Annotated in this window: 111 protein-coding genes (2 of these 111 only partly in view); 43 read left to right on the top strand and 68 right to left on the bottom strand. The window is 67.2% G+C overall.

Going from position 1 to position 114,435, the window contains the following annotated elements:
• The 3 genes from mtrB to AC3WTE_RS17980 form a co-directional block, all read right to left on the bottom strand.
• Positions 1–948 carry the 5' portion of an MtrAB system histidine kinase MtrB gene (gene mtrB / locus AC3WTE_RS17990; protein WP_459366266.1) on the bottom strand. 705 nt of this gene lie to the left of the window's left edge, so the window shows 948 of its 1,653 coding nt (coding positions 1–948); its start codon is at positions 946–948; its stop codon lies beyond the left edge, outside the window.
• Between the two features lie 43 nt (positions 949–991).
• Positions 992–1,678: a two-component system response regulator MtrA gene (gene mtrA / locus AC3WTE_RS17985; protein WP_020102929.1), complete on the bottom strand. Its 687-nt coding sequence runs from the start codon at positions 1,676–1,678 to the stop codon at positions 992–994.
• Positions 1,679–1,765: 87 nt separating this feature from the next.
• The gene (locus AC3WTE_RS17980; protein WP_492439551.1) at positions 1,766–2,395 is read right to left on the bottom strand and encodes a dTMP kinase; all 630 of its coding nucleotides are present in this window, start codon (positions 2,393–2,395) and stop codon (positions 1,766–1,768) included.
• 98 nt (positions 2,396–2,493) lie between these two features.
• On the opposite strand from AC3WTE_RS17980, the gene dctA reads away from it, so the two are divergent.
• Positions 2,494–3,852: a C4-dicarboxylate transporter DctA gene (dctA, locus tag AC3WTE_RS17975; protein WP_492439549.1), complete on the top strand. Its 1,359-nt coding sequence runs from the start codon at positions 2,494–2,496 to the stop codon at positions 3,850–3,852.
• Between the two features lie 197 nt (positions 3,853–4,049).
• Here dctA and AC3WTE_RS17970 read toward each other — a convergent pair whose 3' ends face one another.
• On the bottom strand, positions 4,050–5,849 hold the full coding sequence (locus AC3WTE_RS17970; protein WP_492439548.1) for an HNH endonuclease signature motif containing protein: 1,800 nt from the start codon (positions 5,847–5,849) through the stop codon (positions 4,050–4,052).
• A gap of 352 nt (positions 5,850–6,201) precedes the next feature.
• Here AC3WTE_RS17970 and AC3WTE_RS17965 point away from each other — a divergent pair, with 352 nt between their 5' ends.
• Positions 6,202–6,501: a hypothetical protein gene (locus tag AC3WTE_RS17965; protein ID WP_492439546.1), complete on the top strand. Its 300-nt coding sequence runs from the start codon at positions 6,202–6,204 to the stop codon at positions 6,499–6,501.
• 18 nt (positions 6,502–6,519) lie between these two features.
• Here AC3WTE_RS17965 and AC3WTE_RS17960 read toward each other — a convergent pair whose 3' ends face one another.
• The 12 genes from AC3WTE_RS17960 to AC3WTE_RS17905 all read right to left on the bottom strand — a co-directional run bounded on the left by AC3WTE_RS17960 (position 6,520) and on the right by AC3WTE_RS17905 (position 18,352).
• Positions 6,520–8,340 carry a CocE/NonD family hydrolase gene (locus AC3WTE_RS17960; protein WP_492439593.1) on the bottom strand — a complete coding sequence of 607 codons (1,821 nt, stop codon included), beginning with the start codon at positions 8,338–8,340 and terminating at the stop codon, positions 6,520–6,522.
• Positions 8,341–8,397: 57 nt separating this feature from the next.
• Positions 8,398–8,919, bottom strand: a complete 522-nt coding sequence (locus tag AC3WTE_RS17955) for a hypothetical protein (protein WP_492439545.1) — start codon at positions 8,917–8,919, stop codon at positions 8,398–8,400.
• Between the two features lie 275 nt (positions 8,920–9,194).
• The gene (ahcY, locus tag AC3WTE_RS17950) at positions 9,195–10,655 is read right to left on the bottom strand and encodes an adenosylhomocysteinase (RefSeq protein ID WP_492439543.1); all 1,461 of its coding nucleotides are present in this window, start codon (positions 10,653–10,655) and stop codon (positions 9,195–9,197) included.
• 99 nt (positions 10,656–10,754) lie between these two features.
• The gene (gene alkX / locus AC3WTE_RS17945) at positions 10,755–11,375 is read right to left on the bottom strand and encodes a TetR family transcriptional regulator AlkX (RefSeq protein ID WP_492439592.1); all 621 of its coding nucleotides are present in this window, start codon (positions 11,373–11,375) and stop codon (positions 10,755–10,757) included.
• Between the two features lie 32 nt (positions 11,376–11,407).
• Entirely contained in the window at positions 11,408–11,593 is a 186-nt protein-coding gene (locus tag AC3WTE_RS17940; RefSeq protein WP_061004460.1) for a rubredoxin, read from the bottom strand.
• The gene (locus AC3WTE_RS17935; protein WP_492439541.1) at positions 11,590–11,793 is read right to left on the bottom strand and encodes a rubredoxin; all 204 of its coding nucleotides are present in this window, start codon (positions 11,791–11,793) and stop codon (positions 11,590–11,592) included. The genes AC3WTE_RS17940 and AC3WTE_RS17935 overlap by 4 nt, the downstream gene beginning before the upstream one ends.
• Before the next feature lie 2 nt (positions 11,794–11,795).
• Positions 11,796–13,055 (bottom strand): alkane 1-monooxygenase, encoded by a 1,260-nt coding sequence (locus AC3WTE_RS17930; protein ID WP_492439540.1) that lies wholly within the window; start codon positions 13,053–13,055, stop codon positions 11,796–11,798.
• 116 nt (positions 13,056–13,171) lie between these two features.
• On the bottom strand, positions 13,172–14,083 hold the full coding sequence (locus AC3WTE_RS17925; protein WP_492439538.1) for a cation diffusion facilitator family transporter: 912 nt from the start codon (positions 14,081–14,083) through the stop codon (positions 13,172–13,174).
• A gap of 21 nt (positions 14,084–14,104) precedes the next feature.
• On the bottom strand, positions 14,105–15,331 hold the full coding sequence (gene manA / locus AC3WTE_RS17920; protein ID WP_492439537.1) for a mannose-6-phosphate isomerase, class I: 1,227 nt from the start codon (positions 15,329–15,331) through the stop codon (positions 14,105–14,107).
• A 5-nt stretch (positions 15,332–15,336) separates the two neighbouring features.
• Entirely contained in the window at positions 15,337–16,428 is a 1,092-nt protein-coding gene (locus AC3WTE_RS17915; RefSeq protein WP_492439535.1) for a TobH protein, read from the bottom strand.
• Positions 16,425–17,804 (bottom strand): phosphomannomutase/phosphoglucomutase, encoded by a 1,380-nt coding sequence (locus tag AC3WTE_RS17910; RefSeq protein WP_492439533.1) that lies wholly within the window; start codon positions 17,802–17,804, stop codon positions 16,425–16,427. The genes AC3WTE_RS17915 and AC3WTE_RS17910 overlap by 4 nt, the downstream gene beginning before the upstream one ends.
• A 116-nt stretch (positions 17,805–17,920) precedes the next feature.
• Complete coding sequence (locus AC3WTE_RS17905; RefSeq protein WP_492439532.1) at positions 17,921–18,352, bottom strand: DUF3499 domain-containing protein; 432 nt, start codon at positions 18,350–18,352, stop codon at positions 17,921–17,923.
• Between the two features lie 119 nt (positions 18,353–18,471).
• Here AC3WTE_RS17905 and AC3WTE_RS17900 point away from each other — a divergent pair, with 119 nt between their 5' ends.
• On the top strand, positions 18,472–18,894 hold the full coding sequence (locus AC3WTE_RS17900) for a metallopeptidase family protein (RefSeq protein WP_492439590.1): 423 nt from the start codon (positions 18,472–18,474) through the stop codon (positions 18,892–18,894).
• A 21-nt stretch (positions 18,895–18,915) separates the two neighbouring features.
• Here AC3WTE_RS17900 and AC3WTE_RS17895 read toward each other — a convergent pair whose 3' ends face one another.
• A complete protein-coding gene (locus AC3WTE_RS17895) occupies positions 18,916–19,137 on the bottom strand; it encodes a WhiB family transcriptional regulator (protein ID WP_459370443.1) in 222 nt (73 codons plus the stop codon).
• A 579-nt stretch (positions 19,138–19,716) separates the two neighbouring features.
• Between AC3WTE_RS17895 and cofD the strand changes: the two genes are divergently transcribed.
• From cofD to AC3WTE_RS17880, 3 genes are read left to right on the top strand one after another with little or no spacing between them, the layout of a single operon-like run.
• Positions 19,717–20,718 (top strand): 2-phospho-L-lactate transferase, encoded by a 1,002-nt coding sequence (cofD, locus tag AC3WTE_RS17890; protein WP_492439530.1) that lies wholly within the window; start codon positions 19,717–19,719, stop codon positions 20,716–20,718.
• Entirely contained in the window at positions 20,715–22,064 is a 1,350-nt protein-coding gene (locus AC3WTE_RS17885) for a coenzyme F420-0:L-glutamate ligase (protein WP_492439528.1), read from the top strand. Before cofD ends, AC3WTE_RS17885 begins: the two co-directional genes overlap by 4 nt.
• The gene (locus AC3WTE_RS17880; protein WP_492439526.1) at positions 22,061–22,606 is read left to right on the top strand and encodes an NUDIX hydrolase; all 546 of its coding nucleotides are present in this window, start codon (positions 22,061–22,063) and stop codon (positions 22,604–22,606) included. Before AC3WTE_RS17885 ends, AC3WTE_RS17880 begins: the two co-directional genes overlap by 4 nt.
• Here AC3WTE_RS17880 and manB read toward each other — a convergent pair.
• Complete coding sequence (manB, locus tag AC3WTE_RS17875; RefSeq protein ID WP_459370444.1) at positions 22,588–23,664, bottom strand: mannose-1-phosphate guanylyltransferase; 1,077 nt, start codon at positions 23,662–23,664, stop codon at positions 22,588–22,590. The two genes, AC3WTE_RS17880 and manB, sit on opposite strands and share 19 nt — an antisense overlap.
• Before the next feature lie 71 nt (positions 23,665–23,735).
• Positions 23,736–24,608, bottom strand: a complete 873-nt coding sequence (locus AC3WTE_RS17870) for a glycosyltransferase family 2 protein (protein ID WP_492439588.1) — start codon at positions 24,606–24,608, stop codon at positions 23,736–23,738.
• A 207-nt stretch (positions 24,609–24,815) separates the two neighbouring features.
• Between AC3WTE_RS17870 and AC3WTE_RS17865 the strand changes: the two genes are divergently transcribed.
• Entirely contained in the window at positions 24,816–26,252 is a 1,437-nt protein-coding gene (locus AC3WTE_RS17865; protein WP_492439586.1) for an LCP family protein, read from the top strand.
• A gap of 1 nt (position 26,253) precedes the next feature.
• Positions 26,254–26,970 carry a TIGR03089 family protein gene (locus tag AC3WTE_RS17860; protein WP_492439524.1) on the top strand — a complete coding sequence of 239 codons (717 nt, stop codon included), beginning with the start codon at positions 26,254–26,256 and terminating at the stop codon, positions 26,968–26,970.
• A 9-nt stretch (positions 26,971–26,979) separates the two neighbouring features.
• Here AC3WTE_RS17860 and AC3WTE_RS17855 read toward each other — a convergent pair whose 3' ends face one another.
• Genes AC3WTE_RS17855 through AC3WTE_RS17840 form a run of 4 tightly spaced genes read right to left on the bottom strand, consistent with a single transcriptional unit; the run spans position 26,980 to position 30,755 of the window.
• The gene (locus AC3WTE_RS17855; RefSeq protein ID WP_492439523.1) at positions 26,980–28,140 is read right to left on the bottom strand and encodes an acyl-CoA dehydrogenase; all 1,161 of its coding nucleotides are present in this window, start codon (positions 28,138–28,140) and stop codon (positions 26,980–26,982) included.
• 56 nt (positions 28,141–28,196) lie between these two features.
• Positions 28,197–29,021 (bottom strand): class I SAM-dependent methyltransferase, encoded by an 825-nt coding sequence (locus AC3WTE_RS17850; RefSeq protein ID WP_492439521.1) that lies wholly within the window; start codon positions 29,019–29,021, stop codon positions 28,197–28,199.
• Positions 29,022–29,032: 11 nt separating this feature from the next.
• A complete protein-coding gene (gene purE, locus AC3WTE_RS17845; protein ID WP_492439519.1) occupies positions 29,033–29,557 on the bottom strand; it encodes a 5-(carboxyamino)imidazole ribonucleotide mutase in 525 nt (174 codons plus the stop codon).
• Entirely contained in the window at positions 29,550–30,755 is a 1,206-nt protein-coding gene (locus tag AC3WTE_RS17840; protein WP_492439584.1) for a 5-(carboxyamino)imidazole ribonucleotide synthase, read from the bottom strand. The genes purE and AC3WTE_RS17840 overlap by 8 nt, the downstream gene beginning before the upstream one ends.
• Positions 30,756–30,896: 141 nt before the next feature.
• Here AC3WTE_RS17840 and AC3WTE_RS17835 point away from each other — a divergent pair, with 141 nt between their 5' ends.
• Complete coding sequence (locus tag AC3WTE_RS17835; RefSeq protein WP_459366288.1) at positions 30,897–31,511, top strand: GtrA family protein; 615 nt, start codon at positions 30,897–30,899, stop codon at positions 31,509–31,511.
• Here the strand turns inward: AC3WTE_RS17835 and AC3WTE_RS17830 are convergent.
• From AC3WTE_RS17830 to AC3WTE_RS17775, 12 genes are all read right to left on the bottom strand, one after another.
• Positions 31,466–31,984 carry a PH domain-containing protein gene (locus AC3WTE_RS17830; protein ID WP_459366289.1) on the bottom strand — a complete coding sequence of 173 codons (519 nt, stop codon included), beginning with the start codon at positions 31,982–31,984 and terminating at the stop codon, positions 31,466–31,468. The genes AC3WTE_RS17835 and AC3WTE_RS17830 overlap by 46 nt on opposite strands.
• Before the next feature lie 20 nt (positions 31,985–32,004).
• Entirely contained in the window at positions 32,005–32,805 is an 801-nt protein-coding gene (locus AC3WTE_RS17825; protein ID WP_492439517.1) for a biotin--[acetyl-CoA-carboxylase] ligase, read from the bottom strand.
• A complete protein-coding gene (locus AC3WTE_RS17820; protein WP_492439515.1) occupies positions 32,795–34,024 on the bottom strand; it encodes a lipase family protein in 1,230 nt (409 codons plus the stop codon). Before AC3WTE_RS17820 ends, AC3WTE_RS17825 begins: the two co-directional genes overlap by 11 nt.
• A 36-nt stretch (positions 34,025–34,060) precedes the next feature.
• Entirely contained in the window at positions 34,061–35,578 is a 1,518-nt protein-coding gene (locus AC3WTE_RS17815; protein WP_492439513.1) for a sugar transferase, read from the bottom strand.
• A 119-nt stretch (positions 35,579–35,697) separates the two neighbouring features.
• Positions 35,698–36,228, bottom strand: coding sequence for a YdcF family protein (locus tag AC3WTE_RS17810; RefSeq protein WP_492439511.1), 531 nt, complete (start codon positions 36,226–36,228; stop codon positions 35,698–35,700).
• A 31-nt stretch (positions 36,229–36,259) separates the two neighbouring features.
• Entirely contained in the window at positions 36,260–37,156 is an 897-nt protein-coding gene (locus tag AC3WTE_RS17805; RefSeq protein WP_492439509.1) for a sialate O-acetylesterase, read from the bottom strand.
• The gene (locus AC3WTE_RS17800; RefSeq protein ID WP_492439507.1) at positions 37,128–38,384 is read right to left on the bottom strand and encodes a lipase family protein; all 1,257 of its coding nucleotides are present in this window, start codon (positions 38,382–38,384) and stop codon (positions 37,128–37,130) included. The genes AC3WTE_RS17805 and AC3WTE_RS17800 overlap by 29 nt, the downstream gene beginning before the upstream one ends.
• A complete protein-coding gene (locus tag AC3WTE_RS17795; RefSeq protein ID WP_492439506.1) occupies positions 38,385–39,614 on the bottom strand; it encodes an acyltransferase family protein in 1,230 nt (409 codons plus the stop codon). It abuts the gene before it with no gap.
• On the bottom strand, positions 39,611–40,873 hold the full coding sequence (locus AC3WTE_RS17790) for an alpha/beta hydrolase (RefSeq protein WP_492439504.1): 1,263 nt from the start codon (positions 40,871–40,873) through the stop codon (positions 39,611–39,613). The genes AC3WTE_RS17795 and AC3WTE_RS17790 overlap by 4 nt, the downstream gene beginning before the upstream one ends.
• A complete protein-coding gene (locus tag AC3WTE_RS17785; RefSeq protein WP_492439502.1) occupies positions 40,870–41,538 on the bottom strand; it encodes a YveK family protein in 669 nt (222 codons plus the stop codon). Before AC3WTE_RS17785 ends, AC3WTE_RS17790 begins: the two co-directional genes overlap by 4 nt.
• Positions 41,535–42,818, bottom strand: a complete 1,284-nt coding sequence (locus AC3WTE_RS17780; RefSeq protein ID WP_492439500.1) for a lipase family protein — start codon at positions 42,816–42,818, stop codon at positions 41,535–41,537. The genes AC3WTE_RS17785 and AC3WTE_RS17780 overlap by 4 nt, the downstream gene beginning before the upstream one ends.
• Positions 42,818–44,314 carry a tyrosine-protein kinase domain-containing protein gene (locus AC3WTE_RS17775; RefSeq protein WP_492439499.1) on the bottom strand — a complete coding sequence of 499 codons (1,497 nt, stop codon included), beginning with the start codon at positions 44,312–44,314 and terminating at the stop codon, positions 42,818–42,820. The genes AC3WTE_RS17780 and AC3WTE_RS17775 overlap by 1 nt, the downstream gene beginning before the upstream one ends.
• 132 nt (positions 44,315–44,446) lie before the next feature.
• Here AC3WTE_RS17775 and AC3WTE_RS17770 point away from each other — a divergent pair, with 132 nt between their 5' ends.
• Both AC3WTE_RS17770 and AC3WTE_RS17765 read left to right on the top strand, forming a co-directional pair.
• Positions 44,447–45,865 carry an O-antigen ligase family protein gene (locus tag AC3WTE_RS17770; RefSeq protein ID WP_492439497.1) on the top strand — a complete coding sequence of 473 codons (1,419 nt, stop codon included), beginning with the start codon at positions 44,447–44,449 and terminating at the stop codon, positions 45,863–45,865.
• 51 nt (positions 45,866–45,916) lie between these two features.
• Positions 45,917–47,458 carry a cellulase family glycosylhydrolase gene (locus AC3WTE_RS17765; RefSeq protein WP_492439495.1) on the top strand — a complete coding sequence of 514 codons (1,542 nt, stop codon included), beginning with the start codon at positions 45,917–45,919 and terminating at the stop codon, positions 47,456–47,458.
• Here AC3WTE_RS17765 and AC3WTE_RS17760 read toward each other — a convergent pair.
• The 6 genes from AC3WTE_RS17760 to AC3WTE_RS17735 are packed head-to-tail and all read right to left on the bottom strand — an operon-like array spanning position 47,449 to position 53,956.
• Entirely contained in the window at positions 47,449–48,591 is a 1,143-nt protein-coding gene (locus tag AC3WTE_RS17760; protein ID WP_492439493.1) for a glycosyltransferase, read from the bottom strand. The genes AC3WTE_RS17765 and AC3WTE_RS17760 overlap by 10 nt on opposite strands.
• On the bottom strand, positions 48,588–49,772 hold the full coding sequence (locus AC3WTE_RS17755; RefSeq protein ID WP_492439491.1) for a polysaccharide biosynthesis protein: 1,185 nt from the start codon (positions 49,770–49,772) through the stop codon (positions 48,588–48,590). The genes AC3WTE_RS17760 and AC3WTE_RS17755 overlap by 4 nt, the downstream gene beginning before the upstream one ends.
• A gap of 31 nt (positions 49,773–49,803) precedes the next feature.
• The gene (locus AC3WTE_RS17750) at positions 49,804–50,931 is read right to left on the bottom strand and encodes a glycosyltransferase (RefSeq protein ID WP_492439489.1); all 1,128 of its coding nucleotides are present in this window, start codon (positions 50,929–50,931) and stop codon (positions 49,804–49,806) included.
• Positions 50,931–51,608, bottom strand: coding sequence for an acyltransferase (locus AC3WTE_RS17745; protein WP_170212426.1), 678 nt, complete (start codon positions 51,606–51,608; stop codon positions 50,931–50,933). The genes AC3WTE_RS17750 and AC3WTE_RS17745 overlap by 1 nt, the downstream gene beginning before the upstream one ends.
• 54 nt (positions 51,609–51,662) lie before the next feature.
• Positions 51,663–52,808 (bottom strand): glycosyltransferase family 4 protein, encoded by a 1,146-nt coding sequence (locus AC3WTE_RS17740; protein ID WP_492439487.1) that lies wholly within the window; start codon positions 52,806–52,808, stop codon positions 51,663–51,665.
• A complete protein-coding gene (locus AC3WTE_RS17735) occupies positions 52,808–53,956 on the bottom strand; it encodes a glycosyltransferase (protein ID WP_492439485.1) in 1,149 nt (382 codons plus the stop codon). The genes AC3WTE_RS17740 and AC3WTE_RS17735 overlap by 1 nt, the downstream gene beginning before the upstream one ends.
• Before the next feature lie 442 nt (positions 53,957–54,398).
• Here AC3WTE_RS17735 and AC3WTE_RS17730 point away from each other — a divergent pair, with 442 nt between their 5' ends.
• The 10 genes from AC3WTE_RS17730 to AC3WTE_RS17685 all read left to right on the top strand — a co-directional run bounded on the left by AC3WTE_RS17730 (position 54,399) and on the right by AC3WTE_RS17685 (position 63,494).
• Positions 54,399–55,127 carry a class I SAM-dependent methyltransferase gene (locus AC3WTE_RS17730; protein WP_492439483.1) on the top strand — a complete coding sequence of 243 codons (729 nt, stop codon included), beginning with the start codon at positions 54,399–54,401 and terminating at the stop codon, positions 55,125–55,127.
• 59 nt (positions 55,128–55,186) lie between these two features.
• The gene (locus tag AC3WTE_RS17725) at positions 55,187–56,815 is read left to right on the top strand and encodes an acyl-CoA carboxylase subunit beta (protein WP_492439481.1); all 1,629 of its coding nucleotides are present in this window, start codon (positions 55,187–55,189) and stop codon (positions 56,813–56,815) included.
• Positions 56,812–57,093, top strand: a complete 282-nt coding sequence (locus tag AC3WTE_RS17720; protein WP_492439480.1) for an acyl-CoA carboxylase subunit epsilon — start codon at positions 56,812–56,814, stop codon at positions 57,091–57,093. Before AC3WTE_RS17725 ends, AC3WTE_RS17720 begins: the two co-directional genes overlap by 4 nt.
• The gene (locus AC3WTE_RS17715; protein WP_492439478.1) at positions 57,090–57,743 is read left to right on the top strand and encodes a Maf family protein; all 654 of its coding nucleotides are present in this window, start codon (positions 57,090–57,092) and stop codon (positions 57,741–57,743) included. The genes AC3WTE_RS17720 and AC3WTE_RS17715 overlap by 4 nt, the downstream gene beginning before the upstream one ends.
• 78 nt (positions 57,744–57,821) lie before the next feature.
• On the top strand, positions 57,822–59,135 hold the full coding sequence (locus AC3WTE_RS17710) for an NAD(P)/FAD-dependent oxidoreductase (RefSeq protein ID WP_492439476.1): 1,314 nt from the start codon (positions 57,822–57,824) through the stop codon (positions 59,133–59,135).
• Entirely contained in the window at positions 59,132–59,854 is a 723-nt protein-coding gene (locus AC3WTE_RS17705) for a DUF1365 domain-containing protein (RefSeq protein WP_492439474.1), read from the top strand. The genes AC3WTE_RS17710 and AC3WTE_RS17705 overlap by 4 nt, the downstream gene beginning before the upstream one ends.
• A complete protein-coding gene (locus AC3WTE_RS17700) occupies positions 59,851–61,140 on the top strand; it encodes a class I SAM-dependent methyltransferase (RefSeq protein WP_492439472.1) in 1,290 nt (429 codons plus the stop codon). Before AC3WTE_RS17705 ends, AC3WTE_RS17700 begins: the two co-directional genes overlap by 4 nt.
• Positions 61,141–61,211: 71 nt before the next feature.
• A complete protein-coding gene (gene sigK, locus AC3WTE_RS17695) occupies positions 61,212–61,775 on the top strand; it encodes an ECF RNA polymerase sigma factor SigK (RefSeq protein ID WP_492439470.1) in 564 nt (187 codons plus the stop codon).
• Positions 61,768–62,514, top strand: coding sequence for an anti-sigma factor (locus AC3WTE_RS17690; RefSeq protein ID WP_492439468.1), 747 nt, complete (start codon positions 61,768–61,770; stop codon positions 62,512–62,514). The genes sigK and AC3WTE_RS17690 overlap by 8 nt, the downstream gene beginning before the upstream one ends.
• A gap of 5 nt (positions 62,515–62,519) precedes the next feature.
• Positions 62,520–63,494, top strand: a complete 975-nt coding sequence (locus AC3WTE_RS17685; RefSeq protein WP_492439467.1) for an SDR family NAD(P)-dependent oxidoreductase — start codon at positions 62,520–62,522, stop codon at positions 63,492–63,494.
• Here AC3WTE_RS17685 and AC3WTE_RS17680 read toward each other — a convergent pair.
• The 5 genes from AC3WTE_RS17680 to AC3WTE_RS17660 all read right to left on the bottom strand — a co-directional run bounded on the left by AC3WTE_RS17680 (position 63,483) and on the right by AC3WTE_RS17660 (position 68,460).
• A complete protein-coding gene (locus AC3WTE_RS17680) occupies positions 63,483–63,914 on the bottom strand; it encodes an SRPBCC family protein (RefSeq protein ID WP_492439465.1) in 432 nt (143 codons plus the stop codon). The genes AC3WTE_RS17685 and AC3WTE_RS17680 overlap by 12 nt on opposite strands.
• The gene (locus AC3WTE_RS17675) at positions 63,911–65,269 is read right to left on the bottom strand and encodes a TIGR01777 family oxidoreductase (protein WP_492439463.1); all 1,359 of its coding nucleotides are present in this window, start codon (positions 65,267–65,269) and stop codon (positions 63,911–63,913) included. The genes AC3WTE_RS17680 and AC3WTE_RS17675 overlap by 4 nt, the downstream gene beginning before the upstream one ends.
• Before the next feature lie 97 nt (positions 65,270–65,366).
• Positions 65,367–66,125, bottom strand: coding sequence for a DUF4333 domain-containing protein (locus AC3WTE_RS17670; protein WP_492439461.1), 759 nt, complete (start codon positions 66,123–66,125; stop codon positions 65,367–65,369).
• 18 nt (positions 66,126–66,143) lie between these two features.
• Positions 66,144–67,124, bottom strand: a complete 981-nt coding sequence (locus AC3WTE_RS17665; protein ID WP_492439460.1) for an NAD-dependent epimerase/dehydratase family protein — start codon at positions 67,122–67,124, stop codon at positions 66,144–66,146.
• Positions 67,117–68,460, bottom strand: a complete 1,344-nt coding sequence (locus AC3WTE_RS17660; protein WP_492439458.1) for a nucleotide sugar dehydrogenase — start codon at positions 68,458–68,460, stop codon at positions 67,117–67,119. The genes AC3WTE_RS17665 and AC3WTE_RS17660 overlap by 8 nt, the downstream gene beginning before the upstream one ends.
• 123 nt (positions 68,461–68,583) lie before the next feature.
• Between AC3WTE_RS17660 and AC3WTE_RS17655 the strand changes: the two genes are divergently transcribed.
• Entirely contained in the window at positions 68,584–69,486 is a 903-nt protein-coding gene (locus tag AC3WTE_RS17655; RefSeq protein WP_492439456.1) for a sulfurtransferase, read from the top strand.
• A complete protein-coding gene (locus tag AC3WTE_RS17650) occupies positions 69,483–69,923 on the top strand; it encodes a SufE family protein (protein ID WP_492439454.1) in 441 nt (146 codons plus the stop codon). Before AC3WTE_RS17655 ends, AC3WTE_RS17650 begins: the two co-directional genes overlap by 4 nt.
• A gap of 54 nt (positions 69,924–69,977) precedes the next feature.
• Here the strand turns inward: AC3WTE_RS17650 and AC3WTE_RS17645 are convergent, their stop codons facing one another.
• Positions 69,978–70,664, bottom strand: a complete 687-nt coding sequence (locus tag AC3WTE_RS17645) for an acyltransferase (RefSeq protein WP_492439452.1) — start codon at positions 70,662–70,664, stop codon at positions 69,978–69,980.
• A gap of 225 nt (positions 70,665–70,889) precedes the next feature.
• Between AC3WTE_RS17645 and AC3WTE_RS17640 the strand changes: the two genes are divergently transcribed.
• Positions 70,890–72,686 (top strand): acetyl/propionyl/methylcrotonyl-CoA carboxylase subunit alpha, encoded by a 1,797-nt coding sequence (locus tag AC3WTE_RS17640; protein ID WP_492439450.1) that lies wholly within the window; start codon positions 70,890–70,892, stop codon positions 72,684–72,686.
• Positions 72,687–72,764: 78 nt separating this feature from the next.
• Positions 72,765–73,082 (top strand): hypothetical protein, encoded by a 318-nt coding sequence (locus tag AC3WTE_RS17635; RefSeq protein ID WP_492439448.1) that lies wholly within the window; start codon positions 72,765–72,767, stop codon positions 73,080–73,082.
• 75 nt (positions 73,083–73,157) lie between these two features.
• Here AC3WTE_RS17635 and AC3WTE_RS17630 read toward each other — a convergent pair whose 3' ends face one another.
• Positions 73,158–73,520, bottom strand: a complete 363-nt coding sequence (locus AC3WTE_RS17630) for a hypothetical protein (protein ID WP_492439447.1) — start codon at positions 73,518–73,520, stop codon at positions 73,158–73,160.
• Positions 73,501–73,974, bottom strand: coding sequence for a hypothetical protein (locus AC3WTE_RS17625; protein WP_492439445.1), 474 nt, complete (start codon positions 73,972–73,974; stop codon positions 73,501–73,503). The genes AC3WTE_RS17630 and AC3WTE_RS17625 overlap by 20 nt, the downstream gene beginning before the upstream one ends.
• Positions 73,975–74,209: 235 nt before the next feature.
• Between AC3WTE_RS17625 and AC3WTE_RS17620 the strand changes: the two genes are divergently transcribed.
• On the top strand, positions 74,210–74,755 hold the full coding sequence (locus AC3WTE_RS17620) for a restriction endonuclease (RefSeq protein WP_492439443.1): 546 nt from the start codon (positions 74,210–74,212) through the stop codon (positions 74,753–74,755).
• Here the strand turns inward: AC3WTE_RS17620 and lat are convergent.
• Both lat and AC3WTE_RS17610 read right to left on the bottom strand, forming a co-directional pair.
• Positions 74,741–76,099 (bottom strand): L-lysine 6-transaminase, encoded by a 1,359-nt coding sequence (lat, locus tag AC3WTE_RS17615; RefSeq protein WP_492439441.1) that lies wholly within the window; start codon positions 76,097–76,099, stop codon positions 74,741–74,743. The genes AC3WTE_RS17620 and lat overlap by 15 nt on opposite strands.
• Before the next feature lie 49 nt (positions 76,100–76,148).
• On the bottom strand, positions 76,149–76,604 hold the full coding sequence (locus tag AC3WTE_RS17610) for an Lrp/AsnC family transcriptional regulator (RefSeq protein ID WP_492439439.1): 456 nt from the start codon (positions 76,602–76,604) through the stop codon (positions 76,149–76,151).
• Positions 76,605–76,667: 63 nt separating this feature from the next.
• On the opposite strand from AC3WTE_RS17610, the gene hglS reads away from it, so the two are divergent.
• The 5 genes from hglS to AC3WTE_RS17585 all read left to right on the top strand — a co-directional run bounded on the left by hglS (position 76,668) and on the right by AC3WTE_RS17585 (position 85,543).
• Complete coding sequence (gene hglS / locus AC3WTE_RS17605; RefSeq protein ID WP_492439437.1) at positions 76,668–77,867, top strand: 2-oxoadipate dioxygenase/decarboxylase; 1,200 nt, start codon at positions 76,668–76,670, stop codon at positions 77,865–77,867.
• Positions 77,864–79,405, top strand: a complete 1,542-nt coding sequence (amaB, locus tag AC3WTE_RS17600) for an L-piperidine-6-carboxylate dehydrogenase (protein WP_492439435.1) — start codon at positions 77,864–77,866, stop codon at positions 79,403–79,405. The genes hglS and amaB overlap by 4 nt, the downstream gene beginning before the upstream one ends.
• A gap of 26 nt (positions 79,406–79,431) precedes the next feature.
• Positions 79,432–80,226, top strand: a complete 795-nt coding sequence (locus AC3WTE_RS17595) for an SDR family oxidoreductase (protein ID WP_492439434.1) — start codon at positions 79,432–79,434, stop codon at positions 80,224–80,226.
• A 232-nt stretch (positions 80,227–80,458) separates the two neighbouring features.
• Positions 80,459–84,961 (top strand): ATP-dependent helicase, encoded by a 4,503-nt coding sequence (locus AC3WTE_RS17590; RefSeq protein WP_492439432.1) that lies wholly within the window; start codon positions 80,459–80,461, stop codon positions 84,959–84,961.
• A gap of 33 nt (positions 84,962–84,994) precedes the next feature.
• Positions 84,995–85,543, top strand: a complete 549-nt coding sequence (locus tag AC3WTE_RS17585; RefSeq protein WP_492439431.1) for a hypothetical protein — start codon at positions 84,995–84,997, stop codon at positions 85,541–85,543.
• A 31-nt stretch (positions 85,544–85,574) separates the two neighbouring features.
• On the opposite strand, the gene AC3WTE_RS17580 is transcribed toward AC3WTE_RS17585, so the two are convergent.
• On the bottom strand, positions 85,575–86,519 hold the full coding sequence (locus AC3WTE_RS17580; protein ID WP_492439429.1) for a MerR family transcriptional regulator: 945 nt from the start codon (positions 86,517–86,519) through the stop codon (positions 85,575–85,577).
• A gap of 75 nt (positions 86,520–86,594) precedes the next feature.
• Here AC3WTE_RS17580 and AC3WTE_RS17575 point away from each other — a divergent pair, with 75 nt between their 5' ends.
• The gene (locus AC3WTE_RS17575; RefSeq protein WP_492439427.1) at positions 86,595–87,566 is read left to right on the top strand and encodes an NAD(P)H-dependent flavin oxidoreductase; all 972 of its coding nucleotides are present in this window, start codon (positions 86,595–86,597) and stop codon (positions 87,564–87,566) included.
• Positions 87,566–88,366 carry an endonuclease VIII Nei2 gene (gene nei2, locus AC3WTE_RS17570; RefSeq protein ID WP_492439426.1) on the top strand — a complete coding sequence of 267 codons (801 nt, stop codon included), beginning with the start codon at positions 87,566–87,568 and terminating at the stop codon, positions 88,364–88,366. The genes AC3WTE_RS17575 and nei2 overlap by 1 nt, the downstream gene beginning before the upstream one ends.
• On the opposite strand, the gene AC3WTE_RS17565 is transcribed toward nei2, so the two are convergent.
• On the bottom strand, positions 88,268–89,413 hold the full coding sequence (locus tag AC3WTE_RS17565) for a fatty acid desaturase family protein (RefSeq protein ID WP_492439424.1): 1,146 nt from the start codon (positions 89,411–89,413) through the stop codon (positions 88,268–88,270). The genes nei2 and AC3WTE_RS17565 overlap by 99 nt on opposite strands.
• Positions 89,414–89,450: 37 nt before the next feature.
• A complete protein-coding gene (locus tag AC3WTE_RS17560; protein WP_492439422.1) occupies positions 89,451–90,503 on the bottom strand; it encodes a ferredoxin reductase in 1,053 nt (350 codons plus the stop codon).
• Positions 90,504–90,648: 145 nt separating this feature from the next.
• On the opposite strand from AC3WTE_RS17560, the gene AC3WTE_RS17555 reads away from it, so the two are divergent.
• Entirely contained in the window at positions 90,649–91,329 is a 681-nt protein-coding gene (locus tag AC3WTE_RS17555) for a TetR family transcriptional regulator (protein ID WP_459366342.1), read from the top strand.
• 95 nt (positions 91,330–91,424) lie between these two features.
• Positions 91,425–92,969, top strand: coding sequence for an RNA polymerase sigma factor (locus AC3WTE_RS17550; protein ID WP_492439421.1), 1,545 nt, complete (start codon positions 91,425–91,427; stop codon positions 92,967–92,969).
• A gap of 67 nt (positions 92,970–93,036) precedes the next feature.
• Here AC3WTE_RS17550 and AC3WTE_RS17545 read toward each other — a convergent pair whose 3' ends face one another.
• Complete coding sequence (locus AC3WTE_RS17545) at positions 93,037–93,390, bottom strand: hypothetical protein (RefSeq protein WP_492439419.1); 354 nt, start codon at positions 93,388–93,390, stop codon at positions 93,037–93,039.
• A 253-nt stretch (positions 93,391–93,643) separates the two neighbouring features.
• Between AC3WTE_RS17545 and AC3WTE_RS17540 the strand changes: the two genes are divergently transcribed.
• Positions 93,644–94,009, top strand: a complete 366-nt coding sequence (locus AC3WTE_RS17540) for a hypothetical protein (protein ID WP_492439417.1) — start codon at positions 93,644–93,646, stop codon at positions 94,007–94,009.
• Between the two features lie 103 nt (positions 94,010–94,112).
• On the opposite strand, the gene AC3WTE_RS17535 is transcribed toward AC3WTE_RS17540, so the two are convergent.
• The 3 genes from AC3WTE_RS17535 to AC3WTE_RS17525 are packed head-to-tail and all read right to left on the bottom strand — an operon-like array spanning position 94,113 to position 97,908.
• Positions 94,113–94,559 carry a hypothetical protein gene (locus AC3WTE_RS17535; RefSeq protein ID WP_492439415.1) on the bottom strand — a complete coding sequence of 149 codons (447 nt, stop codon included), beginning with the start codon at positions 94,557–94,559 and terminating at the stop codon, positions 94,113–94,115.
• Positions 94,556–97,465 (bottom strand): MMPL/RND family transporter, encoded by a 2,910-nt coding sequence (locus AC3WTE_RS17530; RefSeq protein ID WP_492439413.1) that lies wholly within the window; start codon positions 97,463–97,465, stop codon positions 94,556–94,558. Before AC3WTE_RS17530 ends, AC3WTE_RS17535 begins: the two co-directional genes overlap by 4 nt.
• A complete protein-coding gene (locus AC3WTE_RS17525; protein ID WP_492439412.1) occupies positions 97,462–97,908 on the bottom strand; it encodes an MmpS family transport accessory protein in 447 nt (148 codons plus the stop codon). The genes AC3WTE_RS17530 and AC3WTE_RS17525 overlap by 4 nt, the downstream gene beginning before the upstream one ends.
• A 141-nt stretch (positions 97,909–98,049) precedes the next feature.
• Here AC3WTE_RS17525 and AC3WTE_RS17520 point away from each other — a divergent pair, with 141 nt between their 5' ends.
• Positions 98,050–98,661, top strand: coding sequence for a TetR/AcrR family transcriptional regulator (locus AC3WTE_RS17520; RefSeq protein ID WP_492439411.1), 612 nt, complete (start codon positions 98,050–98,052; stop codon positions 98,659–98,661).
• Between the two features lie 6 nt (positions 98,662–98,667).
• Here the strand turns inward: AC3WTE_RS17520 and AC3WTE_RS17515 are convergent, their stop codons facing one another.
• Complete coding sequence (locus AC3WTE_RS17515) at positions 98,668–99,813, bottom strand: GTP-binding protein (RefSeq protein WP_492439409.1); 1,146 nt, start codon at positions 99,811–99,813, stop codon at positions 98,668–98,670.
• 123 nt (positions 99,814–99,936) lie between these two features.
• Between AC3WTE_RS17515 and AC3WTE_RS17510 the strand changes: the two genes are divergently transcribed.
• The gene (locus AC3WTE_RS17510; protein WP_492439408.1) at positions 99,937–100,482 is read left to right on the top strand and encodes a YceI family protein; all 546 of its coding nucleotides are present in this window, start codon (positions 99,937–99,939) and stop codon (positions 100,480–100,482) included.
• Between the two features lie 32 nt (positions 100,483–100,514).
• Here AC3WTE_RS17510 and AC3WTE_RS17505 read toward each other — a convergent pair whose 3' ends face one another.
• Together AC3WTE_RS17505 and AC3WTE_RS17500 are read right to left on the bottom strand one after the other, a co-directional pair.
• A complete protein-coding gene (locus AC3WTE_RS17505; protein ID WP_492439406.1) occupies positions 100,515–101,153 on the bottom strand; it encodes an HD domain-containing protein in 639 nt (212 codons plus the stop codon).
• Positions 101,154–101,276: 123 nt separating this feature from the next.
• A complete protein-coding gene (locus AC3WTE_RS17500; RefSeq protein WP_043397744.1) occupies positions 101,277–101,543 on the bottom strand; it encodes a UBP-type zinc finger domain-containing protein in 267 nt (88 codons plus the stop codon).
• A 135-nt stretch (positions 101,544–101,678) separates the two neighbouring features.
• Here AC3WTE_RS17500 and AC3WTE_RS17495 point away from each other — a divergent pair, with 135 nt between their 5' ends.
• Positions 101,679–102,860 carry an NAD(P)/FAD-dependent oxidoreductase gene (locus AC3WTE_RS17495; protein ID WP_492439404.1) on the top strand — a complete coding sequence of 394 codons (1,182 nt, stop codon included), beginning with the start codon at positions 101,679–101,681 and terminating at the stop codon, positions 102,858–102,860.
• Between the two features lie 12 nt (positions 102,861–102,872).
• Here the strand turns inward: AC3WTE_RS17495 and AC3WTE_RS17490 are convergent, their stop codons facing one another.
• The 4 genes from AC3WTE_RS17490 to AC3WTE_RS17475 form a co-directional block, all read right to left on the bottom strand.
• The gene (locus tag AC3WTE_RS17490) at positions 102,873–103,643 is read right to left on the bottom strand and encodes an SDR family NAD(P)-dependent oxidoreductase (protein WP_492439402.1); all 771 of its coding nucleotides are present in this window, start codon (positions 103,641–103,643) and stop codon (positions 102,873–102,875) included.
• A gap of 74 nt (positions 103,644–103,717) precedes the next feature.
• The gene (locus AC3WTE_RS17485) at positions 103,718–104,581 is read right to left on the bottom strand and encodes a pseudouridine synthase (RefSeq protein ID WP_492439400.1); all 864 of its coding nucleotides are present in this window, start codon (positions 104,579–104,581) and stop codon (positions 103,718–103,720) included.
• A complete protein-coding gene (locus AC3WTE_RS17480) occupies positions 104,578–106,335 on the bottom strand; it encodes a glycerol-3-phosphate dehydrogenase/oxidase (RefSeq protein ID WP_492439398.1) in 1,758 nt (585 codons plus the stop codon). The genes AC3WTE_RS17485 and AC3WTE_RS17480 overlap by 4 nt, the downstream gene beginning before the upstream one ends.
• 72 nt (positions 106,336–106,407) lie before the next feature.
• Positions 106,408–107,823 carry an NAD(P)H-quinone dehydrogenase gene (locus tag AC3WTE_RS17475; RefSeq protein ID WP_492439396.1) on the bottom strand — a complete coding sequence of 472 codons (1,416 nt, stop codon included), beginning with the start codon at positions 107,821–107,823 and terminating at the stop codon, positions 106,408–106,410.
• Between the two features lie 60 nt (positions 107,824–107,883).
• Between AC3WTE_RS17475 and AC3WTE_RS17470 the strand changes: the two genes are divergently transcribed.
• Positions 107,884–108,351: a gamma-glutamylcyclotransferase family protein gene (locus tag AC3WTE_RS17470; RefSeq protein ID WP_459366356.1), complete on the top strand. Its 468-nt coding sequence runs from the start codon at positions 107,884–107,886 to the stop codon at positions 108,349–108,351.
• 181 nt (positions 108,352–108,532) lie between these two features.
• Complete coding sequence (locus AC3WTE_RS17465; RefSeq protein WP_492439394.1) at positions 108,533–109,420, top strand: type IV toxin-antitoxin system AbiEi family antitoxin; 888 nt, start codon at positions 108,533–108,535, stop codon at positions 109,418–109,420.
• A 58-nt stretch (positions 109,421–109,478) separates the two neighbouring features.
• On the opposite strand, the gene AC3WTE_RS17460 is transcribed toward AC3WTE_RS17465, so the two are convergent.
• Positions 109,479–110,648 carry a M20 family metallopeptidase gene (locus tag AC3WTE_RS17460; protein WP_492439393.1) on the bottom strand — a complete coding sequence of 390 codons (1,170 nt, stop codon included), beginning with the start codon at positions 110,646–110,648 and terminating at the stop codon, positions 109,479–109,481.
• Positions 110,645–111,856, bottom strand: coding sequence for a M20 family metallopeptidase (locus AC3WTE_RS17455; protein WP_492439582.1), 1,212 nt, complete (start codon positions 111,854–111,856; stop codon positions 110,645–110,647). The genes AC3WTE_RS17460 and AC3WTE_RS17455 overlap by 4 nt, the downstream gene beginning before the upstream one ends.
• A gap of 86 nt (positions 111,857–111,942) precedes the next feature.
• Between AC3WTE_RS17455 and AC3WTE_RS17450 the strand changes: the two genes are divergently transcribed.
• Both AC3WTE_RS17450 and AC3WTE_RS17445 read left to right on the top strand, forming a co-directional pair.
• The gene (locus AC3WTE_RS17450; RefSeq protein ID WP_492439391.1) at positions 111,943–112,749 is read left to right on the top strand and encodes a purine-nucleoside phosphorylase; all 807 of its coding nucleotides are present in this window, start codon (positions 111,943–111,945) and stop codon (positions 112,747–112,749) included.
• Between the two features lie 52 nt (positions 112,750–112,801).
• Entirely contained in the window at positions 112,802–114,262 is a 1,461-nt protein-coding gene (locus AC3WTE_RS17445; RefSeq protein WP_492439580.1) for a phospho-sugar mutase, read from the top strand.
• A gap of 132 nt (positions 114,263–114,394) precedes the next feature.
• On the opposite strand, the gene upp is transcribed toward AC3WTE_RS17445, so the two are convergent.
• On the bottom strand, positions 114,395–114,435 hold the 3' end of the coding sequence (gene upp, locus AC3WTE_RS17440) for a uracil phosphoribosyltransferase (protein ID WP_492439390.1). It continues 583 nt past the right edge of the window; 41 of the gene's 624 nt are visible here — the last part of the coding sequence; its start codon lies beyond the right edge, outside the window; it ends in the stop codon at positions 114,395–114,397.

The raw sequence follows: 114,435 nt of genomic DNA, 5'->3' as shown, positions 1-114,435 counted from the left end.
CGCGGCCATCCGCACCGTGGTGAGCGGCGTCCGCAGTTCGTGGCTGACGTCCGAGGTGAAGCGGCGCTGCAGGTTTCCGAACTCTTCGAGCTGGGTGATCTGTTTGTGCAGGCTTTCGGCCATGTCGTTGAACGACACCGCCAGGCGCGCCATGTCATCCTCGCCGCGTACGGGCATGCGCTCGGTGAGGTGGCCCTCGGCGAACCGCTCGGCGATGCGCGACGCCGAGCGCACCGGCAAGACGATCTGCCGGGCCACCAGCAGCGCGATGGCCGCGAGCAGACCCAGCAGCACGATGCCACCGGTGGCCATGGTGCCACGGACCAGCGCGATGGTGCTCTCTTCGTTGCTCAGCGGAAAGATCAGGTAGAGCTCGAGATTGGTGACCTGCGACGACGTCGGGCTGCCGACGATCAACGCCGGACCGGAGAAGCCGTCGGTGTGGACGGTGGCGTACTGGTAACTGACCTGGCCGGCCTTGACGAAGTCGCGCAGCGAGTTCGGGATCTCCCCCACCGGCCCGGCCGACGTGGCTGCGCGCGGACCGTCGCCGGGGACCACGAGCACGGCGTCGAACGCGCCGGCCAGGCGTGAGCCCGAATCGACCTTGCGGTCGATGAGGGTGTTGCGCGCCAACTGCAGGCTGCTGTTCAGCGAGCGCGTCTCCTCGCCACCGACGATGCCGCTCACGGTGGTGCGGGCGTGCTCGATCTCCTCGGTACCGGCGCGGACCTTGGCTTCCAGGATGCGGTCGGTGATCTGACTGGTCAGCACGAAACCCAGCACCAGGATGACGGCGAGCGACAACCCCAGCGTCAGGGACACCACACGCAGTTGCAGCGAGCGGCGCCAGGCGTAACCGACCACCCGGCCGACGGCACCCAACCCGCGCACGAAAGCGCCCGAGCCGAAACCGCCACGGATACGGCGTCGGGATCCCCAGATCACCGGCGCCCTGCGGTCACGGGCTCGGGCTCGACGAGCCGTCCGATCACGGCGGTCCGGCCTTGTATCCCACTCCTCGAACGGTCAGCACCACCTGCGGGTTCTCCGGGTCCTTCTCGACCTTGGCCCGCAGCCGCTGCACGTGGACGTTCACCAGGCGGGTGTCGGCCGGGTGCCGGTAACCCCACACCTGTTCGAGCAGCACATCACGAGTAAAGACCTGACGCGGCTTCCGGGCGAGTGCGACAAGCAGGTCGAACTCCAGCGGCGTCAGCGATATCTGCTCACCCTGACGGGTCACCTTGTGGGCCGGCACGTCGATGTCGACGTCGGCGATGGACAGCATCTCTGCCGGCTCATCGTCGTTGCGGCGCAACCGCGCCCGCACCCGCGCCACCAGCTCCTTCGGCTTGAACGGCTTCATGACGTAGTCGTCGGCGCCGGACTCCAGGCCCAGGACCACGTCGACCGTGTCAGTCTTGGCGGTCAGCATGACGATCGGCACGCCCGAGTCGGCGCGCAGCACACGGCACACGTCGATGCCGTTCATCCCAGGCAGCATGAGGTCCAACAGCACCAGATCGGGGCGCAGCTCACGGACCGCAGTCAGCGCCTGGCTGCCGTCACCGATGACGGCGGTGTCGAAGCCTTCGCCCCGCAGCACGATGGTGAGCATCTCGGCCAGAGATGGGTCGTCGTCGACGACCAGAATGCGTTGCCTCATGGCGTCCATGGTGTCACCAGATCGCGATAAAGCCGTGATCTCCGATGGGTGTTTTGCCACTTGCCTGACAACTCGCCGGTAAACGACCCGACCGGATCAGCCCAGCAGCGTCGTGGCCAACTCCCCCGGGTCCACGTCCGGAGCGACCAAAGCCCAACGGCCGACCCAATTTTCAGCCGCCAGCGCGGTGTAAACCGCAGCTGTGCGGTCTTGCAGACCCCCGTCGCGCTCGTAGGCGTCCCGAGTCCGGGCGGCGTCCTGAGCTTCCCGGCGCGCCGCCCTTTCCGCGGCGAGGCCGGTCGGCACGTTCAGATAGAGCTGCCAGTCCGGCACCGGCAACGCCAACCGCTCGAACTCCAGCTGCCGCACCCAGGCCACGACGTCGCCGTCCGCGTCCTGATGCAGCCGCGCCGCGCTGTACGCGGCGTTGGAAGCGACGTACCGATCCAGGATCACAACATCATGCGCGTCGTTCATCGCTGCGATCTCAGCCTTGGCGCCCGCGCGGTCGAGCGCGAACAGCATCGCCATGGCATACACCGAGTCGGCGAGATCCCCGTGGCGGCCGTGCAGCGCCTCGGCAGCGATGTCCGCCTCGACCGAACGGCCGTACCGCGGGAACGCCACAGAGGTCACCGACTTGCCGCGGGCCTCGAACTGCGCCCGCAACCCTTGGGTCAGAGTGTTCTTTCCTGCACCGTCCACGCCTTCGATTGCGATCAGCACGTGGCGAGACTAATTGCTCAATCCGATATATCTGTTGCGCGACCTCGCAGAAACATCGCAGAAATCGTGCGGTGACGGCGGATCAGTACTTTCGCGCGATGGCGACCAAGATCGAACCACCCAAAAGCGAGATGATCCGACTCGCCACCAAGGCACCTTGGTACACGTCGCTCTTCGTGCAACTGCTCGTCGCGATCATCGCCGGGATCTTGGTCGGCTGGTTGCAGCCGAAAGTCGGCGCCGACCTCAAGCCGTTCGCCGACGGCTTCATAAAGCTGATCAAAATGCTGATCGCGCCGATCATCTTCTGCACCGTCGTGCTGGGAATCGCGCACGTCGGTGATCTCAAATCAGTCGGCCGAATCGGCGTGAAAGCGTTGATCTACTTCGAGGTGGTGACCACCTTCGCGCTGCTCTTCGGTCTGGTGATCGGCAACGTCGTCAAACCCGGGGCAGGTTTCCATGTCGACGCCGCCACCCTGGCGACCGGGGCCGACGCAATCGCGAAGAAGACGCAGAACAAGGAATTGCCGCACACCGCCGATTTTCTGCTGAACATCATCCCGGAGTCGGTGTTCAAGGCGTTCACCGAGAACAATCTGCTCCAGGTGCTGTTCTTCGCCGTCTTGTTCGGGCTGGCGTTGGCAAAGTTCGGCGAGAAGGGCCCGCCCGTCGTCCTCGAAATCGTCGACCATCTGAGCCACCTGTTCTTCACCGTCATCGGCTGGGTGATGCGACTTGCGCCGATCGGCGCATTCGGGGCAATGGCCTACATCATCGGCCAGTACGGCATCGGCTCCCTGGGGAGTTTCGCCAAGCTGATCGGCGCTTGCTATCTCGCCGCCGTCCTCTTCATCTTGGTCCTCGGGGTCGTTGCAAAGGTCTTCGCCGGGGTCAACCTGTACAGATTCTTGGTCTACATCAAGGATGAGTTGTTCCTTGCCCTGGGCACCGCTTCCACCGAGGTCGTGTTGCCGCGGATCATGTCCAAGCTGACCAATGCCGGTTGTTCACGCACCACGACAGGTCTGGTGGTGCCGACCGGCTACTCGTTCAATCTCGACGGAGCGACTCTCTACCTCTCGATCTGTGTGCTGTTCCTGGCCCAGGCATTGGGCGTGAACCTGAGCGTTGGTGAGCAGATCACCGCGGTGCTGGTGCTGATGCTGACATCGAAGGGCATGGCCGGAGTTCCCGGCTCGTCATTCCTCGCCCTGTCAGCGACCGTCGCCGCCATCGGCCACGGGTCCATCCCGGTCGCCGCGGTAGCGCTACTCCTGGGCGCCGACCGCATCATGGACTCGATGCGCGTCACGGTGAACCTCCTGGGCAACTGCGTCGCGACGTTCGTGGTGGCCGCTTGGGAGGGACAGCTCGACAAAGACCGTCTGCGCAAGGTCCTCGACGGCCAAGAAGTTCCCCCGCTCGACGACCCTGACCCCATGCAGGCCACCTGATCGATATACAGCTCAGGATCTGTCCGCCGACTTGTCCGCGTGGGCAGGTTTGAGTTCGGCTACGGCGTAGCGACCAAATGCGCGGGCACCCATCTGAATATCGGGCGTGGAATTCGGCTGACAAAGGATCCCCGTCGGCATTCCCATACCTGAATACCCCTGAAAGTCTTGCTTTTTCAGGGGTATTCATGCGCCACTCACAGTGGTGGTGGGATGTCACTGTCCGCGGGCGGGTGTTCGGTCGTCTCCTGCGATTGCTGTTGTTCTTCGGCCTGGCGGGCGGCTTCGCGCTCTTCGCGTTCTTTACGTTGGCGGGCGGCGGCTTCTTGCGCGGCCGCTATCTCTCGCAGCTCGGCTTCGTTGAGGGCGCGTTCGTAGGCGATCTGCTCCGCCACGTTCTGGGCGCGCGTGCGGCGCCGGACGGGCATCATGACGCCCCGGCCGGGCGCCGGTGTGGTGTCCAGATCGGTGTCGTCCGGTGGCGGGCCGTCCGGTAGCGGTGTGTCGGTCACCTTGTGCGGGAACAGGATTCGACTTCCAGGCACGCTGATATACGTGTGGCCGGTGGGCGCCGTCCACACAATTGCCCCGTCAGCTTGTTGTCGGTCCTGCCAGCCGCCGGGGCCGCCGTAAAAAGTTTTCAGTAAGTGGTGCTTGCGGCACTTGGGGCTCAGGTTGCCCGGATGCGTCGGCCCCGCCGGCCAGGGGATGGTGTGGTCGATGTCGCTGGTGGTGGCGGGATGATCGCAGCCGGGGAACATGCACGCCATGGCCCGCATGCGGACGAATTCGTCCATCGCGGCCGACGGCCGGTACCGCGGCACCCTACCCAGATCGGTGGCCGAAGCGACGGTGCGGACCTTGGCGCCGCGAGCCACCAGGTCAGCCAGCATCGTTGGCGGCACCACACCGCCGCCGAGGATATAGCCGACCGGGGTGCGCACCGGAGCAGGAGGCCGCGCAGGTGACGTAACTGGCTCGGGCGCGGTGTTGCTCAACGGTGCGGACGCCGGGGCCGCAGTGTGCGTGGTCGTGGCGGCCGGCACTGGCATGGGCGCCATCTCGGGCACGACCTGATCCACCAGCTCAGGCTGGGGTGCAGGTTCCGGCATCGGCTCAGGCGCCGGTGCGGTCAGGGGCGCGGCCAGATCCCCGCCGAGCAGCGGATCAGCCACCGGCGCCGGCAACGCATCGGTGAGCACGTGAATCACCACCGCGGTGGCCCGGGCGTCAGGGCCGGCGGCCGGGCAGTCTGGGGCACCGCATTGGCAGGCCAACCGGTCGCCCCGGGCCGCCAGCACCCCCAGCGCATCGGCGCGGCGCTGGGCGAACGTGCGCGGATCGCCCGCGCACACTTGCCGGGCCATCTCGGTCAGCACCCGATCCAACAGCTCGGCATCGGTGGCCAACAGCGCACCCCAAATGGACGCCACCCCGGTCTCATCATCAGGCTTGCCCACCCCGACCCCACGGCGCCGGGCTGCCGAGCGGACCTTCAGCACCGCGGCCGGATCGAACTTCTGCACCCAGCCGTCGATCTTCTTCTCAATCTTCTTGCGCGACAACCCCACCCACTCACACAACGCCCCCGCCAACGCGGCATCAATGACCGCCAGGGTGTTGGGGTCCTCCACCAGACGGGTGCGCCAACAGATCGTGCCCACCGTCCGCGCCGACACCCCACCGTCGGCGAACACCGCCGCCACCTTCGGCAACCGGAACCGCAACGCGACAGCCATCGACAACTGCCCCGACGCTTCACGCTTCCCGATCCCCAGCGCCGCACCAACCTCGGCGACCGCGGCATCCCACCCATCGCAGGCCCACCACTGCCGGCCACCTTGGTCATCGACACGCAACATCGCCAGATCTGCGATGGCCCGGAATTTCCCGCACTCAGCGATGTTCGACACCCGCGCGTAGTGGACCATAGAGTCGACCACAGAGACGTCGTGCACGAGAACCCCCGTGCCATCAACGCCCACATGCTCGAACATGTGTTCGAGTCTACTCCGATCTACTGCTTCATACTGCTTCAAACTTTCTGGCAGGCACAGATTGTGAATGAATCGTGCTCTGTGGATAAATCAGAATCCCAGCCAGAAGAGGTTTCGCGATGGTGCGGTCACGACGAACGAAAATCCCACCAAGCCCTCGCCGACCGCACTCCCAAACAGGCCTACCTAAACTCGCGGAACCCACAAATCCTGCCAATTTCTTGACGCAAGACACCGAGATCCGACACCTGTCACGAAAACGCCCGACACATCGATAAACCGTTCAGGACACAATCGAACGCTTACCACCGCTCCTACGTGTCATTGGGTATAGGACCGGAAGGACCCTGAGATGCGTACTGCATTGATGACTCTCATAGCTCTCACCGCAACTGGTGCCATCCTGTCCCCCGCCGCGCCGGCGGCAGCAGAGCCTGCGATCGTCACGATCGGCCGGTTGGAGGCCGAGGGATTCCATGTCAACGTCGACCGGGTGGGCGCCGCGCCGATGGATCGGTGTGTGGTTACCAGCATCCGTAACCCGCAGGAGGAGACGAGGCTCATTCGCGTTGACAACGGCCACGGCCGCGACGTCGTTGTCCCCATCGTGGTGCGGCGGACCATCACGGTGTCACTGGATTGCACCAAATAGCCGAGAAAATAACGGCTTTCAGTTCGCGATCACCGGCAACGTGATCGATGACGGATGCGCCGGATCGTGCAGGATGGTCTGCGTCGCCACGACAGTCGCGGCGTCGCGGCCGAACGGCGCCCCGGTGTTCGGGTTGGGTGCAAACTGCGGGTAGTCGCTGCTGGAGATCTCGAGCCGCACCCGGTCCCCCGCACTGAGTTGGTAACTGGTGGGCCAGATTTGGATGTGGTACTGGTACGGCTGCCCGGGCACGATCGGCGTGGGCGCCGACAGCGAATCCCGGAACGACGCCCGCACAATCCCGTTGTTGAGGTTGACGGCGGTGCCGTCGGGCTTGACGACCACCAGCTTTGCCGTGAAATCGGTATCCACGGCCGAGGATTGGGCCCACAGCGTCACGGTGGACGGCCCGGTGATCTCGGCGTCTTGGGCCACCGGATCGCCCGTGTAGACCAGCACATCGGAACGCTGCTCCACCGGCGTCTGGTCATAGGGACCCTGTGGACCGGACTTCGCACCGCAACAGGAATGCCCGCCCACACTCGGTGCCGGATTCAGCGGGTCATAGGTGTAGGTGTCGGGAGGCTGCGCCGCCGGCAACACCGGCAACAGCTTGCCGCCGCGGTCTGCGATGCCCCCGGCCCCGGACAGGTAGTAGTTGATCCATTGCGTCTGCGGCAGGGGCCAATTGGTGGCGGTCTTCCAGGTGTTGGCACCCATGGCGAAGTAGTCGACGCGCGGCTTGCCCGCCACACCGTTGTCGACGCCCTTCAAGAAGTGGTCGAACCAAGCCAGCATCAGCTCATTGATGGGGCTGTTACCTACCGCCCCAATGTCTTTGAGCATCGGCGCGGGCTCGGAATCGGGACGCCCCCACGCGACGTGATCCCAGGGCCCGATCACCAAACGTTGGTTCGCACGCGCAAAGTCGTTGCCGCCGTGAGCCACCATCCCGGCGAAGTTCTCTACGCCGCCGGCCAGGAAGGCGTCGTACCAACCCTCGAAGTGCAGCACCGGAATTCGTACCGCCGGATACCGATCACGGATGCTGAGCTGCTGCCAGAAGGCGTCGCGCGTGTTGTGCCGGACCCAGTCGAAGTACCACGGCGCCACCGCCGGATTGTGGGGCTGCATCGGCGGAAGGTCCTGCTGCGGGCGGAAATTCAACCACCGCGTCGGATCGGCTGCCGCGTCCCGCAACAGCCGCTGCGCTTCGGCATCCCGACGGTTCTCGGCGGCACTGAGCGCGATCGACTCGATGGCCCACGGCTGTACGAATGCCAGGCGGAACTCGCCGCCCTCGTAGGTCCAACCGTCGTAGTAGTCGGACGCCGTATTGGCCGGCGCGATCGTGACCAGATGCGGCGGGGCCGTCACCGCTGCAAGCCATTGCGTCGCACCGACATACGACGATCCGTACATGGCGACCTTGCCGTTCGCCCCCGGCAGACCGGCGGCCCACTCGACGGTGTCGTAACCGTCGGCCATGTCGTTGGTGAACTCACTGAACACCCCGCCGGAACTCCCCTGGCCCCGAACATCCTGCACCACAACGAGATAACAATGCGAAGCGAACCAGTCGGGTGGCTGGTACCGGTCGGGCGACGTCTGCGCCCCGGACTTGCCGTACTGAGTGCGCATCAGCAGCACCGGCACGGGGTCGGAGGTGCGCGGGCGATAGACATCAGCGCGCAGCACGACACCGTCGCGCATGGACGCGCCGACATCGCGTTCGGTATCGACGGCGCACGAGCCCCGACCCGCTGCAGCAGGAAATGGAGAGCCGGGCGGGCGGTCCGCACCGCAGGCAGCCAGCAGGGCCAGCACCACCGTGAACACCGTCAGGCGGATCAGCGCACGCACGCTCCCACGCTAGTACCTCGCCGAACCTGGCGGTTACGGCAGGACGCGTCCACCTGACGTCGTCGTCAGCACCAGGATGTTGTGGTCTCGGTCGAGGAACGCCTGGGTGGACATGGTTGGGCTGGAGAACAGCTTGTTCAGCTCAGGACCAGCCAGGTATGGACCGTCCGGCAACTCCGATTGCAGGACCTTCTGCACCGTCGGTTGCCGGTCGGTGGCGACCGGGTGGTACTCCGCCAACAGCCGAGAGGTCTCGGCAGGCGACAGTTTGATCACCGCGTCGATCCAGTTCACCTTGCCGGCCTGGCTGGGATCGCCGCTGTTGTTCCAGCTGACCCACACCGCTTCGTCGGGCTTGCGCAATTGCGGGAACCGCCAGATCAATTGCTGCATATCGTGCCGAACCATCTGAGGCGGAATTGGCGGGCTCTTCACCGTCTGCGAAGCAGTGCCGAAGACGTCCAGGCTGCCGAGGTTGATGCTGTCACAGCCGGTCGACGCCGCCCCGACCACAGCCAGCAACGCAATGACTGTTCCCCATCGGTTCTTCCGCATGGCCGACATCCGTTCACGAGGGTGCCCTGGTATGCAGAAATTCTACCGCTGATATCCGAATCGCCAGCGGATCTTTCAGCAAACACGAAAAATGTGCCGTGCGACCCGCAATTTCGATCTAGCCCATTAGGCAGGCTCCAACCGTTGCCATCAGCTAATTCACCCAGATGTGCCGGTTCGAACGTCCCACGGCCCTGCACGAACAAGCAAAAACCCCCGATTCCCGAGGGAAAAGGGGGTTTTCGCGTGTGCTCGCGCGAGAAGCGCAAACGGACTCAGTAGCGGTAGTGCTCCGGCTTGTACGGGCCGTCGACGTCGACGCCGATGTACTCGGCCTGTTCCTTGCTGAGCTTGGTCAGCGTGCCGCCGAGAGCCTCGACGTGGATGCGCGCGACCTTCTCGTCGAGGTGCTTGGCAAGGCGGTAGACCTCGTTGTCGTACTCGTCGTTCTTGGTCCACAGCTCGATCTGAGCGATGACCTGGTTGGAGAACGAGTTCGACATCACGAACGACGGGTGGCCGGTGGCGTTGCCCAGGTTGAGCAGACGGCCCTCGGACAGCACGATGATCGACTTGCCGGTGTCGCCGAAGGTCCACAGATCCACCTGCGGCTTGATGTTCAGCTTGGTGGCGCCCGACTTCTCCAGGGCAGCCATGTCGATCTCGTTGTCGAAGTGGCCGATGTTGCCCAGGATGGCCTTGTCCTTCATGGCCTTCATGTGCTCGAGCAGGATGATGTCCTTGTTGCCCGTCGAGGTGACGACGATGTCGGCGTTGCCGATTGCCTCCTCAACGGTCACGACGTCGAACCCGTCCATCAGCGCCTGCAGCGCGTTGATCGGGTCGATCTCGGTGACCTGCACGCGGGCGCCCTGGCCGGCGAGCGACTCGGCGCAGCCCTTGCCGACGTCGCCGTAACCACAGATCAGCACCTTCTTGCCACCGATCAGCACATCGGTGCCGCGGTTGATGCCGTCGATCAGCGAATGGCGGGTGCCGTACTTGTTGTCGAACTTGCTCTTGGTGACCGAGTCGTTGACATTGATGGCCGGGAACGCCAGTTCACCGGCAGCGGCGAACTGGTACAGGCGCAGCACGCCCGTGGTGGTCTCCTCGGTGACACCCTTGACCGACTCCGCGATCTTGGTCCACTTGGTCTTGTCGTTCTCGAAGCCGCTGCGAACCAGCTCCAGGAAAACCTTCCATTCGGCCGAGTCGTCTTCCTCGGCCGGAGGCACGACGCCCGCCTTCTCCCACTGCGCGCCGCGCAGCACGAGCATGGTGGCGTCGCCACCGTCATCGAGGATCATGTTGCAGGGCTCGCCGTCCCAGGTGAGCATCTGCTCGGCGGCCCACCAGTACTCCTCCAGCGTCTCGCCCTTCCAGGCGAAGACGGGGGTGCCCTTGGGCTCCTCGACGGTGCCGTGCGGGCCGACGACGACGGCCGCGGCCGCGTGGTCCTGGGTGGAGAAGATGTTGCACGACGCCCAGCGCACTTCAGCGCCCAGAGCGGTCAGCGTCTCGATCAACACCGCGGTCTGCACGGTCATGTGCAGCGAGCCGGAGATGCGCGCACCCTTGAGCGGCTGGACATCGTGGTACTCACGGCGCAGCGCCATCAGGCCGGGCATCTCGTGCTCGGCGAGGCGAATCTCCTTGCGGCCGAACTCGGCCTCGGACAGGTCGGCAACCTTGTAGTCGATGCCGTTACGGACGTCTGCCTTCAATTCCGTCATGGATTAGAGCCCCATTCATTCGTTCCACTGAAGTGACCCCATGGCCTGCGGGCTCGCGGGACAGGCGCCAAGAAATCTTCTCGAATGGCGCGCTGACGGCTACGGGGTGTCTCTACTACCGTAACGGTCCGCGAACGGCGTCATGAGCCGGGCCAGGTCAGCGGCCACATCGTGGTCCGCTTCCGGCGGCATTGACACGTAACTGATCGCCAGCCGGACGATCGCGCGAGCCAGCACCCCGGCATCTTCGTCGGAAATCTGCACCCAACTGCCGCAGAAAGCCTCGGTAAGGCGCTGCGAGCAGTGCGAGATGATCGGCGCGCTGTCGGTGGTGATGATCTGCAGCAGGTCCGGCTTTGCGACACCGGTCAGCAACGAGATGACCAGCGGGTCGGACGCCGATTCGGTGAAGAACGTCCGGAAGCCCTGCAGGAACGCCGCATGAATGTCACCGACGTTGGCATAGATGGCGTGCTCGACGGCGTCGACCAGGCGGTCGGCGAGGCGCATCGCGTAGCCCTCGGCCAGCCCCTGCCGTGAACCGAATTCGTTGTAGATGGTCTGCCGGCTGATCCCGGCAGCGCGGGCGACATCCGACAGCGTGATCGACGACCAGTCCTTGGCCAGCAACAGCTCTCGCATGCCGTCCAGGATCGAGTGCCGCAGCAGGACCCGCGAGGCCTCGGCGTACGGCACCCGAGGTGCCGCGGGGCGCGGCACCTCGGGTCCGTCCGGTACTGCGGCCGCAGCGGTCACGACGCCACGACCTCCACCATTTCGAAGTCGGCCTTGGCGGCGCCGCAGTCCGGGCAGCTCCAGTCCTCGGGGATGTCGGCCCAGCGGGTGCCCGGGGCGATGCCGTCTTCCGGCCAGCCCTTCTCTTCGTCGTACTCGAAGCCGCACTGCAGGCAGACGAACTTCTTGAACGGCTCGCTCATGAACTCACTCCTACTCCGTCATTTCCCGTCGCTTCGCTCGCCCTGGCCTCGAAATCGACCTTCTCGAGGACGGCGCAGTCCGGGCAGCACCAGTCGTCGGGGATATCGTCCCACGCCGTGCCGGCCGGAAATCCTTCGCGCGGTGCCCCTTTGGCCTCGTCATAGACATAACTACAGCCCGGGCAGACGTACGCGCTCATACTCAAGCCACCTGCTCTGCGCGCGAGCGCTCATCGCCGACACCTGCTCCGTACTTGGCCATCACCTTGTCGCGCACCCGCGGGTGGACGTTGACCCTGGTCATGTCGCCGTCGTAGTGCTCGATGACCCGGTGGTCCATCATCCGGCGCCACAGCGGCGGGATGTAGGTCAGACCGATCAGGGTGGCGTAGCCGCTGGGCAGGTTCGGCGCGCCGTCGATGCTGCGCAGGGTCTGGTAGCGCCGCGTCGGGTTGGCGTGGTGGTCACTGTGGCGCTGCAGGTGATAGAGGAACAGGTTGGTGACGATGTGGTCGGAGTTCCAGCTGTGCACCGGGGCGCAGCGCTCGTAGCGGCCACTCTCGGTCTTCTGCCGCAGCAGACCGTAGTGCTCCAGGTAGTTCACCGACTCGAGCAGGCTGAATCCGTAGATGCCCTGGATGAGGACGAACGGGATGAGCGCCGGGCCGAACACCGCGATCAGGATGCCGAAGAACACCAGCGACATGAGCCACGCGTTGAGGACGTCGTTCTTGAGGTAGGTGCGGGGATCCCACGGGCTGCATCCGAGGCGACGGATGCGCTGGGCTTCGAGCTCGAGGGAGGATTTCAGGGCGCCCCACACCGTGCGCGGCAGGAACTCCCAGAAGTTCTCACCGAAGCGGGCCGAGGCGGGGTCCTCCGGGGTGGCGACGCGGACGTGGTGGCCGCGGTTGTGCTCGATGTAGAAGTGGCCGTAGAACGTCTGCGCCAGCGTGATCTTGGCCAGCCAGCGCTCCAGATTCTCCTTCTTGTGCCCCATCTCGTGCGCGGTGTTGATACCGACACCACCCAGCACGCCGACCGACAGCGCGACGCCGAGCTTGGCCCACCAGGCCAGCCCGCCCTCGAAGCCGAGCCAGCTCAGGTCCTTGGCGGTGAACAGGTACGCACCGAGGATGACGCTGGCGTACTGGAAGGGGATGTAGGCGTACGTGCAGTAGCGGTAGTACTTGTCATTCGCCAACTGCTCCATCATCTCGTCGGGCGGGTTCTCCCCGTCGGGCCCGAACTTCAGATCGAGGATCGGCAGCAGCACGTAGAGCAGACCGGGACCGATCCACAACGGCACCTGCGCCGCCGCGTGCCAACCTGCCTGGTTCAGCGCCCAGATCAGCGGGAGCATCACGAACAGCGCCGTGGGCGCGATCAGGCCCATGAGCCATAGATGACGCTTGCGATCCCGCCACTGCGGGGCGTTGACGTCGGATACCTCGACTGACACGGGTCCACCTCCATTGGTTCGCCGACTAGTTGCGACCTTGACTATAGACCGCAATTTGTCGCCGGTCTAGACACCAGAGGCAATTTTGTAAAACGGCTTGTGGCAGCCGTCACCGGTCAGCCGCGGTAGAGGTCGGGCTCGATGTAGATGATGCGGGCGTTCGGCACGGCGGCCCGGATCGCGAACTCGGCGGCATCGATCGTCGCGGCGACGGTCGCCAGGTCGGTCTTCGGGGCCAGCGCGATCTTCACGCCGACGAGCATCTCCTCCGGCCCCAGGTACTGGGTGCGCAGATGGATGACGCGGTCGACGTGCGCCGTCTGCTCCAGTGCGGCGCGGATGGCGCCGGTCTCGTCGACGGTCGCGCCCTCCCCGATCAGCAGGCTCTTCATCTCGACCATCAGGACCACCGCGATGACACCGAGCAGCACACCGATGGCCGCGGTACCGATGCCGTCCCACACCGGGTCACCCGTCAGCATCGACAGGCCGACGCCGCCCAGGGCCAGCACCAGACCGATCAGAGCGCCGCTGTCCTCCAGCAGTACCACCGGCAGCTCCGGGTTACGCGAGGTCCGGATGAACCGCCACCAGCTGCCGGCTCCCTTGAGCGGACGCGATTCCTTCAGCGCGGTGTAGAAGCTGTAGCCCTCGAGGCCGACGGCCACGACCAGGATCGCGACGGCGACGACGGGTGACGACAGCGGCTCGGGGTGGGTGATCTTGTGATAGCCCTCGTACAGCGCGAACATCGCGCCCAGGCTGAACAGGACCAGCGCGACGACGAACGAATAGAAGTAGCGGCTACGGCCGTAGCCGAAGGGATGCAGATGGTCGGCGTCCTTGCGCGCCTGCCGCTGCCCCCACAGCAGCAATCCCTGGTTGGACGTGTCCGCCAGCGAGTGCACCGACTCCGCGAGCATCGACGAACTGCCCGTGACCAGAAAGCCGACGAACTTCGCCGCCGCGATCCCGGCATTGGCCAACAGCGCCGCGACGATCGCGCGCGCACTCCCCGAGGCCGACATGACCTGCCCTTTCGTAGATTTCTAGATCCCGACCGTCGCGCGGAACACCGTCGACGGTTCGTCGGCCACCAGCCGCACGGGCCCTTCCCCGGCTGCGATCCAGGCGGCGGCGCCCTTGTTCAGGGTCAGCTCGCCGCCCGCGGAATGCACCTGCACCCGGCCCTGCGTGCCCAGCAGAATCTGCGGGCCGGCATGCCCGTTGGGTACCTCGACCTCGCCGCCCAATCGATCGCCGTCGATCCGCAGGATCGAGACCGCGAATTCCGAAGCGGGGGTGTCGAAAACTTCCTCGACGCCACCATCGGTCGGCCGCGGATGGACCGGCCGTCCGTCCGTCGGGGTGAAATCGAGCACCCGGAGCAGTTCGGGCACGTCCACGTGCTTGGGCGTCAGACCACCGCGTAACACGTTGTCGGAGTTCGCCATCACCTCGAACCCCAGGCCGTGCAGATAGGCGTGCAGGTTGCCTGCCGGCATGTAGATGCCCTCCCCGGCGACCAGGCTGATGCGGTTCAGGAGTATGGCCGCCAGCACCCCGGCATCACCCGGGTAGCGCTCGCCGAGTTCCAGTACGGTCTTGACCTCGGTCGCGAATTCGGTTGCCCCGGAGCGGATGTAGTTCACCGCACCGTCGAGCGTGGCAGGCACCAGCACGTCCAGATCAGGCTGCGGCAACGTGATCCAGGTGGTGAACACGGCCCGCAGCCCGGCCGCGTCCGACTGGCCGGCCAGCAGGTTGATGTACGGATCGAGATCGGACACCGCCAGCGCCCTCATCAATTCGACGGTGCGCACCACGGGCCGGAAGCCGGCGAGCGCCTCGAACGGGCCGAGGGCCACGATCAACTCGGGCTTGTGGCTGCGGTCCCGGTAATTGCGGTTGCGCGCATTGACGGCAATGCCTTGGCGCTCTTCACGGTTGAAGCCCTCGGCGGCCTGCTCGGCACTCGGGTGCGCCTGCAGCGACAACGGTTCGTCGGCGGCCAGCACCTTCGCCAGGAACGGCAGCACCTCACCGAACCGGGCGCGGACCTCGGGCCCCAACTCACCGTCGGGATCGGCCCGGATGACCTCGAGCAGCGACGCCTCCCCCTGGGGCGTCTCCACTTGCGCCGGGTCGCCGGGGTGCGCACCCAGCCACAGTTCGGCCTCGGGATGCGCTGTCGGACTGGGCCTTCCGGCGAAATCGGCCAGGGCGGTACGCGACCCCCAGGCATAGTTCCTGACGGCGCCTCGTAACAGATGCACTTTGTCTAACCTCGAACCAGTTTCAGGTACACGGCCGTCATCTCCAGCCGTACCGCCAGCATCGCGATCTGTTGTTCCAAACGGCTACCCGGTACCTGCAGCCCCGCATCCGGCACGTCGTCCGCGCTGAGCACGTCGACGTCACCACCGAGGGCGTCCATCCGGGCGATCACGCCGGGGCGCTCCTCATCGGCACACAGCACCACGGTGCGAACCCGGGCCGGCACGGGCCCGTCGATCTCGGGGTCGTGGAAAAGTGCGTCTTCGTAAGACATTTCGACGGTCTGCCGGCCGAGTCCACCGTGCAAGGCCACCAGGGCGTCGGCCCCACCGGTCGCAGTCACGAGTTGATGCGCCACGCGCAGCAGCACCGTCGCAGCGTGGCGGACCAGAGCCAGCATGGCCGCGCCCTCACCGGCGAGCACCACCTGCCGGCCCGATATCCGCTCGGCGAGGTTCTTGGCCGGGTTGGTGAAAAGCTCGCGGGCCGCGCTGTTGCGCAGGGCCTCGGCGTCCAGCTCGTCGGCGAGGGCGTCCAGGTCGATGCGCAGTGCCGGGTCGACGACCATCATCGTGGCGAGCCCCGCGGCCAGGTAGCGGGTGAGACCGAAGTCGTCGGGCACCCCCAGCCGCGGTGGCAGCACCACCGCGCGGCCGGCCGCGGCATCCCGCAACGGACCAACGTCCGGCGCCACCACGATCACCCGCGCACCGCGGCGTACCCCGGTTGCGACCGCGGTCACCAGCGCCGGGTCGGCCGGGTCGTCACCGGCCACCACCACGACATCCAGCGCGCCGATCCACGGCGGCACGTCCGGGGTGACCACGAGCGGGATCGCCGACGTCGCCCCCAGCGCCGCGGCAAGCACGGTGCCCGCCGCACCGGACGCTCCAGATGCGCCGCGCCCGCACACCCAGGTGACGGTGCGCGGACGTTGATCGGAACGCAGCTCGTCGAGTTCGCCTTCAGTGAGCGCCGCGGCGACCGCGCGGGTCTGTGCGCCGGCCATCGACGCCGCCCGCAGCAGGCCGTCGCGGTCGGCGGCGATCAGACCGTCGACGTCGTCGAGGTCCAGGGTCGCCGGGGCGGCACTCATGGGGTCGACGCCCTGATCTGCGCCGCAATGTGTTCGACGATCTGGTCGACTTCCTCGCGGGTACGCGATTCGACGTTGAGCCGCAACAACGGCTCGGTGTTGGAGGTGCGCAGATTGAACCAGCGCCCGCCACCGAGGTCGACGGTCACGCCGTCGAGTTCGTCGGTCGAGGCGATCTCGCTGCCGTACGACGCGATGACCGCCTGCACGCACGCCGGGGCGTCGGCGACGGTGAAGTTGATCTCGCCCGACGCCTCGTACCGCTGGTACTTGGCCATCAGCTCAGACAGCGGGCGATCCTGCTCCCCGAGTGCGGCCAGCACGTGCAGCGCGGCGAGCATGCCGGAGTCGGCACCCCAGAAATCGCGGAAGTAGTAGTGCGCCGAATGCTCACCGCCGAAGATCGCGTTGGTTTCGGCCATCAGCGCCTTGATGTACGAGTGGCCGACGCGCGAGCGCACCGCCTTGCCGCCGCGCTCGGCGATCAGCTCGGGCACCGCGCGCGAGGTGATCAGGTTGTGGATGACGGTCGCGCCGGACTCACGGGCCAGCTCGCGATCGGCGACCAGCGCCGTCACGGCCGAGGGCGATATCGGCTCACCCTTCTCGTCGACCACGAAGCAGCGGTCGGCGTCGCCGTCGAAGGCCAGGCCGATGTCCGCACCGTTCGCGACGACATGCTTCTGCAGATCCACCAAGTTGGCCGGATCCAGCGGGTTGGCCTCGTGGTTGGGGAACGTGCCGTCCAGCTCGAAGTACAACGGCAGCAAGGTGATCGACTCGACCGAGCCCAGCACGGCCGGGGTGGTGTGCCCGCCCATACCGTTTCCGGCGTCGACCGAGACCCGCAGCGGGCGCAGCGCCGACACGTCGACCAGCGAACGCAGGAAGGCGCCGTATTCGTCGAGCACGTCGCGCTCCTCGACCGTGCCGGTGGCGCCGTCATACCCGGGCACGCCGTCCGTGACCTCGCTGGCGACGGTGGCTAGCCCTGTTTCTTTGCCGACGGGCTTCGCACCGGCGCGGCACAACTTGATGCCGTTGTAGGCGGCCGGGTTGTGGCTCGCCGTGAACATGGCGCCCGGGCAATCCAGCAGACCCGAGGCGAAGTAGAGCTGATCGGTGGACGCCAGCCCGATCCGGACCACGTCCAGACCCTGCGCGGTGACCCCGCCCGCGAACGCCGTGGCCAATGACGGTGAGCTGGGCCGCATGTCGTAACCGATCGCCACGCGGGTGGCGCCCTCAGCGCGCATCAACCGGGCAAATGCCCCGCCGACGTCGGCGACGAACGACTCGTCGATCTCCTCGCCGACCAGCCCGCGTACGTCATATGCCTTGATGACGCGCTGTACAGAAGCAGCAGGCCGAGACATAGCCCTCCCGATCTCATCGTTCGCAGACCACTGCATGCCGGGCCTGTTGGAGTCAGCCTATCGGCTGGCTCTTCTGCCCGGGGACGGTCGGTGGGGTTCCGGCAGGAGTTGTGTCGCTAACCCTCAGGTGGGTCGGGCAACACCCGCAGATGCCCGCGCCGACGCCCGTTCTGCTGCGTGCGTGGGACCGGCGGTGCCATGACCGCGCCGCCGTGGGCTCCGGCGTGGCCGCCGGGCAACGGATCGGTGAATCCTGTTGGGATGCCTCCGCGAGACGGCGAATCGCGGCCTTCGCGCACGGCGTCGGCGAGTGCGACGAGGTCGTCGTCGTCAGAGGGCGTGGGCAGCGGACCGGCGTGGCGGACCAGCTCCCACCCCCGGGGCGCGGTGATGCGGCTGGCGTGCGATACGCACAGGTCCCACGAATGCGGCTCCGACGCGGTGGCCAACGGACCTACGACTGCCGTGGAATCCGAGTAGACAAACGTCAGCGTCGCCACGGCGTAGTGCGGGCAACCTGGCCGGCAGCAGCGACGGGGAACATTCACTCGGCGAGATTATCGCGCCGCCGACGCGCCCACCGCCGGACACGCGCGTCACGGGCACGTCGATCTCCAACCGTTACTATCGGCCGATGGCCCACTCGCGTGTGCGCCGCCGTCGCGGCATGCGCGGCCCGCTCCTCCCCCCGACCGTTCCCGGATGGCGCAGTCGCGCCGAGCGATTCGACATGGCGGTGCTGGAGGCCTACGAACCGATCGAACGCCGCTGGAGCAATCGGGTGTCCGGACTCGATGTCGCGGTCGACGAGATCCCACGGATCTCTCCCAAGGATCCGGATGCGATCCAGTGGCCGCCCGAAGTGATCGCCGACGGGCCGGTGGCGCTGGCGCGGCTCATCCCGGCCGGGGTGGATGTTCGGGGTAATTCGACGCGGGCGCGAATTCTTTTGTTCCGCAAGCCCATTGAGCGGCGGGCGAAGGACTCCGTTGACCTCGCCGACCTGCTGCACGAAATTCTGGTGGCGCAGGTAGCCACCTATCTCGGCGTTGAGCCGTCGGTTATCGACCCGACCATCCTGGACGACTAGGCCGGATCCGACGGCGGTGCGTCAGATGACGCCGCGCTTGATCCGCCGGCGCTCACGCTCCGACAGACCGCCCCAGATGCCGAAGCGCTCGTCGTGCGCCAAGGCGTACTCGAGGCACGCGTCGCGCACCTCGCAGCCCAGGCAGATGCGCTTGGCTTCCCGGGTCGAGCCACCCTTCTCGGGGAAGAACGCCTCGGGGTCGGTTTGCGCGCACAGGGCACGCTCCTGCCACTGGTCTTCCATGAGCTCGGGCTCGGTGTCGATGTGCTCGGGCACCAGACTCAGCTGCGGCCGTCCGGCGACGACTTGCTGGACAGGCCCGGTGTTCGTGTGCGGTGCGGTCCCAATAGAGCCGAGCATCCGCCCGTCGAATGGAACGACATGATCGAAATCTGCGTGTTCGTAAGACATTTGCCGCCTCCTCCCCTGCTTTACGTAGTTCTCATATACGGAGTCCAACTACTTGCCCTGCGTGCCGTGAGTGGCGACCAATATTCGAACAAACGGTCGAAACTCGGTCTGCTGCACCGGAACCGGTAAACAAACCGGGAATGACACTGGTGTGATTACACACGGGTTAGCTGCCACGGTCAAGCGGATGAAGCGCATTTCCTACCATCCTGTGACCTGATTACGGCGCGTCGTTACCGCGGCGTGTCGCGATAGTGACCAATAACACGCTGTTACACAACACAGTTGGCCACATTGGTTGCAGATACGCCTGTTACTCAAGTGAATCCTGAGGTTTAAAGTTTGCTGCGCGCCAAATTGTCTTCCGGGCGCGTCATTTCACCCGGGCGCCATCGCCTAGGGTGAGTCGACGTGAAGGTGACGGTTCTGGTCGGTGGCGTCGGCGGCGCCCGTTTTCTGCTCGGCGTCCAGAAGCTGCTGGGGTTGGGGCAATTCGCCGACCCCGGCATGAACTCCTCGACCGCCTCCCCCCATGAACTCACCGCGATCGTCAACGTCGGTGACGACGCCTGGATGTACGGCGTCCGCATCTGCCCCGACCTGGACACCTGCATGTACACCCTCGGCGGTGGCATCGATCCCGCGCGCGGCTGGGGCCACCGCGACGAGACCTGGCACGCCAAGGAAGAGCTGGCCGCGTACGGCGTGCAGCCGGACTGGTTCGGACTCGGCGACCGCGACCTGGCCACCCACCTGGTGCGCAGCCAGATGCTGCGGGCCGGTTATCCGCTGTCCCAGGTGACCGAGGCGTTGTGCGACCGCTGGCAGCCCGGGGCGCGGCTGCTGCCCGCCAGCGACGACCGCAGTGAAACGCACGTGGTCGTAACCGATCCCGAATCCGGCAATCAGCGCGCCATCCACTTCCAGGAATGGTGGGTTCGCTACCGCGCGCAGATCCCCACCCACAGCTTCGCGTTCATCGGCACCGAGAAGGCAAAAGCCGCACCGGGAGTCGCCGACGCCATCGCGGGCGCCGACGTGGTGTTGCTGGCGCCCTCCAATCCCGTCGTCAGCATCGGCGCGATCCTCGCCGTGCCGGGTCTGCGCAGCGCGCTGCGGTCCACCCCGGCGCCGGTGATCGGATACTCCCCGATCGTCGCCGGAAAGCCGTTGCGCGGGATGGCCGATGACTGCCTCAAGGTGATCGGTGTCGACAGCACCTCGGAAGCCGTGGGCGCGCACTACGGCGCTCGCAGCGGGACCGGCATCCTGGACGGCTGGCTGATCGACGCCGGGGACCACGCCGAGATCGAGGGCGTCAACGTCGAAGCCGTGCCGCTACTGATGACCGACCCCGCCGCCACGGCCGAGATGGTCCGCGCGGGACTGCAACTAGCCGGGATCTCGTTGTGACAGAGCATGGGGCCGCGGCCGCCATCGAAATCCTTCCGGTGCCGGGGCTTCCCGAGTTCCGTCCCGGTGACGACGTGGCCGCCGCCATCGCCACCGCCGCCCCCTGGCTGCGTGACGACGACGTGCTCGTGGTCACCAGCAAGGTGCTCTCCAAATCCGAGGGCCGGATCGTCGCGGCGCCGACCGACCCCGACGAACGGGACGCGCTGCGGCGCAGGCTGATCGATGACGAGGCCGTGCGTGTGTTGGCCCGCAAGGGCCGCACCCTGATCACCGAGAACGCCATCGGATTGGTCCAGGCCGCCGCGGGTGTGGACGGATCCAATGTCAGCACAACCGAATTGGCCCTGCTGCCGGTCGATCCCGACGGCAGCGCGGCCCGGTTGCGCGCCGGCCTGGCCGAGCGGCTCGGTGTGCGCGTCGCCGTCGTCATCACCGACACCATGGGCCGGGCCTGGCGCAACGGGCAGATCGATGCCGCCATCGGCGCGGCCGGCCTGGCTGTACTGCACGGGTATTCGGGGGTCCAGGACACCCACGGCAATGAACTGCTGGTGACCGAGGTCGCCATCGCCGACGAGATCGCGGCCGCCGCCGATCTGGTCAAGGGCAAGCTGACCGGCATCCCGGTCGCCGTGGTGCGTGGCCTGTCACCGCGCGACGACGGTTCGAACGGCCGGACCCTGGTGCGCGCCGGCCAGGAGGACCTGTTCTGGCTGGGCACCGAGGAAGCACTGGCATTGGGCCGCAGGCAGGCTCAGCTGATGCGCCGTTCGGTGCGTACCTTCAGCGCCGAGCCGGTGGCACCGGAACTCATCGAGGAATCCGTCGCCGAGGCCCTCACGGCGCCCGCGCCACACCACACGCGCCCGGTCCGCTTCGTCTGGGTGCAGAACCACGACACGCGAATCCGGTTGCTGGACCGCATGAAAGACAAGTGGCGCACCGACCTCACCTCCGATGGGCGTGCGGCCGACTCCGTCGACCGGCGTGTCGGCCGCGGTCAAATCCTCTACGACGCACCGGAACTCGTCATCCCGTTCCTGGTGCCCGACGGCGCGCACAGCTATCCGGACGTGGCCCGCACCGACGCCGAGCACACCATGTTCACCGTCGCGGTGGGCGCGGCGGTCCAGGGGCTACTGGTGGCCCTGGCGGCCCGCGATGTCGGAAGCTGCTGGATCGGTTCGACGATCTTCGCCGCCGACATCGTGCGCGCCGAGCTCGACCTGCCGGGCGACTGGGAACCGTTGGGCGCCATCGCCATCGGCCACCACCTCGAGACCGGCGAACCACGTCAGCCGCGACAGCCGGTGGCGACGGACGAACTACTGATCCGCCGATGAGCGACTCCCTGCATGCCTCGGTGGTCGAGACGCTACGAAACTGGCCGGCGCCCGACGCCGATCAGGACAGCCTGCGGCACGCCGTCGCGGCATTCGTCGCAGCCCGCCCCGACGCCTGCCGGCGCGCGTGCGAGCCCGGGCACATCACCGCGTCGGCGCTCGTGCTCGACCACACCCGGACCAGGGCCCTGCTCACCCTGCACCCGCGCTTGGGCCGCTGGGTGCAACTCGGCGGCCACTGCGAAGACGTCGACACCGACATCCGGGCCGCCGCGCTGCGCGAGGCCACCGAGGAATCCGGCATCACCGGACTGTGGATCGCGCAGGCGCCTGCCGCGCTGCACGTCCACGCCCTGACATGCTCACTGGGCGTGCCGACCCGGCACCTCGACGTGCAATATCTGGCTGTCGCGCCGGAGCACGCCGAAATCCATTGCAGCGACGAATCCCTGGATCTGCGATGGTGGCCGCTGGACGCCCTGCCGGGCCCGGACCCCGGTCTGGAACGGCTCGCGCGGGCCGCTCAGACGTCCGTCGAGTAACGAATTCCGCCGTCCGGGATGGTGACACCCGGCCACACCCGTGCGCCGCGCAGCAGCTCGCAGCGGGCGCCGATGTTGGCACCGTCGCCGATCACGCCGTCGCGGATCAGCGCCCGCGGGCCGATCCGGGCGCCGAACCCCACGATGGACCGCTCGATCACCGACCCGGCCTCGATCTTCACGCCGTCGAAGATCACCGCGCCGTCCAGCCGGGCACCGGCACCGATCTCGGCGCCGCGGCCCACCACGGTCCCGCCGATCAACAGTGCGCCGGGTGCCACCGCGGCGCCCTCGTGCACCAGGCTCTCGCCGCGGTGCCCGTCGAGCACCGGCGACGGCGCGATACCGCGCACCAGATCCGCTGAGCCGCGGACGAAGTCGTCGGGGGTACCCATGTCGCGCCAGTAGGTGGCATCGACGTAGCCGCACACCTTGAAGCCGTCGGAGAGCAGCTTCGGGAACACCTCGCGTTCGACCGACACCTCACGGCCGGTGGGGATCTCGTCGATCACCGCACGCTGGAACAGGTAGCAGCCCGCGTTGATCTGATCGGTCGGCGGGTCCTGGGTCTTCTCCAGGAACGCCGTCACCACACCCTCGGAATCGGTTGGCACACAACCGAACGCCCGCGGGTCACTCACCCGCACCAGATGCAGCGTGACATCGGCCTGCCGCTCGAGGTGGCTGGCCAGCATCGCGCCGAGGTCCAGACCCGATAGCACGTCGCCGTTGAACACCATGGCAGTCGGGTGGCGCAGCTTGGGCGCCACGTTGGCGATACCGCCACCGGTGCCCCGGGCCTCGTCCTCCACGACGTATTCGATCTCCAGGCCCAGCTTGGAACCGTCGCCGAATTCCTGCTCGAACACCTCGGCCTTGTACGAGGTGCCCAGCACCACATGGCGGATGCCCGCGGCCGCGATCCTGGCAAGCAGGTGCGCCAGGAACGGCACACCCGCGGTCGGGAGCATCGGCTTCGGCGCCGAAAGGGTCAGCGGCCGCAGCCGCGTGCCCTGCCCACCCACCAGGATGACCGCGTCGACGTCAACCGGATTCACCGCGGCCGCATTCAGCTCGGGATCACTCAACTCGCGTCCTTTCAGGATGACTCAACGTCGTCGCAGGTAGCCTAGTTTGCCCGACGGCGCTTACGCCTGGAATTGCCCACCACCGCGCGCTCACGCGCGGTCAGGGCCGACTTGATGGTCCACCGCAGCGGGGCCTGCCACCAGTGTGGATGCCGGTCCGCGAGGAATGTGTAGGTACTGCGGTGGTGCGCGGCCAGATTCCGGGCCGGGTCGCGCCCGGTGGAATGCCCCTTGTCGTGCAGGATTTCGGCGGCCGGCACGTACACGTTCTGCCAGCCCGCGCGCCCCAGCCGGTCACCGAGGTCGACGTCCTCCATGTACATGAAGTAGTTTTCGTCGAACCCGCCGATCTGCCGGAACGCCTTGGTGCGCAACAACAAACACGAACCGGACAACCAACCGACCGCGCGTTCGCTGGGCTCCAGCCGGTCTTGGCGGTAGGCCGCCGTCCACGGGTTGGACTTCCAGAACGGGCCCACCACCGCGTGCATGCCGCCGCGGATCAGGCTCGGCTGATGCCGCGCCGACGGATAGACCGAACCGTCGGGGTCGCGGATCAGCGGCCCCACCGAACCCGCGGCCGGCCAGCGCGCCGCACCGGCGAACAGCTCGTCGATACTGTGCGGCCCCCATTGCACGTCCGGGTTGACCACCACGAAGAACTCCTGGTCGACGACGCTGTCCGGCGTGTCGAGGTAGGCCGCCACCGCGCGGTTGACCGCGGTGCCGTAGCCGAGGTTGCCGCCCGTGCGGAACAACTCGACGTCGGCATATCGCTCCAGGGCCGCCTCGGGCGCGCCGTCGGTCGATCCGTTGTCGGCCATCACCACCAGCAGCCGGCGCTCGGTGGCGTGCGCCAATGTCTTCAGGAAACGGTCCAGATGCGGGCCAGGTGAATAGGTCACCGTCACCACGAGCAGCGGGCGGTCCGGCACAGGTGATCTGTCGGACTGCGTCCTCGGCGGTCCGGAAGGCTGCTCGATCACGGGCTAGAGGTTAGCGGGCCGACGGCCGTAGCCGCACCAGGGTGTGACCCGCCGAACCCCGGGCTACCGGCCTCAGCAACCGCTCGCCAGTAGCCTGTCCTGGTGCCAGGTCGACTGTTCCGCATCCTCGCCGTCATGACGACGGTGCTCGTGGTGGTGGGCACCGGCATGGCCTGGAGCAGCCTGCGTTCGCTGGAATCCGGCATCAACCGCATCAGCACCGCGGCCCTCGGCGGCGGTGGCGACGACGGTGCCGTCGACATCCTCCTGGTGGGCATGGACAGCCGCACCGATGCGCACGGAAACCCCTTGTCAGAGGAGGAACTCGCCACGCTGCGGGCCGGCGACGACGTGTCCACCAACACCGACACCATCATCCTGGTACGCATCCCCAACAACGGGCGCTCGGCCACCGCCATCTCCATCCCGCGCGACTCCTACGTGCAGGCGCCGGGGCTGGGCAAGACCAAGATCAACGGCGTCTTCGGTCAGGTGAAGCTCGAGAAGATGAAGGAACTCGTCGAGCAGCAGGGCCAGGATGCCGCCACCGCGGAACCCAAAGCCGTCGAGGCCGGACGCGAGGCACTGATCAAAACCGTGGCAAAACTCACAGGCGTCACGGTCGATCACTACGCCGAAGTCGGGTTGCTGGGATTCGCCTTGATCACCGACGCCCTCGGCGGTGTCAACGTGTGTCTCAAGAACGCCGTCGACGAACCGTTGTCGGGAGCCAACTTCCCGGCCGGCTGGCAGAAGCTGGGCGGCGCGCAGGCACTCAGCTTCGTGCGCCAGCGCCACGATCTGCCCCGCGGCGACCTGGACCGGGTGACGCGCCAGCAGGTGTTCATGGCGTCGCTGGCGCACGACATCATCTCCGGGCAGACCCTGTCCAGCCCCAGCACCCTGAGCCGGCTGCGGCAGGCCGTACAGCGGTCCGTGGTGCTGTCCGACGGTTGGGACATCATGGATTTCGTCCAGCAGATGCAGAAGCTCGCGGGCGGCAACGTCGCGTTCGCCACCATCCCGGTGCTGGCCGAGGACGGCTGGAGCGACGACGGCACCCAGAGCGTCGTGCGGGTCGACCCCGACCAGGTGCAGCAGTGGGTGGCCGGCCTGCTCCAGGACCAGGCCGACGGCAAGACCGAGAAGCTGGCCTACACACCGGGCAACACCACCGTCGACGTGGTCAACGACAGTGACATCAACGGACTGGCCGCCGCGGTGTCGGAGGTCCTCACCGGAAAGGGCTTCGTCGCAGGCAAAGTCGGCAACAACGAGGCCGACCACGTGACCTCGAGCCAAATCCAGGCCGCGAAGGCGGACGACCTCGGGGCGCGCGCCATTGCCGAGCAACTGGGCAATCTGCCGGTCGTGGAGAACGCCTCGGTGCCCAGCGGCGCGGTGCGCGTGGTGCTTTCGCACGACTACGCCGGCCCCGGCTCCGGCCTGGAGGGCGGAAGCCACACCGTGACTCAATCCGCTTCCGACACCACCGATTCCGGCTCCGGCACCCCGGTGGCGCCGTCCCCCATCATCACTGCGGGGGCGTCCGATCCGAAGTGCGTCGACTGACGTGACCAACCTCTCCGGCGCACTCCTCGACCCGCTGCTGCGCGCCGACCCCGCCGGGCCGCGTATCACGTACTACGACGACGCCACCGGCGAACGCATCGAGGTGTCGGCGGTGACGCTGGGCAACTGGGCCGCCAAGACCGCCAACCTGCTGCGTGACGAACTCGGTGCCGGCCCGGGCAGCCGGGTCGCGGTGCTGCTGCCCGCGCACTGGCAGACCGCGGGCGTGTTGTTCGGCATCTGGTACATCGGCGCGGAAGTGGTTATCGGACAACCACTTCCGACGGAATGTGACGTGGCGCTGTGCACCGCCGACCTGATTGACGCGGCCGACGAGACCGGGGCCGCCGAAGTTGTGGTGCTGTCCCTCGACCCGTTCGGCAAGCCCGTCCCCGACCTGCCGATCGGCGTCACCGACTACGCGACATCCGTGCGCGTGCACGGCGACCAGATCGTGCCCGAACGCACGTCCGGTCCGGCGCTGGCCGGCCGTTCCGTCGACGACGTCCTCGCCGAGGCCCGCAGCAGGGCCGCGGCAAAGGGATTCACCGCCGACACCCGCCTCCTGTCGACGGCCCCGTGGGGTACCGCCGACGAACTCGTGGCCAATCTGCTGGCGGTGTTCGCCGGCGGCGCGTCCCTGGTGCAGGTGGCCCACCCCGACGCGGGCGCCCTGGATCGGCGCCGCGCGACGGAGAAGGTCACTGCCGACCTGTAGCGCCTGACGTCAGCGCAGCAGGGCGCGGGACATCACGACCCGCTGAATCTGGTTGGTGCCCTCGTAGATCTGGGTGATCTTCGCGTCGCGCATCATGCGCTCCACCGGAAAGTCGACGGTGTAGCCGGCGCCACCGAACAGCTGCACGGCGTTGGTGGTCACCTCCATGGCCACGTCCGAGGCGAAACACTTCGACGCCGCGGAGATGAAGCCCAGGTTGCCCTCACCACGCTCGGCGCGGGCCGCGGCGCTGTAGACCATCAGCCGGGCCGCTTCGGTCTTCATCGCCATGTCCGCGATCATGAACTCGACACCCTGGAACTGGCTGATCGACTTGCCGAACTGCTTGCGGTCCTTGGTGTAGGCGATCGCGGCGTCCAGCGCGCCCTGCGCCACCCCGACAGCCTGCGCCCCGATGGTCGGACGGGTGTGATCCAGCGTGGCCAGTGCGGTCTTGAAGCCGGTGCCGGGCTCACCGATCATGCGGTCACCGGGGATGCGGCAGTTCTCGAAGTACAGCTCGACGGTCGGGCTGCCCTTGATGCCGAGCTTGCGCTCCTTCGGGCCGATGGTGAAGCCCTCATCGTCGAGGTGGACCATGAACGCCGAAATGCCGTTGGCGCCCTTGTCGGGGTCGGTCACCGCCATCACGGTGTACCAGGTCGACGCGCCGCCGTTGGTGATCCACGCCTTGGCGCCGTTGAGGATCCAGTCGTCGCCGTCGGCCTTGGCACGGGTGCGCATGGCGGCGGCGTCGCTGCCGGCCTCGCGCTCGGACAGCGCGTACGACGCGAGCTTGCCGTCGACCAGGTCCGGCAGCACCTTGCGCTTGAGGTCGTCGGATCCGCTCAGGATCAGGCCCATGGTGCCGAGCTTGTTGACCGCGGGGATCAGCGATGCCGAGACGTCGACGCGGGCCACTTCTTCGATGACGATGCACGCCGCGACCGAATCCGCGCCCTGGCCGCCGAACTGCTCGGGCACGTGGACGGCGTTGAAGCCCGACGCGGTCAGCGCGTCACTGGCCTCCTGGGGGAACCGGGCCTGCTCGTCGACCTCGGCGGCGTACGGAGCAATCTCCTTCTCCGCCAGAGCCCGGATCGCGGCCCGCAGCTCCTGATGCTCTTCCGGCAGCTGAAACAGATCGAATGACGGGTTACCGATAGACATTGACGGCTCCTTGCCTGCCCATTTGGCGAGATGCGGGTTGCTACTCGCCGGTAACTTTACCGCCCCTGACCCGACACCTTCTGCAGACCACGGACCAGCTCGCGGTAAGTGCGGTGATAGACGGTGCGCAGCGTCTCACTGCGGCGCAGGACGTCAACGGCCGTCACCGGACCGAGCAGCAGCACCGGATGCCCGGCGAAAACCGAGGTGGTGTGCTGGATCCGAGCCGAACGGTGCGCTGCCGACTCCAGTTCGGCCTGGTAGTAGTCGCAGTACTCCGGCTGGGTGAAGAACACCTTGTTGAACCCGATCGCGAACGGGGCCAGGCCGGCTCCGTCATCGAGATACTTGAGCGTGCCCACCGCGACGCCGGGCCAGAACTCGTTGAAGACGTCGTCGGCGATGACGATGCCGCCGTCGGCCAGCGTGGCCTCGGCCAGCTGCATGTCGCTGTAGACGATCTCCTCGGTGTGCCCACCGTCGACGCTGAAGAACCGGATGGGCCCACCCGCCTCCTCCAGCAGCACCTCGGGTGCCAGCTTGGTGGAGTCGCCCTGGTGGATCACCACGCCGTCCATCGACGACCACACGTCGACGTTGCTGGTGAACTTCGCCAGGTCACCGGCACCGGAGCCGTCGATGTTGAGGTCCTGGTCGCCGAAAATGTCGATGGCAACCGACTTTTCGTCATCCCGCTGCAACAGGTTCAGACCGATGAACAGCTTGCCGTGGTGCACGCCGATCTCGGCGACGGCGCCACCGACGGACCTGGCCCGCTGGGCCTCATCCAGGGCACCGGCGACCAGGAGCACCTCCGGCTCCATGAATCCCGTGACGAACTTGTGGCCGACGCTGCGGTACCGCGCGAATGAAGATTTCATCGATGGTGAGCTTACTTGCCCAGCAACCGATTCCGTAGCGCCTCGTCCTTGACGAGCACCATCTGCTCCAGGTCCTCCTGGAAGCGCTGCATCCGGGCACGCAAACCGGCATCGGCCGACCCCAGGATGCGTACCGCCAGCAGGCCCGCATTGCGCGCGCCACCGATCGACACCGTGGCCACCGGGACGCCGGCGGGCATCTGCACGATCGACAGCAACGAGTCCATGCCGTCGAGGCGGGCCAACGGCACCGGTACGCCGATCACCGGCAGCGGGGTGGCCGACGCGACCATCCCGGGCAGGTGCGCCGCGCCACCGGCGCCGGCGATGATCACCTCGACGCCCCGGTCCGCGGCGGTCTTGGCGTAGTCGAGCATGCGCTGCGGGGTGCGGTGCGCCGACACCACGCCGACCTCGAACGGCACCTCGAACTCGGCAAGCGCGGTGGCCGCATCCTCCATCACCGACCAGTCGCTGTCGCTGCCCATGATCAGGCCGACCCGCGGGCCGGCCTTATGGCCTGCGTGCTCACTCATGTGCACTCCATCCGTCCGTCCACTCGCCATGCGACAACCAATGCGCGGCCCGCGTGGCCCGCTCGCGTACCTCCGCCACGTACGCCTCGTCGTCGAGCGAGCCACCCGGCGCGCCGACGATGTTGACGTGGCCGATCTTGCGGCCGGGCCGCTCCCCCTTGCCGTACAGGTGCACCCGGGCCTCAGGCAGCCGGCCGAACAGGTGATGCAACCGCTCGTCCATGCTCATCTGCGGCTGGGTCGGCGCGCCCAGCACGTTGGCCATCACCGTCACCGGCGCCAGCGGCGTGGTCGAGCCCAGCGGATAGTCCAGCACCGCCCGCAGATGCTGCTCGAACTGGCTGGTCGTCGCGCCGTCCATGGTCCAGTGCCCGGAGTTGTGCGGCCGCATGGCCAGCTCGTTCACCAGGAGCGCACCGTCGACCGTCTCGAAGAGCTCGACCGCAAGCACTCCGACGACACCGAGTTCGTCCGCGATCCGCAGGGCCAGCTGTTCGGCCGACGTGGCGACCTCCGGGTCCAGCTGCGGTGCCGGCGCGATCACCTCGACGCAGATGCCGTCCTCCTGCACGGTGTGCACCACCGGCCACGCCGCGCCCTGCCCGAACGGCGAACGCGCCACCAGCGCGGCCAGCTCGCGGCGCATGGCGACCTTCTCCTCGACCAGCACGGCGACCCCGCCCGCCAGATAGCCCTCGGCGGCGGCGCGGGCCTGTGCGACGTCATCGGTCAAGGTGACGCCCTTGCCGTCATAGCCGCCGCGGCTTGCCTTCACGACGAGGCCGACGCCGGCCCCAGAGCCGATTTCGCCGGCGAGCTCGTCGATGGCATCGAGATCGGTGACCGTCGCCACCTCCCGGTAGCGCGGCACCGGCGCGCCGATTTCGGCCAGTCGCCGGCGCATCACCAATTTGTCCTGCGCGTGCACCAGTGCCGATGGCGGCGGGGCCACATTGACCCCGTCCGCGACGAGGGTCTGCAGCAGTTCCGTGGGCACGTGCTCATGGTCGAACGTCAGCACCGTCGCTCCGGCCGCCACCCGGCGCAGCGCATCGAGGTCGGTGTGCGAACCCAGCACCACCGCCGGGCTCACCTGGGCTGCGGGCTCGTCGGCCGCGACAGCCAGCACCCGCAGGGTCTGGCCGAGCGCGATGGCCGCCTGGTGGGTCATGCGGGCCAACTGGCCGCCACCGATCATTGCCACGACGGGGGGTTGCGTCACGGCGCCTAGTTTGTCACGCACCGAAGGTGTCCCCCGAATCTGCCTACGCCGGCTAGCTACCAGCCACTACCTGCACGGGTACGCGAAATGCACCGACTATCCGTAAACTTGCCGTTTATGTCGTTCACCGAGGCCACCATCGCCCGGCTACCGCGAGTGATTCGGCCGTTTGCCGAACGGCATCACGAGCTCATCAAGTTCGCCATTGTCGGCGCCACGACGTTCGTCATCGACTCGGGGATCTTCTACACGCTCAAGCTCACCGTGCTCGAGCCCAAGCCGGTGACGGCCAAGATCATCTCCGGCATCGTCGCGGTGATCGCGTCGTACGTGCTGAACCGCGAATGGAGTTTCCAGAACCGCGGCGGCCGCGAACGCCATCACGAGGCCCTGCTGTTCTTCGCGGTCAGTGGTGTGGGCGTGCTGCTGAGCATGGCGCCGCTGTGGGTGTCCAGCTACGTGCTGCAGCTGCGGGTGCCCAACGTGTCGCTGACCGTCGAGAACATCGCGGACTTCGTGTCGGCGTATGTCATCGGCAACTTGCTGCAGATGGCGTTCCGGTTCTGGGCGTTCCGCCGCTGGGTGTTCCCCGACGAGATGGCGCAGCACGCGCCCGACATGACGCTCGAGGCGACCATGACCATCGGCGGTTTCGCCGAGGCTTACGACGAGCTCACGGACGACCCTCAGCTGGACGACTCCTCCGACCCCAGGGTGTCGAAGACTTCGTGATACAGCAGCGAGTGGACCTGTTCCACGCGCGGAATGTCATGGAATTCCAGCGGATCCTGGGATGCCGACTCGATGATCAGGGTGCCGGTGCGCAGTATCCGGTCGAGGATCTGGTGCCGGAACTCCACACTGTTGATGCGGGCCAACGGAATATCGATGCCCGACCGCGTCAGCACCCCGCGCCGGAACATCACCCGGCGGTCGGTGATCACGAAATGCGTTGAGCGCCAATTCAAGAACGGCCACACGGTGAGCCACCCGACCACCACCAGCCAGATCACCCCGAGCACCGCGAAGATGATGTTCTTGGCGTTCGCGTCCCAATTGGTGTGATTGACCACCGCCGCGACGAAGGCGGCCAGCGCCGTCCCGGCCAGCAGCACCAGCACCGGCCCGATCAGTCGTTTCCAGTGCGGGTGCCGATGCAGCACAACATGTTCGTCGGCGGCCAGCACGTTGTCCGGGTAACCCATACCCAGACTCTAAGCGGTGCTCAGCTTGTGGCGGGACGCAAATGCACGACGTCACCGGCCGAGACCGCGACGACGCCGTCGGCCGAATCGATCAGCAGTGCACCGCCCGCGTCGATATCGGTCGCCTGCCCGACCACCTCGCGCCCACCGGGCAACTCGGCCCGCACCGACCGCCCCAGGGTGGAGCTGTGCTTGCGGTAGACGGCCAGCAACTCGACGTTTCCGCCTGCTCGCCACTCGGCGATCCTGGCGTGCAGACGGTTCAACAGCACCGCTGCCAGCCGCTGCCGATCCGGTTGTGCCACACCGACGCTCAGCAGAGAGACGGCCGCCGGGTCGGGCAATTCGTCAGCCGCCAGCGACACGTTCAGCCCGATACCGACGACGATGACGGGCGACGCGCCGGAGCCCGCGACCTCCGAGAGGATGCCGGCCAGTTTGCCGGTGCCCACCTGAACGTCGTTGGGCCATTTGAGCACGGCATGCACGCCGGTCACCTCGGCGACCGCCTCGACGACGGCCAGCCCCGCCGCCAGCGACAGCAAGCCCCAGGTTCCGCTCGGCACATCGGTGGTGTCCACGCCGACCGACACCAGAATCTGCGACCGCGGCACCGCCGACCAGCTGCGGCCCTGCCGTCCCCGGCCCTCGGTCTGGTCCTCGGTGAACAGCGCCACGCCCGCGACGTTCTCGCCGGAGTGCGCCCGCGCCACCAGGTCGGCGTTGGTGGAACCGGTTTCGGCCACCACCTCGACCCGCCAGCTGCCGCCGGCTTCTGCCTGGATCGCCGCGGCGTCCAGCGGCAGCAGGTCAGCAGTCATTGGTTACCTTCTTCCCGGCGAACCGATCCGCCATCCAGTCGAGCATCTCCTGCGCCGCGGGCGGGTTGTGTCCACCCTTGGGGTCGAACTCTGTCGTCACGGTGCCACCGAGCGAGCAAGCCCGCCCGATCGCCGCCCTGGTCCACACGGCGTCGATGAACGGGTCCTGACCGCCGTACCAGACGTACAACGGCGCAGACAGCCGCCGTTGCGGAATAGCCCACGCCTGCAATAGATTCTGCAGCCGGTCGGCGGCGCCGGGCGAGGCCGGAAGGAAGTCGCGCGGGCCGAGTTGCCCGGCAGCGACGGCACGCTTGTAGGCCCCGCCGGCACTGCAGTCGGTCAGCACATTCCAGTAACGGGCGGCACCACCGTGCCGGTAGTCGTCGCGGTTCAGGTCGCTGTGCAACCGGGCCAGCGATTCGATCAGCGCCTGCAGCACCGGCCGCTGCTCACTGGTCAACGTGCCCGTCCGCGATTTGGCGACCAGGCCGCTGACATCGGCGGCGGGCGACACGGCGACGGCGCCGACCAACTTGAGCTCGGGGGCGTAGGGCTCGGCCTGTTCGTTGGCCGCCCATGCCGCGGCGCCACCCTGGGAGTCGCCGAACGCCGCCCACGTCGTCGAGAGGTCGCTGAACACATGCCGCGCCGCGCGGACCGCGTCGATCAGGTTGAGGCCGGCGGTGCGGGCGTCGGAGTACGGGTGAATGCCCTTGACGCCCAACCCCTGGTAGTCGGGCAACGCGACGGCATACCCGAGATTGGTCACGACTTTCGCGATGGGCAACAGGTTCATCAGAGTCGGTGACAGCGACGGTCCGCAGTTGTTGTCGATACCGAGGGTGCCGTGGCCGAGGCCGACCACCGGCCAGCCGCCCTTGGGTGCCTGCCCCAGCGGGGTCAGCACCGACCCGGAGACGACGGTCTGCGCTCCGGTGTCACCCGAAGTGGAGTGGTACACCACGCGGGCGGCGCGAATCCCTTGGCCGTCGAAGGTGCTGGTCACCCCCGGCATGGTGGTCGCCGACAGCAGGGTGCCCGGGCCCGAGCCGGTGAGGTCGGCAGCACCGATGGGCTCGGGAGCACCTGACAGCGGGATGAACATGTCCAGGACCTTCGAGGTCCCGATGAGCGCCAGCGGTCGCAGGTATCTCGCGGCAGTGACGCCACTGAGGACCAGGACGGCCACCACTATCCACGGCAGGGCTTTACGCATCAAAGGGCATTATTCACCGACGGTCGCCCGCGCGGTTCAGTAGGCGCCAGAACCGCCGATGATGGTGCGGAAGGTCTTGGCCGCGATCAGCAGATCGTTGGTGATGGACCAGTTCTCGACGTACGACAGGTCGAGCCGCACCGAGTCCTCCCACGACAGGTCGGCCCGGCCGCTCACCTGCCAGAGCCCGGTGATCCCGGGCAGCACCAGCAGCCGACGGCGAACCTGCTCGTTGTACGTGTCGAACTCGCGGCGCAGCGGCGGCCGTGGGCCGACCACACTCATGTCGCGACGCAGCACGTTGAAGAACTGCGGCAGTTCATCGATGCTGTAGCGCCGCAGGTACTTTCCGACCAGCGTGACGCGTGGGTCCTCGTGGATTTTGAACAGCACGCCGCTGCCGCTCTCGTTGAGGTCCAGGCTGATCAGCTCGTCGACCATGCGGTCCGCGCCCTGCACCATGGTGCGGAACTTCGTCATCTGGAAAGGCTTGCCGTCCAGGCCGATCCGCTCGGAACGGTAGAACACCGGACCACGGCTGGTGAGCTTGATGGCGATGGCCGACAGCACCATCACCGGCGCCGTCACCGTGAGCGCGAACAGCGCGACGAAGACATCGAAGGCACGCTTCTGCAGCTTCTTGGTCCCGCTGTACTGCGGACGCTCGACGTGGATCAGCGGCAGGCCGGCCACCGGACGCATGGTGAGCCGGGGGCCGGCGACGTCCATGACGCTCGGGGACACGACCATGTCGATACCCAGCTTGTCGAGCTCCCAGGACAGCTCGCGCACGCCTTCGGGGCCGAGATGATCGGTCGTGGTCAGCGCCACGGCGTCGAAGGAGGCGGTGGCGATGGCATCGGAGACCTGGGACTCGTTGCCGAGCACCGGCAGCTCGCCGACCCCGGCCACGTCGAAGGTGCCACCTTCGTTGCGGCCGGTGAGGCAGACGCCGGCGACGGAGTAGCCGTACCACCATTCGCGGTGCAGGGACTGCACCAGATTCCGCACGGCACGCGGGTCGCCGACCGCCAGCACCTTGGCGACGCACTTGTTGCGTCGACGCAGCCGGGCGAGCACCCGGCGGCAGATGGTCCGGGCGACGACGAGGCCGACGAGTCCGAGTGGCAGCGCGACGGCCAGGTAGCCGCGGGCGTAGTCAGGGCGGAAGATCATCAGTGCGACGGCGATGATGCCGACGGTGGCCAGCGTTGCGGAGAACACCCGCCGGTACTCCTCCACGCCGGCGCCGACGATGCGCGGCGACCGGGTGCGGTACGCGGCCAGCATCGCCAGCCAGATGACGGCGACGAACAGCGACAGCACCGAGTAGTACGAGAAGACGTGGAGGTACGTCGAAGTGAATTCCAGGGACGCATCCGGTGTCCCGAGTTTGACGAACTGGGCACTTGCCAGGGCCAACACGACCACGAGCAGATCGAATGCGATCAGGCACCAGCGGTAGCGCGTCTGCCAGGCCCGGTCAGCTAAAGGCGCGACCGCGCGTACGGGAGGCGCGGGGGAAGCCTCTGGAACGAAGAGCTCTTCTGCCACCGACACTGCCGCTTACCCCTCCCGATTTGCTGGCTTTTTGAGATAGTCCCCGCTCAGCGGACTGCGACTACTATCTCATCGTTTGCTCGAAAATACCACCGATCGGAAAAATAGGCAGCTCAAGCGCAGTGGCCCTGGAGGGCGGCCTTTGCAAACCCGGCAAACTGATAGAAGAACGTCAGTTCCCACCCGATCGGCGAGAAGTCATAGTCTCGGGGCAGGGCCACGGCAACCACCGAACCAGGGCTGGTGGAATAGCACTGGCGGAAGACCAACCGCGCGCGCGGCAGGTGATACCGCCAGCTGACCACGATGATCCGGTGCCAGGCGCGGCCTTCGGAGAGCCGGCGCATCATCATGGCCTCGCCGCGGGTCGTCAGGAGCTCCGGCTTCCGGCAGATCACCTCGATGTCCGGCGCCGGCGCGCAGGCGCTCTTCATCTGCGGATCGCCGGGCACGTACGGATCGGACAGCACGACGGTGCGCGCCCAGCCCTGCCGGGCCAGGTTCAGCGCGTACTGTTCGCGGCCGTCATGTTCGCCGGCCAGGACGATGATCGCGTCGGCCCGCTGCAGTGGATCGGATTTGGCGTTGGCGAACAACGCCACGCCGGCCAGCCCGACATCGACGAGCACCACGATCGTGACCACAGCGATGACACGACGAATGACTCGGCCGAGTTCAGCGCGCGGCATATTCCGCCAGTTGTCCGCGACACATCTCGCGGTACTGCTGCCACATGCGGCGACCCAACTCGCGCTGGCCGGTGGCGCTGTAATGCCGATCATCCGGGCTGTTGTACGAATCGCGCGGTCCCGGCACGAACGTGCTCAGCGGCCAGCGGTTCGGGGTGTCGGCGTGCACGGCGTCGATGGCCGCGTAGGGCTTGCCGCTGCGCTCCATCTCCTCGGGCACCATCTGCCCGAGGACGAACGGCAGGCCGGCGCCGTACCGCGCGCGCATGTCCGCGATCAGCGAGTCGAGCTTGGCCTGGTATTGCGCGCCGGAGATCAGCGGCACGTCGGTCTCCCCCTGGTGCCACAGGACGGTGGCGATCTCACTACCCGGAAAACGTGCCAGCGCCGCATCGATGGCCGCCACGGCCCGGCGGTACAGGTTCACCCGGGTCTTGCGGTCGGCCGGATCCCAGGTGTGCCCGTTCTTCGGGGTGAAGGAGGTGTCGCCCCGGGCGCCGGGAATCAGCAGCACCGGGCGCCCGGTCGCCTCGGCGAGTTGCTTGGCGAAAGTCGGGCCGAAACCGACGTATTTGCACGGTATTTCGTGCAGCAGTGGCTGCGTCGCCAGCACCGCCGAGCCTTTGGACGGCCCGCACATCGCCCACTGGTGCACCAGCGGATGTGGCCGGTCCAAACCGTCGGGCTCGACGGGCAGCCCCATGCCGAATGCGTTGGACTGTCCGAGGATGGGCAGGATCAGGTACGGCCGCTCCGGGGCCTCGACGGGTGTGCCGCGGGGCGCGATGAGGCGCTTCACGATGCACTTCGCCTCGATCAGCAACTGCTGATGAATCGGGCTGTCGCCGTCGGGATTACGTGGTCCCCTGCGCAGGACAGTCATTGACCGCCTCGCCTCCCCTGAATCGTTCTGCCAGCCACCGCAATTGACCCGGACCGTCGATATCGGCGTGCCCACCGTCCGGCTGGAAATTCCAGACCACCGTACCGCCCAGCGAACACGCGCGCGCGATGGCGGCCTTGGTCCACTCCGGGTCCAGGAAGGTGTCCTTGCCGCCGTAGACCACCGACATGGGGGCCGACAACGGCTGCTGCGGCAGTGCCCAGGCCTGCAGGTAGCGACGCAACCGGTCGGCTGCCGCCGCATCCACCGGCGCGAGGTCGCCGGGCCCGATCGCATCGATGGCGGTGGCGCGGTAGGCGACGTCAGGCCCCGAGCACGCCGACAGCACCTTCCAATACCTGGCCGCCGCGCCCCGGCGGTAGTCGTCGCGGTTCAGATCCGGATGCAGCCGGGCCAGCGATTCGATGATGGCCTGGAATGCCGCTTCCTGGTCCTTGGTCATGGTCCCGGCTTTGCCCTGATCGAAGATGCCGGCCTTGTCGACGATGCCCGCCACATCAGCCGACGGCACGCTGGCCGCCGCGCCGATCAGGTCGAGTTCGGGAGCATATGTCCTGGCCTGTTCATCGGCGGCCCACGCCGCGCCGCCGCCTTGCGAGCCGCCGAACACGGCCCAGCGGTTCGAGATGTCGCGGAAGGTGTGGCGCAGGGCCCGCACGGAGTCGATGACGTTGCGGCCCGCGGTGCGGCTGTCGGTGTAGGGGTGGACGCCGGGGGCACCCAGTCCCTGGTAGTCGGCGAGCGCGACCGCGAAGCCGAGGTGGACGAAGCCCTGTACCAGCGCGACGTTGCCCAGGAGATTCACCGACAGCGACGGCGCGCAAGGCTGGTCGATGCCGGTGGTGCCGTGGGCCAGCGCGATCACCGGCCACCCACCGTCGGGCGCCTGGCCCATGGGAGTGAACACCGATCCCGACACGACCGTCGGTGCGTCGGTGTCACCGGAGGTGGATCGGTAGACCACCCGGGCGGCCTGCAGATCCTTGCCCTCCACCGAGTTGGTCAGGGCGGGCATGGTCATCGCGCTGATCAGGCTGCCCGGGCCGGAGGCCGTGAGGTCTGCGGTCCTGATCGGCACCGGGTCGCCGATCCCACCGTGCCGCAGTTTGTCCAGCGCCCAGCTACCGACCTGCCACATCACCGGCAGCGACGCCGCAATCAGGAGCAGTGCGGCAACCGCGGCACCCCACTGGATCGCACGGCGCATTCAGGACCACCTGGTGCGGTACCGCTTGGCGAACTTCATGACGGGATCTTCCACTGCGTAGTACGTGACGGCCGACACCACCAGTGTCACCGCCAGGACCAGCGCCACGTTGCGCAGCATGCCGGGCAGGTTGTCACCGGCCATCAGGCCCCAGCGGCCGAGCAGCAGCATGAGCGGGAAGTGCCAGAGGTAGGCCGACAGCGAGACCTTGCCGACGAACCGGAACGGCGCGGTGTCCAGCAGCTCGGCCAGCCCGGACCGCTCGCCGCGGAACAGCGGCGCCACGATCACCAGGATGCCCAGCGCGCACAGCAGCGCCAGGGCCGAGGTGGCGTACGGGTTGGCCAGGGCGATCAGACCGAGCATCACCACGCCCACCGGGAACATCGCCAGGAAGCTGTAGAGCCGTACGCGGCGGCTGAGCTTGTCGCGAATCATGTTGTGCTCCATGGCCACGACCAGGACCGCGGCGGCCATGCCGAACGCGAACGTGTCCGAGTTGGTCAGGAACGTCTTGGTGTAGACCGCGACCCAGTTGGCGCCCCAGTTGATCTGTGTCGGGTCGGTCAGGTGCAACGCCGAGATCATCCAGGGCACGAAGGCCCGGCCGATGAATCCGAGCGCGATCAGCAGCGCCGGTCCGAGCGAGACGATCAGCCACGGCCGCATCTTGGCGCGCCGGCCGAGGGCGAACAACAGCATGCCCAGCAGCGGGATCGACAGGTAGAAGGCGTACTCCAGCGTCAGCGACCACGACGGGTTCAGACCCGTCTGGAAGTACTTCGGGATGTAGGACTGCGTCAGGGTCAGGTTGGCGATCAGCTGCCAGGGGTCGGTGATCATGCCGGTGCCGTCCTCGGTGCGGGTCGGCTGCAGCGACGCGTTCTGCACGTAGACGATCTGGAGCAGGTAATTGCAGAGCAGGAAGATCACCAGGTAGCCGGGCAGGATCCGGGCGATGCGGTGGACGGCGAAATTCGCGGTGCTCGGCAGCTCACGCTGCTCGATCAGGTTGCGCACGTAGGGCAGGAACAGCAGGAACCCACTGAGTGCGTAGAAGAAGATCAGCGACAACCCCACCAGGTTGGTCTTCCAGTGGGCGGCGGTGTGTGGCGAGTAGTGACCGGTGACGTGCATGACGGCGACGCCCAGGCACGACAGTCCGCGGGCGCCGTCCAGCCCGATGATGCGGGCCCGGGTGCGGACCGGTGCCGAGGTCGGCGCGTTCACTGTCCTGCTCCCTGCGTGGATACCGTGGATAGGAAAGACGGACAACTGTTCGGCGCGGGGACGCCGTCGAAGCGGTCCTTGATCCAGTCGTAGGACGAGGCCACATCGATGTCGGCGTGCCCCTTGGCCGGCTGGAACATGATGTCGATGACGTCACCCAGGCGGCACGCGGCGGCGAGCGCCTTGTTCGTCCAGTCCGGCGGCAGCAGCGTGTCCTGCCCTCCGTACATCACCAGCATCGGCGCGGACGTCGGCTCCTTGGGCAGGCTCCGCTTCGCCAGCAGTCCCTGCAGGGTCGCTTCCGCCTCCGGGCTCGCGGGCCGCAGATCGTCGGGCGTGATCTTGTCGATTGCCGCGGCCCGGGCTGCGGCATCTTCGCTGCGGCAGGAGCCGAGGACGCCCCAGTGCTCGGCGACCGCACCGCGGCGATAGTCCTGCAGGTTCAGCGACGGGTTCTCGGCCGCGAGGGAGGCGAGAATAAGTTGCAGGATGGCGCCCTGCTCTTTCGACAGGCTGCCGGCCGCGGCTCCGGAGGCCAGTCCGGTGAGATCGGTGGCCGGCGACAAGCTGACGGCTCCGACGAGGTTCAGTCCGGTGCCGTAGTGGGCGGCGAGTTCGTTTGCGGCCCAGGCGGCTTGACCGCCCTGGGACACCCCGACGGCCAGCCAGCGGTCCGACGACTCCGGCACCAGCTTGTGCGCCGCGCGCGCGGCGTCGATGACGTTGTAGCCCACCGTCGTGGCGTCGGCGTACGGATGGCCCGCGGTGCCCGGGCCGAGCCCCTGGTAGTCCGGCAGGCTCACCAGGTAGCCGGCTTTGACCAGTGTGGTGATCGGCGGGGACAGTCCGGCCAGCGTCGACGAACCGGACGGCCCGCACTCGCTCTGCAGGCCGGACGTCGCGTGGCCGAAGACGACAACCGGCCACCCACCCGGCGGCGCCGTGCCGTTCGGCACGAACACCGAACCCGACACCTCGGTGTGCTCACCGGTGATCCCGGAGGTCGACGTGTACTCGATGCGGGCCGCGAGCGACACCACCGATTTCAGCCGCAGATCCAGCGTGGGGAACGTGGACGCCGACACCAGCGCGCCGGGCACCTGGCCGGCACCCGTGGTGTCGGGTTTGAGGTCGATTCCCGGGACCGTGCCGGGCGCAGCTTTTTTCGGTGCGGAAGCGCTCTGGCAGGCCGGCGCGGTCAGGCACACCGCGACGAGTAGGCCGGCCGATACCGCGCGCCGCAGCCGCCGCGAACTCATCCCGGTGTCCCGGCACTCGCGTCACCGACCACCCGCTCGAGGTGCCCGCGACTCTGCACCCGGTCGAGGATGAGCGCCCGCGCGATCACCGCGATGACGCACAGCGCGAAACCCAGCACCGCCCCGGTCATCACGAAGGACGACAACCCGCCGACCCGCTGCGCCGGACTGGCGTCGTCGATGACGACGAGCGTCGCGCTGGTACCCGCGACCAGGGCCAGCCGGTTGCCCACCGCGACCAGGTCGGTGGCGACCTCGTGCGCGATCTGGTTGGTCTGGTCGGCGTCACCGCCGGTGACCGTGATGTTCAACATCGCGGTCGCACTGGGCAGGATGACGATCCGGGCGGCGAGTTCCTTGTCGGAATCGATCAGGCCCAGCTTCTGGATGACCGGCGCGGTGATCTGTGAGCTGGTGGCCAACTGCCGGTAGGTCTCCATCAAGCCGAGCATGTTGGCGTCGCCGTAATAGGCGTCCAGCGGCGACGCGCTGCCCTCGGTCCTGACAAACACCGACGCGGTCGACTGGTACTCGGGCTTCGCGTCGTCCCAGCCCACCCAGCCCACCAGCGCGCTGACGATGGTGGTGACGAGCACCAGCACCCAGCTGTTCTTCACGAACAGGAAGTAGTCCCGCACCCGCGGCACACCGGTCGGGGTGATCACGTCGCGCCCACGCAGACGTCGGAGACGCGCTCACCGTCGAACCGCGCCTGCAGCCAGGCCAGCGCGTTCTGCATCGTCTGGTCGTTGATCTGGCCGGTGTCCCCCACGCCGCGCATCATCACGATCTGTTGGCCGCGGGCGCAGGCGGCCCCGGCGGCCGCCAGTACGCCGGCCGGCGGATTCACCGTGTCGGCCGTGCCGAACGCCACCAGCACCGGCGGATCATTCGGCCCCGCCGCCGGGCTGGGCAATGCGACAGCCCCGAGGCGGCGCTTCAGGTCCGCCGCGGCGGCTGCGTCCTTGGCCTGGAAATCGTTGGGAGTCAACTGATTCAGTGCCAGTTGAGCGGCCGCGACATCGCGCGGGGCGCAGTCGACCAACAGGTCCCACTGGTCCTTGAGCTTCGCCGAACGGTGCGCGTCGAGGTCGAAGTCGGGCTGCATGGTCTGCAGGCTCTGCAGCATCCGAATCTGCAGCCGGTACTGGTCGGCGGTCGCCAGCGCGGCCGTGCGGTCCGGGTCGGCGAGCGGCGCCAGATCGGCGATCGGGTTGACCGCCACCGCGCCGACCATGTTCATGCCGGCGCCGTACGCCCCATTGCGTTCTGCCGCGGCCCACGCGGCCAGGCCGCCTTCACCGGCCCCCAGCGCGCCCCAGGTGGTGCTGGTGGACGGTACGGCGCGATGGATCGCGCGCGCGGCATCGATGATGCTGTTCCCCAGGCTGGCGGTATCCAGGATGGAGTGCTGCCGGGTAGCCGAACCCGGGTCGATGCCCAGCCCCTGGTAGTCCGACAGGGCGATGGCGAAGCCGCGCCGCAGATAGACCGCCATACCTGTGGAATAGCCCCAGAACTGCGGGGCGAGGGTCGGCGCGCACTTGGGCAGCAGCCCGGTGGTGTCGTGCCCGAAGGAGATGATCGGCCAGCCACCCTTCGGCGCCGGGCCCGGGGGCACCGCGATCAGTGCACTGACCTGGATCGGCCGGCCGTCCACGCCGCTGGTCGAGCGGTAGACGATGCGCGCCGCGGTAGCACCTGCCTCGTCGAAGCTCCGGTCACCCTTGACGGGCTTCAACTCGACCAGGGAACCCGGGCCGTCATCGGTGAGATCGGGCGCGGGGAGCGCCTCGGCACCCGGGAACATCGGGGTGAGGTCCCGGGTGGGACGGACGTCGTCACCCGGACGCGGCGGCACCGGAGCCGACTGGCCGCACGCAGCGACGGTGACCAGCACCGCAGCCAGTGCCAGTATCGTGCGCCGCAACTCAACCTGACGCATCACGGCTTCTGATGCGCCGCCGTTGTGGCCTCGGACGGGTCTTCGGCCTGGGGCGCCGACTCAGGCGCCGCCTTGCCTGCCGACCTCTTGCCGCCGCCGGCCTTTGTCCCCGCGGACTTGGCGCCGTCGGACCCGCCGATGTGGATCTTGAACTCGCCCGGTTCATCGGTGGCGACCGAGCCGATCAGCACCGCGTTGGCAGACTTCAGGGTCTGCACAGCGCGCGTGAGGGCGCTGCTGGTGGTGTGGCGGATGCGGCCGACCAACAACGCACCGTCCGAAAGCGCGGCCGCGACGGCACCGTCGTTGTACTTGGCCAGGGGCGGCGTATCCACGACGACGTAGTCGAACTGGCCGGACAGTTCGGCGAACAGGCTCTCGGTGTGGTCGCCCGCCCACAGCTCGCCCGGACGCGTGGTGGCCGGACCTGCGGGCAACACCGCGATCCGATGCTGACCGACGGAAACCTCGGAAATCAAACTTTCGGCGAGGGTGTTCTCGCCGACCAGCACGGTGCTCAGGCCGCGATCGGCCGCCCCCTGGCGGGCCGCCGGCGTCAGGTCCAAGCGCTGCGCCACCGCCGGGTTGCGCAGGTCACCGTCCACGAGCACGACGCGCTTGCCGGTCTCGGCGAGGACGGCGGCCAGATCGACGGCAACCGTCGTGCGGCCGTCGGACGGCGACGGGCTGGCCACGGCGATCACCCGAGCGGGCTCATCACGGTTTGCCGGCACGGTGAACCGCAAATTGTTCCGAAGCTCACGCAAAGCCTCCGCGTAGGCACTCTCGGCGGCCAGGTCGACAACCGGAGCCTTGCTCCGCGCGGAGTCCGAGGGCAACGCACCCATGAGCAGCGAACCGCTGGCGTCGGCCACCCGTTCCCGGCCGCGCACGCGACGGTCGATGATGCCGAGCACGAGCGCCACCAGCAGACCGAGGACGGTGCCACCGGCGATGCCCATGCCGACCCGGGTGATCATCGAGTACCCGAGGGGCTTGGTCGGATAGCCGGCCTCGTCCACCACGATGGCACCGGCAGCGGGGCTGCCGCCCCGGCGGGACGTCTCGAGTTCACCGACGAGTCCGGCGAGCTGATCGGCAACCGCACTGGCGTAGGTCTGGGCCTGGCCGGGGTCCTTGTCCGTCACCGAGACCTGCAGCAACACGGTCTTCGGCAGCGGGACGGCGGTGACCCTGGCGCGCAGTTCGCCCGCTGAGATGTTCGCCTTCAACTGATCCACCGCGCGGGCGGCGACCTGCTCGCTCATGGCGAGGGTGGCGTAGGAGTTCACGCGGTCCTGCGAGAACAGGTTGTTCTGGTAGGCCTCGGTGACCGATGTGCCGTTCTGGGTCGCGACGAACAACGTCGCGCTGGACTGGTACTCGCGATCACCGAATTCCCACCACGACCAGCCTGCGACACCTCCGACAACCGCCAGCGCCACGATTGCCCACCAGTACCGGCCGAATATCCGCAGGTACTCTTTGATCTCCAAGGTCGTGCCCCTTATTTCAGCAATGCGACGGCTCACAGATTAACGGCTGGGAACCGGACCGACCATTCAGACGCGCCACGGGTCCGGGCAACCTGCTTGAGCTTAGCTGGTCGAGCTGAGAACATAGTCGGCATGAACGCCCGTTTGGGTCAACTCGGCAATCTTAAATCATCGGCCGGGATTCTGGCCGTGATCGTGGGCTTGGTCTGGTTGGCGACGTCTTTCGGCCAGGCCGCCCTGTTGGGCATTGTCGCTATTGCCGCACTGGTTGCGGGCATCTATATCGGATTACGGCATCCGCTGTGGTTCTTGTACGGATTGGCGGTCGTCACCGGCGCACTGCCATTCGGATATTTCCCGGGCGTTCACGTCCCCTTATATCTGCCGTTCGCATTCGGTGCGGTGGTTGCGTTGTTCGTGCATCCGCGACTGGCACGCCCGATTCACCCATTGGAATGGTCGATTATCGCGCTGGTGGTCACCTCCATCGCGTCGGTCGCGGTAACCGGAGTGGGCATGGGCGACGTCATCCAGATCGTCCGGTGGTCCGTCGTCACCCTGGTCGCGATCGCCCTGAGCAGCTTGTCGGGTGAACATCTGGAGAAGTTCGGCCGCATATTCGTCTACGCGACGCTGGCCAATGCCATATTCGGCTTGTACATCGTGGCGTTCGACCCGAACCAGACGTCCTTCAAATATCTGCGGGTCTTCGGTTATGCGGCGGAATACACCGCCACGCGCTTCGCATTCGCCGAGGGCGGTGCCGAAAGATCCATGCGGCTCGGCGGCACTTCGGTGGACCCCAACGCCGAAGGCATTGCGCTGGTGGTGTCCATCGCCGTCGGTTTGGTCGTGCTGGCGGGCTGGCAACGCATCGTCGTGACCGGCATCTTCCTCGTCGCGCTGCTGCTCACCCTGAGCCGGGCCGGCATGTTCAGCATTGTCGCCGGTGCACTGCTGGTGCTGGCCTTCCACAACATGCGGTCGAGGGACCGCGGTTTGGCCATCGCCGCGATGGTGGCCGCCGTCGGAGCCGCGGCGGCGATACCGGAAGTGCGGACCAGATTCGCGCACTCGTTCAGCAGTGACGACGTCGGTTCCACTTCCCGAATTGATGCCATCCGGGAATTCCCCGACACCATGGCCGGATACTGGCTCTTCGGAAAAGGGTGGAACCGACTCGAATTCCGGGACGGAAACTACGCGTTCGTGCTGAACCATGTGTCGAACGCACCATTGCTGACGATTTACCGTGGCGGCATTTTCCCCGGTCTGGCGTTCTTTGCGATCATGCTGATCGGTTGCATCATGAGCTACCGGGCGATTCGCTCCAATTCATTCGCCTGGGCCGGGTATGGCGGTATCTACATCGGATTCTGTGTGGTTGCCCTCCAACTCGACCACCCGGTGGTCGGCATCCCGCCTGCCACCCTCAAATTCTCCATTTTGCTGGCATTCCTCATTCATATAGACCGACGACGCCGCGATCAGGTGACACTGCGACACGCCCAAGCAGATTCACAGCAAACGCCCTTGGCTACTGCACACTGAGTGCGCGTTTGCGCACCGCAGCGCACTTGATCGGCGAAGGGCGGTGGCGTGATGCCCGGCAAGCGTCGGATGCGATCTGCGCGCCGCTTCTCCAGCGTGGCGTCGGCGATCGCCGGCAGCATGGTCTGTGCCTTCATCGCCCTCACCGGCATTCCCGGGGACGCCCCGAAACGGTTGGGTGTGGCCGAGCGCGCCAATGTCGTCACGCTGCCGACCACCATCGGTTTCGCCGACTCCGACATCTACGGCATGTCGCCGGACGACGTGAACCGGACCTTGGCGTTGATGGCCAACAACCGGGTGAACACCATCCGGTTGATGATCCCGTGGGCCGGGGTCGAGCCGATCCTCGGCCAGCTCGACTGGAGCCTGGTCGACAAGACGGTGAATGCCGCCGCCGCCATGAACATGTCGATCATCGCGTTCGTCAACGCCACCCCGCCCTGGGCCATGTCGCAAGGCGGCCTACCGCTGAGCAGCCGGCCTTCCAACCCGGACTTTTACGGTGCGTTCATGGCGAAGGTGGCCACCCGCTACAAAGGCAAGATCTCCGCATACGAGATCTGGAATGAACCGAACGCGGTGTTCTTCTACAGCCCCGCACCGGATCCCGCCGGTTACACCGATCTGCTGAAGGCGGCCTACCCGCGCATCAAGGGCGTCGACCCGGACGCGACGGTGATCGGCGGGGTCGTCGGCGCCGTGGTGGACTTCGGCTCGTGGTCGATCAACCCGGTGCGGTTCATCGCCGGCATGTACGCCGCGGGCGCCAAGGGGAACTTCGACGCGCTGTCGTTCCACCCGTACAACTACAACCTGAAGTTCTCCGACGGCATGCTGATCGCGAATTCGCCTGTCCTGCAACTGCTTCAGATGCGGCAGGTGATGATCGACAATGGCGACGAGGAGAAGCGCATCTGGGCTACCGAGTATGGCGAGCCCACCTCGGTGGTCAACGAAACCACCCAGGCCGCATACCTGCGGGACATCTACACCAAGTGGCAGGAGATGCCGTACACCGGCCCGCTGATGGTCTACACCACGCGCGACCGGCAGACCGGAAGCAACCAGGCGGACGCCACCGTCGGGCTCTACCGCAGCGACTGGACCCCGAAGCCCGCGGCGGCCGACCTGGCGGCGACCATCGCCGCCGGGGTGCCGAAATCACCGGAATTCCAGCGCTTCTCCCAGATCACCGATCCCGCACACGGTTCGGTCCTGAGCCCGGTGTTCAGGGCCACCAAGACGGTATGGGCGCAGGTGCGCACGATCAACACCATCTACGAGATGCCGAGCGGCTATGTGTCATCGCCGCGTCCGGTGGCCGACATCGCGATGCAGCGCAATTCCGTGCCCGCGAGCGTATTCGCCAATGGCTACCAAGACTTTTCCGGCGGTCAGCAGTTCCGGGTGTGGTGGTCGCCCGAGACCGGTGCCCACTGGGCCTCGAGCGCCTTCGCGCAGGCGTGGAAACCGCAACTGGGGCTGGCCACCAGCGACGAGCACTACGTCAACGGCAGCAACCGCGTCGATTTCCAGCACGGTTACATGGTCTGGGCGCCGTGGGTCGGCGTGAAGGTCTACTACACCTGACTCTCGCCGCGCAGCAGGTCGGCCACCGCCCGGTGCGGCAACCGGTCCTGCCACCGCTGACGGTTGATCTCGTACAGCTGATTCCCGAGGTCGACCGCGGCCGCCACATCGGTGAGCAGGCGGCGGCACTCGGCGATGAACGCGGCGTCGTCATCCAGCGGGCGCAATCCGAAGATCGCCCCGAGGGATCCGATGGCGGCGGTGGTCGCCACCGCGGGCAGCCCGATCCGGATGGTGTCGAGCAGTTTGACCCGGACTCCCCCGCCGGTGCTGATGGGAGCGACCAGGGCCCGGCAGGTGCCGAGGAACGCTCCGAGGTCGTCGACGAATCCCAGGTCCCGGACCCCGTCGGGGTACGCCGGGTCAGCCGCACCGGGCTTCTTGGCCCCAATGATGCAGAGTTCGGCACCGGCGATCCCGGCCGTGATCCGCGGCCACAGTTCGAGGGCGCGCAGGAACCCCTCCTGGTTGGGCGGCCAGTCGCGGGTGCCCATGAACACCAGCCGCGGCGGTGAGGCCGCGACGTCGACCTGCGTGCCGGGCGGCATGGTGATGTCCATGAACCGGGCATCGCGGACCCCGTTGGCGCGGTAGTACTCGGCTTCCTCGGCGTCGTAGGTACTGACGCCATCGGCGGCCCGCGCGACGCGTAGCTCGTCGCGGATCAGCCGTGGTTCCTCCATGCGCCCGAGCGCTCCGCGCGAGGCGCGCCACACCAGCGACTCACTCACGTTGGTGTTGACGACGAGCCGCTTTTTTCCGAAATGCTTGCTGCGGAAGAAGGATTCGGCCATGTAGCTGTGTTCGGCGACGAACACGTCGGCGTCACTGCGGTCGATGGCACGCACCAGCTCATCGGTGTCGAACCGGACGTGCACCAGGCTGCGACGCCGCCGCGCCGAATCGATGAGCAGGCGGTGCGGGCGCACGGCCGGCTTGCGCACCCGCTCCAGCGGTAGGCCACCGGGGATCAGGTCGGCGGTGACGGCGCCGGGCTCGGGCGACAGTGCGATGGCCGACACCTCGAAGGAGTCTGCGGCCAACTGCATGAGCATGCGGGCCAGCGCGACGTCGCCGGTGTGTTCCAGCACTGGGTCTTTCGACAGGATGAACGCGGTCTTCGGGGTGGTCATGATTCCTGGGGCTGGTCGGACGACTCGGTGTCGGACGTCGCGGGTTCGGCCGGCTTTACTTCACGCGGCCGGTACACCGCCCACGTGAACCCGGCCAGCATGATCGCGTCGGCGACGGTGGCGGCCATCGCGGCACCGACCGCGCCCAGCGGCGTCAACGTCGCGAGCGCCGCGACCATGCCGAGCTTCACCGGAACCAGTCCGACCGCGATGGTGAGCCGGAAGACGTCGCGGCGCTGGGTGTACAGGACCACCTGCAACACGAAGATGCAGATGCGCAGCGCGGCGAAGCCACCCATGATCATCATGGTCGTCGCCAGCTGGGCGGGCGCCCCGAAGGCGAACAGGCAGCCACCGATGATCAGCAGCAGTGAGCCGCCGAGCGCCGCCATGCGCAGGATGTTGCGCAGCGGTGGACCCGCGGACAGATCACCACCGCTCTCGCGCAGGGGCTCGTGGTAGGTCATGCCGAACGATTGCCCGGCAGCGGCGACCGCCGCCGCCACGACCCACGCCAGCTGGTAGTAGCCGGCGGCCTTGGTGTCCACCAGGGTGCCGAGCAGCAGCACGTCGCCGCCGAGATACAGGGTGGTGCCGAGCATTTCGCCGGTGAGCGCCGCGATCAACCGTGGCGGGCCGGGCTGTGCGGGCCGGTGGCCGATGGCCAGCTTGGCCCCGACCAGCAGTGCCAGCACATAGGGCGTGCAGTACAGCAGTGACGCGTGGATCAGCGTCGGGTGCGCCGACGTGTACAGGTACACCGCGCCGACGCCGGCACTGGTGAACTGCCGGGCGGTGTCGAGCCGATACACCTTGTCCGGGTGGCCATCTCGCGCAGACCGGCTCTTCACCACGTTCATGGCGATCTCGCCGCCGGCCACCATCAGGCCGAAGCCGATGACGTAGTTGACGTCGAACGTCGCCGCGCCGGCGGTGACCAGGCAGAGCGCGACGAGGTAGCGCATGGTGCGCTCGCGCAGGAAGTGCTCCTCGGATTCCCGGATGGCCCGCACCGCGAAGGCGTTGTCGACGGTGTTGCCGACGATGCCGTTGAGCACCGTTGCCATGGCGTACAGCCCGTACTCGGAGACGCCGAGGCGCTGGACGAGGATCAGCGTCCACAGGAGGCCGACCCCGCGACCGCCGTAGATCCAGATCAGGGAGATGAGCGTCTTCGCCACATTGCGAGTGGGCGCTTCGGGTGCAGTCAGGTCACACGCTCACAGCTGATCGGGACAACATGTCGGTCCACACCCGGCCGAATGCCTCGGCCGTGCGCGGCCCGGAGCAGGCCTCGCGGTACGCCTCGACGTGCCGGCCGAACTCGGCCAGCCGCTGGTCGTCGTCGACGAGGGAGACGATGGCCTTGGCCAACGAGGCCGCCACCTGGTCGGCGTTCTTGTCACCGATGCGGACCACGAGGGCGCCGGCGCGCTCGTCCAGTTCGGCCAATGCGCCGTAGTCGGTGCACACCACCGGCGTCCGGTACGCCATCGAGTGGGCCACCGAGCCGGACGCGGGGTAGGTCTCGGCGTAGAAATGCCGCTTGCCGTACGGAATCACCACGGCCCGCACCGAATCGAAGAACGCATCCTCGGCTGCCCCGTCGACCGGGCCGACGATCTCGACCCCTGGGCCGCCCGTCAGCGCCTCGGTCCCCCGGCCCGCCACCCGGATCACGACGTCGTCGGGCAGCGCCCGGCGAATCCGGGCGATCTGCTCGAAACCCTTGCCGCGATACACGTGTCCGAAGAATCCGACCGCCTTCGGCCGCTCGATCAGCGGACGCAGTTGCGGCCGCTCGGAGACGATGTGCGGCACGTAGGCGACGTTGGTGTCGGGATAGGTGGCTTTGATGGAGTCCGCGCCGACCTGGCTCAGCGCGACCATGGTCCGGTCGCCGTTGACGACGCCCTCGATCATCCTCGACACCGGACGCAACGGGTAGTGCAACCCGTGCATCACCAGCCGATGTCGTGCCACGAACCGCGTCCGCGCCGGCCACCAAATACCCTGCGGCGGATCATGAACCGTCGCCGCCACCGGCACCCCGCGCAACCCCGCGATGGACCAGAACGCCGAAACCGCGCCCGCCGCCAACTCCGCATGCACCAACACCCGGCCCGGCGGGCCGGCGGCAACCAGCTCGGCCACCGCCCGACGATGCTCCCGCACCTGGGCGACCGTCTCGGCGCCCGGGCCCAGGGTGCGACGTTGCACGACCTCACCGAACAGGGGCTGTACGGCCTTGGCAAAGTTTTCCGCGTAGTCGCCAACCGCCGTCTGGCCTTCGGCCGGCCCGATGTAGACCAACCGGTACTCGCGCAGATCGACCGGCATCAGCAGAACAAGGGCCGGTATTTTGCGCTGTAGCCCAATGCATCCGGATTTCTCTTGGCGAACACCTTGGCGGGATTGCCGCCGACGACATCGAGCGGGGCCACGTCTTTGACCACCAGCGCCTGCGCGGCGACCACGGCGCCGCGGCCGATGAGAGCCGGCAGCACCATCGCCCGGCTGGCGATCCAGACGTAGTCCTCGACGACCGTCGGGATCGGGATGGGCAGGAAGTCGGGGTGGTTGATGTCGTGGCCACCGCCGAGCAGGTGCACATCGCTGGCGATGGTGACGTTGTCGCCGATCCACAGGCCGGCCCGCGCGTCGAGCAGGCAGCGGAAGCCGATGGTCGTGCCGTTGCCGATGGTCAGGAACTCGATGTCCAGGATCGTGGTGCCGCGCATGATGGTCGACCACTCACCGATGGTGGCGCCGAACAGCCGCAGGAAGCCCTGGCGGATGGTGTGCGACGGGATGTGCGTGATGAACATGTTGAACAGCAGCTCACCAATGCGGTTGCGCGCCTTCCGGCGAACACCCATCTTCTGCATCTTGTAATAGGTGACGCGGCCGTCTTCGCCGAGCTCCCATTCCGGCTCCGGCGGCAATTTCAATGTCGGTGCGGCCGCCTTCTTGCGTGCCACGTCTTCCGGGTCTGCCGTTGCCGGCTCGCCAATCACGTTGTTCGCTCCCGTCGTCCCGGATTCCGAGTTAACCACAGTGTTTCGGCCCCGTCAGCGCAGCCGGCCCTGGCGCGTCAGCATCTCGGACCACTTTGCCGCGTAGGCAGCGGCGACGTTCTCCGGAGAGCGTTCCTGACGCGTCCGGTCGGCGTTCGCCTCGAGTTCCTTGAGCCGGGCCTCGTCGCCCAGCAGTGCTTTGATGGCCGCGGAGAATCCGGCGGGCAACGCCGTCGGGTCGTCGGTGTCCATGGGGACGACGACCGCGCCGGTCTCGGTGCCGAATTCGGCGAGCGAGCCGTAGTCCGTACACACCACCGGTGTGCGGTAGGCCATGGCATGCGCCGCGACCGACGACGCGGGATAGGTCTCGGCGTAGAAATGCCGCTTGCCGTACGGAATCACCACGGCCCGCACCGAATCGAAGAACGCATCCTCGGCCGCTCCGTCGACCGCGCCGACGATCTCCACGCCCGGACCGCCCGGCAACGCCTCGGTCCCCCGGCCCGCCACGCGAATCACGATGTCGTCGGGCAACTCCCGGCGAATGCGCGCGATCTGTTCAAAACCCTTGCCGCGATATACATGTCCGAAGAAACCGACCGCCTTCGGCCGCTCGATCACGGGGCGGATCCTCGGCCGCTCACAGACGAGATAGGGGGCGTACGCCACATCCGTGTTGGGATACGTGTCGCGGATGGACTGCGCGCCGATCTGGCTCAGCGCGAACAGCGTCCGATCGCCGTTGACCATGCCCTCGAGCATCCGCGACACCGGACGCAACGGATAGTGCAAGCCGTGCATCACCAGCTTGTGCCGTGCCACGAACCGCGTGCGCCCCGGCCACCAGATGCCCTGCGGCGGATCATGAACCGTCGCGGTCACCGGTACCCCACGCAACCCCGCGATGGACCAGAACGCCGACACCGCGCCCGCCGCCAACTCCGCATGCACCAACACCCGGCCCGGCGGGCCGGCGGCAACCAGCTCGGCCACCGCCCGGCGATGCCGCAGGACCTCCAGCGCGCTGTCCGAACCCGGGCCCAACGTGCGATGCTCGACCAACTCGCCGACGTGCGGCCGCAGCGCGCGGGTCAGGTTCTCGGCATAGTCGCCCACCGCGGTCTCGTGGTCCGCCGGACCGACGTACACCAGGCGGTAGTCCTTCAGCGTGGTACCCGGGGTCGCTTCTGGCGCCATCAGTACCCGGCCAGCTTGTCGACCGCTTCATGCAGTCGAGCGCTGAATGCGTCCTCGGTGAACTGGGAGACGTGGTGCTTGATCTTCTCCTGGTCCCATGCCGTCGACTCGAATCGGTCCAGCGCTTCGCGCACCGAATCCGGTTGCGGTTCATCGAAGTACAGGCCGGTGGTGCCCTCGTCGATGGTGTCGAGGAAGCCGCCGAAGCGCAACGCGACACTCGGCCGGCCCCACACGCCCGCCTCGATCGGGGTCAGGCCGTAGTCCTCGAAACTCGACGACATCAGCGCGCGGCAGTTCTTGTAGAGCCAGGCCATCTGACCGTCGGTGAGGTTGTGGAGCATGGTCACGTTGTCGGTCTTCATCGACCGCAGGCGCTCGGCCTCGGGTCCGTTGCCGACGACCACCAGTTGCCGGTCACTCCCCGCGAACGCCCGCACGATGACGTCGACGTTCTTGTACGGCAGCAGCCGGCACACGACCAGGTAGAAGCTGCCGTCGGGATCGCTGAGGTCGACCTTGTCCTCGAGCTCGTCGACGGGTTCGACCGCGTACGACCGCGACATCGCCACGGGGGCGAACATGACCTCGGCGTCGATGTCGTAGGCCTTCTTGACGTAGCCGCTGATCATCGTCGAGATCGCGAGGTACTTGTCGGCCGCGAGGGCCTGCCGGCGGTCCCAGTCCAGCAAGCGCTTCTTGGTGAGCTTGAGGCCGAGGCGCTTGATCGGGTTCGCGTGGTCCCCGAGGTAGGCCTCGGTCTGGTACAGCCAGCGCGCCGGGTTGTAGCAGTAGATGAGTTTCTTGCCGTTCGTCCGGAAACCGTGTGACCACCCACTGCAGCTGGCCAGCACGATGTCGGCGTCGACGTACATCGACTCGGCGACCCGTGGGTAGATCGGAAGCGCGGCCCGGTGATACTTGCGGGCCAGGCCGACCTTGTTCAGCGCGGAAACCCGGATGTCGAGGTCGGCAAACTCCGGATAAGTCAGCTCAGGGTCGTAGAGCATGGTGTAGAGCGGGGCGTCCGGGAACGCCTTGGTCATGGAAAGGACAACTTTTTCCGCGCCGCCGAACTGGGTCAGATAGTCGTGGGCGATGGCCACCTTGGGCCCGTCCGTTCCGTCGTACTTGCGCGTCGAATGCACTGTTGAATATCCCCTTGCGCCGATCTGTTGATCGTCTCGCGGTCGTGAAGTCAGCTGCCCGCAAATAACGGGCACGCATATCGAACCGCAAACTTACGCAATTGACAAGCTAAATGCATCGCGCCTGCGCAGGACCTACTGCCGTCGGTACGCACGCGGCGCCGCAGCTAAGCGCGATCCGATACCATGGGTCCGCCTTTGTCGACCGGCGCTCCGCCGGTACAACCTGGGCCGCGCGGCTTCGACCAGGCATTACCCCTGACGCACCGAACGCAGCGGCGCGGCCGCACTCAGGGCGTGCTCAGCAAATGCCACCGACTGAACGGTGTTCAACACGAGTTACGGGCGGGACCTGCGCGCGAAGTGTATATTGGCCTACCAGCAAACTGCTGACGCAGGACGCGCGAGTCGCGGGGGCGGAAAATCTATGAACGGTGCGCAGATGACCGGTACACACGTGGACGTCGACTACACGGACCTGGACACCCTGTGGCAGGGCTACGACGAGTCCGTCCGCTCGTTGGCCGAGCGCGAAGGCGTCAAGGCCGTCGCCGAGCTCGGTGGTGGCGCCAACCCGATCATCGGCAGCGACGACTGGGGCTTCGCCGACGAGCGCGTCGTCATCGACATCTCGGCCACCGAACTGGCCAAGGCCAACAGCCGCGTGCACACCCGCGTCGCCGATCTCTGCAAACCGATCGACGACGAACTGAACGCGTACGACCTGGTGTTCTCCAAGATGCTCTGCGAGCACCTGCCCGACGCCCGCACGTTCCACGAGAATTGCTTCAAACTCCTTCGCCCAGGCGGACTTTCGGTGCATTTCTTCCCGACGCTGTTCGCGTTCCCGTTCGTGGTGAACCTGCTCATCCCCGAGCAGGCGGCGCGCACCGTGATCAGCAAGCTGCAGCCCGGGCGGTTGCAGAACCCGCACCACGAGAAGTTCCCGGCCTACTACCGCTGGACCACCGGCCCCACCCGGAAGGCCATCAAGCGTTACGAAAGCGTGGGTTTCCAGGTCGAATCCTGGTCCGGCGCCTATGGCCACGGGTACTACCGCGTGCTGCCACCGCTCGACGCACTCGAACGCGCCAAGAGCCGCTTCCTTATCAAGCACCCGGTCCCGGCACTCACCAGTTTCGCGGCAGTCGTCCTGCGCAAACCGGCGTGACCCGCCGAGTGAGCACCCCACCTTCACAACTTTCTTAGAGAACCGTTAACATCGTCGCCATGACGAGCGTGACCGAGCCACCGGTGGACAAGGCGATCGACATCCACACCACCGCGGGCAAGCTGGAAGACCTGCGTAGGCGGACCGAAGAGACCCTGCACCCCGTCGGCGAGGCCGCCGTGGAGAAAGTCCACCAGAAGGGCAAGCTCACCGCCCGCGAGCGCATCCTGGCGCTGCTGGACGAGGGTTCGTTCGTCGAACTCGACGCGCTGGCCAAGCACCGCAGCACCAACTTCGGCCTGGGTGACAAGCACCCGCTCGGCGACGGTGTGGTGACCGGCTACGGCACCATCGACGGCCGCGAGGTCTGCATCTTCAGCCAGGACGCCACCGTGTTCGGCGGCAGCCTCGGCGAGGTCTATGGCGAAAAGATCGTCAAGGTCCAGGAGCTGGCCATCAAGACCGGCCGCCCGCTGATCGGCATCAACGACGGCGCCGGCGCCCGCATCCAGGAGGGCGTGGTCTCGCTCGGCCTGTACAGCCGCATCTTCCGCAACAACATCCTGGCTTCGGGTGTCATCCCGCAGATTTCGCTCATCATGGGTGCGGCCGCCGGTGGCCACGTGTACTCCCCCGCGCTCACCGACTTCATCGTCATGGTCGACCAGACCAGCCAGATGTTCATCACCGGCCCGGACGTCATCAAGACCGTCACCGGCGAAGAGGTCACCATGGAGGAGCTGGGCGGCGCCCACACCCATGAGGCCAAGTCCGGCACCGTGCACTACGTCGCCTCCGGCGAGCAGGACGCCCTGGACTACGTCCGCGATCTGCTGAGCTACCTGCCCCCGAACAACTACGCCGAGCCGCCGCGCTTCCCCGCGCCGCCGCACCCGGGCGCCATCGAGGACAACCTCACCGACGAGGACCTCGAGCTCGACACGCTGATCCCGGATTCGCCGAACCAGCCCTACGACATGCACGAGGTCATCTCGCGCATCCTCGACGACGACGAGTTCCTCGAGATCCAGCAGGGCTACGCGCAGAACATCGTCATCGGCTTCGGCCGCATCGACGGCCGTCCCGTCGGCGTCGTGGCCAACCAGCCGACGCAGTTCGCCGGCTGCCTGGACATCAACGCCTCGGAGAAGGCCGCGCGGTTCATCCGTACCTGCGACGCCTTCAACATCCCGATCATCATGCTGGTGGACGTCCCGGGCTTCCTGCCGGGCACCGAGCAGGAGTACAACGGCATCATCCGCCGCGGCGCCAAGCTGCTGTACGCCTACGGTGAGGCCACCGTCGCCAAGATCACCGTCATCACCCGTAAGGCCTACGGCGGCGCGTACTGCGTCATGGGCTCCAAGGACATGGGTTGCGACGTCAACCTGGCCTGGCCGACGGCCCAGATCGCCGTCATGGGTGCCTCCGGCGCCGTCGGGTTCGTCTACCGCTCCGAGCTCAAGGCCGCCGCAGCCAGCGGCGAGGATGTCGACGCCCTGCGCCTGCAGCTGCAGCAGGAGTACGAGGACACGTTGGTGAACCCGTACGTCGCGGCCGAGCGCGGCTACGTCGACGCGGTCATCCCGCCGTCGCACACCCGCGGCTACATCGCCAACTCGCTGCGTCTGCTGGAGCGCAAGATCGTGCAGACGCCGCCGAAGAAGCACGGGAACATCCCCCTGTGAGCGGGGCGAACGATTCGGCTGTGGTGAGCGCCGACAACATGTCCGAAACCCAAGCGGTGGAACCGCCAGTCGCGCCGCTGTTCGAGGTAGTCAAGGGCAACCCGTCCGACGAGGAGCTCGCGGCTCTGGTGACGGTGCTGGCCAGCGCCTCCGGCAGCGGTGCCGGCCCCGACAGCGGCGACCGCAACGACTGGGGCCACCCGGTCTCCAAGCTGCGGTACGCGTACACCAGCTGGCAGCTGGTGACGTTGGTGGAGCGTACTTTCATCCGTCGATGAGGCTCGTCCTCGGCTCGGCGTCGTCGGGCCGGCTCAGCGTGCTGCGCAAGGCCGGGGTCGAACCGGTCGTGCTGGTATCCGATGTCGACGAGGACGCGATCATCGCGTCTCTCGGCGACGCCGGCCCCGGTGACGTCGTGCAGGCCCTGGCGACCGCCAAGGCGCAGCGGGTCGCCGAAGCACTCGATGCGAACCTGTCGGCGGACTGTGTGGTGATCGGCTGTGACTCGATGCTCGAGTTCGACGGCCGGCTGACCGGCAAGCCAGGCTCCCCCGATGCCGCCCGGCGGCAATGGCATTCGATGGCCGGCCGCAGCGCCGTCCTGCACACCGGCCACTGCGTGTTGCGCCTGGGCGACGGCGGCGTCACCGCCGCGGTCACCGAGCTCGGTTCCACCACAGTGCATTTCGGCGAGCCCAGCCCGACAGACCTGGACGCCTACCTCGCTACCGGCGAACCCCTGTGGGTAGCCGGCGCGTTCACTCTCGACGGCCTGGGCAGCTGGTTCATCGACGGCATCGATGGTGACCCGTCCAACGTGATCGGGCTGAGCCTGCCGCTGCTGCGCCGGATGCTGGCCCAGCTCGGAGTGTCCGTCGCCGAGCTGTGGGCCGCGAACCGGCCCACACCCGGCGCTGCCACGCGCTGATCGATTTTTCGCCGAATCCACCCATCCGCACGACCGACCGCGCCGAACTCCTGGTGATCAACCAGGAAGGACGGCACGGTGCGGCGAATCGCAGTGGTCGGAAGCGGCATATCGGGGCTCACCGCAGCCTGGGTGCTCGCGCGCGACACGGAAGTCACCCTGTTCGAGGCGCAACCGCGATGCGGTGGGCACGCCCACACACATGAGCTGGCGGCCCGTCGCGGCAGCACCGACGTCGTCGGCGTCGACTCCGGCTTCATCGTGCACAACGACCGGACGTATCCCACCTTGCTCCGGCTGTTCGCCGAACTCGGTGTCCGCACGCAGGAATCCGACATGTCGATGTCGGTCTGCTGCGAAGGGTGCGGTCTGGAGTACGCCGGCGCGAAAGGACTGGCCGGCCTCTTCGCCACGCCGGGTTCCGTGCTGTCCCCGCGTTATCTGCGGCTGCTCGCCGAGGTGACGCGCTTTCACCGGCTCGCTCGCGCCGAACTCGCGCGCGGCGTGGCGGAGAGTCAAACCCTCGGCGAATTCCTCACCACGGCAAGGTTTTCCGACTACTTCGTCACGCACTTCATGGTGCCGTTGGTCGCCGCGGTTTGGTCGTGTCCCCCGGATGTCGCACTCGACTATCCGGTCGGTTACCTGCTGGCGTTCCTCGACCACCACGGGATGTTGACGGTCTTCGGTTCACCGACCTGGCGGACGGTGACGGGGGGCTCTGCGCGGTACGTCGAAGCGATCACCGCGCGGTTGCCGTCGGTACGCCTCGGGGTGCCGGTGCGCAGCGTCACCCGAACCACGGACGGGGTGACGGTCCGTGACGACGCGGACCGGGTCGAGCAGTTCGATGCGGCAGTCATCGCGACCCATCCGAATCAGGCCCTTTCGATCCTGGACCAGCCGACGGCCGACGAGATCGAGGTACTCGGCGCACTGCGGTACTCGATCAACCACACTGTGCTGCACAGCGATACGTCACTGCTGCCGCGGCGTCATGGCGCCCGTGCGTCGTGGAACTATCGGATGCCGTCCTGCGCCGTCCAGGCGGACGAGGTCCTGGTGAGTTATGACCTCAACCGGCTACAGCGACTCGACGGGAGCACCGATCGGCAGTTCGTTGTGACGCTGGGCGGCGCAGGCCGGGTCGACCCGAGCCGGGTCATCGCCACCATGCTCTATGACCACCCTCAGTACTCGCCCGAGTTCCGCGCGGCGCAACAGCGCCTGCACACGCTCGGTGATCACCGCCTGGCGTTCGCCGGCGCATATCACGGATGGGGTTTCCACGAGGACGGCGCCGTGTCCGGTGTAGCCGCGGCGGAACGACTCGGCGGCAGTTGGAGCGGTGCGGTGCCGCCATTGGCCCACCCGGCGGGGCATGTGGCATGAGCCCACCACAGATCGTGCGAACCACCATCCACCACGTCCGGACGGTTCCGGTGCGGCACGCGTTCACCTATCGCAGCTACAGCTGGCTGGTCGACCTCGACGACGTGCCCCGGCTGCCCCGCCTGCTGCGGCCGTTGGCCGGGTTTCACGCCGCCGACCATCTCGGCAATCCGCGCCGCACGCTGCGCGAGAACGTCGGCTCCTATCTCGACGAACACGGCATCGACCTCGGCGGCGGCCGCATCCGAATGTTGGCCAATGCCAGAGTCTTCGGCTTCGTGTTCAATCCGCTGACCCTCTATTGGTGCCACGACGCCGGCGGCGCGCTGGTCTGTGTCATCGCCGAGGTACACAACACCTACGGTGGGCGGCACCGCTACCTGCTGCGCGCCGATCGTCGCGGCGAGGTGACGGTGCCGAAGGAGTTCTACGTTTCCCCCTTCAACCCGGTCGGTGGCCGATACGTCCTGCGTGTTCCCGAACCGACGCGGGACCGGCTCGGCGTGGCGGTCACCCTGCTCGACGCGTCCGGTGGGGTCGTGCTGACCGCCACCTGGGCCGGGTCGATCCACCCGGCGCGCCCCGCAACCGTCCTGACCACCGCACTGGCAGCGCCGCTGGCGCCGTTGCTGGTCTCAGCACGCATCCGCTGGCAAGGCGTGCGCCTGTGGGCGCGCGGACTGCCACTGCACCCCCGCCCCCAGGAGGCCGCTCTATGACGAATCAACTGCACGACGGTGCCGCGTACGATCCGTTCCTGCCGGCCCGGTGGACCGATATCGCCCACGTGCCAAGCGGTTTGCGCACCAGGCTGGGCACACCCATTACCCGGGCGCTGTTCCGGGCCGCCGTACGGGACCTACCGGTGCGGGTGGAATACCCGGATGGCACCGTGCAGGGGGCCGCCGGTGCGGCCGACCCGGCCGCACCGCGAATGTTGTTGCACCGACCCGATGATTTCTTCGGCCGGATCGCGCACAGTGGTCTGATCGGCTTCGGCGAGGCATACATGGTGGGTGACTGGTCCGCACCAGAACTCACCGCCGTACTCACCGCGCTGGCGTCCCGCATCGACACCGTCGTGCCGGCCATGTTCCAGGGACTGCGCTCTGTTCTGCTGCCGAAGACCCCGCGCAACCACCGCGGGGCGCACGCGGACACCCGCGCGAACATCGCGCATCACTACGACCTGTCCAACGAGTTCTTCAGCATGTTCCTCGACCCCACGATGACCTACTCGTGCGCGCTGTTCGACACGCTCGACCCGCCACCGGCCTGGCGTGACCTCGCGGCCGCCCAGCACCGCAAGATCGACCGGCTGCTGGATGCCACCGGCGTCGGCTTCGGCACGCGCCTGCTCGAAATCGGTACCGGCTGGGGCGAATTGGCGATCCGCGCCGCGCAGCGCGGCGCGCACGTACACACCGTCACCCTGTCGCGCGAGCAGCAGCTGCTGGCCCGGGAGCGCATCGCCGCGGCTGGGCTGTCGGACCGGATCACCGTCGAGCTGTGCGATTACCGCGACATCACCGGCCGATACGACGCGATCATCTCCGTCGAGATGATCGAGGCCGTCGGGTATCGCTACCTACCCGCCTATCTGCAAACGCTCGACCGTCTCCTCGATGTCGACGGACGGGTCGGCCTGCAGCTGATCACCATGCCGCACAAGCGCATGCTGGCTTCCCGCGACACCTACACCTGGGTGCACAAATACATCTTCCCGGGCGGGTTCCTCCCTTCGGTCAAGCTCATCGAACGCTCGGTCGCAGCGCACACCACACTGCACATCACCGACCGCCATTCGTTCGGACCGCATTACGCCCACACCCTGAGACTGTGGCTGCAGCGATTCACCGCGAACAGCGCGGGCGCTGACGCACTGGGCTTCGACCGCATCTTCCGCCGGATGTGGCGCTTCTACCTCGCCTACTCCGAGGCCGGCTTCGCCTCGGGCTACCTGGACCTGCACCAGCTCGTCCTGCAGCCGAAGGCCCGATCTTGAGCAGGCCGTCCGGATCCGACGGGTTGCGTCAGATGGACCCGATTCCCGCGCAGCCATGCGACGATTCCCGGATGAGGGGGGAGCCGGACCGCGCAGCGCTCCTGACGGCGATCGCCGATGGCGACCGCGCGGCCTTCGCTGAGTTCTACGACCTGACGTCGGCACGGGTGTTCGGGCTGGCCTATCGCGTCGTGCGTAACAAGACCCTGGCCGAGGACGTGGTGCAGGAGGTGTTCCTCCAGGTGTGGTCCTCGGCGGCGCGGCAATACGACCCGGCGCTGGCCAGTCCGATCGGCTGGCTGATGACCTTGACGCATCGCCGCAGCATCGATCGGGTCCGCTCCGAGCAGTCGGCCGCCGACCGCAACCATGCCTACGGTGCCTCGAGCCTGGGCCGCGAACACGACACCGTCGCCGACGAGGTGGGGCAGCGACTCGACGAACAAGAGGTCACCGACTGCCTCGGTGGCTTGACCGCTGTTCAGCGGGAAGCCATCGGCCTGGCGTACTACAGCGGCCACACCTACCGGGAGGTCGCCGAGCACCTCGACGTCACGCTCCCCACCATCAAGGCCCGTATCCGGGACGGCCTGATCCGCCTGAAGAACTGCTTGGGGGTGGGCACCGATGCCTGACAGCTATACCGAGGACGAACAGCAATTGCTCGATCTGGCGTATGTATATGCGCTCGACGCGGTGTCCGAAGCCGAACGCTCGGACATCGCCGGCCGCCTGGGCGTCGCCGCGCCGCACACCGCGCACGCGTTCGCGCGGATCGTCGGCGACACCCAGGAGACCATGGCGTTGCTCACCGCGGGTGACGCCATGACGCCGCCGACCGAACTGCGCGCGCGCATCCTGCAGGCCATCGGCATCCAGTCGCCGGAGCGCGGTTCAGATGAACTGGCGCTCAGGCGCAGCCGGCGACGCCGGATGATCGTCCGGATCGCGGGGGCCGCCGCGGCGGTCTGCGCGATCGTCATCGGCTCGACCGTGGTCGTCGAGCGCTTCACGAATCAGCCGGCGCAGCCCACGGTCTCGCAGGTGCTGGCCAACCCCGACACCCGGACCTTCTCCGCGGACGTCGCCGGCGGCACCATCACCCTCAGCGCGTCCCAACAGGCGAACGCCGTAGTGGTGGCCATGGCGAATGTGCCGGCGCCACCGGCAGGTCACGTTTACCAGATGTGGTTCATCCCGGCGTCGGGAGCACCGCGGTCCGCCGGCACCATGAGCGCGGACACCATGCCACCGCCCGGCGGCGAGGTGGTGCCGGCCCTGAACTCGGCCGCCAAGGTGGCCGTGACGGTCGAGCCGGGATCCGGATCCGCCCAGCCGACCAGCACGCCCGTCGTGGTCGTCTCCCTGACCTGACGATGATGATCGACGACTTCTTCGACGAACTCCTCGACCGCACCGTGGTACTCGGGTATTCCCGCCTGGGTCTGGCTGTGCGGCAACGGTTGTGGCGGACGCCCGCGCTGCCGGCCGGCGCGCTCGCCGGCCGGACGGTGATGGTCACCGGGGCGAATTCGGGTATCGGCAAGGCCATTGCCACCGAACTGGCGGCGCTCGGCGCGACCGTGCTGATGACGGTGCGTGACCGCGCCCGCGGCGAGGCCGCCCGGCACCATGTGCTCACCGTCGCGCCGGCCGCCGACGTCTCGGTCGAGGTGTGCGACGTGTCGAACCTGGCCGCGGTCCGGTCGTTCGCCGCGGACCTGCTGGCCCGGCGCCCGCGGCTGGACGCCGTCATCCACAACGCCGGCGTCATGCCCGAGCACCGTACGGAAAGCGCTGAAGGGCACGAGCTTTCGCTGGCCACGCACGTCCTGGGGCCGGTCTTGCTGACCGAGCTCCTGCTGCCGGCGCTGACCGCCGCGTCGCACCCTCGGGTCGTTCTGATGTCCTCCGGCGGCATGTACACCCAGGCGCTTCCGGTCGATGACATCGAATACCGGCACGGGCACTACCGCGGTGCCACGGCCTACGCGCGCAGCAAGCGCATCCAGGTCGCGTTGACCCCGGTGCTGGCGCAGCGCTGGCCCGCTCTGATGGTGGCCGCCATGCATCCCGGCTGGGCCGACACCCCCGGCGTCGCTCAGTCGCTGCCCGGGTTCCGTCGCGTGACGCGTCCGATCCTGCGGACATCCGAGCAGGCCGCCGACACCGCGGTCTGGCTGACTGCGACGGAGCCGCCGCCGAAGTCAGGACAGTTCTGGCACGACCGCCGGATCCGTCCCACGCACTATCTGCCCACCGCCCATGACGACGACGCCGACGTCCAGCGGGTGTGGCAGTACTGCGCTGCCGCCATCGGGTTGGGCGGACCTGTCGCAGAATCAGATTCGTGAGAGTTCGCGGCGCAGGCCGCGCGCCCCGTTGTCGAGAAGGTGCGCCACCGCGAGTTGCAGCAGCGGTTCGATCCACCGCAGCCAGCCCTGGAACGCGAACCGGATGCGGTAGGTGACCTGGGTGCCGTCTGCGTGTGGGGCCACGGTGATGGTGTCGCGCGCGACCAGATACTGATTGACCCCGCGCAGTTCGATCGACTGTCCGGGCGTCACGCTGGTCACTTCGTAGGTGATCTCCGACGTGCGGCCGGCGAATCGGGACGTGTTGAGGTAGCGGGTGCCCACGCCGCCGTCACCGGCGATGCGTTCGGTGCGCACTGTGCCGGGGTCCCATTGCGTCGTGGTGGCGAAGTCCGCCAGGTACGCGAACACGGCGGCCGCCGGCGCGTCGACCACCACCTGTCGCTGCGCGTCGATCATCGGACTGCCTTCCCCAGCTGGTGGCGCAGGCACTGGTCGAGATCGGGTCGCCGGAACCGATGGCCGGCCGCGATGAGCCGGCCGGGCACCACCCGCTGGCTGGCCATGGCCAGTTCGCGGGCGCCCTGCCGGCCGAGCAGCAGTGCGGGGCCCGCTGCGGGCACGGGGAGCACGGCCGGACGGCGCAGCACTGCGGCCAGGGTTCGCGTGTAGTCGGTATTGCGGACCGGGTGTGGCGCAACCGCATTGACAGGACCGGACAGCGCCGTGTCGACCAGCGCGCGGTGATACACATCGATCAGATCGTCGATGTCGATCCAGGACAGCCACTGCTGTCCGCTGCCCAGGGGGCCGCCCAGACCGGCGGCGAACAGCGGCCGCATCAGTTGTAGCGTGCCGCCGCGCGGGGTCTGCACGATCCCGGTGCGTACGTTGACCACTCGCAGTCCGGCGGCGGCTGCCGGCGCCGTCGCCGCCTCCCAGCCGGCGACGACATCGGCCAGGAACCCGTCGCCCGGTTGCGCCGATTCGTCGAGGTGCTCGTCGGCGCGGTCATCGCCGTACCAGCCGATCGCCGAGGCGCTGACGAAGACCGCCGGTCCGTCCGTCGCTCGTGCGGCGCACTCGGCCAGCCGTCGGGTCGGCTCGATCCTGCTGTCGCGCACCGCTTTCTTGTGTGCGGCGGTGAACCGCCCCGCGATCGACGCCCCAGCCAGGTGCACCACGGCGTCGATCCCGTCGAGCAGGTCGTCGGCGGGTGACTCGGGGTCCCACCGGCGTTCGGTGTCGTCGCGTGGTTCGCGGCGCACCAGCCGGATCACCCGGTAGCCGCCGGTGGACAGGAAGGCGCTGAGGGCGGTGCCGATCAGTCCCGATGCCCCGCTGACCGCCACAGCGCCGGGTCGCCCGCCGTGTTCTCGCGCCCACCGATGGGTGGCCAGATCGTCGCTCAGCTGACGATGCCGGTACCGGAAGGTCGGCTCCAGCAGCTGCCCGGGCACCGGCGTATCGACGCGATCGGTGACTCGGGTACGCCCGGCGCCGACGGCGTCGAAGCAGTGTTCGTGCCGCCAATGGCCGACCAAAGCAGTTGGCAGCGAACGCAACCCGTCCCGGCCCAGTTCGTCGACGAAGCGGGCGGGCGGCGCGTAGTCGGCGGGATTGTGTTGAGCGCTCCAGCGCAATCCGCCGGGCAACCCGAGGACGGCGCGCCCGTCAGCCAGCGATGCCGCTTCGGAGACCACGGTCATCGGCTGCCATGGCGGCAGCAACCGGTGGATGGCCCCCGGCGGCGCATGCCAGGCGAACACGTCGTCGCGCGGCGCGTCGACCACACTGCTGTATTCGATTCCCATGCAACCTCCGAGTCGAATCGGCCTCAGGTGGGATTCGGAGCCAACCGGCCGGCGGATGGGTCTGGGGTACCCACGAAGGAGGTTCGGAAACGGTGGCTCAGTTCACCGGCTTGTAGCTGAACGACACCTTGCCGTCGGCGACGGCCGTGACCGTCAGCGTGTAGTCGCGGCTGTTTCCGCCGACAACCGCAGTGCACTTCTGGGTCGCCCCGACCTTGCTGTCCACGTCTCCGGCGCATTTCACGGCGCCCGCGCTCTGGCCCAGTTGCGCCGCGAGCGAGCTCTCGGCAACGGACTTCTCCAGTACGGGTGTCAGGCCGTAATTCATTGCGAGCCCGGACACTTCGCTCACCAGAGCGGTGCGGCGGCTGGTGAACCCGTCGTCGGTGATGTCGCACAGTGCCACCGCACCCTGCTTGCCCTCGAGTCCCGACAGGCACACCACGGAGTCGGGAGCGGACTTGCGTGCCCGGGTCACCATGTCCGCCACCGCCGCCTCCAGCTGGGTCTTGGAGACGGCCGGCGTCATCGAATAGCTGACCTTGCCGCCGTCGACCGCCGACACGGTGATGGTCGGCTGGATCCCGTAGGCGGGTGACATGGTGACGTCGCAGCGCGTGCTCTGCCCGACCCGGGCGATGAGGCCGCGCTCGCAGATCACCGCCTGCGGCGGCTGGCTGGTGAAGGCATCGTGGATGGCGCGCTCCAGAGATGCCTTGTCCACCATCGGCAGCTGCGCCGACGACTTGGCCGAGGCGGGCTCGGAGTCCGGGCGGGTGAGGCTGTAGACCAGCGCCGCGAGCCCGGTCACCAGCAGTCCAGCGATGACCACCAGTGCCAGGATGCGCGCCCTCATAGCCGCTATTGTGCCTGGCTACATCAAGTCATTTGCGGGCACGTCATTTCGGTGCTCGCGGTACCACGCGACGGTGCGCGCCAGCCCCTCGTCCAGCCCCACCTGCGGCGACCAGCCCAGTGCGCGCATCTTCGAGATGTCCGGGCACCGGCGCGGCGTGCCACCGGCCTGCAACTCGCCGGGCTTGATCTCGAGTTCGACCCCGACGGCACGGCCGATCCGCATCGCCAGCTCCCGGACACTCAGTTCCTCGTCGCTGCCGATGTGGTAAACCTCGCGGTGCCCGCCCTTTTCGTACATCGTCAGGATGCCCTGGACGATGTCGTCGACGTAGCAGAACGAGCGCGTCTCGCTGCCGTCGCCCTGGATCGGGAACACCGGGTCACCGGCCTCCTGACAGCCCAGCGCCCGCAGGATGAACTGCGGCTCGACGTGCTTCCACCCCATGTTGGGCCCGAAGACGTTGTGCGGCCGGAAGACCTGCACCTGCCGGTAGTGCTCCTGCCCGTAGTTGAAGGCGATCAGCTCGCTGACGATCTTGCCGCCGCCGTAGGAGTACCGCGGGTTGAGGCTGTCGGGCAGCATCAACGGGATGGTCTCGGGTGTGGGGATGATCGCGGGCGTCTGGTAGACCTCGGCGGTCGAGGCGACGATGAGGTCGGGCACCCCCGCGGCGCGGCCGGCGTTGGTCACCGCGAGGGCGCCGCGCAGACCGACGTCGAGCACCAGTTCCGGTTGCTTGTAAAAGTTCTCGGTGCCGTTGATGGCCGCCAGGTGCATGACGACCTCGGCGCCGGTGAACGCCTTCTCGAGGGCGTCCTGATCGCGGACGTCGCACGTGAAGAGTTCGACGTCCGAGGCGACTTCGGCGAACCGGCTGGCATCGCCGCGGACCATGGAGTCCACGACCGCGACCTGCCAGCCCTCCCGGACCAGTCGCTTGACCAGGTAGGCGCCGATGAATCCGCCGCCTCCGGTGACAACAACCCGCTTAGACACGCTCGGCGACCTTTCCGCTGCGGCCCACGGCGAAGTAGTTGTCGCCCAGTTCGGTGGCCGGCAGATGGCTGTAGTGGTTCCAGTAGTCGAAGACGAAACCGTCGGGGCTGATGAACTCGCTGATGGTGCGCGGCGAGATGGTGCCCAGCGACGGGTGGTTGTTGCCGAGAACCACGACGTCCGCGCCGCTCACCGCGTCACCGAACCGGTTGTAGACCTTGTGTCCCGGGAACGCTTCGGCCAGCACGTCGTTCGGCGTGACGGGGTCGTAGATCCCGATCTCGGCGTCCGGGTGCGCGGCCTTCAACTCATTGAAGACCTTGATGGACATCGACCCGCGCAGGTCGCTGGTCTCCGGCTGGCCCTTGAATGCCATGCCCAGCAGGTTGATCCGCAGCCGGCCGTCGGCGCCCAGCTTGCGCCGGGCGATCTCGCTGCTGATGAAGCGCACCGTCTCGGCGGGCTGGCGTTCGTTGACCAGGCGGCCGGCGGCGGTGATGTCGAGGGTGACGCCGCGTTCGCGCACGCTCTCCATCAGGATGTGCGGGTCCTTCTCCAGGCACGGCCCGCCCACCAGACCCGGCAGCGGGATGTTGGTGCGGTTGTAGCCGAGCTTGCCCGCCGAGATCACCTCGTAGGCGCTGACGCCGAAGGCGTCGCAAATCCGGGCGACTTCGTTGGCGAAGGCGAACTGGACGTCGCGGAACGTGTTGCTCACCAATTTGATGATCTCCGCGGTCTCGATATCGGAGACCAGCACGATCGAGCTGGTGAGCTTGCGGAAGACCGCGGCGGCGCGGTCGGCGACCGCCGGATCGTCGGCACCGACGATCTGCGGCAACTCGCGCAGTTCCTGCAGCGCCTTGCCTTCCAGGGTGCGCTCGGGGCACATCGCGATGTCGAAGGTCTTGCCACTGGCGGCCAGCATCGGCGCCACCACGTCGCGGGTGGTGCCGACCTTCACCGTCGAACGCAGGATGACCAGCGCGCCGTCCTCCATGTTTCCGGCGATGTCACGGGCCGCGGCCTCGATCATGTCGACGCGGGCCACACCGTCGGGCGACAACGGCGTGCCGACGGTGATGATGTAGGTGTCGCAGGAGAAGCTGTCGTCAAACGCGGTGACGGCCTTCAGTTTTCCGAATCGGGTGACGCCCTCGAGGGCATCGGGCAGGCCGGTCTCGGTGAAGTGCGGCAAACCCTGATTGGTCATATCGACCAATTCCTGACGGGTCTCGATTCCGATGACCGAGTTTCCGGCTTCGGCCAGCACGGTGGCCAGCGTCAGCCCCACATATCCCAGGCCGATGATTCCGACGTCGTATTTCTCTGGCAAATCCTCAATCCCTCCGGTCAGCCCTGTGGGAGACGCCTGATGTCATACCGCAGCGGTTATCGCGCAAACAAGTTTCGACCTTACGGGTCGTCGGCGCATTTCGGGCCTAGGTACGCTCACAGTGTGCCGCTGCCTGCTGACCCACATCCTGCCTTCGCCACCTACGCGCATCCCGATCGTTTGGTGACCGCCGACTGGCTGTCAGGCAACATCGGACGCCCCGGTCTGGCCATCGTCGAATCCGACGAAGACGTCCTGCTGTACGACACCGGCCACATCCCGGGTGCGGTCAAGATCGACTGGCACATCGACCTCAATGACCCGCATGTCCGCGATTACATCGACGGCGCGCAGTTCGCCGCCCTGATGGATCGCAAGGGCATCAGCCGCGACGACACCGTGGTGATCTACGGCGACAAGAGCAACTGGTGGGCGGCCTACGCGCTGTGGGTCTTCACCCTGTTCGGCCATCCGGACGTCCGGCTGCTCGACGGCGGCCGTGACCTGTGGATCACCAACGGCCGCGACACCACGCTCGACGTGCCGAGCAAGCAGACCTCGGGGTACCCGGTGGTGGAGCGCAACGACGCTCCGATCCGCGCCTACAAGGATGACGTCCTCGCCATCCTCGGCAAAGAACCGCTGATCGACGTCCGCTCGCCGCAGGAGTACACGGGCGAGCGCACCCACATGCCCGACTACCCGGAAGAGGGTGCGCTGCGCGGCGGCCACATCCCCACCGCGCGGTCCATCCCGTGGGCAAAGGCCGTCGACGACAGCGGGCGCTTCCGCAGCCGTGCCGAGCTCGACGAGCTGTACGGCTTCATCTCTCCCGACGACAAGCCCGTCGCCTACTGCCGCATCGGCGAGCGATCCAGCCACACCTGGTTTGTGCTGACCCACCTGCTGGGCCTGCCGGCCGTGCGTAACTACGACGGTTCCTGGACCGAGTGGGGCAACGCGGTGCGGGTGCCCGTGGCTGTTGGTGAAGAGCCGGGCCCAGCTCCGGCCCAAGCACCCTCGTGACCCTCCCCGCGGCCCTGGCCGAGGTGGTGTCGGATTTCGCCGACGTCCAGGGGCAGGACAAGCTGGCACTGCTGCTGGAGTTCGCCGGCGAACTCCCGCCGCTGCCGCCGTCGCTCGAAGAGGCGTCGATGGAGCCGGTTCCGGAGTGCCAGTCGCCACTGTTCCTCCACGTCGACGCGCAGGACCCCGAGCACGTGCGGCTGTACTTCAGTGCGCCGGCCGAGGCACCGACCACCCGGGGCTTCGCGGCGATTCTCGCAGCCGGCCTGGACGGCCTACCGGCATCGGACATCCTGGCGGTCCCCGACGATTTCTACGCGGACCTGGGGCTGGCGAAGCTGATCAGCCCGCTGCGCCTGCGGGGCATGTCGGCGATGCTGACGCGCATCAAGCGCCGCCTGCGTGACGATCAAGCGGCGAGGTACGAGCCGCGTTGAGGAACGCGGCAAATTAGATACCGCCTACGCGACGCTGCGTAACCCGGGTACGGCTCAGAAGAACGGCAGCTTGAACTTGCCGCTGTAGTGCAGGGCGTCCGGGTTGCGTTGACCGATGATCTTGCCGGGTACGCCGCCGACGATGCCGAACGGCGGCACTTCCTTATTGACGACGGTGTGCGCGGCGACGACGGCGCCGCGGCCGAGCAGCGATGGCAGGACGATCGCGCGGGTCGCGATCCACACGTGGTCGTCGATCACGATGGGGTCCGGTGGATTCGGTGCCGGCACGAAGTTCGGGTGGTTGATGTCGTGCCCGCCGGCGATGATGTGCGTGTCGCTGGCGATGACGACGTCGTTGCCGATCGCGATGCCCGCCCGCGCGTCCAGGACACACCGGAAGCCGATCGAGACGCGGTCACCGATCACCAGGTAGGGAATGGACCAGACGCTGGTGCCGCGGTTGATCGCGCTGCCCTTGCCGATCTTGGCGCCGAACAGCCTGAGGTAGCCGAGCCGGATGAAGTGAAACGGGATGTGGGTGACGACCGAGCTGTAGAACAGCGCGGCGTAGGTGTCCCGGATCCGGTGCCACAGGGTCTCCCCGGGCAGCTCGTGCTTGAGGATGTTGCCGTCCTCGTCGGTCACCCACTGCATCTTCGGTGGGATGCGCACGTTCGGGTTGACCGCCCGCTTGCGTGCGATCAATTCCGGGTCTGATGCCTGCGGCTCGACGAACAACGGTGTCCCCTAACTCGCGGATCCCTGGCGGGACCGGTGCGCCACCAGTATCACCCAAGCAGATGTTCGGTGAGAAAGCGCGGGTCAAGCGGGTCTCTTGGGCAATCTCTAAGAAAACGTCTCGGCGCACGCGTATCCCGAAGTGGGGAGCCGCCGGTTAGGCCTTACACTGCACCCGATACATTCTTAAAGACATTTCTTAGAGAACCGCCGTCAGGAGGCACTGTGGCCAACCACGCCAGTTCCAAGATCTCCAAGGTGCTAGTCGCCAACCGTGGAGAGATTGCCGTCCGGGTCATCCGGGCTGCCAAGGACGCCGGACTGGCCAGCGTCGCCGTCTACGCCGAGCCGGACGCCGATGCGCCGCACGTGCGGCTTGCCGATGAGGCCTTCGCCCTGGGCGGCCAGACCTCGGCCGAGTCCTACCTCGTCTTCGACAAGATCCTGGACGCCGCTGCCAAGTCGGGCGCCAACGCGATCCACCCGGGTTACGGCTTCCTGTCCGAGAACGCGGACTTCGCCCAGGCCGTCATCGACGCCGGTCTGATCTGGATCGGGCCCAGCCCGCAGTCCATCCGCGACCTCGGCGACAAGGTCACCGCGCGCCACATCGCCGCCAAGGCCAACGCGCCGCTGGTGCCGGGTACCCCGGACCCGGTCAAGGATGCCGACGAAATCCTGGCCTTCGCCAAGGAGTTCGGCCTGCCCATCGCCATCAAGGCCGCCTTCGGCGGTGGTGGCCGTGGCATGAAGGTCGCCCGCACCATCGAAGAGATCCCCGAGCTGTTCGACTCGGCCACCCGTGAGGCCGTCGCCGCCTTCGGCCGCGGCGAGTGCTTCGTCGAGCGCTACCTGGACAAGCCGCGCCACGTCGAGGCTCAGGTCATCGCCGACACCCACGGCAACGTTGTCGTCGCCGGTACCCGCGACTGCTCGCTGCAGCGCCGCTTCCAGAAGCTGGTCGAGGAGGCCCCGGCCCCCTTCCTGACCGACGCGCAGCGCAAGGAAATCCACGAGTCCGCCAAGCGCATCTGCAAGGAAGCCGGTTACTACGGTGCGGGCACCGTCGAATACCTGGTCGGCCAGGACGGCCTGATCAGCTTCCTCGAGGTCAACACCCGTCTGCAGGTGGAACACCCGGTCACCGAGGAGACCTCGGGCATCGACCTGGTGCTCCAGCAGTTCAAGATCGCCAACGGCGACGCCCTGGACATCACCGAGGACCCCACTCCGCGTGGCCACTCGTTCGAGTTCCGGATCAACGGCGAGGACGCCGGTCGCGGCTTCCTGCCGGCCCCCGGCCCCGTATCGAAGTTCGAGGCCCCGACCGGCCCCGGTGTCCGCATGGACTCGGGCGTGGAGAGCGGATCGGTCATCGGCGGTCAGTTCGACTCGATGCTGGCCAAGCTGATCGTCACCGGCGCCACCCGCGACGAGGCCCTGGCCCGCTCGCGCCGGGCGCTGGCGGAGTTCAACGTCGAGGGCCTGGCCACGGTCATCCCGTTCCACCGCGCCGTGGTCGCCGACCCCGCCTTCATCGGTGACGGCGAGAAGTTCGACGTGCATACCCGCTGGATCGAGACCGAGTGGAACAACACGGTCGAGCCGTTCACCGGTGGTGAGGCGCTGGACGACGAAGAGGCCGCGCCGCGCCAGAAGGTCGTCGTCGAGGTCGGTGGCCGTCGCGTCGAGGTGTCGCTGCCCGGCGATCTGGCCATCGGCGGCGGCGGTGGCGCAGCCACCGGTGCCATCAAGAAGAAGCCGAAGCCGCGCAAGCGTGGCGCCGCCGGCGGCAAGGCCGCCTCGGGTGACTCCGTCACCGCGCCGATGCAGGGCACCGTCGTGAAGGTCGCCGTCGAGGAGGGCCAGCAGGTCTCCGCGGGTGACCTGATCGTGGTGCTCGAGGCCATGAAGATGGAGAACCCGGTGACCGCGCACAAGGACGGCACCGTGACGGGCCTGTCGGTCGAGGCCGGCGCCGCCATCACGCAGGGCACCGTCATCGCCGAGCTGAAGGACTAGTTTTAGTCTGCTGGTTTTGACTCAGGGCTGTGATCCATCACGGATCGCAGCCCTGAGTTGTCTTCGAGGAGGAGTGCCGTGGAAGCCATCGAGATCAACGCCGGTGCCTGGTATCTGCGTGCCTTGCGCGCCGACGACCGGATGGACGACCGGCCGTCGCTCGCCGACTTGGGTGAGCACTCCCCCGACCACGTGGAAACCCGTGCCGCGCAATGGGAATCCGACACGCTGTATTCGTGGGCGGTGTGCGAGCCGACGACGGGTGAACTGCTCGCCGAGATCACGCTGGACCCCGCCACGCGCGAGATCATCGTGCGGACCCGGACCGGATTCGACGAAGCCGCCGCGACCGGAGTCGAGTCCGTGCGCCGCTTCGCCGCCGCGATGCTCGACTGACCACTCCCGGCCGAACGTGAAGTTGATCGCGAGTTGTCGCGGACTTTTCGCCATCGTGTTCACGTTCGAACGAACTCAAAACAGCAGCACCGGCAGGCTCATCGTCAGGACGATGGACATCAGTAGCAGCAGGAACCAGCCGGCCCCCTGCCAGGCCCACCAGACCTGGTCATTGCGCCAGGCGCGATAGGTCCGCACAAAAGCCCACACCCCGCTGCCGAACAGGAACAGCGGGCCGGCCAGCGCCAGCACGGTGCGGTACGGCTGTGAATACACCCAGGCGCACGCCGTCGTATCAAACCCGTGGCAGTGCCGGACCCAGACGGCGGCCAGCACCATGAACCCGACGCCGAGGCTGCCCATCACCAAGCCGAATCGCGCGGCCTCATGCACGTGGGGGTCGTCGTCGCGGAACCGATCAGTTGTGGGGCTGAGCATCGTTATCACCGCCAAACCCCAGTATGCGCCTGGTCGATGCCAGGGCGCCACTTCGTCCTCGGCGATCCGCTTGATCGCAGCCAGTCGCCGATCCCATTGTCGGCCAATGATTTCCATCCGGTTGCCCACTGCGCTGAGCGCCACCTGACCGACTCGGCCAACCGGCCGCGCCAGCTCGGCAACCCTCAGATTGCACTCTGTACGGCGCGCCCTCCTTCAGGATCATCAGCCCGATCGCACCGAATATCAGATTGGCGGCGATCTCCAATATCGCGGTCACCCACGAGAACGCCGTCACCCGCGCCCACGGCGGCGCATTGATGAAGCTGTCGCTGAAGAAACCCCACTTCGGAATCAGGTGCGCCGCGGTGAACCCCACCGCACCCGCGAACCCGATCCCGACGGCCGCGAGCGGTGCCCACCTGTTCCGCCTGAACACCAGCGCGATGGTCACAGCCGCGAGAATCAGCTGCAGCGTGCCACCGATCATCACCGCCGGCGGGATGACGTTCATTCCCCGTCGCAGGTGGTCAGCGCCGTGCAGGAGGAGCGCCACCGCCAAAAACCCTGCGGCCCAATCGAAGATTTGTTGCCAATTCCTGGATTCACCAGTCATCAGGATCACCTCTACTACGGAAGGTAGTAGCTCGTCGGCATCCTGTAAAGACCTGTCAGAGGCTGGCCCTACGATGCCTGGCGTGCAGATGAAACTCTTGGCCGCGGCAGGGCTGCTCGCCGGCGGCGCCGCGTATCTGCACGGCTGGACGTGGCAATCGGCGCTCGCCGTGGCCGTCGGCGTGCCCTTACTGCTCGCGGCCGTCCCGCACGTGGTCACCGGGATGCGTACGCCCAGCCGCCGCGAGGACCCCGTCCACGACATGTCCGGCACGGAGTTCGAGGACTACGTCGCCCGGATCGCCCGGTCCTGTGGTGTCCCGGTCATCATGACCGAACTGTCCGGGGACTGGGGTGTCGACCTGATCGTCGGTACCCGGCCGAATCGGCTTGCCATTCAATGCAAAAGGCTGTCCCGGCCCGTCGGCCCGGGCGCCGTGCAGGAAGTGGTCGCCGGCGCTCCCATGCAGGACTGCACCCACACCATGGTGGTCACCAACAACGACTTCACCGCGGCCGCACGGAAATTGGCCGAGTTGCACGACTGCACGCTGGTCAGCGGCAGCGAGCTGACCCGACTGCGCGGATTGATCCGCCAGCACGTACTAGAGCGTCGTTAGCACGTCCCGTACCGCCTGCACGGCTTCGTCGATCTCGGTCCGCGACACCGTCAGCGCCGGCCGGAACCGCACGGAGTCCACGCCGCTGGCCAGGAGGATGACGCGGCGCTGCCAGAGCCGCCGGAGCACCTCGTCCCGCTGCGCACCCGACGGCATGCTGAACGCACACATCAGCCCGCGCCCGCGCGGGTCGAGTACCAGCGCCGGAAATTCGCTTGCCAGACAACGTAACTGGCCCACCAGGTACCAGCCCATCCGCACGGCGTTGTCGATCAGCCCATCAGCTTCGATGACCTCGAGGATGCGCCGCGACCGCACCATGTCGGTGAGGTTGCCACCCCAGGTGGAGTTGATCCGTGAGCTGACGTGGAAGACGTTGTCGGGGACTTCGTCAACCCTGGTCCCGAATCGCTCCTCGCGTGCGCGGCCACCCGCCATCACCCCGCACACCTGGGCCTTCTTCCCGAAGGCCACCACGTCGGGCGTCACCCCCAATTGCTGGTAGGCCCATGGGGTCCCGGTCATGCCGACGCCGGTCTGCACTTCGTCGAAGATCAGCAGCGCGTCGTACTCGAGACACAAATCCCGCATCGCGGCGAAGAACTCGGGCCGCATGTGCCGGTCCCCGCCTTCACCCTGGATGGGCTCGGCGATGAAACAGGCGATGTCGTGCGGATGCGCCTCGAACGCCGCCCGCGCTTGGCGTAGCGATTCACGTTCCAGCGCAACGATATCCACACCGGGCGCCACCACCGGAGCGTCGATCCGTGGCCAGTCGAATTTCGGGAATCGGGCAACCTTGCCCGGGTCCGTGTTGGTCAGCGACATGGTGTAGCCGCTGCGGCCATGGAAGGCGCCGCGCAGATGCAGCACCCGGGTGCCCAGCGCCGGGTCGATGCCACGGGACTCATTCAGGCGGCTCTTCCAGTCGAATGCCACCTTCAGCGCGTTCTCCACGGCCAGCGCGCCGCCGTCGACGAAGAACAGGTGCGGCAGCGCCGGGTCACCCAGCACGCGCGCGAACGTCTGAACGAAGCGCGCCATCGGCACGGTGTAGACGTCGGAGTTGCTCGGCTTGTTCACCGCCGCCTGCGCGAGTTCGGCGCGGAATGCCGGCTCGGTCAGCGCCGGGTGGTTCATCCCCAATGCCGAGGACGCGAAGAACGTGAACATGTCCAGGTACCGGCTACCGTCGCGGGCGTCGACGAGATACGACCCCGCGGACCGGTCCAGGTCGAGAACCAGATCCAACCCGTCGGTCAGGATGCTGCGCCCCAGTACGTCACGGACGTCGCGGGCATTACCCGCCGAGAGGCCGTCGCCAGAAGTCAGAACAGCGGTCATACCGCCATTCTAACGCAATATTTACAGTCCACATGGCGTACAACAGGAACTATTCCGGTAACGAGACCTGATCATCGTAAAAAGTCTGTAAGATGATGGTGCTTCGCGTGCGTACGTTGGCAATGGTCCGGATCCGCTGCAGCAGGCCTTCCAGCGCCCGCGCCGAGGCAACGCGCACCAGCAGGACGTAGCTTTCGTCGCCGGCCACCGAGTGGCAGGACTCGATTTCGGGGAAGTGCTGCAGCCGCGCCGGGGCATCATCAGGTTGGGAAGGATCGAGCGGGGTGATCGCAACGAACGCCGACAGCATGTGGCCGACGGCCTCGGGGCTGATCCGTGCGGTGTATCCGGTGATGACGCCGCGGGATTCCAGTCGGCGCACCCGCGATTGCACTGCCGACACCGACAACCCTGCCGCCGTCGCCAGGTGCGCCAGCGTCGCCCGGCCGTCGGCTATGAGCTCCCGCACCAGGATTCGATCGACATCGTCAAGCGCTTCGGCCATGGCCGGAGACTACCCCCAGGGCCTATCGGCGGGCAGGAGCGGAGCGACTCGGGGGTCAGCACAGTGACGGTCCCGACGTGGGAGCTGCGCGCCGCGTTCGCCGCCGCCCTGTCCCAGATGTACGGCGCCGAGGTACCGGCCTACACCACACTCGTGGACGTCAGTACGGCCGTGAACCGCGACTGCGCCACCGATGGCCGGCTCGGATCCATCGACCGGGTCACCGCCGAACGGCACGGCGCCATCAGGGTCGGCAGCCCAGCCGAACTCGCCGACGTCGCAAGCCTTTTCGCGGCCTTCGGCATGCACCCGGTCGGGTTCTACGACCTGCGCGAAGCCGCCTCACCAGTCCCCGTGGTCTCCACCGCCTTCCGCCCGATCGAGGCAGAAGAGCTGGACCGCAACCCGTTTCGCATTTTCACCTCGATGCTGGCCACCGAGGACGCCCGCTTCTTCTCCCCCGACCTGCGCACTCGGGTGCAACACTTCGTCGGGCGGCGCCAACTGTTCGACCCGGCATTGCTCGCCCAGGCCCGCCGGATCGCCGCCGACGGCTGCCCGGCAGCCGATGCCGACGAGTTCGTGCGGCGCGCCGTCGCGGCGTTCGCGTTGTCGCGCAGTCCGATCGACAAGGCCTGGTACGACGAGCTCAGCGCCGTCTCCGCCGTCGCCGCGGATATCGCCGGCGTCAGCACCACCCACATCAATCACCTGACCCCTCGCGTGCTCGACATCGACGAGCTGTACCGGCGAATGACGGCCCGCGGCATCACCATGATCGATGCCATCCAAGGCCCGCCCCGTACCGACGGACCGCCGGTCCTGTTACGGCAGACCTCGTTCCGGGCCCTGGCCGAACCACGTACCTTCCGCAACCCGGACGGCAGTGTGTCCGGCGGGAGCCTGCGGGTGCGCTTCGGCGAGGTCGAGGCGCGCGGAGTGGCGTCGACCCCGGCGGGCCGGGAACGCTACGACGCCGCGATGGCCGACCAGCAGCACTGGGATCGGTACTTCCCCGCCACCGACACCGAGATGGCCGCACAGGGCCTGGCCTACTATCGCGGCGGCGACCCCACGAAACCCGTTGTCTACGAGGATTTCCTCCCGGCGTCCGCGGCCGGCATCTTCCGGTCGAACCTGGACCGGGATGCACAACTCGAAGCCACCGACGACCGCTCCGACTACAGCCTCGACTGGATGGCCGGTGTCATCGGCCATCACATCCATGACCCTTACGACCTCTACGAGAAAGCGGCATCATGACCTCTGTGCAGAATCATCTCTTGCCCACCGCCGACCAGCTCCGCGACCGCGTGCGTACCGCGCTGCAGGCCGTCGGTGCCCACGTCACGCTGGGCGAGCCCGGCGCCCACGGCCTGCACGCCAGCACCCCGATCACCGGCGAGGTCCTCTTCACACTTCCCGAGACCACTACCGACGAGGCAGATGTCGCGATCGCCGAGGCGGCGCAGGCGTTTTCCACCTGGCGCACCACCCCGGCCCCCGTGCGCGGTGCGCTCGTGGCCCGGCTGGGTGAGCTGCTCGTCGAGCACAAGGCCGATCTCGGCACGCTGGTGACCATCGAGGCCGGCAAGATCACCTCCGAGGCACTCGGCGAGGTGCAGGAGATGATCGACATCTGCCAGTTCGCCGTCGGCCTCTCCCGGCAGCTGTACGGACGCACCATCGCATCCGAGCGGCCCGGGCACCGGCTCATGGAGACCTGGCATCCGCTCGGGGTGGTCGGCGTCATCACGGCGTTCAACTTCCCCGTCGCCGTCTGGGCCTGGAACACCGCCATCGCGTTGGTGTGTGGCGACACCGTGGTGTGGAAGCCCTCCGAGCTCACCCCGCTGACCGCCGTCGCCTGCCAGGCGCTGCTGGAGCGCGCCGCTTCAGATGTCGGTGCGTCCGAGCATGTCGGTCGCCTGGTGCTGGGCGGCCGCGAGATCGGCGAGCAGCTGGTCGACGATCCGCGCGTGGCGCTGGTGAGCGCGACCGGATCGGTCCGGATGGGCCGGCAGATCGGCCCGCGCGTGGCCCAGCGGTTCGGCAAGGTGCTGCTGGAGCTCGGCGGCAACAACGCCACCGTCGTCACCCCGTCGGCCGATCTCGATCTCGCGGTGCGCGGCATCGTGTTCGCCGCCGCCGGCACCGCCGGGCAGCGCTGCACGACGCTGCGCCGCGTCATCTCGCACCGCAGCGTGGTCGATACGTTGGTGCAGCGCATCGTCACCGCCTACCAGAGCCTGCCGGTGGGCGATCCCGCCGCCGAGGGGACCCTGATCGGCCCGCTGATCCACGAGCGGTCCTACCGCGACATGGTGGGCGCGCTGGAACAGGCCCGCGCCGAAGGCGGCGAGGTCACCGGCGGCGAGCGCGTGCAGCTGCACCCCAGCTCGTACTACGTCACACCGGCGGTCGTGCGGATGCCCGGGCAGACGGCCATCGTGCACCAGGAGACGTTCGCGCCGATCCTGTACGTGCTGACCTACGACACCCTCGACGAGGCCATCGCCCTCAACAATGCCGTGCCGCAGGGGCTTTCGTCGGCGATCTTCACCACCGACATCCGGGAGGCCGAACGCTTCATGGCCGCCGACGGGTCGGACTGCGGCATCGCCAACGTCAACATCGGTACCTCCGGCGCGGAGATCGGCGGCGCGTTCGGCGGCGAGAAGCAGACGGGTGGCGGGCGCGAATCGGGCTCCGATTCCTGGAAGGCTTACATGCGGCGTGCCACCAACACCGTCAACTACTCGTCCGATCTGCCGTTGGCGCAAGGAGTCCAGTTCGGTTGAGCCCGTGATGCGGTAGACATGAGCCCGTGAAGATCGAAGGTGCGGTGGCGGTCGTCACCGGAGCGGGTTCGGGTATCGGCAGATCCATTGCGACGGCGTTGGCCGCCGGCGGTGCATCGGTCGTCGCCGGTGACATCAACGCTGAAGCCGCCGCGAAGACGGCCGCGGGCTTCGGCGGAATCGGCGTCGGTGCCGACGCCTCGTCGGTCGATGGCATCGCGACGCTGCTCGACGCCGCCCGGGAGGCGTACGGGCCGGTGGACATCTACGTGGCGAACGCCGGCATCACCGGGGAGCCCGGACTCGGCGACGACGAAGCCGCGTGGGATCGCATCATCGACATCAACCTGCGCGCGCACCTCCGTGCCGCCAAAGCTCTTGTGCCCGACTGGCTCGAGCGCGGTGCCGGGCACTTCGTCGCCGTCGCCTCGGCGGCCGGCCTGCTCACCCAACTCGGTGCGGCCGGGTACAGCGTCACCAAGCACGCCGCCGTCGGCTTCGCGGAATGGCTCACCATCACCTACGGCGACAACGGCATCGGCGTCAGCTGTGTCTGCCCGATGGGCGTGGACACACCCCTGCTCCGCGGCATGACCGACTCCCCCGACGCCGCGATCCGGGTCGCCGGCAACGCCGTGACGCACGCGGGCAACGTGGTCGGGCCGGACGAGGTCGCCGCGCTCGTGGCCCAGGCCATCGAGGACGGCACGTTCCTGGTACTGCCCCATCCCGAGGTTCTGGAGATGTACCGGCAGAAGGGCGCCGACTACGACCGCTGGATCGCCGGCATGCGGCGGTATCAACGCACCCTCAACCAGTGATGTGGCGCCCACCGGCTCAGCCCGCTCCCCAAACCCCCAACCGTGGGACAACTTCGGGTCGGTCAGCGGACCCGCCGCCAACGTAACGTCACGGCGGAAAAACTGCCCCGATGCCGCCCTGGCGTTACGCTCGCGCCCAGCCCGGTGACCACAGTGGCTCCTGTGACTCGACGCGAGCCACAGGCAGCCGGCGCGGCGCGTCAATGTCGGACCCACCGGGCAGTATGGACACGTGAATTCACTCGACAGGTTCAGTGACCTGACCCGGGAGTGGTTCGCGGCTGCCTTCAGCACCCCCACCCCGGCTCAGGCGCAGGCCTGGCAGGCCATTGCCGACGGGCACAACACACTGGTCATCGCCCCCACGGGGTCCGGCAAGACGCTGGCGGCGTTCCTCTGGGCCATCGACCAGCTGGCCCAGGAGCCCGCCAACACCAACGGCACCAAGGGCACAAAAGTCCTCTACGTCTCACCGCTGAAGGCCCTCGCGGTCGACGTCGAGCGCAACCTGTCCACGCCACTGACCGGCATCACGCGGGTGGCCGAACGCCGGGGTGAGGCGGCGCCCAAGATCACCGTCGGAGTGCGGTCGGGTGACACGTCACCGGCACAGCGCCGTCAATTGATCGCCACGCCGCCGGACATCCTGATCACCACACCCGAGTCGCTGTTCCTCATGTTGACATCGGCCGCCCGGGAGACGCTCGCGACGGTGCGGACCGTGATCGTCGACGAGGTGCACGCGGTCGCGGCCACCAAACGCGGTGCGCACCTGGCGCTTTCACTGGAACGTCTCGATCAGTTGCTCGACAAGCCGGCGCAACGCATCGGCCTGTCCGCGACCGTCAAACCACCCGAAGAGGTGGCCCGCTTCCTGTCCGGGGCCGCCCCCACCACCATCGTCAAACCACCGGCCACCAAAACCTTCGACCTGAGCGTCGAGGTACCGGTGCCAGACATGACCAATCTCGACGGCGGCACCATCTGGCCCGATGTCGAGGAACGCATCGTCGACCTGATCGAATCGCACAATTCGTCGCTGGTGTTCGCCAATTCCCGGCGGCTCGCCGAACGACTCACGGCCCGGCTCAACGAGATTCACGCCGCCCGGTCCGGCATCGAGTTGCCGGGCGAGCGCAACCCGCAGGTCGGCGGCGGCGCGCCGGCGAATCTCATGGGCAGTGGCCAGACGTTCGGCGCGCCGAGCCTGCTCGCCAAGGCTCATCATGGCTCGGTCAGCAAAGAGGCCCGCGCCCAGGTCGAAGACGACCTCAAGAGCGGACGGCTCAAAGCCGTGGTCGCCACGTCCAGCCTGGAACTCGGCATCGACATGGGCGCCGTCGATCTGGTCATCCAGGTCGAGGCGCCGCCGTCGGTCGCCAGCGGCCTGCAGCGCATCGGCCGCGCCGGCCACCAGGTCGGCGAGATCTCCGAGGGTGTGCTGCTGCCCAAACACCGCACCGACCTCATCGACTGTGCCGTCACGGTGCAGCGCATGCGCGCCGGCGAGATCGAAACCCTGCAGGTACCGGCCAACCCGCTCGACGTGCTGGCCCAGCACACCGTCGCCGCCGCCGCTCTCGAGCCGCTCGATGCCGACCGTTGGTTCGACGCCGTCCGGCGCAGCGCGCCGTTCGCCGCGCTGCCGCGCAGTGCGTTCGAAGCGACGCTGGACCTGCTGGCCGGCAAGTACCCGTCCACCGAATTCGCCGAGTTGCGGCCGCGGCTGGTCTATGACCGCGACACCGGAACCCTGACCGCCCGGCCCGGCGCGCAACGACTGGCCGTGACCTCCGGCGGTGCCATCCCGGACCGCGGCATGTTCACCGTCTATCTGGCCACCGGTGACGAAAAGCCTTCGCGGGTAGGCGAACTCGACGAGGAGATGGTGTACGAGTCGCGTCCCGGCGACGTCATCTCCCTGGGCGCCACCAGCTGGCGGATCACCGAGATCACCCATGATCGCGTGTTGGTCCTGCCCGCTCCGGGCCAGCCCGCCCGGTTGCCGTTCTGGCGGGGCGACGCGGTCGGTCGTCCCGCCGAACTGGGTGCGGCCATCGGCGCCTTCACCGGAAAGCTCGCCGGACTGTCTCGCACCGAATTCGAAGAGTATTGCAGCACAATGGGTTTCAACGCCTACGCCACCGACAACCTGTGGCAGCTGCTGGACGAGCAGCGGCAGGCCACCGGCACGGTGCCAACCGACACCACCTTCGTGGTGGAACGGTTCCGCGACGAGCTCGGCGACTGGCGAATCATCTTGCACTCCCCCTACGGGCTGCGGGTACACGGACCGCTGGCGCTGGCTGTGGGTCGGCGGATCATGGAGCGCTACGGCATCGACGAGAAGCCGACGGCATCCGACGACGGCATGGTGCTGCGGCTGCCCGACACCGGTGAAAACCCGCCCGGTGCAGACATTTTCGTCTTCGATGCCGACGAGATCGAGACCATCGTGACGGCCGAGGTCGGCGGGTCGGCGCTGTTCGCGTCGCGCTTCCGCGAATGTGCGGCACGGGCGCTGCTGTTGCCGCGGCGCCACCCCGGTAAGCGGTCGCCGTTGTGGCACCAGCGGCAGCGAGCCGCCCAGCTGCTGGACATCGCCCGTAAGTACCCGGATTTCCCGATCGTGCTGGAGACCGTGCGGGAGTGCCTGCAGGACGTCTACGACGTCCCGATGCTCACCGAGTTGATGCGGCGCGTCGCGCAACGACGGATCCGGGTTCTCGACGTGCAGACCGCCACGCCGTCACCCTTCGCCGCATCGTTGCTGTTCGGCTACGTCGGCGCATTCATGTACGAGGGCGACAGCCCGCTGGCGGAACGGCGCGCTGCCGCATTGTCGTTGGACGCCACCCTGCTCGCCGAGCTGCTGGGCCGGGTCGAACTGCGCGAACTACTCGATCCCGACGTGGTGGCCTCGACCAGTCGCCAGCTGCAACACCTGACCGAGGACCGGGCCGCCCGCGACGCCGAGGGCATCGCCGACCTCCTGCGACTACTCGGACCCCTGAGCACCGAGGAACTGCGGCAGCGTTGCACCGCAAGCGATGTCGAGGCGTGGTGCGCCACCCTGCAAGCCGCCAAACGCGCGGTCTCGGTGACATTCGCAGGGCAAAGCTGGTGGGCCGCGGTCGAGGACATGGGGCTGCTGCGCGACGGCCTCGGCGTCGCAGTACCCGTCGGCGTGCCGGCCAGTTTCACCGCGACGGTGTCCGACCCGCTGGGCGAACTGCTCGGCCGTTACGCCAGGACCAACGGGCCGTTCACTACCATCCAGGCGGCCGCCCGGTTCGGCCTGGGACATCGCGTGACCGCTGACGCCCTCAGCCGGATGGTGTTGGACGGCAAGCTCATCCGTGGCGAGTTCACCGACATTCCCGACAGCGTCGACCAACAGTGGTGTGACGCAACGGTTCTGAAGATTCTGCGCCGCCGGTCACTGGCCGCGCTGCGGGCCCAGATCGAACCCGTCAGCACCACCGCGTACGCCCGCTTCCTGCCCGCGTGGCAGCAGTTCGGCGACGCCCACGGCATCGACGGGCTGGCATCGGTCATCGAACAACTTGCCGGCGTGCCGATTCCGGCGTCTGCGGTCGAACCGCTCGTCTTCGGCCAACGGGTGTCGGACTACCAACCAGCCATGCTCGACGAACTGCTGGCCTCGGGTGAAGTCACCTGGTCGGGGGCCGGCCAGATCGGCGGAAACGACGGCTGGATCGTGTTCCACCGGGCCGACACCGCGCCGCTGTCGCTGGCGCCGGGCACCGAGATCGAGTTCACCGACACGCACCGCGAGCTGCTGGATACCTTGGCCAACGGCGGTGCCTACTTCTTCCGGCAGCTGGCAGCCAGCGACGCCCCCGAGGACAGCGCCGGCGCGAAACAGGCGCTGTGGGAATTGATCTGGGCCGGCTGGGTTACCGGCGACACCTTTGCCCCGGTACGGGCGATGCTCGGCAATGCCGGGCGAAAGCCGGGGGGTGCCCACCGGCAGCGGCAGCGCCCGCCCCGGCTCAGCCGCTACAGCGTGGCCCGGCCGCAGGCCCGCACGGTGGACCCGACCGTCGCCGGGCGCTGGTCAGCGCTGCCGGCGGCCGAACCCGAATCGACTGTGCGCGCCCACTTTCAGGCCGAGCTGCTGCTGAACCGCTACGGCGTCGTCACCCGCGGCGCGGCCGACGGCCTACCCGGCGGATTCGCCTCGTTGTACAAAGTCCTGACCGCGTTCGAGGAAGCCGGCCGCTGCCAGCGCGGGTATTTCATCGAATCGCTTGGTGGCGCACAGTTCGCGGTGGCCTCGACGGTGGACCGGCTGCGCAATTATCTCGACAGCGTCGATCAGAGCAACCCCGACTACAACGCCATCGTCTTGGCCGCCACCGACCCCGGCAATCCCTACGGCGCCGCGCTGCCGTGGCCCGAGGTCGCGGGCCACCGGCCCGGCCGCAAAGCGGGCGCACTGGTGGCGTTGGTCGACGGCGAGTTGGTGTGGTTCCTGGAGCGCGGCGGCAAGTCGCTGTTGTCTTTCGACGCCACCCCGGAACAACAACGTGCGGCCGCCGGCGCGCTGGCGGACCTGGTGAGTGCGGGGCGCTTGCAGTCGTTGTTGATCGAAAAGGTCAACGGGGAGCCCGTGCTGGCGCCGGCACCCGACGCCGAGCAGGCACAGGTCCACGCCGCGCTGACCGACGCCGGGTTCTCGCGGACGCCACGGGGGCTGCGGCTCCGCTAGGCGTCTGGCTTCACGTTCGGCAATATCGAGACCATGGATATCGGTTTGTCCGACGCCGACATCGCAGCGATGACGCCGGCCGAGCGGCAGGACCTCATCACGCGACTGCAACGTCCGCGGGATGAAGTGTTCCCACCGGCGATGGCCACCAGGATGCGGCGCATCCGGCTGACGTTGATGACCGGCAGCAGCATCGTGTTGATCCCGTGGGTCGTCTACCTCGGTTTCGCACTTCCCGACAACTACACGGCGCACAACTGGCCCGCGACGTGGATCGGCTTCGACGTTCTACTGGTCGCATTCATGACAGCGACGGCCGTGTTGGGCTGGTTGCGTCGACAACTGGTTCTACTCACCGCGTTCACGACCGGGGTGCTGCTGGCGTGTGACGCCTGGTTCGACGTCATGACCTCAGACTTCGGGCACGACGCGACCGTGCCATTGATGACTGCGGCGTTGATCGAGCTGCCCCTGGCTGTACTCATGATCTCCGGTGCAGTTCGGATTCTCCGTCTGACCGCGACGCGGCTGTGGTTCCTCGAACCCGGTGCGCCCCTGTGGCGGCTGCCGCTGCTCCCCTGACCCGCCCCGACAGGGAGTCCGCGGGCGGCCTCTAGGCCGGATGTGCGCGCAGCCAGTCGAGGACCTGCTGCGCGTGCGTGTTCGGTGGGAAAATCGGATAGAAGACGTGCTCAATTCGGCCGTCCCGGACGACCAGCGTGAGCCGTGTGTAGAGCCGCGGGTAGCCGTCGGCAGCGAACGTCGGTAGCTGCAAAGCCTCAGCCAGGGCGAACGATTCATCCGACAGCATGTGGAATGGCAATCGCAGCCGCCGCACCACCTCCGCCTGATAGTCGACATCCTGGCTCGACACGCCCCAGACTTCCTCGACACCAGCGTCTTTCAGCTCGGCAAAGTGGTCACGGAAATCGCATGCCTCGGTCGAGCAGCCACGCGCTCCTGGAATCGCGTCCCACCCCTCGGGGATGTCGGCGCCGGGACGGCCGGTGAGCGGGTACAGATACAGAATCGTCCGTCCCGCCGGCAGGCTCCCTAGCCGGACGGGGCCACCGCCGCTCGACTTCAGCGTGATGTCGGGGACCCACAGTCCCACCAGATGGTCTGCCGCGCCGTCGTCTTCGGGGACCGGAAGGCCCGCGGGAAGTGTCGTGTAGTCCGTCACCTGCTCATACTCCTTATCGAACTCACGGCACGCGGCAGCGTTGAGCCGCGCCGTGAGGGCCTGTCGTCGCTGCGTCAGCGCCGCGATGGTCTCGTCGAGAACCGCGATGCCGTCCCGATAGGCCGCCAGCGACTCGGGACACTCGTCACTGTGCTCGTGGCCGTGGCGCAGGCAATCGATGAACGGCCGGGCCTTCGACGGGGAGATGCCGACGGCGGCCAGCGCACGCACTTCGCTGACGATCTGCACATCGTCTTCGGAGTAGTCCCGGTACCCATTGGGCAGGCGCAGCGGCTCCAGCAGGCCGAGGTCCTCGTAGTACCGCACGGCCTTGGTCGACGCGCCCGTTCGCCGGGCCAGCTCAGAAATCTGCATGGTCAATGTCCTCAGACAGAGGGTAAACACTGCCGCCAGGGGCAAGGTCAAATCAATCAGTCATACAGTGAAGTCATGGCCCTGCACACCCCGCTCACCGAGTTGTTCGGCATCGACCACCCGATCGTTTTGGCGCCGATGGGTGACGTATCCGGTGGCCGGCTGGCGGCCGCGGTGTCCGAGGGCGGCGGGCTTGGCCTGATCGGCGGCGGCCGCGGTGACCTGACGATGCTGGCCACCGAATGCCAGTTGGCCAGGCAAGGCACCGAAAAGCCCTGGGGGGTCGGCCTGCTCACCTGGGCGGTGAATCAGGAGATCGTCGACTGGGTCATCGCCCAGCAGCCGGCCGCCATCATCTTGTCTTTTGGCGACCCGGCCCCGTTCGCCAAAGCCATCCATGACGCCAACATCCCGCTGCTGTGCCAGGTCCACAGCCTCGATGAGGCCAAGCAGGCGCTCGATGCCGGGGTTCAGGCGCTGGTGGCGCAGGGCCGAGAGGCCGGCGGTCACCACGGCGGCCGTTCGACGCTGCCGTTCGTCCCTGCAGTCGTCGACGTGGCACACGATATCCCGGTGCTGGCGGCAGGCGGTATCGGTGACGGGCGCGGCCTGGCCGCGGCCCTGACCCTCGGCGCCGCGGGCGCGATGATCGGCACCCGATTCGAGGCCACCCACGAGTCCCTGCTCAGCGCCACCGAATCGAAGGTCATGCTCAAGGCGAAGGCGGCAGACACCACTACCGGCCGCGCCATCGACATCGCCGCCCGGCCGCTCGAGACGCGCTGGCCGGCACAGTATCCCGCGCGGACATTGCGCAGCGTCTTCACCGATGAGTGGCAGGACCGCGATGCCGAGCTGGATGCGGATCCCAAGGCCCAGCGGGAGTTCCGCACCAAGGTCGCCGAGCTGGACATGGACTACGTGCCGATCTGGGCCGGCGAGGCCCTGGACCTGATCGACGAGCTCGAACTGGCCGCGCCCCTGGTCCAGAAGATCGCCCATGATGCCGAACGCGCACTGGCCCGAGCCCACGCCCATATCCGCTGATGCCCGAAGGCGACACCGTCTGGCACACGGCAGCGATCCTCCACGAGGCGCTGCAGGGAAAGACGCTGACGCGCTGCGATATTCGCGTTCCGAAGTTCGCGACCGTCGACCTCACCGGCCAGACGGTCGATGAGGTGATCAGCCGCGGCAAGCACCTGTTCATCCGCACCGCCGAGGCCAGCATCCACTCGCACCTCAAGATGGAGGGCAAGTGGCAAGTCAGCACCAAACCGAGACGGCCCGATCACCGAACCAGAATCATCCTGGAAACCAAGGACATTCAAGCGGTGGGCACCGAGCTCGGCACGCTGGAGATCCTCCGACGAGACCACGACGAGGAGCCCGTCAAACACCTCGGCCCCGATCTCCTTGGCCCGGACTGGGATCCACAAAGAGCAGCAGCCAATCTCACCCAGGACCCCGACAGGCCGCTACACGAAGCGCTGCTCGACCAACGCAATCTCGCGGGCGTCGGCAACGTCTACGCCAATGAGTTGTGTTTCGTCGTCGGCCGTCGCCCGACGGCGCCGGTCAGCACAGTGAAAGACCCGCTGCGGCTGGCGCAGCGGGCCCGGGACATGTTGTGGCTGAACAGGAACAGATGGAGCAGGACCACAACGGGTGATACCCGGCCCGGCCGCGGACTCTGGGTGTACGGCCGGGCCGGGCAGGCGTGTCGCAGGTGCGGGACGCCGATCGAATCAGCCGGCCGACACCGGCATGAGAACCTCGACGTCGTCGGCGACCTCAACAACCTCACTGACCGGATCACCTTCTGGTGCCGGCTTTGTCAGCCATGAGTCCGGCAGGGCCAGCCGGCAGATCTTCTTCACCACCGAGAAGAACTGCTTGTGGATCGGGCCGCTGTTGTAGGGCAGGTCGTACTTCTCGCACAACGCCTTGACCTCCGGCGAGATTTCCGCGTAGCGGTGCGCCGGGATGTCGGGGAACAGGTGGTGCTCGATCTGGAACGACAGGTTGCCGCTGAAGATGTGGAACCACTTGCCGCCGGTCAGGTTTGCCGAACCCAGGAGCTGGCGGTAGTACCACTGCCCGCGGGTCTCGCTCTTGGTCTCCTCGACGGTGAACTCGTGGGTGCCCTCGGGGAAGTGGCCGCAGAAGATGATGGTGTAGGACCAGATGTTGCGCATCAGGTTGGCGGTCATGTTGCCGGCGAACACGAACGGCAGGAACGGCCCGGCCAGCAGCGGGAACGCCACGTAGTCCTTGACGGTCTGCTTGCGGACCTTGGCCCACATCTCCCGCAGCATGTCCTTCTTGTCCCGCAGGCGGATTTCACCGGTGCGGATGCGTTCGGCCTCCAACTCGTGCAGCGCGACGCCGTACTGGAAAAACACCATCAGCAGGAAGGCGTACACCGGGTTGCCCAGGTAGTACGGGCTCCACTTCTGGTCCTCGCTCATCCGCAGGACGCCGTAGCCGATGTCGCGGTCCATGTCGACGATGTTGGTGTAGGTGTGGTGCATGTAGTTGTGCGAGTGCCGCCACTGGTTGGACGGGCAGGCCGAATCCCATTCGAAGTTCTGGCCGCGCAACGCCGGGTCGCCCATCCAGTCGTACTGGCCGTGCATGACGTTGTGGCCGATCTCCATGTTGTCCAGGATTTTCGACAGGCCGAGCATCACGGTGCCGACGGGCCAGGCCGGGGGCAGGAACAGCAGGGCGCGGCCACCGATCTCCAGCTTGCGCTGCATGGCGATGATGTTGCGGATGTAGTCGGAGTCGCGGTCGCCCAGGTCGGCGAGGTGGCGTTCACGAATGGTGTCGAGCGCGCGGCCGAACTCGTCGAACTGCTCGGGGGTCAGGGGGGCGGGACGTCGAGCCATGATTCGTCTCCTTTGTGTGTGGGCTGGTGGTGGGGGTCTAGAGGTCGATCTGGACGTCGCCGCAGGGCGCGGTCACGCAGATTTGGACGTTTTCGTCAGGGGCGGTCGAGACCGCGCCGGTGATCAGGTTCTTCACCGGGCCGCTGATCTTCTTGCGGGTGCAGGTGTGGCAGATGCCCATGCGGCAGCCGTTGGTCGGGTTGAGCCCGGCGGCCTCGGCCTGCTCGAGGATGGAGCGGCCGTCGTCGACCACGTCGACCTTGCTCTCGGTGAAGGCGACGTTGCCGCCGGAGGCATCGGTCGGGACGGCGATGACCGGGGGCACGAAGCTCTCCGACTGGGCGCCCGGCAGCAGGTCCTTGACCGCGTCGACCAGTGCGGGCGGCCCGCAGACGAACACCGCGTCGGGGTTGGGCATGGCGGCGGCCAGGTGGTCGGGACCGAAGTGGCCGCTCAGGTCGCCGCGGTTGGAGCGGGTGTAGCTGTGCAGCACCTTGACGCCCGGGGTGGCGGCCAGCTCGGTGGCGTAGGCAGCCTCTTCGGGGTTGCGGGCGTAGTGGAGGAACGCGACCTCGCCGTCGAAGTTCTCCTCGCGCAAGGTGCGCAGCATCGACAGCACCGGCGTGATGCCGCTGCCGCCGGACACCAGGAGGATGCGGCGCGGACGAACCGCCGGGAGGACGAAGTCGCCGCCGACGGAGTCGAGGTGGACGACCATGCCGGGCTCCGCGTGCTCGAACAGGTGGGTGGAGACCTGGCCGCCGTCGTGCAGGCCGACGGTCAGCTCGATCACCGGGCTGCCCTCGGAGTTGGCCGGCGAGTAGCACCGGGTACGGCGACGGCCGTCGATCTCGACGGTCAGGTTGATGTGCTGGCCAGCTTTGAAGCCCTGCCAGGCGTCGTTGGGCTGCAGGGTCAGGGTGACGCTGCGCGGCGTCTGCCGACGGACGGCGACGACTTTGGCGCGCGCGTCGTTGACAGTCCAGGTGCGATCGAAAACCTCGGTGTACCGGTCCACGCCGTGCGGGCCGGTGAGGATTCCAACCAGGGCGGAGCGCCGTACTCGGCGGCTCAAAGTTTCGGTGAACATATGTACACAGTGACGGACTTCAACCGTTCGAGTCAAGACTTAAATCGCTGGTTGTTGCTGGGATCACACGGTGAACATACGTACCCATAACTCATACACATTCGTACCGATCTGCGGTTTCGTCACCCTGTGTAAACTTTGTTCGGTGAACAGCCGTACCCCTGGTTCACGCGACCGGAGGTCCAGCCGCTCATCAAGCTCCCGCGTCCAGGACAACCTCTCGCGCGAAGAGCGCAAGGAAGCCACCCGCCGCGCGATCATCGCGGCCGCCCTCAAGCTGCTCGACGAGGACAGTTTCAGCGCGCTCAGCCTGCGTGAGGTCACCCGTGAGGCCGGCATCGTGCCCGCCGCCTTCTATCGGCACTTCGAAAGCATGGACGCCCTCGGCCTGGTACTGATCGATGAGTCGTTCCGCGCCCTGCGCGAGATGCTCCGTGGTGCCCGCGCCGGCCAACTCGACCCCAAACGCATCATCGAGTCCTCCGTCGACATCCTGTTCAACAGCGTCGCCGAACGCCCCGAGCACTGGCGCTTCATCAGCCGTGAACGCAACAGCGGCGTCACCGCGCTGCGCTATGCGATCCGCACGGAAATCCGGCTGATCACCTCGGAGCTCGCGATCGACCTGGGCCGACTGCCCGGGCTCACCACCTGGAGCGCCGAAGACCTGAACATCGTGGCCGGCCTGTTCGTCAACACGATGATGACCACCGCCGAATCCATCGATGATGCGAACGACGCCAAGGCACTGGACGACGTCAAGCGAACCGCGCGCAAGCAGCTCCGCATGATCGCGGTCGGTGTGGCCGGGTGGCACAGCAGCTGATTCGGCGCACAAAAAGTGTGGGATTCAGTGCAGCTGGTTGCTCCTGACTGGTGAGACAGCCATGATGAATTTCTTGACTTTGCCGGGAGTCCGCCGTGACCAGTGCCCACGCGAGGTCGGCAGCAGCCGACGACGACGACGCGGCGCTCGCGGTTGCCGCCGCGGCGGGTGACCGGGCGGCCTTCGCCGCCATCTATGACCGCTATGCCAGCCGCTTGTACGACTTCTGCATCGGCATGCTGCGAGACCGCGATGCCGCTGCGGACTGCGTCCAGGACGTCTTCGTCACGGCCGCCAGCCGTCTCGATCAACTCCGCGAGCCCGATCGTCTGCGCTCCTGGCTGTATGCGGTCGCCCGCAACGAGGCACTCGCCCGGATCCGGGCTCGTCGCCGCGAACAGCCCAGCGACGAGCTGCCCGAAATCGTCAGCGGGGAACCGGATTTGGCGACTCTGGCGGCGCGCAGCGAGCTTGCGAAACTGATCGGCGACGCCTGCGGCGGCCTCGCCGATCGCGATCAGTTGATACTGGAGTTGTCCTACCGCCAAGGGCTGACTGGCCCCGAACTTGCTGAAGCGTTGGGAGTCTCAGCGAAAAACGCCAACACGTTGGTCGAACGGTTGCGGGAGACCATCGCCCGGTCCCTGGGCGCACTATTGGTATGTAGGCAGGTCCGCGCCGATCCGCAGCGGTGCCCCGAACTGGCCACGATCCTCGACAATTGGGACGGCCAATTCACGGTACTGATGCGCAAACGCGCCGCGCGACACATAGATTCCTGCCCGGTCTGCGAAGAGCAGCGCACCAAGATGGTCACTCCCACCGCCTTGCTGGGCAGTACACCGCTGCTCATCCCGGCGCCCGAGTGGCTGCGCGAGGCGACGCTGGCACACGCGGGCGACGTCCTTCCGGGTGCCAGCTCAGGTGGATCGCCTGCTGCAAACCACTCATGGTGGCCACCGCACGACGTGGACGTCTCTGATCTGCCCGATGCGCAGAAAGATTCAAAGCCCGGCTATCTCAGACGCCACGCCCTGGCGGTGACCGGGGTCGCCGCACTCGTGGCGGCCGGCGGTGCTGTCTACCTGAGTACGCCTCAGGTCTTCAACGTCGATCACACGAGCGTGACCGGTCAGCCGTCGTCATCGTCAGCTCCGTCGACGCCGAACACACCCAACGAGAACCACCTCAAATTGGCGCCGCCCAGCCCGACAGAGCCGGCGGGCAACACGGAACGGACCGCACTACCAACTGATTCGACCGGACCCGTGGCGCCGCCGGTCAGCCAGGCGCCGATCATTCTGCCGGGCAATCCCGATCCGCCGGTGGCATCTCCGCACCGCTCCCGGCCGGTCCCGCCGGTGCAACCCCCGAGCACGCCGGGTGGTCCCGTGACTCCCCCGATCAATTCGGGTGGTCCTGTCACGCCCCCGGGCGGTGACGAGGGTCCCGTCACGCCACCGAAATCCGGACCGATCGTCGATCCCGGCCCGCCCCAGCCACCCAAGCCGCCATCGACACCGCCGACGGCGTCGACCGGACGAGCACCGGCCCCCGGACACCTACCACCACGCCAGGAAGGCGGGTCGAACAACTGTGTCCCGCCGGCCTGTATCCAGCCGTCGGGACCACTCGGATAGCACTGTCGCACAAACGAATTCGGCCCGTCACCTCAGGGATGACGGGCCGTCTTCGATCTCGCCGACTTCAGTGGATCACCGCCAGCGGATGAGGCACACCGACGGGGTTCTGGATGTAGGTCTGCCGCGTGTAGTCCCCCAGCCAATTGCCGTTTGGGTGGAAACCCGCCGCGCCGTACAGCGAGCAGATCTGGTCCATCTCCTTGCCGGGGACGACCTCCAACCGGTACGAGCCGCGGACCGCTCCCGCGGCGTAGGCGCCCGGGTTGGTGAGGCACGACTCCTTGAAGGCGTCGAACTGCGCATCGGCCTGAGAGAGAGGCGACAGCGCCGTGGCACCGGCGGCAACGACGCCGGATGCGATGACGAACTTGGCGGTCGCAGCGAGGACGCGCTGCCGGGTTGATGCGGTGCTGGCCATGATGATCTCCTTCAGGACGTACCCGGCCCCTGTCGGCCGCGTTCGTGTACTAGGAGCGTCAGGACGCTGGGATTCCCACACTTTTTCGGAGGACATCTGCGCCACCTCGGTTCCGCTGCTACGCCGCACCGTGGCGTACCAGGGACCGCAACTCGCGCAGACGTCTGCCAAGAAGTGTGGGAATTGCCGAGGCCGTCCGCTCCTACCAGGTGAACGCAGGCCATGGGGCCTGACATCACACTTGGAGGCAGCCATGACCCACAACAACACCCACGCTCGGAAGCTGTCGTTGGCAGCAGTCGCGCTCATGATCGCGACGCTCGGGCTCGGCACCGCGGCGACGGCCGGCGCCGTCGACAACAACCGGGGCGACGGTGGGTTCCTGGCCTGCTACAAGGAGATGATCAGCCATGCTCCCCACGATCCGCCCACCCAGGACGACGCCGACATCGCCACACACGACTGCTGCCTCAACACCGGCGGATCGTGGAGTTCGAGCGACTACCACCACGGCTTCTGCATTTGGCCGCCCGCCGACGCGCAGTCGGGACAGCACCCCAAGCCCGGCACCAAGCTGATCCCCCGCGGCGAGCCGCTGCCGACCAGGCAGCTCTCGTAGCACAGTCTGCAGGCCGCGCTGCACGTCGAGAACCGCAGCCAGACTCTCGCCGCCTCGGCCCAGATCGATTTGGCGGCAAAGGCGTTCGGCAACCGGTAGGCGATTACGCCACCAGCGACGGATTCGCGGGCAGGCGCTTTTTCAGTCGTGCCACCCGGTGCAGCTGGCCGAAGATGTTCATCGACGTGAGCATCGGGATACCGCCGATGAAAGTGCGAAACGACGGATGGCCACCGTGCACCTGCAGCTCGTAGAGGCACCCGACGACGTAGAAGAAGCCCATGGTGAAAAGGACTGCGGGTATCGCGTAGGCGAGCGGCGAGCCGGCGTCCGACACCAATTCGTTCGCATAGTCGATCTCGTCCTGCGACATCGGTTGACCTTCACGCACTTTGGCCAGTACCGCTTTGTGGGCACCAACCTGTTCGCCCAATACGGCGGGTGGGCGCCGCTCCAGCCCCCGCACGTACACGAAGACGCACGCGAGGAAGGTCAGTGCCATCAGCCCGGCGAGGATTGTCAGGCCGCCCCACAGCTCCATGCCCGTCATGCGTCTCCTCCGTGGCTTCGCGCACCTGCACCCGATCCACTGACCGCGGGATCGCCGTCCTCCCACAGCAGCAGCTGACGCACCGACTGCCGGGATCCGTAGGGCTGCAGCATCTGGCTGGCCGGGCGCGGCCGCACCTTGAGCGGCCACCAGAACCACCGCCCGAGCAGCACGGCGATGGCCGGCGTCATGAACGACCGGACGATCAATGTGTCGAACAGCAGACCGAGGGCGATTGTCGTCCCGATCTGGCCGAGCACCCTCAGGTCGGCGAACACGAAGGACGCCATGGTCGCGGCGAACACCAGCCCGGCCGAGGTCACCACCGCGCCGGAGCCGGCCATCGCGCGGATGATGCCGGTATTGATGCCGGCGTGGATCTCTTCCTTGAACCGCGAGATGAGCAGCAGGTTGTAATCCGACCCCACCGCCAGCAGCAGAATCACGGCCAGCGCCAACACGATCCAGTACAGGTCGATGCCGAAGATGTCCTGCCAGATCAGGACGGACAGGCCGAATGAGGCGCCCAGCGACAGTGCCACGGTGCCGACGATGACCAAGGCCGCGACAATGCTTCGGGTGATGAACATCATCACCAGCAGAATCAGGCTCAGCGCGGCGATACCGGCGATCATGAGGTCGTACTTGGCGCCCTCCTGGATGTCTTTGTAGGTGGCGGCCGTGCCGGCAAGATAGATCCTCGATCCGCCCAGCGGAGTGCCCTTGACGGCCTGCTGCGCCGCGTGCCTGATGGCGGCGATGTGCGAAATGCCTTCCGGCGTAGCGGGATCGCCGTCGTGCGTGATGATCATCCGCGCGGCCTTGCCATCCGGTGACATGAACAGCTTCATGCCGCGCTGGAACTCGGGGTTGGTGAACGCTTCCGGCGGCAGATAGAACGAGTCGTCGGTTTTCGACGCGTCGTACGCCTGCCCCAATGCGGTGGCGTTCTGCAGCGACGCGGCGGCCTGATCGTTGAGGCCCGAGTTGGTGGCGTAATTCGTCATCGTCAGCTCGCGGTTCGTCTGCTGACTGGCGATCTGCGGCGGGATCAGCGCGAGCAGTTTCGGCTGCAGCGCATCGAGTTTCCCGATACTGCCGGCGACATCGCCCAGCTGATCGGTCAGATCATCGATGCCGTCGAGTGCGTCGAAGACCGACCGCAGCGCGGCACAGATCGGGATGTCGAAACAATGCGGCTCCCAATAGAAGTAATTGCGCAACGGCCGGAAGAAATCGTCGAAATTGGCGATCTTGTCCCGCAGGTCCTTGGCGGTGGCGACGGTGTCCTGAAACGCCTTGGCCTGCTCATGGGTGAGGGCGCCCGATTGCTGTTGCAGCGAATACTGTTGCCGCAGAATGTCGATCGACTTGTTGATCACATCCACCTGCTTGAGCAGGTCAGCGCTACGCGCCTGCTGGAAGGGCAGGTTGTTGATCTGCCCGGAATTTCCGGCACTGATCAAGAATGGTATGGACGAGTGGTCCAGAGGTGTGCCGAGCGGTCGGGTGATCGACTGCACCTGCGCGATGCCGTCGGTGTGGAAGACCGCCTTCGCGACGCGCTCCAGCAGGATCATGTCTGTGGAGTTACGCAGATCATGGTCGGCTTGGATCATCAGCAGTTCGGGATTGAGCCGGGCCTGCGAGAAGTGGCGTTCGGCGGCAGCGTAGCCGATGTTGGCCGGGGCGCTGGCAGGCATGTACGGGCGGGTGTCGTAGCTCGTCTTGTATCCGGGCAGGGCGATCAGGCCGATCAGGGCCACCGCGACGGTGACGACCAGGATGGGGCCGGGCCACCGCACGATGGCGGTGCCGATGCGCCGCCAGCCTTGGGTCTGCAGCTGACGCACGGGTTCGAAGAGGCCGAAGTGCCTGCCGATACCCAGCAGCGCGGGTGCGAGCGTCAACGCGGCGACCACGGCGACGAGAACGCCGGTCCCGGCGGGGATTCCGAGGCTCTGGAAGTACGGGAGCCGGGTGAACGTCAGACAGAACACGGCACCGGCGATGGTCAGCCCCGATCCCAGGATGATGTGCGACGTCCCGTGATACATCGTGTTGTACGCGGTGACGCGGTCCTGCCCGGCGTAGCGGGCTTCGTGGAACCGGCCGAGGATGAAGATCGCATAATCGGTGCCGGCGGCAATGACCAAGAGCGTCAACAGGTTTGTCGAGTACGTCGACAACTCGATGATGCCGGCGTTGGCCAGCGAGGCGACGACGCCGCGCGACGCCGTCAGTTCCATCATCACCGTGAAGATCACCATGATCACCGTGGTGAATCGGCGGTAGAGCGAGAACAGCATCACCATGATCACGCCGATGGTGATCAGCGTGGTCTTGAGGGTGCCGTGACGGCCGACCTCGAACTGGTCGGTGATCAGGGGCGCGGCGCCCGTGAGGTACACCTTGAGACCCGGTGGCGGCGGCGTGTTCTCGATGATCCTGCGGACAGAGTCGACGGACTCGTTGGCCAGCGACTCCCCCTGGTTGCCGGCGAGGTAGACCTGCACCAGCGCCGCCTTGCCGTCCGCACTCTGCGATCCGGCTGCCGTCAGCGGGTCGCCCCAGAAGTTCTGCACGTGCTGGACGTGTTTGGTGTCGGCGGTGAGTTTGTCGATCAGGCCGTCGTAGTAGTGGTGCGCGGCGGCCCCCAGCGGCTGGTCGCCCTCGAGGACGATCATCGCCGAACTGTCGGAATCGAACTCGTGGAACACCTTGCCGATCTGCTTCGCCGCCTGTAGCGACGGCGCGTCTGTCGGGCTCAGCGAGACGTTATGCGATTCGGCCACCGTCTCCAACTGCGGCACAAAGACATTCGTCACCACGGCCAGCGCCAGCCAGAAGAAGGCGATGAGCACCGAGTATCGGCGGATGAAGTCCGGAACGCGGTTGGTGCTCATCCGGATTTGTCCAGACAGTAGGTGAAGGCGTGCACGGTGTTGACCGTTCTCTCGTCTTTGACGGCGTCGTCGATCGTGATGCGGCAGCCGATCGAGTCGCTGTCGCCCTGGGCCTGGACGTTGACGAACACCGCCGGCTGAGTGGTGGTCGTGTCGTAGGCCCAGGGCAACCTGACGGCGTCGGCGCGCTGCGGTTGAGCGTTGACGTCCAGGTAGGTGACAGTGGCGACGGCGCCCGGCGGTCCGAAGACCTCCATCACCACATGCTTGGGGTTGAACGGCACGATGTCATTCACCGCGCCGTTCGGGGTGGACGTGACGTCATGCGAGGCGAAAACGCCGTGCAGCCGGAACACCGCGAACCCGGCGATCACAACCACCACCACCGCCACCACATACATCCAGTGGCGACCCAGCTGGCGCCTGATCGGAAACCGCTGCATCCGTTACCCTTTCGCACCGGCATGCGTGGACTGCGCGGAACGTCTCTCTAGCGTGGCTAATCAAGAAGGTTGACGGTATGACATTAAACCCGTCGGGGCTATAATTCAACACGTAATGAATTCTGTGAATGAGGGAGTCGAATGGCCCAGCGACCCTCCCGCGGCGGACGCCGCCCGGGGCCCAACGGCACCCGCGAGGCCATCGAGGAGACCGCACGAAAGCTGTTCGCGGAACTCGGATACGAGCGCACGTCCCTGCGACAGGTCGCACTGCAGGCCGGCGTCGACCCCGCTCTGGTCAGCCACTTCTATGGCAAGAAATGGGACCTGTTCCTCGCGGTGGTCGAACTACCCGTCGAACCTGCGGTGATCATCGGCCGGGTGCTCGACGGCGACAGAGACAGCGCGGGCCTACGGCTGGCGACATTCATCCTGGACGTGCTCGAGGACGAGGTTCGGCGGCGGCCGATGATCGGCATGGTGCGCGCGGCCACCGCCGAACCTGAGGCGGCCAGACTGGTGCGGGACTTCCTGGCGCGCAAGATCATTGCACCCATCGCGGAAGGACTGGGCTCCGCCGATGCCGACTACCGCGCCGCCTTGGTCATGTCACAGGTCAACGGTTTCGCGTTGGCGCGGTACGTCATCGGACTCGAGCCACTGGCCAATCGCTCGAACGAACAACTCGCCGCCGATCTCGGGGTCACGCTGCAGCGCTACCTACTCGGCGATCTCGCACCGAGCGCGCAGTAGACCCCGTCAGACGTGGCTGTGCGCCGCGGTCCAGGCCGGCAGGGGATCCGCATAACGCAGCCAGGCGTTGGTGCCGGCAGCCACTTCGTCGTTCGTGAGGAGCGCTGAGTCAAGAAGCGCTCGCACCTTGTCGGTTTCGAGTTTGATGCCGATGAAGACGATCTCTTGACTGGGCTCGAGGTCGGTACTCGTCCAGTACTGGGCGGGTTCGATGGTGAGGTTGGGCCCGGCCTGTGACCAGATGGCGGCGATGTTCGGCCGGGTGGCGATCCAGCAGAAGCCTTTACTGCGCAGCAGGCCCCGCACCTGGTCGAGGACATCGGCAAGGCGCTGGGGATGGAACGGGCGATCGGCGCGGAACGTCATGCTGCTGATGCCGTATTCCTCCGTTTCCGGAGCGTGTCCGTTCGCGATCTCCTCATCCCATCCGGGTGCTTCCGCGGCGAGTTCCGGGTCGAACAGCCCCGTGTCCAAAACGGTTGCCAGCGGTACGATCCCGCGCTCGGTGCGCTCGATCCGTGCCCTGGGATTGAGGCGCCGGGCGAGAGCCTCCACGGTCGCAACCGTTTTGGCACTGACCAGGTCGGTCTTGTTGATCAGGATCACGTCGGCGAACTCGACCTGATCGACCAACAATTCGGCGATGTTGCGGCCGTCGCCGTCGGCCACCGCCAGCTCGCGGTCGGCGAGCGCCTCCCCGCGCGCCAACTCCGGCAGGAACGTGCACGCATCGATGACGGTGACCATCGTGTCCAGGCGGGCGAGCTCGGAGAGAACGAACCCGTCCTCGAATTCCCAGCTGAAGGTGGCCGCCACCGGCATGGGCTCGGAGATGCCCGTCGATTCGATCACGATCTGGTCGAATCGTTTCTGGCGAGCCAGCTCGGCCACCGCGGTGATGAGGTCTTCCCGCAGGGTGCAGCAGATACATCCGTTGGTGAGTTCGACCAGCTTTTCTTCCGTCCGGTCGAGGTGCCCTTGGCCGGCGACGAGCGCCGCGTCGATGTTCACCTCACTCATGTCGTTGACGATCACCGCCACCCGGCGACCGTCCCGGTTGGCCAGGATGTGATTGAGCAGCGTGGTCTTACCGGCTCCCAGAAAACCCGAAAGCACGGTCACCGGGATGAGGTCAGCGGTCGTCGTAGGCATCCACTAACGATAATCATTTTCATTAAGGAGCGCGAGTCGGGCGCCGGAATAATTCGGACCGCAGTCCGGTTGGCCATTCAGAGTCCGGACGAGCCGGCACTCCCACCAACGAAGGACAGGCATATGACCACCGCAACCACTCCCATCAGCGCCGGCACCTGGGCAATCGACACCGCCCACTCGACCGTCGAATTCTCGGTACGCCATCTGATGGTCAGCAAGGTCCGCGGCAAGTTCGAGAACTTCAGTGGCGTCATCACCATTGCCGAAGACGGCACGCCGTCGGTCACCGCGGAGATCGACGTGACATCCCTCAACACCGGCAACGAGCAGCGCGACGGCCACGTCAAGTCGGCCGACTTCTTCGACGCCGAGAACCATCCGGTGGCGACCTTCACCTCGACCGCAGTACGGCCCAACGGGGCGTCGTACCTGCTGGACGGCAACCTGACCATCAAGGGCAACACCCGGCCGGTCACCCTTGGCCTCGAATTCAACGGCGTGAGCCCCGGCATGGGCCATGGCGAGGTCTCCGGTTACGAAGCGTCAGTTGTCATCAACCGCAAGGACTTCGGCGTCGACCTCGACCTGCCGATGGAGACCGGTGGCGCCGTCGTCGGCGACAAGGTCACCATCACCCTGGACATCGAAGCCGTCAAACAAGCCTGATCCAGGAACGACGCCGGGCCGGATTCACGCATTCACTCCGGCCAGGCGTTGTCCTGAATGAGGTCAACGAAATTCGTCCGCTTGAACGACGGATCGAAGTGCGCCAGTACGTCGTCGTTCATGGTCCCGAACGTCGTGTCCGGACGATCGACCATGCCGTCGTGGAACGCCCGCAGAATGCGGTTCTTGAAGTCGGGACGCGGATGGGCGGCGATCACCTCGGCACGCTGCTGGTCGCTGATCTCGTCGAGACCCAGGCCGATGACGTCGGTTTCGACGCCCAGGGTCACCACCGCGACCTCGGGTGCCAGGTGGTGCGGGACCTCCGGTGTGGTGTGCAGCGCGATCGCCAGCCACACATCCGTCGCGTCCTGCTCGCTACGGCCGAAGTCCAGCAACAGTTTTCGAGCCATGTCGGCACCGTCGATCTCGAACCTCTGATACTTGGTGCCGTGCTCCGTGGTCAGCCCCAGATCGTGGAACATCCCGCCCACATAGGCGAGTTCCGGGTCGACATCGAGGCCCCGCGCGGCCGCCTTCAACGACCCCCACAGGAACACCCGGCGGGAGTGGTTGAACAAGGTGTCGTCGGTCGCCTTCCGAACGATCGAGGTGGCCTCCCGGGCCAGTTCGGTATCCGGAATCGTCACCTCTGCAATAACTTCGGTCATGACAGACAACCTTCCGTCGGACTTAATTGGATACATTCCATTTTGTCCGAGGACCGGCCACACCTACAGGGCGCGAGCTGCCAGGCATCCCACAAATTAGGACATCGAAATCCGGGCGGGAGCTCAGACGTACTTCTCGTGCACGTAGCACCACCGCCAGTTCTCGCCCGGCTCGAACGACTGCACGATCTCGTGTCCCGGCGTCTGCGCGTGCGCACTGGCATGCCGCATCGGTGACGAATCGCAGCAGCCGACGTGCCCGCACGTCAGGCACAGTCGTAGATGCACCCAGCGGGTACCGGCCGCGATGCAGTCCTGACATCCCTTGGTGGTCTGCGGGGTGACGAGGCGGACATTTTTCAGGTGGGAGTCGCCGAAGATCGAAGCCACGGTTTCCACCGTAACCCCGCAACGCCGGGATCACTGGGATGCGGCCGGACTGAACATCGACCCCGCCGTCGTCATCTGGCGGCATCGCCTGAAAGCTGATGAACTGGACCAAATTCGGGACGGAGTGGCGGATACGTGACAGAACGTTATGACGTCGTCGTTGCCGGTGGCGGCCCGTCGGGTGCCGCAGCGGCATGGCAGGCGGCGCAGGCAGGCGCCAAGGTGCTGGTCGTCGACAAGGCGGAGTTCCCCCGGGACAAACCGTGTGGTGACGGATTGACCGCGCGGGCCGTGAGCTACCTGCAGAAGATGGGCCTGGCAGACGAAGTGGCCACGTTCCACCGGATCAATCGCGTCACGGTGTTCAGCCCGAGTCGGTGGGAGATGTCCTTTCCGAGGCGGCCCGGCATGCCCGACCACGGACACACCGTCAGCCGCACCCACCTGGACACCGTGTTGCTCAGGCACGCCGAGAAGGCTGGGGCGCAAGTGCGCGAGGGCGCCGAAGTGGCCGGACCGGAGCTCGATGGCAACGGCCGGGTGGTCGGTGTGGTCCTCAAGACCGGAGAGAAGATCTCGGCGGATGCCGTCATCGCGGCTGACGGCGCGTACTCGCCCGTCAAGCGCGCACTGAACATCCATTCGGAGTACAACGGCTACTCGGCCATCGCGATCCGTTCGGAGATGCATCTGAACCGGCCGGACACCGATTCGTTCGACATCTACCTCAAGCTGCAGTTTCAGGGCGATCAGTTGCCCGGCTACGGCTGGGTGTTCCCGATGGGCAACGGCAGGTTCAACATCGGTGTGGGCTACGTCAACTGCTACCGGAACTGGCAGGCGATCAACGCCACGCGGCAACTCGGCGAGTTCTTGCGGTCCCTGCCGCGCGACTGGGACCTGCCACCGATTACGGACTTGCAGAAGAGCAGGAGTGTGCGGGCCTGGCGCCTGCCAATGGGTTTCACCGCGTGGCCGCCGTGGCGTCCGGGCGTGGTCTTCACCGGCGACGCACTCGGCGCCGCCAAACCGGTTTCGGGTGCGGGCATCTCGAAGGCGCTCGAATCCGGTGTGGTCGCCGGCGAATGCGTGATCGCGGCGCTGCAGAACGGCGGTCCCGGCGACTTCACCAACTACACCCAGCGCCTGGAGGCCGCCTGGGGCAGGGAGTACCGAATGGGCCGGGGCGGCCACCGGCTCGCTGGGATCCCTGCCATTCCGAACGCAGGCATCAAGCTCCTCGACAAAGGCCTCGTACGCGACTGCGCTCTCAGGGTGATGTACGGGAAACGGCACGGTCCCCTGCATACGTACTGATCGTCGGCGCCTCTAGCGCGGCGTTCCGCCACCGTCGACGATGATGACCTGCCCGGTGATGTAACTGCCTGCGCCCGAACACAACAGCAGCGCCGTACCCACCATTTCGTCGGGGTTGGCCAGGCGCTTCATGAGCGTGTTGGAAGCCATCGCGTCGATCACCGCCTGCGGATTGTTGCGCACCATGTCGGTGTCGACCGGACCGGGCGCGATGGCGTTGACCCGGATGCCGTCGGCCGCGTAGGCGGCCGCCATCGACCGGGTGAACGAGAGCAGTGCCGCCTTGCCCGCGGCGTACATCGACACGAACGGCGCGAACTGGAATGCCCCCACCGATGACATGTTCAGGACGGCCGCGGCCGGGCTGGCCTTCAAGTGCGGCAACGCTTTCTGCACGAGGAACACCGGACCGCGCAAGTTGGAGTCATACGACTTGGCCCACGCTTCGGGCGTCATCTCCCCCAGCGGCTGGGCCAGTGCGTTGGCCGCGTTGTTCACAAGAACGTCGATGCCACCGAACTCCGCCACGGTGGCGTCCACCAGCCGGTCCAGATCGTCGAGGTCGCCCATGTTCGCGGGCACGCCGATCGCCTTGCCGCCCAGGCCACGCAGGTGCTCGGCGGCGGCCTCGCAGGCGTCGGGTTTGCGGCTCGCCACCACCACATTGGCGCCGGCCAGGATGAACCCCTCTGCCATCGCGAGGCCGATGCCGCGCGTCCCGCCGGTCACGATGGCGGTGCGGCCGGTCATGTCGAACAGGCGGTCAAATGTGGTGCGGTCCATGGCTAGCAGTAGACCACAGGGGGCAGCTGACCTGACCCGGCCCGCACCGTTGAGTGGCTCTGCCGTGCCCCGACCTAGACGCCGCCGTCCAGAGTCCGCGCACTGACGAACTCGCGCTGCTCGCCGGTCACCGGATCGACAAAAGCGAGCCGGTGAGCCAACAACTGCAGCGGCGTCGAGAAATCGCCGGCAGGGACATCAAGCACCGTGGGGTACAACGGATCACCATCGATCGGCAGCCCGAGCGAGTTCATGTGCACCCGCAGCTGGTGAGTGCGACCCGTCGACGGCGTCAGCTGGAACAGCCCATCCTCAACCGGCTCAACGAGAGTCACCGCATTCACCTCGCCCGGCTCCACGACAGCCTGTAAAGACCCGCGCCGCTTCATAATCCGGTTGCGCAGTTCGACGGGCTCGGGCAGTGTTCCAGCCGATGACCGCGCCAGATACGTCTTGGACACCGCACCCGAGGCGAACATCGTCTGATAGGCACCGCGGACCTCGCGCCGCACGGTGAACACCAGTACACCCGCGGTCAGCCGGTCCAGCCGATGGGCCGGCGACAGCTCCCACAACCCGAGGGCCCGCCGCAGCCGCACCAGTGCCGTCTGGACGACGTGCCCACCGCGGGGCATGGTGGCCAGGAAGTGCGGCTTGTCGACCACGACGATGTTCTCGTCGCGGTATAGCACGGGCGCGTCGAACGGGACGACGACCTCATCGGGCAGGTCCCGGTACCAATAGATGAACGCCCCGGCCGGCAGCTCGGTTGCCTCCGTGACCACGGAGCCGTCAGCGCAAAACACCTCGCCGGCAAGCACTTTCGCGGCCGCGTCGGCACCGAACCGAGTGTGCAGCTCGGCCAGCACCGGCCCGCCGTGCACCCGCAGACGAGCAGGTCCGATCCCCTCGTAGCCGAGACGGGCAGGCAGGCTCAATCGAGCGGTACCGGCTCGAGGATCTCCGACCGGGCCTCGGGAGCCGCCGCCCGCAACGCATCTGCCGATTCGTCGTCGGGCTGAGTCTGGGACAGCACCTCGGCTTCGACCCGGGCCAGGTACGTCGCAACCTCGCGGTCGACGTCCTCGGCGCTCCAACCCAGCACGGGTGCAACAACTTCCGCGACCTCACGGGCACAGTCCACACCGCGGTGCTGGTACTCGATGGAGATCCGCATGCGGCGGGCCAAGATGTCCTCGAGGTGCAGCGCACCCTCCGCCGCGGCCGCGTACCAGGCCTCGACCTTCAGATACACCGGCGCCTCGGTGATGGGCTCCAAGAGGTCAGGTCGGACCGCAGCATTCGTGTGTGCCATGTCCAGCACCTCGCCGATCAGCGAGCCGTAGCGATCCAGCAGGTGGCGCACCCGGTAGGGATGCAGGCCGTAGTGCTGGCCGACGTGTTCGGTCTGGTTGATCAGCGCGAAGTAGCCGTCGGCCCCGAGCAGCGGCACCTTCTCGGTGATCGACGGCGCCACCCGCGTCGGCACGAACTCGCTGGCCGCGTCGATGGCGTCTTCACCCATGACCCGGTAGGTCGTGTACTTGCCGCCCGCGATGGCCACCAGGCCCGGCGCCGGCACCGCGACGGCGTGCTCGCGGGACAGCTTGGAGGTCTCCTCGCTCTCGCCCGCCAGCAGCGGCCGCAGGCCCGCGTAGACGCCATCGATGTCGTCATGGTTGAGCGGGGTGGCCAGCACCTTGTTGACGTGCCCGAGGATGTAGTCGATGTCGGCCTTGGTCGCCGCCGGGTGCGCCAGGTCGAGGTTCCAATCGGTGTCCGTGGTGCCGATGATCCAGTGTGTACCCCACGGGATGACGAACAGCACCGACTTCTCGGTCCGCAGGATGATCGCCACCTCACTGACGATGCGGTCCCGTGGCACGACGATGTGCACGCCCTTCGAGGCGCGGACCCGGAAGCGGCCGCGCTGCTTCGACAGGGCCTGAATCTCGTCGGTCCACACCCCGGTGGCGTTGACCACCACATGGCCGCACACCTCGGTCACCGCGCCGGTCTCGGAGTCGCGAACTCGCACGCCGGTGACCCGGTCGCCTTCGCGCAGCAGCGCCACGACCTGCGTCGAGGTGCGGACGACGGCGCCGTAGTGCGCGGCGGTGCGGGCAACGGTCATGGTGTGCCGGGCGTCGTCGACCACGGTGTCGTAGTAACGGATCGCGCCGATCAAGGAACCGCGCTTGAGCCCGGGAGCCAGCCGCAGCGCCCCAGCCTTGAGGAGGTGCTTCTGCGCGGGCACCGACTTGGCGCCGCCCAGCTGGTCATACAGGAAAATGCCGGCGGCGATGTAGGGGCGCTCCCAGATCCGTTTGGTCAGCGGGAACAGGAACGGCAGCGGCTTCACCAGGTGGGGCGCCAATGTGGTCAGCGACAGTTCGCGTTCGTGCAGCGCCTCACGCACCAGGCCGAATTCGAGCTGTTCGAGGTAGCGCAGGCCACCGTGGAACATCTTGCTGCTGCGGCTCGAGGTGCCGGACGCGAAATCGCGCGCCTCGACCAGTGCGACCTTCAGCCCCCGGGTCGCCGCGTCGAGCGCTGCACCGGCGCCGACGACGCCGCCGCCGATCACGATGACGTCGAACTGCTCGGCACCGAGCCGGTTCCACGCGGTGTCGCGCTGCGCGGGACTCAGCAGGGTCTGACCGTTGCCCGGGCCGGGAATCGGGTCACTCACGGCGGAACTCCTCGTGGTTACTCGTCGGTAGGCCTTGCGACCCGAGCCTACGTGGTCGGCCTCGTTCGCGTGTCAGTCCAGATCGTCGTGAGCCATGAGCCGGCGTGCCGTCTCGACGATCGAGCCCGAGAATGACGGGTACACCGACAGCGTCTGGGCCAGGTCCGTCACCGAGATCCGGTTCTGCACCGCGAGCGCGATCGGCAGGATCAGCTCGGAGGCGATCGGCGCCACCACGACACCACCGATCACCACACCCGTCGCCGGTCGACAGAAAATCTTGACAAAACCGCGCCGCACCAACGACATCTTCGCGCGCGCGTTCGTGGTCAACGGCAGCATCAGCGTGCGGGCCGGGACGGTGCCGGCATCGATCGCCGATTGCGGCACCCCGACTGCCGCGATCTCCGGGCGAGTGAACACCGCGGCCGCCACCGTCCGCAGCTTGATCGGCGAAACCCCTTCACCCAGCGCGTGATACATCGCGATGCGGCCCTGCATGGCGGCCACCGAGGCCAGCGGCAGCAGACCCGTGCAGTCGCCCGCCGCGTAGATGCCCGACGCCGAGGTGCGCGATACCCGGTCGACCGTCAAGTAGTTGCCGGGGCCGAGCTCGATGCCGGCCTTCTCCAGCCCCAAGCCCGAGGTGTTGGGCACCGACCCGATGCTCATCAACGCGTGGCTGCCCTCCACGACGCGGCCGTCGGCCAGGCTCACCTTGACGCCGGTTTCGGTACGGACCACCGAATCGGCGCGGGCGTTCTTGACCAACGTCACACCCCGCTCGGAGAACACCTCCTCGAGCACCGCGGCGGCGTCAGAGTCTTCGTGCGGCAGGATCTGGTCGCGGCTGGCCACCACGGTGACCTTGACGCCGAGTTCGGTGTAGGCATTGCAGAACTCGGCGCCCGTGACACCGGAGCCCACGATGACCAGGTGCTCGGGCAGGTCGGTGAGGTCGTACAGCTGCCGCCAGTTCAGGATGCGTTCGCCGTCGGGTATGGCGTTGGGCAGCACCCGGGGGCTTGCGCCGGTGGCGATCAGCACGACGTCGGCCTTCAGAACTCCGGTTCGGCCGTCGGGCGTCGTGACCTTGACCCGGTGATGGGCCATACCGGGGATGCTGTCGACCAGCTCACCGCAGCCGGCCACCACATTGACCCCGGCCCGCAGCAGCTGACCGCCGATGTCGACCGACTGACTGCGCGCCAGTGTCTTGACACGGTTGTTGATCTGCGGCAACGAGATCTTGGCGTCCTCGATCTTGATGTCGAAGCCCAGCCCGTCGGCCCTGCGCAGCTCGGTTCGCACGCCGCTGGAAGCGATGAACGTCTTGGACGGCACGCAGTCCCACAGCACACACGCGCCACCGATACCGTCACGGTCGATGACCGTGACCTGCGTTGCCTCAGGGCCGTAACCGGCGGCAACGAGGGCTGCCTCATACCCGGCGGGACCGCCTCCGATAATCACGATGCGCGAAACCACGGCTACATCTAACCCTGAGTTGGGTGCCCGACGCCCGACAACAAGCCGTAGGCTTGCCGAGTGCCGCTCTACGCCGCTTACGGATCGAACATGCATCCGGAGCAGATGCTTCAGCGGGCCCCTCATTCCCCGATGGCGGCCACGGGGTGGCTGCACGGCTGGCGGCTGACGTTCGCCGGCGCCGACATCGGCTGGGAGGGCGCGCTGGCGACGCTGGTCGAGGATCCGCTCGAGAAGGTCTTCGTCGTGCTCTACGACATGACCCGCGAGGACGAGGAACGCCTGGACCGCTGGGAAGGCTCCGAGCTGGGGATCCACAAGAAAATCCGGTGCCGGGTGCACCGAGTGTCGTCGGACACCTCGACCGAGCCGGTGCTCGCCTGGCTGTATGTGGTCGACGCCTGGGAGGGCGGGCTGCCCTCGGCTCGGTACCTCGGGGTCATGGCCGAGGCCGCCGAGATCGCCGGCGCCCCCGCGGACTACGTCCACCACCTCCGCACCCGCCCGTCCCGCAACATCGGGCCTTAGTTTTTTGGCCGCGAGCGTGCGTGTTTGCGGGCGACACTCCGCCGTTCGCGTGCGGGTACGTCGCGCTCGACGCCCATGAGTGTGACGATTTCGACAGCGCCAGTTATCCACAGTCCGTGATCGATCCACAGATGGCGCGCGGTCACTGCCGATGATCGCGATGCGACTTCATGCTCGGAGCATGAATGCCGATCTCAAAGCATTGTTGGAAAGCCAGGGCTCTGTAGCCACCAGCGGCCAGATCCTCGATCTGCAGTCCCGGCGGGAGTTCAACGAAGACCTCAGAACCGGAGCGCTGCAACGCATCTGGCAAGGGGTCTATTGCCGCGGCGAGCCGGACGACTGGACCCGGCTGCGCGGGCTCGATCTCTCCGCCGGTGCCGTCGTTCCCGTCTGCCTCGGCACCGCGGCGGCGCTGTACGGCTTTGACACCGAGAACCCGAAGGACCTGCACGTCCTCAATCCCCCGCACCACCAGCTCCGAAATGCGGACGGATTGGTGGTACACCGCCGTGAGGACGCTCCGATGGCAGAGGTCCAGCGCCGGCCAGCCACCACCGCAGCCTGGACCGCCGTCGAAGTCGCCCGCGCGCTACGTCGGTCCCGTGCGCTGGCTACCTTGGATGCGGCGTTGCGGTCAGGCACTTGCGACCGCGTAGAACTTGCCCGCGCACTGACGAAACAGGCAGGACGCCGCGGCATCGTTGCGGTCCGCGAACTGCTGCCATTGGCAGATCCCCGCGCGGAGTCTCCAATGGAGAGCGAAGCGAGGCTCGTGATGATCGATGGTGGTCTACCTGTCCCTGAACTTCAGTACGAAATCCTTGACGGCCGTGGGCAATTGCGCCGCCTAGATTTTGCTTGGCCCGAGTATCGAGTTGCCGCCGAGTACGACGGCATGGATTGGCACAGCGGCACCGAAGCGATGTTGTCCGACCGCAGCCGAACGTCAGCGCTGATGGACATCCAGTGGACTGTGGTACCGATCATCTTCGAGGACGTCCGACGCCGGCCCGACGACCTGGTAGCTCGGATTGCGATGCAGTTGCGTCACGCTCGGGCCGCTTGACAGCGCCCAAAGTGCACGGAAATGTCCGCGTGTCGCCCGCAAACACGCACGCTCGCGGTTAAAAGGCCGCGGCCTGCTCGATGATGTTGACCAGCACCTGGACGCCGACGCCGAGGGCGCGTTCGTCGAGGTCGAAGTTCGGCTGGTGGAGGTCGAGTTGCGGCCCGACGCCCGGCCAGACGCCGAGCCGGGCCATGGCGCCCGGCACCTCTTCGAGGTACCACGAGAAGTCTTCGCCGCCACCGGATTGCTTGGTGTCGGCCAGGGCCTCCGCGCCCAGCGCTTCGATGGCGTGGGTCATGATCCGCGTCGACAGTTCCTCGTTGACCACCGGTGGCACGCCGCGCCGGTACAGCACCGTGTGATCGACGTTGAGCGGTGCCAGCAGCGACGAAACGATCTCGCGGACAATCGATTCCATGTCCAACCAGGCGTCGCGGCTGGCCGTGCGGATGGTTCCGGCCAGGGTTCCGGTCTGCGGTATGGCGTTCGAGGCGAACCCGGCATTGACCGCGCCCCACACCATCACGGTGCTGTGCCGCGGGTCCACGCGACGGGACAGGATGCCGGGCACCCCCGTGATCAGCGTGCCGAGCGCGTAGACCAGGTCACCCGTCAGATGCGGACGGGACGTGTGCCCACCCGGCGAGTGCAGGGTGATCTCCATCTGGTCGGCCGCCGAAGTGATGGGCCCGGCAATGGTGGCGACCTTGCCCACCTCCAGCCGTGGATCACAGTGCAGCGCAAAGATTCTCGATACGCTTGCCAGCGCACCGGCGGAGATCGCGTCCAGCGCGCCACCAGGCATCAGTTCCTCGGCGGCCTGGAACACCAGGCGCACACCAACCGGCAGCGTCGGCGCCGACGCGAGAGCCAACCCGGCGCCCAAAAGCACCGCCGTGTGGCCGTCGTGTCCGCAGGCGTGTGCGACGTTGGGGACCGTCGAGGCGAACGGCAGGCCCGTTCGCTCGTCCATCGGTAGCGCGTCCATGTCGGCGCGCAGGGCAATCCGTGGCCGGTCCTCGGGGCCGAAATCACAGGTCAAGCCGGTGCCGCCGGGCAGAATCTTCGGGTTCAACCCGGCCTCGGCGAGCCGCGTCGCGACGAATTTGGTGGTCTCGAACTCCTGCCGGCCCAACTCCGGGTTGGCGTGCAGATGCCGCCGCCACCCGACCAGGTCACCGTAGTTCGTGGCCAGCCAGCGCTCGGCGTGGTCCGAGAGGGTCATCCGCGCCCTGCCTTCACTTGTCGCTGAACCGCTGCCCGGTCCGCCATCTTCTGCACAACCCGGGCCCGCTCGGCAGGGGCCTGCGCCAGCGCAACCACCGTGCGCGCCAACATGATCGCCCCCTCGGTGACGGCCTTGTCCGCACTCGGCCCCGCCGCCGCCGCGGTGAACTCGGGTTGGTGGATCGACGCCCCGTTGGCCTCGATCCCGACCACCGGATGGATACCCGGCATCACCTGCGTGATGTTGCCCATGTCGGTACTGCCAAGGGGTACAGATACTTCCAGGTCCACCGGCAGCGGAGTGCGGCCCAGCCGCTCCATCTCGGCCCGGAAGACCGCCGTCAGCCACGGGTCGGGGGTCAGCGCGTCGTACCGCGGCGACACCTCGGTCACCTCGTGCGTGCAGCCGGCCGCCAGTGCCCCCGCGGCGAAGCAGGAGAACATCCGCACTTCCAGCTCGTCCAGCGACGCCGAGTCGGTGGCGCGCATCGTGTACAGCAATTCCGCATGCGCCGGAATGACATTCGGCGCCTGACCGCCGTCGGTGACGATGCCGTGCATCATCTGGCCGGGCACCAGCTGCTGACGCAACAGACCGATCGCCACCTGAGCGACCGTCACCGCGTCGGCCGCATTGATACCCAAGTACGGAGCGACCGCAGCGTGCGACTCGCGCCCGCGATAGGCCACCGACACCTCGGATAGTGCCAGGGAACGCGCACCCGCGATGTCCACCGGGCCGGGATGCAGCATCACCGACGCCGCAACGTCGTCGAACACACCGGCGTTCAGCAGCAACGCTTTCCCACCGCCGGCCTCTTCTGCCGGGGTTCCGATGAGTGCCACGGTGATGCCGAGTTGGTCGGCGACCTCGGCCAGCGCCAGCGCCGTGCCGACCGCCGACGCGGCAATGATGTTGTGTCCGCAGGCATGTCCGATGCCGGGCAGCGCGTCGTACTCGGCACAGATGCCGATCACCAGATCGCCGCTGCCGTAGTCGGCCCGGAACGCGGTGTCCAGACCGCCGGCGGCCGCGGTGACATGGAACCCACGTTCGGCCACGAGCGCCTGGGTCTTGGCGCAGCTGCGATGCTCCGCGAAAGCCAGTTCCGGCTCGGCGTGTATCGAGTGTGACAGCTCGATCAGATCGGCACGGTGGCGCGCGACGGCATCGGTCACCATCTGCAGTGCGTCTCCCGTGAGCATCATGGAAGTATCGCACCGGCCCGTTTGGCCGCAGGTGGCAACTGTCGGGGCGAGCGAAGCGACGGGATAGACCTAAGGTGGATGCCGTGACCGATCCGCAGGCCACCCCTGACTTCGCGGCCGCTGCGGCCGCCGCCGCCATCCGTGACCGCACCGGAATCGCCGGCTTCGACGTGGCCGTCGTGCTCGGTTCGGGCTGGGCACCAGCCGCTGCCGTGCTGGGTGAGCCCTCAGCCGCCATCGCCATGGGTGACCTCCCCGGGTTCTCCCCGCCGACCGCGTCCGGACACGGCGGCCAGGTGCTGGCGCTGCGGGTCGGCGAAAGGGGTGTGCTGGTCATGCTGGGCCGTATCCACGCCTATGAGGGCCATGACCTGCGTCATGTCGTCCACCCGGTGCGCACCGCCATCGCGGCAGGCGCAAGCACGGTGGTGCTGACCAACGCGGCGGGCGGCCTGCGCGAGGGGTACTCGGTGGGCCAGCCGGTGCTGATCAGCGACCACCTGAACCTGACGGCCCGCTCGCCCCTGGTTGGTGCGCAGTTCGTCGACCTGGTCGACGCCTACTCGCCGCGGCTGCGGGCACTGGCCCGCGCCGTCGATCCGTCGCTGGCCGAAGGCGTGTATGCCGGACTGCCCGGCCCGCATTACGAGACGCCAGCCGAAATTCGGATGCTGCGGACCCTCGGTGCCGACCTGGTCGGCATGTCGACGGTGCACGAGACCATCGCCGCCCGCGCCGGCGGCGCCGAGGTGCTGGGCATCTCGATGGTGACGAATCTGGCGGCCGGTATGACGGGCCAACCGCTCAGCCACGCCGAGGTACTGGAGGCAGGACGCCAGTCCGCGACCCGGATGGGGACGCTGCTGGCCGAGTTACTCCTGCGGATGTGACCCCGTGGCATCTGCGCCCCTGACCTTCGGCACCGCCGGCCTTCGTGGCCCCATGCGTGAGGGCCTCGACGCCATGAACGTCACCACCGTCAGTCGCGCGACGTGGGCGGTGGCCCAGGTGCTCAAAGAGCGTCGCCGGGGCGGGTCGACGGTCGTGGTCGGTCGCGACGCGCGGCACCACTCCGACGAATTCGCCACCGCGACGGCAGAAATCTTTGCCGCCCAGGGATTTTCCGTGGTGTTGCTCCCCCACCCGGCGCCGACACCCGTCGTCGCCTATGCGGTGCGACATCTCAATGCCGTGGCCGGCGTCCAGATCACGGCGTCGCACAATCCGCCGGCCGACAACGGTTACAAGGTGTACTTCGACGGCGGCATCCAGATCGTCCCGCCGACCGATCGGGACATCGAGACCGCCATGCGCCAGGCGCCAACCGACATCGCCCGGCAGCCCGTGACGCCCGCCGATGAGACGCTTGTCGAGCAGTACGCGCGGCACACCGGGGCACTGCGCACGACCGAAGGTGACGTCCGGGTGGCGCTGACCGCGATGCACGGAGTCGGTGGCGCATTGGCGGTTGATGTGCTCAACCGCGCCGACATCGTCGATATTCGCACGGTGGCAACACAATTCGACCCCGATCCGGACTTCCCCACCGTGGTGTTCCCGAATCCCGAAGAGCCCGGCGCCACCGACCTGCTGCTGGCGTTGGCCGACGAGACCGGCGCCGAAGTCGCAATCGCCCTCGATCCCGATGCGGACCGCTGCGCCGTGGGCATCCCGACCACCAGTGGCTGGCGCATGCTGTCCGGCAACGAAACCGGTTGGCTGCTAGGCGATTACCTGTTGTCGCGCCTGCGCCCGGACGAAGCCAGAGACACCGTCGTCGCCAGCTCACTCGTGTCGTCGCAACTGCTCGGCTCGATCGCTGCCGACTACGGCGCCCACCATGTCGAAACCCTCACCGGCTTCAAGTGGCTGGCCCGCGCCGACAACGACATTCCGGGCGCCACCCTGCGCTACGCCTACGAAGAGGCCATCGGGCACTGCGTCGACCCCGAGGCGGTGCGCGACAAAGACGGCATCAGCGCGGCAGTGGTGTTCTGCGATCTGGTTGTGGCACTGCGGAATCAAGGCCAGACGGTCGAGCGTCGATTGGACTACCTTGCCGCGAAGTACGGCGTCCACGTCACCGGCGCGGTTTCGGTACACACCGACGCCGACGCGGTGATGTCCCGCCTGCGGGCCGAACCGCCGACCGAGATCGCCGGCATCCCGGTCCGCACGCAGGACCTGGCGCAGCTCCGCGGACAACGGCGCACCGACGCCCTCATCTTCACCGGCGAGGGCCTTCGGGTCGCGGTGCGTCCGTCGGGCACGGAGCCAAAGGTCAAGGGCTATCTCGAGATCAGCAGGCTACCGGCCGCCGATGTGACTGCCAGCCGCACCATCGCCGAGTCAGAACTGGCGAATATCCGGGACGCGGTAGCCGGGCTCCTGGCCCCGGCCTGAGTGTCCCTGACACCTTGGCGACGGAACCCGTCAGCATGAGTTGACATCGTCAGCAAGTGCTGACGGTTCCAGATCGCAAGTGTTGCAAGAGCAGACGACACGCCGACGCAGGCGACACGCCCGATGCCATCCTCAGCGCGGACCGAACTGCCGGTCCCCCGCATCGCCCAGCC

The sequence above is a fragment of the Mycobacterium sp. FW102-FHT13B02 genome (genome assembly GCF_058790275.1).
Note: the sequence above shows the minus strand (reverse complement) of the source record. Positions and strands in the feature narration are given on the sequence as shown.

Excerpts from the sequence above, each read along its gene's own strand:
- AC3WTE_RS17970 (WP_492439548.1), bottom strand. The coding sequence starts at position 5,849 with ATGTTCGAGCATGTGGGCGTTGATGGCACGGGGGTTCTCGTGCACGAC.
- AC3WTE_RS17520 (WP_492439411.1), top strand. The coding sequence starts at position 98,050 with ATGGCCCAGCGACCCTCCCGCGGCGGACGCCGCCCGGGGCCCAACGGC.
- AC3WTE_RS17835 (WP_459366288.1), top strand. The coding sequence starts at position 30,897 with ATGTCGTTCACCGAGGCCACCATCGCCCGGCTACCGCGAGTGATTCGG.
- AC3WTE_RS17840 (WP_492439584.1), bottom strand. The coding sequence starts at position 30,755 with ATGATCGGTGGCGGCCAGTTGGCCCGCATGACCCACCAGGCGGCCATC.
- AC3WTE_RS17580 (WP_492439429.1), bottom strand. The coding sequence starts at position 86,519 with ATGCAGATTTCTGAGCTGGCCCGGCGAACGGGCGCGTCGACCAAGGCC.
- AC3WTE_RS17765 (WP_492439495.1), top strand. The coding sequence starts at position 45,917 with ATGCCCGGCAAGCGTCGGATGCGATCTGCGCGCCGCTTCTCCAGCGTG.
- AC3WTE_RS17545 (WP_492439419.1), bottom strand. The coding sequence starts at position 93,390 with ATGGCCAGCACCGCATCAACCCGGCAGCGCGTCCTCGCTGCGACCGCC.
- AC3WTE_RS17910 (WP_492439533.1), bottom strand. The coding sequence starts at position 17,804 with ATGTCTCGGCCTGCTGCTTCTGTACAGCGCGTCATCAAGGCATATGAC.
- AC3WTE_RS17915 (WP_492439535.1), bottom strand. The coding sequence starts at position 16,428 with ATGAGTGCCGCCCCGGCGACCCTGGACCTCGACGACGTCGACGGTCTG.
- AC3WTE_RS17865 (WP_492439586.1), top strand. The coding sequence starts at position 24,816 with ATGACGACGGTGCTCGTGGTGGTGGGCACCGGCATGGCCTGGAGCAGC.
- AC3WTE_RS17525 (WP_492439412.1), bottom strand. The coding sequence starts at position 97,908 with ATGCAGCGGTTTCCGATCAGGCGCCAGCTGGGTCGCCACTGGATGTAT.
- AC3WTE_RS17455 (WP_492439582.1), bottom strand. The coding sequence starts at position 111,856 with ATGCTCACGGGAGACGCACTGCAGATGGTGACCGATGCCGTCGCGCGC.
- AC3WTE_RS17780 (WP_492439500.1), bottom strand. The coding sequence starts at position 42,818 with ATGCGTCAGGTTGAGTTGCGGCGCACGATACTGGCACTGGCTGCGGTG.
- AC3WTE_RS17760 (WP_492439493.1), bottom strand. The coding sequence starts at position 48,591 with ATGACCACCCCGAAGACCGCGTTCATCCTGTCGAAAGACCCAGTGCTG.
- AC3WTE_RS17490 (WP_492439402.1), bottom strand. The coding sequence starts at position 103,643 with ATGGACCGCACCACATTTGACCGCCTGTTCGACATGACCGGCCGCACC.
- AC3WTE_RS17935 (WP_492439541.1), bottom strand. The coding sequence starts at position 11,793 with ATGAGCGCGTACGTCTGCCCGGGCTGTAGTTATGTCTATGACGAGGCC.
- AC3WTE_RS17740 (WP_492439487.1), bottom strand. The coding sequence starts at position 52,808 with ATGGCGCCAGAAGCGACCCCGGGTACCACGCTGAAGGACTACCGCCTG.
- AC3WTE_RS17585 (WP_492439431.1), top strand. The coding sequence starts at position 84,995 with ATGGATATCGGTTTGTCCGACGCCGACATCGCAGCGATGACGCCGGCC.
- AC3WTE_RS17510 (WP_492439408.1), top strand. The coding sequence starts at position 99,937 with ATGACCACCGCAACCACTCCCATCAGCGCCGGCACCTGGGCAATCGAC.
- AC3WTE_RS17900 (WP_492439590.1), top strand. The coding sequence starts at position 18,472 with ATGCGCGGCCCGCTCCTCCCCCCGACCGTTCCCGGATGGCGCAGTCGC.
- AC3WTE_RS17895 (WP_459370443.1), bottom strand. The coding sequence starts at position 19,137 with ATGGAAGACCAGTGGCAGGAGCGTGCCCTGTGCGCGCAAACCGACCCC.
- AC3WTE_RS17805 (WP_492439509.1), bottom strand. The coding sequence starts at position 37,156 with ATGACTGTCCTGCGCAGGGGACCACGTAATCCCGACGGCGACAGCCCG.
- AC3WTE_RS17925 (WP_492439538.1), bottom strand. The coding sequence starts at position 14,083 with ATGTCGGCCTCGGGGAGTGCGCGCGCGATCGTCGCGGCGCTGTTGGCC.
- AC3WTE_RS17700 (WP_492439472.1), top strand. The coding sequence starts at position 59,851 with ATGACGAATCAACTGCACGACGGTGCCGCGTACGATCCGTTCCTGCCG.
- sigK (WP_492439470.1), top strand. The coding sequence starts at position 61,212 with ATGAGGGGGGAGCCGGACCGCGCAGCGCTCCTGACGGCGATCGCCGAT.
- AC3WTE_RS17825 (WP_492439517.1), bottom strand. The coding sequence starts at position 32,805 with ATGACTGCTGACCTGCTGCCGCTGGACGCCGCGGCGATCCAGGCAGAA.
- AC3WTE_RS17565 (WP_492439424.1), bottom strand. The coding sequence starts at position 89,413 with ATGGCTCGACGTCCCGCCCCCCTGACCCCCGAGCAGTTCGACGAGTTC.
- AC3WTE_RS17445 (WP_492439580.1), top strand. The coding sequence starts at position 112,802 with ATGCGTGAGGGCCTCGACGCCATGAACGTCACCACCGTCAGTCGCGCG.
- AC3WTE_RS17465 (WP_492439394.1), top strand. The coding sequence starts at position 108,533 with ATGAATGCCGATCTCAAAGCATTGTTGGAAAGCCAGGGCTCTGTAGCC.
- lat (WP_492439441.1), bottom strand. The coding sequence starts at position 76,099 with ATGACCGCTGTTCTGACTTCTGGCGACGGCCTCTCGGCGGGTAATGCC.
- AC3WTE_RS17690 (WP_492439468.1), top strand. The coding sequence starts at position 61,768 with ATGCCTGACAGCTATACCGAGGACGAACAGCAATTGCTCGATCTGGCG.
- nei2 (WP_492439426.1), top strand. The coding sequence starts at position 87,566 with ATGCCCGAAGGCGACACCGTCTGGCACACGGCAGCGATCCTCCACGAG.
- AC3WTE_RS17955 (WP_492439545.1), bottom strand. The coding sequence starts at position 8,919 with ATGCGGAAGAACCGATGGGGAACAGTCATTGCGTTGCTGGCTGTGGTC.
- AC3WTE_RS17560 (WP_492439422.1), bottom strand. The coding sequence starts at position 90,503 with ATGTTCACCGAAACTTTGAGCCGCCGAGTACGGCGCTCCGCCCTGGTT.
- AC3WTE_RS17725 (WP_492439481.1), top strand. The coding sequence starts at position 55,187 with ATGACGAGCGTGACCGAGCCACCGGTGGACAAGGCGATCGACATCCAC.
- AC3WTE_RS17965 (WP_492439546.1), top strand. The coding sequence starts at position 6,202 with ATGCGTACTGCATTGATGACTCTCATAGCTCTCACCGCAACTGGTGCC.
- AC3WTE_RS17535 (WP_492439415.1), bottom strand. The coding sequence starts at position 94,559 with ATGACGGGCATGGAGCTGTGGGGCGGCCTGACAATCCTCGCCGGGCTG.
- AC3WTE_RS17685 (WP_492439467.1), top strand. The coding sequence starts at position 62,520 with ATGATCGACGACTTCTTCGACGAACTCCTCGACCGCACCGTGGTACTC.
- AC3WTE_RS17750 (WP_492439489.1), bottom strand. The coding sequence starts at position 50,931 with ATGCCGGTCGATCTGCGCGAGTACCGGTTGGTCTACATCGGGCCGGCC.
- AC3WTE_RS17460 (WP_492439393.1), bottom strand. The coding sequence starts at position 110,648 with ATGACCCTCTCGGACCACGCCGAGCGCTGGCTGGCCACGAACTACGGT.
- AC3WTE_RS17800 (WP_492439507.1), bottom strand. The coding sequence starts at position 38,384 with ATGCGCCGTGCGATCCAGTGGGGTGCCGCGGTTGCCGCACTGCTCCTG.
- AC3WTE_RS17675 (WP_492439463.1), bottom strand. The coding sequence starts at position 65,269 with ATGGGAATCGAATACAGCAGTGTGGTCGACGCGCCGCGCGACGACGTG.
- AC3WTE_RS17705 (WP_492439474.1), top strand. The coding sequence starts at position 59,132 with ATGAGCCCACCACAGATCGTGCGAACCACCATCCACCACGTCCGGACG.
- AC3WTE_RS17730 (WP_492439483.1), top strand. The coding sequence starts at position 54,399 with ATGACCGGTACACACGTGGACGTCGACTACACGGACCTGGACACCCTG.
- AC3WTE_RS17680 (WP_492439465.1), bottom strand. The coding sequence starts at position 63,914 with ATGATCGACGCGCAGCGACAGGTGGTGGTCGACGCGCCGGCGGCCGCC.
- AC3WTE_RS17505 (WP_492439406.1), bottom strand. The coding sequence starts at position 101,153 with ATGACCGAAGTTATTGCAGAGGTGACGATTCCGGATACCGAACTGGCC.
- AC3WTE_RS17830 (WP_459366289.1), bottom strand. The coding sequence starts at position 31,984 with ATGGGTTACCCGGACAACGTGCTGGCCGCCGACGAACATGTTGTGCTG.
- AC3WTE_RS17790 (WP_492439504.1), bottom strand. The coding sequence starts at position 40,873 with ATGAGTTCGCGGCGGCTGCGGCGCGCGGTATCGGCCGGCCTACTCGTC.
- AC3WTE_RS17770 (WP_492439497.1), top strand. The coding sequence starts at position 44,447 with ATGAACGCCCGTTTGGGTCAACTCGGCAATCTTAAATCATCGGCCGGG.
- AC3WTE_RS17880 (WP_492439526.1), top strand. The coding sequence starts at position 22,061 with ATGAGCGACTCCCTGCATGCCTCGGTGGTCGAGACGCTACGAAACTGG.
- AC3WTE_RS17575 (WP_492439427.1), top strand. The coding sequence starts at position 86,595 with ATGGCCCTGCACACCCCGCTCACCGAGTTGTTCGGCATCGACCACCCG.
- AC3WTE_RS17530 (WP_492439413.1), bottom strand. The coding sequence starts at position 97,465 with ATGAGCACCAACCGCGTTCCGGACTTCATCCGCCGATACTCGGTGCTC.
- AC3WTE_RS17515 (WP_492439409.1), bottom strand. The coding sequence starts at position 99,813 with ATGCCTACGACGACCGCTGACCTCATCCCGGTGACCGTGCTTTCGGGT.
- amaB (WP_492439435.1), top strand. The coding sequence starts at position 77,864 with ATGACCTCTGTGCAGAATCATCTCTTGCCCACCGCCGACCAGCTCCGC.
- dctA (WP_492439549.1), top strand. The coding sequence starts at position 2,494 with ATGGCGACCAAGATCGAACCACCCAAAAGCGAGATGATCCGACTCGCC.
- purE (WP_492439519.1), bottom strand. The coding sequence starts at position 29,557 with ATGAGTGAGCACGCAGGCCATAAGGCCGGCCCGCGGGTCGGCCTGATC.
- AC3WTE_RS17855 (WP_492439523.1), bottom strand. The coding sequence starts at position 28,140 with ATGTCTATCGGTAACCCGTCATTCGATCTGTTTCAGCTGCCGGAAGAG.
- AC3WTE_RS17540 (WP_492439417.1), top strand. The coding sequence starts at position 93,644 with ATGACCCACAACAACACCCACGCTCGGAAGCTGTCGTTGGCAGCAGTC.
- AC3WTE_RS17620 (WP_492439443.1), top strand. The coding sequence starts at position 74,210 with ATGCCTGGCGTGCAGATGAAACTCTTGGCCGCGGCAGGGCTGCTCGCC.
- AC3WTE_RS17670 (WP_492439461.1), bottom strand. The coding sequence starts at position 66,125 with ATGAGGGCGCGCATCCTGGCACTGGTGGTCATCGCTGGACTGCTGGTG.
- AC3WTE_RS17715 (WP_492439478.1), top strand. The coding sequence starts at position 57,090 with ATGAGGCTCGTCCTCGGCTCGGCGTCGTCGGGCCGGCTCAGCGTGCTG.
- AC3WTE_RS17940 (WP_061004460.1), bottom strand. The coding sequence starts at position 11,593 with ATGAGCGAGCCGTTCAAGAAGTTCGTCTGCCTGCAGTGCGGCTTCGAG.
- AC3WTE_RS17630 (WP_492439447.1), bottom strand. The coding sequence starts at position 73,520 with ATGCTCAGCCCCACAACTGATCGGTTCCGCGACGACGACCCCCACGTG.
- ahcY (WP_492439543.1), bottom strand. The coding sequence starts at position 10,655 with ATGACGGAATTGAAGGCAGACGTCCGTAACGGCATCGACTACAAGGTT.
- AC3WTE_RS17820 (WP_492439515.1), bottom strand. The coding sequence starts at position 34,024 with ATGCGTAAAGCCCTGCCGTGGATAGTGGTGGCCGTCCTGGTCCTCAGT.
- mtrA (WP_020102929.1), bottom strand. The coding sequence starts at position 1,678 with ATGGACGCCATGAGGCAACGCATTCTGGTCGTCGACGACGACCCATCT.
- AC3WTE_RS17850 (WP_492439521.1), bottom strand. The coding sequence starts at position 29,021 with ATGAAATCTTCATTCGCGCGGTACCGCAGCGTCGGCCACAAGTTCGTC.
- AC3WTE_RS17610 (WP_492439439.1), bottom strand. The coding sequence starts at position 76,604 with ATGGCCGAAGCGCTTGACGATGTCGATCGAATCCTGGTGCGGGAGCTC.